92 protein-coding genes, 6 tRNA genes, 2 pseudogenes and 1 riboswitch (1 of these 101 running past the window's edge) are annotated in these 115,343 nt (G+C 72.7%); of the genes and pseudogenes, 8 read left to right on the plus strand and 92 right to left on the minus strand.

Translation table 11 applies throughout. The features are described from left to right. From QN157_00005 to QN157_00015, 3 genes are all read right to left on the minus strand, one after another. The coding region (locus QN157_00005; GenBank protein MDR7553972.1) for a GTP-binding protein at positions 1-441 on the minus strand (441 nt) is incomplete at its 3' end. Positions 442-508: 67 nt separating this feature from the next. Beyond that, positions 509-584, minus strand: a tRNA-Thr gene (locus tag QN157_00010). A 169-nt stretch (positions 585-753) separates the two neighbouring features. Beyond that, complete coding sequence (locus QN157_00015; protein MDR7553973.1) at positions 754-3,090, minus strand: PAS domain-containing sensor histidine kinase; 2,337 nt, start codon at positions 3,088-3,090, stop codon at positions 754-756. Between the two features lie 407 nt (positions 3,091-3,497). Here QN157_00015 and QN157_00020 point away from each other — a divergent pair, with 407 nt between their 5' ends. Both QN157_00020 and QN157_00025 read left to right on the plus strand, forming a co-directional pair. Continuing rightward, positions 3,498-4,517: a diguanylate cyclase gene (locus tag QN157_00020; protein MDR7553974.1), complete on the plus strand. Its 1,020-nt coding sequence runs from the start codon at positions 3,498-3,500 to the stop codon at positions 4,515-4,517. An 85-nt stretch (positions 4,518-4,602) separates the two neighbouring features. Next, positions 4,603-4,690: transfer RNA gene (locus QN157_00025), tRNA-Leu, on the plus strand. A 159-nt stretch (positions 4,691-4,849) separates the two neighbouring features. Here QN157_00025 and QN157_00030 read toward each other — a convergent pair. The 37 genes and pseudogenes from QN157_00030 to QN157_00210 all read right to left on the minus strand — a co-directional run bounded on the left by QN157_00030 (position 4,850) and on the right by QN157_00210 (position 54,101). Beyond that, a tRNA-Cys gene (locus QN157_00030) sits at positions 4,850-4,924 on the minus strand. 10 nt (positions 4,925-4,934) lie between these two features. Continuing rightward, a tRNA-Gly gene (locus tag QN157_00035) sits at positions 4,935-5,009 on the minus strand. Positions 5,010-5,232: 223 nt separating this feature from the next. Next, complete coding sequence (locus QN157_00040) at positions 5,233-6,054, minus strand: ABC transporter ATP-binding protein (protein MDR7553975.1); 822 nt, start codon at positions 6,052-6,054, stop codon at positions 5,233-5,235. Continuing rightward, positions 6,051-8,057, minus strand: coding sequence for an excinuclease ABC subunit UvrC (uvrC, locus tag QN157_00045; protein MDR7553976.1), 2,007 nt, complete (start codon positions 8,055-8,057; stop codon positions 6,051-6,053). Before uvrC ends, QN157_00040 begins: the two co-directional genes overlap by 4 nt. Before the next feature lie 12 nt (positions 8,058-8,069). After that, positions 8,070-11,000, minus strand: a complete 2,931-nt coding sequence (uvrA, locus tag QN157_00050) for an excinuclease ABC subunit UvrA (GenBank protein ID MDR7553977.1) — start codon at positions 10,998-11,000, stop codon at positions 8,070-8,072. An 11-nt stretch (positions 11,001-11,011) separates the two neighbouring features. Next, the gene (gene uvrB, locus QN157_00055; protein MDR7553978.1) at positions 11,012-13,141 is read right to left on the minus strand and encodes an excinuclease ABC subunit UvrB; all 2,130 of its coding nucleotides are present in this window, start codon (positions 13,139-13,141) and stop codon (positions 11,012-11,014) included. A 12-nt stretch (positions 13,142-13,153) separates the two neighbouring features. After that, positions 13,154-13,807 carry a dephospho-CoA kinase gene (coaE, locus tag QN157_00060; protein ID MDR7553979.1) on the minus strand — a complete coding sequence of 218 codons (654 nt, stop codon included), beginning with the start codon at positions 13,805-13,807 and terminating at the stop codon, positions 13,154-13,156. 46 nt (positions 13,808-13,853) lie between these two features. After that, entirely contained in the window at positions 13,854-16,472 is a 2,619-nt protein-coding gene (gene polA / locus QN157_00065) for a DNA polymerase I (protein ID MDR7553980.1), read from the minus strand. A gap of 74 nt (positions 16,473-16,546) precedes the next feature. After that, positions 16,547-16,635, minus strand: a tRNA-Leu gene (locus tag QN157_00070). 111 nt (positions 16,636-16,746) lie between these two features. Continuing rightward, positions 16,747-17,706, minus strand: coding sequence for a hypothetical protein (locus QN157_00075; GenBank protein ID MDR7553981.1), 960 nt, complete (start codon positions 17,704-17,706; stop codon positions 16,747-16,749). Between the two features lie 293 nt (positions 17,707-17,999). After that, entirely contained in the window at positions 18,000-18,725 is a 726-nt protein-coding gene (locus QN157_00080) for a DUF881 domain-containing protein (protein MDR7553982.1), read from the minus strand. Further along, a complete protein-coding gene (locus QN157_00085; protein ID MDR7553983.1) occupies positions 18,722-19,339 on the minus strand; it encodes a TlpA disulfide reductase family protein in 618 nt (205 codons plus the stop codon). The genes QN157_00080 and QN157_00085 overlap by 4 nt, the downstream gene beginning before the upstream one ends. Positions 19,340-19,397: 58 nt before the next feature. Continuing rightward, positions 19,398-22,844 (minus strand): DNA polymerase III subunit alpha, encoded by a 3,447-nt coding sequence (locus QN157_00090; GenBank protein ID MDR7553984.1) that lies wholly within the window; start codon positions 22,842-22,844, stop codon positions 19,398-19,400. A gap of 33 nt (positions 22,845-22,877) precedes the next feature. Then, positions 22,878-24,260, minus strand: coding sequence for a 23S rRNA (uracil(1939)-C(5))-methyltransferase RlmD (gene rlmD, locus QN157_00095; GenBank protein MDR7553985.1), 1,383 nt, complete (start codon positions 24,258-24,260; stop codon positions 22,878-22,880). Between the two features lie 128 nt (positions 24,261-24,388). Next, entirely contained in the window at positions 24,389-25,852 is a 1,464-nt protein-coding gene (gatB, locus tag QN157_00100; protein MDR7553986.1) for an Asp-tRNA(Asn)/Glu-tRNA(Gln) amidotransferase subunit GatB, read from the minus strand. Positions 25,853-25,860: 8 nt separating this feature from the next. After that, a complete protein-coding gene (gatA, locus tag QN157_00105) occupies positions 25,861-27,324 on the minus strand; it encodes an Asp-tRNA(Asn)/Glu-tRNA(Gln) amidotransferase subunit GatA (protein MDR7553987.1) in 1,464 nt (487 codons plus the stop codon). Next, positions 27,317-27,619: an Asp-tRNA(Asn)/Glu-tRNA(Gln) amidotransferase subunit GatC gene (gene gatC / locus QN157_00110; protein ID MDR7553988.1), complete on the minus strand. Its 303-nt coding sequence runs from the start codon at positions 27,617-27,619 to the stop codon at positions 27,317-27,319. Before gatC ends, gatA begins: the two co-directional genes overlap by 8 nt. Positions 27,620-27,720: 101 nt before the next feature. After that, positions 27,721-28,749 carry a dipeptide ABC transporter ATP-binding protein gene (locus QN157_00115; GenBank protein ID MDR7553989.1) on the minus strand — a complete coding sequence of 343 codons (1,029 nt, stop codon included), beginning with the start codon at positions 28,747-28,749 and terminating at the stop codon, positions 27,721-27,723. Between the two features lie 11 nt (positions 28,750-28,760). Beyond that, on the minus strand, positions 28,761-29,798 hold the full coding sequence (locus QN157_00120; protein MDR7553990.1) for an ABC transporter ATP-binding protein: 1,038 nt from the start codon (positions 29,796-29,798) through the stop codon (positions 28,761-28,763). A 311-nt stretch (positions 29,799-30,109) separates the two neighbouring features. Further along, positions 30,110-31,786, minus strand: coding sequence for a peptide ABC transporter substrate-binding protein (locus QN157_00125; protein ID MDR7553991.1), 1,677 nt, complete (start codon positions 31,784-31,786; stop codon positions 30,110-30,112). 166 nt (positions 31,787-31,952) lie between these two features. After that, positions 31,953-32,876 carry an ABC transporter permease gene (locus QN157_00130; GenBank protein MDR7553992.1) on the minus strand — a complete coding sequence of 308 codons (924 nt, stop codon included), beginning with the start codon at positions 32,874-32,876 and terminating at the stop codon, positions 31,953-31,955. 19 nt (positions 32,877-32,895) lie between these two features. Beyond that, positions 32,896-33,861 carry an ABC transporter permease gene (locus QN157_00135; protein MDR7553993.1) on the minus strand — a complete coding sequence of 322 codons (966 nt, stop codon included), beginning with the start codon at positions 33,859-33,861 and terminating at the stop codon, positions 32,896-32,898. A gap of 48 nt (positions 33,862-33,909) precedes the next feature. Further along, positions 33,910-35,574: a peptide ABC transporter substrate-binding protein gene (locus QN157_00140; GenBank protein MDR7553994.1), complete on the minus strand. Its 1,665-nt coding sequence runs from the start codon at positions 35,572-35,574 to the stop codon at positions 33,910-33,912. A 96-nt stretch (positions 35,575-35,670) separates the two neighbouring features. After that, positions 35,671-36,024, minus strand: a complete 354-nt coding sequence (locus QN157_00145) for a helix-turn-helix domain-containing protein (GenBank protein MDR7553995.1) — start codon at positions 36,022-36,024, stop codon at positions 35,671-35,673. Between the two features lie 394 nt (positions 36,025-36,418). Then, positions 36,419-37,873, minus strand: a complete 1,455-nt coding sequence (locus QN157_00150; GenBank protein ID MDR7553996.1) for a glycosyltransferase family 39 protein — start codon at positions 37,871-37,873, stop codon at positions 36,419-36,421. Positions 37,874-37,875: 2 nt separating this feature from the next. Beyond that, entirely contained in the window at positions 37,876-39,003 is a 1,128-nt protein-coding gene (locus tag QN157_00155; GenBank protein ID MDR7553997.1) for an ABC transporter permease, read from the minus strand. Between the two features lie 17 nt (positions 39,004-39,020). Next, positions 39,021-39,986: an ABC transporter permease gene (locus QN157_00160; GenBank protein MDR7553998.1), complete on the minus strand. Its 966-nt coding sequence runs from the start codon at positions 39,984-39,986 to the stop codon at positions 39,021-39,023. Between the two features lie 66 nt (positions 39,987-40,052). Then, a complete protein-coding gene (locus QN157_00165; protein ID MDR7553999.1) occupies positions 40,053-41,786 on the minus strand; it encodes an ABC transporter substrate-binding protein in 1,734 nt (577 codons plus the stop codon). Positions 41,787-42,139: 353 nt separating this feature from the next. Beyond that, the gene (locus QN157_00170) at positions 42,140-45,406 is read right to left on the minus strand and encodes a UvrD-helicase domain-containing protein (GenBank protein MDR7554000.1); all 3,267 of its coding nucleotides are present in this window, start codon (positions 45,404-45,406) and stop codon (positions 42,140-42,142) included. Positions 45,407-45,500: 94 nt separating this feature from the next. Then, on the minus strand, positions 45,501-47,048 hold the full coding sequence (gene guaA / locus QN157_00175) for a glutamine-hydrolyzing GMP synthase (GenBank protein MDR7554001.1): 1,548 nt from the start codon (positions 47,046-47,048) through the stop codon (positions 45,501-45,503). A gap of 29 nt (positions 47,049-47,077) precedes the next feature. Then, positions 47,078-48,295 carry a GuaB3 family IMP dehydrogenase-related protein gene (locus QN157_00180; protein ID MDR7554002.1) on the minus strand — a complete coding sequence of 406 codons (1,218 nt, stop codon included), beginning with the start codon at positions 48,293-48,295 and terminating at the stop codon, positions 47,078-47,080. Positions 48,296-48,305: 10 nt separating this feature from the next. Continuing rightward, entirely contained in the window at positions 48,306-48,854 is a 549-nt protein-coding gene (gene hpt / locus QN157_00185) for a hypoxanthine phosphoribosyltransferase (protein MDR7554003.1), read from the minus strand. 180 nt (positions 48,855-49,034) lie between these two features. Next, positions 49,035-49,673, minus strand: a complete 639-nt coding sequence (pyrE, locus tag QN157_00190; protein MDR7554004.1) for an orotate phosphoribosyltransferase — start codon at positions 49,671-49,673, stop codon at positions 49,035-49,037. 34 nt (positions 49,674-49,707) lie between these two features. Continuing rightward, a complete protein-coding gene (pyrF, locus tag QN157_00195; protein ID MDR7554005.1) occupies positions 49,708-50,484 on the minus strand; it encodes an orotidine-5'-phosphate decarboxylase in 777 nt (258 codons plus the stop codon). Between the two features lie 173 nt (positions 50,485-50,657). After that, a pseudogene (locus QN157_00200) lies at positions 50,658-51,596 on the minus strand (dihydroorotate dehydrogenase). A 226-nt stretch (positions 51,597-51,822) separates the two neighbouring features. Then, the gene (locus QN157_00205) at positions 51,823-52,107 is read right to left on the minus strand and encodes a hypothetical protein (GenBank protein ID MDR7554006.1); all 285 of its coding nucleotides are present in this window, start codon (positions 52,105-52,107) and stop codon (positions 51,823-51,825) included. A gap of 257 nt (positions 52,108-52,364) precedes the next feature. Next, on the minus strand, positions 52,365-54,101 hold the full coding sequence (locus tag QN157_00210) for an S-layer homology domain-containing protein (protein MDR7554007.1): 1,737 nt from the start codon (positions 54,099-54,101) through the stop codon (positions 52,365-52,367). A 723-nt stretch (positions 54,102-54,824) separates the two neighbouring features. On the opposite strand from QN157_00210, the gene QN157_00215 reads away from it, so the two are divergent. Further along, a complete protein-coding gene (locus QN157_00215; GenBank protein MDR7554008.1) occupies positions 54,825-55,502 on the plus strand; it encodes an isoprenylcysteine carboxylmethyltransferase family protein in 678 nt (225 codons plus the stop codon). Between the two features lie 154 nt (positions 55,503-55,656). Here the strand turns inward: QN157_00215 and QN157_00220 are convergent, their stop codons facing one another. The 36 genes from QN157_00220 to QN157_00395 form a co-directional block, all read right to left on the minus strand. Then, positions 55,657-56,208, minus strand: a complete 552-nt coding sequence (locus QN157_00220; GenBank protein ID MDR7554009.1) for a Uma2 family endonuclease — start codon at positions 56,206-56,208, stop codon at positions 55,657-55,659. A 178-nt stretch (positions 56,209-56,386) separates the two neighbouring features. Then, the gene (locus QN157_00225) at positions 56,387-57,724 is read right to left on the minus strand and encodes a PQQ-binding-like beta-propeller repeat protein (GenBank protein MDR7554010.1); all 1,338 of its coding nucleotides are present in this window, start codon (positions 57,722-57,724) and stop codon (positions 56,387-56,389) included. Positions 57,725-57,884: 160 nt separating this feature from the next. Next, on the minus strand, positions 57,885-58,322 hold the full coding sequence (locus QN157_00230; GenBank protein MDR7554011.1) for a hypothetical protein: 438 nt from the start codon (positions 58,320-58,322) through the stop codon (positions 57,885-57,887). 150 nt (positions 58,323-58,472) lie between these two features. Continuing rightward, on the minus strand, positions 58,473-58,769 hold the full coding sequence (locus QN157_00235) for a TonB family protein (GenBank protein ID MDR7554012.1): 297 nt from the start codon (positions 58,767-58,769) through the stop codon (positions 58,473-58,475). A gap of 890 nt (positions 58,770-59,659) precedes the next feature. Further along, complete coding sequence (locus QN157_00240) at positions 59,660-60,286, minus strand: DUF6580 family putative transport protein (protein ID MDR7554013.1); 627 nt, start codon at positions 60,284-60,286, stop codon at positions 59,660-59,662. Beyond that, the gene (locus tag QN157_00245) at positions 60,286-62,124 is read right to left on the minus strand and encodes a TonB-dependent receptor (GenBank protein MDR7554014.1); all 1,839 of its coding nucleotides are present in this window, start codon (positions 62,122-62,124) and stop codon (positions 60,286-60,288) included. The genes QN157_00240 and QN157_00245 overlap by 1 nt, the downstream gene beginning before the upstream one ends. Positions 62,125-62,151: 27 nt before the next feature. Then, positions 62,152-62,371: riboswitch (cobalamin riboswitch) on the minus strand. A 136-nt stretch (positions 62,372-62,507) separates the two neighbouring features. Then, positions 62,508-63,416: a DUF3084 domain-containing protein gene (locus QN157_00250; GenBank protein ID MDR7554015.1), complete on the minus strand. Its 909-nt coding sequence runs from the start codon at positions 63,414-63,416 to the stop codon at positions 62,508-62,510. Between the two features lie 46 nt (positions 63,417-63,462). Continuing rightward, the gene (locus tag QN157_00255) at positions 63,463-65,061 is read right to left on the minus strand and encodes a glycosyltransferase family 39 protein (protein ID MDR7554016.1); all 1,599 of its coding nucleotides are present in this window, start codon (positions 65,059-65,061) and stop codon (positions 63,463-63,465) included. A gap of 89 nt (positions 65,062-65,150) precedes the next feature. Beyond that, positions 65,151-66,224 carry an LptF/LptG family permease gene (locus tag QN157_00260; GenBank protein ID MDR7554017.1) on the minus strand — a complete coding sequence of 358 codons (1,074 nt, stop codon included), beginning with the start codon at positions 66,222-66,224 and terminating at the stop codon, positions 65,151-65,153. Between the two features lie 58 nt (positions 66,225-66,282). Then, on the minus strand, positions 66,283-66,999 hold the full coding sequence (lptB, locus tag QN157_00265; GenBank protein ID MDR7554018.1) for an LPS export ABC transporter ATP-binding protein: 717 nt from the start codon (positions 66,997-66,999) through the stop codon (positions 66,283-66,285). Positions 67,000-67,076: 77 nt separating this feature from the next. Next, the gene (locus QN157_00270) at positions 67,077-67,925 is read right to left on the minus strand and encodes an LptA/OstA family protein (GenBank protein MDR7554019.1); all 849 of its coding nucleotides are present in this window, start codon (positions 67,923-67,925) and stop codon (positions 67,077-67,079) included. Next, positions 67,922-68,515 carry an LPS export ABC transporter periplasmic protein LptC gene (gene lptC / locus QN157_00275; protein ID MDR7554020.1) on the minus strand — a complete coding sequence of 198 codons (594 nt, stop codon included), beginning with the start codon at positions 68,513-68,515 and terminating at the stop codon, positions 67,922-67,924. The genes QN157_00270 and lptC overlap by 4 nt, the downstream gene beginning before the upstream one ends. A gap of 57 nt (positions 68,516-68,572) precedes the next feature. Then, the gene (gene lpxB / locus QN157_00280; GenBank protein ID MDR7554021.1) at positions 68,573-69,697 is read right to left on the minus strand and encodes a lipid-A-disaccharide synthase; all 1,125 of its coding nucleotides are present in this window, start codon (positions 69,695-69,697) and stop codon (positions 68,573-68,575) included. A 91-nt stretch (positions 69,698-69,788) separates the two neighbouring features. After that, positions 69,789-70,607: a UDP-2,3-diacylglucosamine diphosphatase LpxI gene (gene lpxI, locus QN157_00285; protein MDR7554022.1), complete on the minus strand. Its 819-nt coding sequence runs from the start codon at positions 70,605-70,607 to the stop codon at positions 69,789-69,791. Beyond that, positions 70,601-71,434, minus strand: a complete 834-nt coding sequence (gene lpxA / locus QN157_00290; GenBank protein MDR7554023.1) for an acyl-ACP--UDP-N-acetylglucosamine O-acyltransferase — start codon at positions 71,432-71,434, stop codon at positions 70,601-70,603. The genes lpxI and lpxA overlap by 7 nt, the downstream gene beginning before the upstream one ends. Before the next feature lies 1 nt (position 71,435). Then, positions 71,436-72,293, minus strand: coding sequence for a UDP-3-O-acyl-N-acetylglucosamine deacetylase (lpxC, locus tag QN157_00295; protein MDR7554024.1), 858 nt, complete (start codon positions 72,291-72,293; stop codon positions 71,436-71,438). After that, positions 72,290-74,086 carry a hypothetical protein gene (locus QN157_00300; protein MDR7554025.1) on the minus strand — a complete coding sequence of 599 codons (1,797 nt, stop codon included), beginning with the start codon at positions 74,084-74,086 and terminating at the stop codon, positions 72,290-72,292. Before QN157_00300 ends, lpxC begins: the two co-directional genes overlap by 4 nt. Then, a complete protein-coding gene (lpxD, locus tag QN157_00305) occupies positions 74,083-75,120 on the minus strand; it encodes a UDP-3-O-(3-hydroxymyristoyl)glucosamine N-acyltransferase (GenBank protein MDR7554026.1) in 1,038 nt (345 codons plus the stop codon). Before lpxD ends, QN157_00300 begins: the two co-directional genes overlap by 4 nt. A 12-nt stretch (positions 75,121-75,132) precedes the next feature. Next, positions 75,133-75,591, minus strand: a complete 459-nt coding sequence (locus QN157_00310; GenBank protein MDR7554027.1) for an OmpH family outer membrane protein — start codon at positions 75,589-75,591, stop codon at positions 75,133-75,135. Beyond that, complete coding sequence (locus tag QN157_00315) at positions 75,588-76,721, minus strand: hypothetical protein (protein ID MDR7554028.1); 1,134 nt, start codon at positions 76,719-76,721, stop codon at positions 75,588-75,590. The genes QN157_00310 and QN157_00315 overlap by 4 nt, the downstream gene beginning before the upstream one ends. Further along, positions 76,721-77,170, minus strand: coding sequence for an OmpH family outer membrane protein (locus QN157_00320; protein ID MDR7554029.1), 450 nt, complete (start codon positions 77,168-77,170; stop codon positions 76,721-76,723). The genes QN157_00315 and QN157_00320 overlap by 1 nt, the downstream gene beginning before the upstream one ends. Positions 77,171-77,264: 94 nt before the next feature. Then, a complete protein-coding gene (locus QN157_00325) occupies positions 77,265-78,518 on the minus strand; it encodes a hypothetical protein (GenBank protein ID MDR7554030.1) in 1,254 nt (417 codons plus the stop codon). A gap of 29 nt (positions 78,519-78,547) precedes the next feature. Further along, positions 78,548-80,197: a BamA/TamA family outer membrane protein gene (locus QN157_00330; GenBank protein MDR7554031.1), complete on the minus strand. Its 1,650-nt coding sequence runs from the start codon at positions 80,195-80,197 to the stop codon at positions 78,548-78,550. A 489-nt stretch (positions 80,198-80,686) separates the two neighbouring features. Further along, positions 80,687-81,409, minus strand: coding sequence for a hypothetical protein (locus tag QN157_00335; protein ID MDR7554032.1), 723 nt, complete (start codon positions 81,407-81,409; stop codon positions 80,687-80,689). 34 nt (positions 81,410-81,443) lie between these two features. Continuing rightward, a complete protein-coding gene (locus QN157_00340; protein ID MDR7554033.1) occupies positions 81,444-82,088 on the minus strand; it encodes a sigma-70 family RNA polymerase sigma factor in 645 nt (214 codons plus the stop codon). 72 nt (positions 82,089-82,160) lie between these two features. Continuing rightward, positions 82,161-86,555 carry a translocation/assembly module TamB domain-containing protein gene (locus QN157_00345; GenBank protein MDR7554034.1) on the minus strand — a complete coding sequence of 1,465 codons (4,395 nt, stop codon included), beginning with the start codon at positions 86,553-86,555 and terminating at the stop codon, positions 82,161-82,163. A 110-nt stretch (positions 86,556-86,665) separates the two neighbouring features. After that, positions 86,666-88,438, minus strand: coding sequence for a SpoIVB peptidase S55 domain-containing protein (locus tag QN157_00350; protein ID MDR7554035.1), 1,773 nt, complete (start codon positions 88,436-88,438; stop codon positions 86,666-86,668). A 105-nt stretch (positions 88,439-88,543) separates the two neighbouring features. Then, entirely contained in the window at positions 88,544-90,331 is a 1,788-nt protein-coding gene (locus tag QN157_00355) for a SpoIVB peptidase S55 domain-containing protein (GenBank protein MDR7554036.1), read from the minus strand. A 107-nt stretch (positions 90,332-90,438) separates the two neighbouring features. Beyond that, on the minus strand, positions 90,439-90,765 hold the full coding sequence (locus QN157_00360) for a DUF2118 domain-containing protein (GenBank protein MDR7554037.1): 327 nt from the start codon (positions 90,763-90,765) through the stop codon (positions 90,439-90,441). 93 nt (positions 90,766-90,858) lie between these two features. Then, on the minus strand, positions 90,859-92,007 hold the full coding sequence (wecB, locus tag QN157_00365) for a UDP-N-acetylglucosamine 2-epimerase (non-hydrolyzing) (protein ID MDR7554038.1): 1,149 nt from the start codon (positions 92,005-92,007) through the stop codon (positions 90,859-90,861). Beyond that, positions 92,007-93,086, minus strand: coding sequence for an MraY family glycosyltransferase (locus QN157_00370; GenBank protein ID MDR7554039.1), 1,080 nt, complete (start codon positions 93,084-93,086; stop codon positions 92,007-92,009). The genes wecB and QN157_00370 overlap by 1 nt, the downstream gene beginning before the upstream one ends. Beyond that, entirely contained in the window at positions 93,086-94,072 is a 987-nt protein-coding gene (locus QN157_00375) for a ribose-phosphate pyrophosphokinase (GenBank protein MDR7554040.1), read from the minus strand. Before QN157_00375 ends, QN157_00370 begins: the two co-directional genes overlap by 1 nt. Further along, entirely contained in the window at positions 94,069-95,484 is a 1,416-nt protein-coding gene (gene glmU, locus QN157_00380; protein ID MDR7554041.1) for a bifunctional UDP-N-acetylglucosamine diphosphorylase/glucosamine-1-phosphate N-acetyltransferase GlmU, read from the minus strand. Before glmU ends, QN157_00375 begins: the two co-directional genes overlap by 4 nt. Before the next feature lie 276 nt (positions 95,485-95,760). Beyond that, positions 95,761-96,180: a nuclear transport factor 2 family protein gene (locus tag QN157_00385; protein MDR7554042.1), complete on the minus strand. Its 420-nt coding sequence runs from the start codon at positions 96,178-96,180 to the stop codon at positions 95,761-95,763. A gap of 171 nt (positions 96,181-96,351) precedes the next feature. Continuing rightward, positions 96,352-96,427, minus strand: a tRNA-Gln gene (locus QN157_00390). Then, positions 96,413-97,102, minus strand: coding sequence for a hypothetical protein (locus tag QN157_00395; protein ID MDR7554043.1), 690 nt, complete (start codon positions 97,100-97,102; stop codon positions 96,413-96,415). The genes QN157_00390 and QN157_00395 overlap by 15 nt, the downstream gene beginning before the upstream one ends. A 153-nt stretch (positions 97,103-97,255) precedes the next feature. Between QN157_00395 and QN157_00400 the strand changes: the two genes are divergently transcribed. Next, on the plus strand, positions 97,256-98,236 hold the full coding sequence (locus tag QN157_00400; GenBank protein MDR7554044.1) for an ornithine cyclodeaminase family protein: 981 nt from the start codon (positions 97,256-97,258) through the stop codon (positions 98,234-98,236). A gap of 176 nt (positions 98,237-98,412) precedes the next feature. On the opposite strand, the gene QN157_00405 is transcribed toward QN157_00400, so the two are convergent. The 13 genes and pseudogenes from QN157_00405 to QN157_00465 form a co-directional block, all read right to left on the minus strand. Continuing rightward, complete coding sequence (locus QN157_00405) at positions 98,413-100,278, minus strand: DUF2207 domain-containing protein (GenBank protein MDR7554045.1); 1,866 nt, start codon at positions 100,276-100,278, stop codon at positions 98,413-98,415. A gap of 358 nt (positions 100,279-100,636) precedes the next feature. Next, positions 100,637-101,020, minus strand: a complete 384-nt coding sequence (locus QN157_00410; GenBank protein MDR7554046.1) for a RidA family protein — start codon at positions 101,018-101,020, stop codon at positions 100,637-100,639. A 201-nt stretch (positions 101,021-101,221) separates the two neighbouring features. Further along, complete coding sequence (rsrA, locus tag QN157_00415; GenBank protein ID MDR7554047.1) at positions 101,222-101,467, minus strand: mycothiol system anti-sigma-R factor; 246 nt, start codon at positions 101,465-101,467, stop codon at positions 101,222-101,224. Continuing rightward, positions 101,464-102,150, minus strand: a complete 687-nt coding sequence (locus QN157_00420) for a sigma-70 family RNA polymerase sigma factor (GenBank protein ID MDR7554048.1) — start codon at positions 102,148-102,150, stop codon at positions 101,464-101,466. The genes rsrA and QN157_00420 overlap by 4 nt, the downstream gene beginning before the upstream one ends. 126 nt (positions 102,151-102,276) lie before the next feature. Next, the gene (locus tag QN157_00425; GenBank protein ID MDR7554049.1) at positions 102,277-102,759 is read right to left on the minus strand and encodes an Rrf2 family transcriptional regulator; all 483 of its coding nucleotides are present in this window, start codon (positions 102,757-102,759) and stop codon (positions 102,277-102,279) included. Then, entirely contained in the window at positions 102,756-103,163 is a 408-nt protein-coding gene (locus tag QN157_00430; GenBank protein MDR7554050.1) for a M67 family metallopeptidase, read from the minus strand. The genes QN157_00425 and QN157_00430 overlap by 4 nt, the downstream gene beginning before the upstream one ends. A 14-nt stretch (positions 103,164-103,177) precedes the next feature. Continuing rightward, positions 103,178-104,182, minus strand: a complete 1,005-nt coding sequence (gene cysM / locus QN157_00435; protein MDR7554051.1) for a cysteine synthase B — start codon at positions 104,180-104,182, stop codon at positions 103,178-103,180. Continuing rightward, complete coding sequence (locus QN157_00440) at positions 104,182-105,033, minus strand: hypothetical protein (protein MDR7554052.1); 852 nt, start codon at positions 105,031-105,033, stop codon at positions 104,182-104,184. Before QN157_00440 ends, cysM begins: the two co-directional genes overlap by 1 nt. After that, on the minus strand, positions 105,030-105,305 hold the full coding sequence (locus QN157_00445; GenBank protein MDR7554053.1) for a ubiquitin-like small modifier protein 1: 276 nt from the start codon (positions 105,303-105,305) through the stop codon (positions 105,030-105,032). The genes QN157_00440 and QN157_00445 overlap by 4 nt, the downstream gene beginning before the upstream one ends. 158 nt (positions 105,306-105,463) lie before the next feature. Then, positions 105,464-106,099 (minus strand): annotated as a pseudogene (gene lipB / locus QN157_00450) (lipoyl(octanoyl) transferase LipB). Between the two features lie 3 nt (positions 106,100-106,102). Beyond that, positions 106,103-107,203 carry an ABC transporter ATP-binding protein gene (locus tag QN157_00455; protein ID MDR7554054.1) on the minus strand — a complete coding sequence of 367 codons (1,101 nt, stop codon included), beginning with the start codon at positions 107,201-107,203 and terminating at the stop codon, positions 106,103-106,105. A gap of 116 nt (positions 107,204-107,319) precedes the next feature. Further along, complete coding sequence (locus tag QN157_00460) at positions 107,320-108,987, minus strand: iron ABC transporter permease (protein ID MDR7554055.1); 1,668 nt, start codon at positions 108,985-108,987, stop codon at positions 107,320-107,322. A gap of 67 nt (positions 108,988-109,054) precedes the next feature. Then, on the minus strand, positions 109,055-110,104 hold the full coding sequence (locus QN157_00465) for an extracellular solute-binding protein (protein ID MDR7554056.1): 1,050 nt from the start codon (positions 110,102-110,104) through the stop codon (positions 109,055-109,057). 254 nt (positions 110,105-110,358) lie between these two features. On the opposite strand from QN157_00465, the gene QN157_00470 reads away from it, so the two are divergent. The 4 genes from QN157_00470 to QN157_00485 all read left to right on the plus strand — a co-directional run bounded on the left by QN157_00470 (position 110,359) and on the right by QN157_00485 (position 113,164). Then, positions 110,359-110,790, plus strand: a complete 432-nt coding sequence (locus tag QN157_00470; GenBank protein ID MDR7554057.1) for a transcriptional repressor — start codon at positions 110,359-110,361, stop codon at positions 110,788-110,790. Beyond that, positions 110,787-111,521: a metal-dependent transcriptional regulator gene (locus QN157_00475; GenBank protein ID MDR7554058.1), complete on the plus strand. Its 735-nt coding sequence runs from the start codon at positions 110,787-110,789 to the stop codon at positions 111,519-111,521. The genes QN157_00470 and QN157_00475 overlap by 4 nt, the downstream gene beginning before the upstream one ends. A 358-nt stretch (positions 111,522-111,879) precedes the next feature. After that, the gene (locus tag QN157_00480) at positions 111,880-112,428 is read left to right on the plus strand and encodes a hypothetical protein (GenBank protein MDR7554059.1); all 549 of its coding nucleotides are present in this window, start codon (positions 111,880-111,882) and stop codon (positions 112,426-112,428) included. Between the two features lie 154 nt (positions 112,429-112,582). After that, complete coding sequence (locus QN157_00485) at positions 112,583-113,164, plus strand: hypothetical protein (GenBank protein ID MDR7554060.1); 582 nt, start codon at positions 112,583-112,585, stop codon at positions 113,162-113,164. Positions 113,165-113,493: 329 nt separating this feature from the next. On the opposite strand, the gene QN157_00490 is transcribed toward QN157_00485, so the two are convergent. The 3 genes in view from QN157_00490 to QN157_00500 are tightly spaced (at most 38 nt apart) and all read right to left on the minus strand, a layout consistent with a single transcriptional unit that may run on beyond the window. Then, complete coding sequence (locus QN157_00490) at positions 113,494-114,423, minus strand: exodeoxyribonuclease VII large subunit (protein ID MDR7554061.1); 930 nt, start codon at positions 114,421-114,423, stop codon at positions 113,494-113,496. Between the two features lie 38 nt (positions 114,424-114,461). Continuing rightward, positions 114,462-114,953: a phospholipase D family protein gene (locus tag QN157_00495; protein MDR7554062.1), complete on the minus strand. Its 492-nt coding sequence runs from the start codon at positions 114,951-114,953 to the stop codon at positions 114,462-114,464. Then, positions 114,950-115,343, minus strand: partial view of a DUF1998 domain-containing protein gene (locus QN157_00500; protein ID MDR7554063.1) — the final stretch only. Its footprint extends 1,355 nt past the window's final position; 394 of the gene's 1,749 nt are visible here — the last part of the coding sequence; its start codon lies off the right edge, out of view; the stop codon is at positions 114,950-114,952. The genes QN157_00495 and QN157_00500 overlap by 4 nt, the downstream gene beginning before the upstream one ends.

The raw sequence follows: 115,343 nt of genomic DNA on the forward strand, positions 1-115,343 counted from the left end.
CAGCAGCTCCGGATCCTCCACCATGTCCACCTTGTTCAAAAACACCACGATCGCCGGGACGTTCACCTGCCGCGCCAGCAGAATGTGCTCCCGCGTCTGCGGCATCGGCCCGTCCGCCGCACTCACCACCAGGATGGCGCCATCCATCTGCGCCGCCCCCGTGATCATGTTCTTGATGTAGTCCGCATGCCCCGGACAGTCTACGTGCGCATAGTGCCGCGCCGGCGTCTCGTACTCCACATGGCTGATGTTGATCGTCAGCCCCCGCTGCCGCTCCTCCGGCGCATTGTCGATGTCGTAGTACCCCTTCGCCTGCGCCAGCCCCGCCGCCGCCATCGCATGCGTGATCGCCGCCGTCAGCGTCGTCTTCCCATGATCCACGTGCCCAATCGTCCCAATGTTCACGTGCGGCTTCGTCCGCTCAAACTTCGGCTTCGCCATCGCGTCCGGCTCCTCTCGCGGTGTCTCCTTTCCAAGGACAAGAGCCGCCTGCGGCGGCCCTGCTTCCTGGAGCCCACGACCGGACTCGAACCGGTGACCTTGTCCTTACCAAGGACACGCTCTGCCGCCTGAGCTACGTGGGCTCAACTCCCCGGAGCATTATAGCAGAGGGGGGGTGACCGTCAACGCGCGCAGGACGGCCGCGCACGCCGTCGAATTCGGCGAGCATGGACGTCATCTTCTGGCTGCTGTTCGGGCTGATCGTCTACTTCCTGTTCGTGCGCCCGCCCGGCTGAGCGGCGCCCCGCGCGGTCAGCGGCTGCCGGCGGGCACGGCCGCCGCGGGGAGGCGCAGCACGAAGGTGCTGCCCTGCCCCGGGGTGCTCTCCGCCAGCACGACCGTGCCCCCCATCTGCTCGGCCAGCTTCCGCGAGATGTACAGGCCGAGCCCGCTCCCGCCGGGCGCGCGCGTCAGTCCCCGCTCGAGCTGGCCAAAGCGCGTGAACAGACGGTCGCGGTGCTCGGGGGCGATCCCCACGCCGGTGTCGCGCACGGCGGTGACCACGGTGTCCTCCTCCACCGCGTGGGTGATCTCGATACCCCCCCGCACGGTGTGGCGGATTGCGTTGCCGACCAGGTTCACCAGGATCTGCAGGGCACGCTCGGGGTCCATCCGGACCGGCGGCAGGTCTGCGGGCGGCACGTAGGTCAGCGCCAGCCCCTTGCGCTCGGCGTCGGCGCGCAGCATGTCGACGGCCTGCTGCACCACGAGCCGCAGGTCGCCCGGCTCGACCCGCAGCGTCATCGCCCCCTGGTCCAGGCGCGCGGCGTCCAGGAACTCGTTGACCATGCGGATCAGGCGGACCGTAGACGCCAGGGCATCCTCCAGCGGCGCACGCACCGCCTCGGGCGGGTCGGCCTCCAGGGCCACCTCCAGATTCCCTTTCATTACCGTCAGCGGCGTGCGCAGCTCGTGCGAGGCGATGTGGAGGAAGTCTTCGCGGGCGCGCTCCATCTCCAGCTCGTGACGGATATCCCGTAGCAGCACCACGGCGCCCTGCACCCGCCCGTCGTCGCGCAGCGGCGTCGCCGTGACGGCCACGGGCAGGGGCGGCGAGGTTGCCAGCTGCAGGCGGACGCTCTGCGCCGGCTGGCCGCCCAACGCCCGGCGCACGGGGTGCGCCGCCGGAGCCAGCGGGGCCCCGTCGAGCTGCCGCAGGGGGAGCGCGTCCAGGATGGGGGCGCCGCGCAGCGCCTCGCGCGTGCGGCCGCTCAGGGCGGCCGCGGCGGGATTGCACAACTGGATGCGCCCGGCCGCGTCGGTGCACACCAGACCCTCAGCCATGTGGGCGAGCACGGTCTCCAGCTGCCGGGCCGCCTCTTCCACCTTGCCGCGCCCGCGGAGGTTGCGCGTGGCCAGGAAGTACGCCAGGCCGGCCATTAGCACCAGCCCCACCAGGCTCGGAACGCCGGCCATGGCCGCCTGCCCCATGGCGGGGAGACCGTCGCGGGCGGCCAGGAGCACCTCGGCCACCACGGCGACCACCGGCGGGCCGACCGGCACGATGATCGCGCGCGGCAGGTGCGTCCAGGCCAGCGCGAGGATGGGCAGGAACACGAGGAAGAAGTAGGGGCTGCGGGCGCCGCCCGTCAGCCAGGCGAACGCGGTGGTCAACACGCTGTAGATTGTCGTGGCAAAGACCGTGCGCCCGATGCCGCCTGCGGCCGGCACGACGTGGAACCACGCGGCCGTGAACAGGCTGCTGGCCACCATCACGGCACTCAGCCAGACGCGACGCGCGGGCTCGTCGGCCAGCAGGGCGAGGAGCCCGACCAGCAGGGTGAACGCCCACGCGACGCCCTCGGTCGCAAACTCGAACGCCGTGACGCTGGAACTCTGGCCGCGGCGCTGCCAGATGCGCTCCCGTTGCAGGTCCACGAGCCACGGCTCCGTGGCCAGGCCAAGGCCGAGCATGCCGTAGGTCACCACGCCGACCCAGCGGCCGATCGTCCCTGACCCTGCGGCCAGCGCGAGGACAGGCAGGGCGGCCGCCACCTGCGCGCCCGGGCGCAGGCGGGGCGCCCAGGCCGCCACGACGATGAGCACGGCCGCCAGGCCCATGGCGACGGCCAGGTGCGGCAGCAGGCCGGTCACCCAGGCGCCCCGCGGCCAGCCGAGCACCCCGGACGCGGCCAGCCCCAACGCGGCAAATGTCAGGGCGGTGACCAGCCCCACGCCCTGCAGCGCGGAGACCGGCCCGACCCGTGGCTGGCCGTGCCACCGGCGCGCCGCGTCCACGACCACGCCGACCGCGAACGCCGCGGACAGCGCGGCTCCCATCCAGACACGCGTCTGGGCCGCGCGCGCGGCGCCGGCCACGAACGGCAGCGCGCTGATGGCCGCCAGCGCCACCGCCAGGGGATGGTCGCGCCGCGCCTTCACCGCGTAGGCCACGAGCCCGCAGACGCCCGAGGCCAGGAAGAGTACCGTGAGGCGCGACAGCTCCAGCTTGAGCTGTCGGAGCCCCTCGGGCACGGGCGGGCCAGCGAACACGTGCGGGTAGGCGAGCGAGAGACACCCCACGACCAGCGACAGGGCGTTGGCCACGAGCAACAGGACCGACGGCTGCGGCGATGGGCGGTGCTGCACGATCGTCGGGCCTCCGCGGGCGAAATGTTCGGCGAAGCTCCCGGCACCTTACATACCCACTTCCGGCGAGCAGAAGACGTCCGGCGCCGCGCAGCCGATCGGCACCGCAGCCGACGCGGTGGCGCGCGGTGGCACCGCCCCATGCCGGGCCATGGGGTTCGTCCGCTGCACCAGCACTATCTCGCGCTCTGCCCGTCGCCCTGTGGCGCGCGGGCGCACCGGGCCACGGCACCCACGGCTCCCTGGGCCGGAGGGAAGCGTGTCGACGGCCACGTCGCGCCACGCGTGGTGCGATACGGCTCCCGGGTCGGAGGAGAGCGTTTCACGGCCGGCGAAAGCCGCGGCAGAGGTAGCCCATCGGGTGGCGTATCCCACCCTGCGGGCGAGGCCAACGAGGTGAGGGCCGCGTGGCCGCAACGGGCGGGAGCAAGCTGGACATGGGCGGCCGGCCCCCCCGGATCCTGATCGTCGACGACGAGCCAGGAATCCTGGAGCTGCTGCGCCGGCGGTTGGAAGCGCTGGGGTGCCAGGTTGCCGTCCTCCCGGGCGGGAGCCAGGTGGTGGCCTACGCCCGCGAGCACGCGCCCGATCTCGTCCTCCTGGACGTGATGATGCCCGACCTCGACGGGTTCGCGGTGTGCCAACAGCTGAAGGCCGACCCCAAGACCCGCGACATCCCGGTGGTGCTCATGACCGCGCGCACCGAGACCGATAGCCGGGTGCGCGGTCTCGAGCTCGGCGCGCACGACTACGTCGGAAAACCCTTCGAGACGGCGGAGCTGATCGCCCGGGTGCGCGCAGCGCTGCGGGTGAAGCGGCTTCAGGACGAGCTGAAGGAGGCCAACGCGCGGCTGGCACGCCTGGCCACCAGCGACCCGCTCACGGACCTGCCGAACCGGCGCACGTTCGACGAGCAGATCTTCGCGGAGATGGAACGGGCCCGCCGCTCGGGACAGACCGTCTCGGTGATCATGCTGGACCTGGATCGGTTCAAGCAGATCAACGACGTCTACGGCCACCAGGTCGGGGACGACGTCCTGCGCCACGTGGCGCGGGTGCTGGCCCAGCGTCGGCGCATCTCAGACCTCGTGGCCCGCTACGGCGGCGAGGAGTTCGTGTGGGTGCTCCCCGGCGCCAGAGACAGGGACGCAGTGGAGCTCGCCGAGTGGGTCAGGCGCGCGGTCGCCGACCTCGGGGTCGAGACGCCCCAGGGTCCACTGCAGGTGACGATCAGCGCAGGGGTGACCACGTACGACCCGGCCGAGCACGGGCCGCTTGGGGCGACCACCGTGCTGGAGGCCGCCGATGCGGCGCTGCGGGAGGCCAAGGCCAGCGGGCGCAACCGGGTGATCTTCCGGGCCATCGGGCCGGACGCAGAAGACGCCGGGATGATGCACGACACCGTCGCCCAGGAGCGGCCGTGGTGAGCGGCGGGGTAACGGTGCGACCTACCGTGGAGTGCGCTGCGGCTGCAACGTGCGCCCGCCCGCACGCATAAGGTAGAATACGGTCGGGCAGGTGGCGAAACCGGCAACCGCGGGGGCCTTAAAAGCCTCTGCCCGCCATGGGCTTGTGGGTTCGAATCCCACCCTGCCCACCACCTCGCTGGTGTGTACCCGGACAAGCCTGACGTGTCGGTGGAGGCGGCGGCCTCGTCAACGACTTGTCGATGACCTCGTAGCCAACCCTACGTGTGGGCGAACCGGCGCTGGCCTGCTCGTTGAGCAACGCGCTGGAAAAACAGGTCCTACGTGTAGTGTGGAGGCGGCGGCCGGATTCGAACCGGCGTATGGGGGTTTTGCAGACCCCTGCCTTGCCTCTTGGCTACGCCGCCTCGACATCGCTGGAGCGGGAGATGGGACTTGAACCCACGGCCTTCTCCTTGGCAAGGAGACGCTCTACCTCTGAGCTACTCCCGCCCGCGCCAGGCTACGTTCGATTATAGTCGGGACGCCCCGGCAAGTCCAGAATCACGGCCTGCCTCGCCTGCCCCGCACACGCGCGCAGCGAGGCCCACGCTCTTCCCACGCTGCGCGTTCATGCACTGTCGCCGAGCCAGCACCGGAACCTGCACCAATGACCTGACCGCGCCCGCGCTCCCCTCCGGCCGCGCGTCCGTGCACTGTGCCCGTCTGCCAGAGGTCACCCGCCCGTACGGGCGAGCAGGTCGAGCACCGCCTCCTCCAGCGAGGCCGGCGCGCCCCTGCGCGCGGCATACCCGGCCACCAGCGCAGCGGGCGGGGCACAGGCCAGCACGCGCCCACGGTCCAGCACGGCGACGACGTCACACAGGCGGCCGGCGTCCTCGACGTGGTGCGTGGCCACGATCACCGTGCGACCTCGCGCGGCCCGCAGGCCGGCCAGCAGGCGACGGAGGTCGGTGGCGGCCTGGAGGTCGAGACCGGCCGTGGGCTCGTCCAGCAGCAGGAGCGCCGGATCGTGGATGAGCGCGCGGGCAATGGCCAGACGCTGCCGCATGCCGGTGCTGTACGACCCCACGAGATCGTCGGCGCGGGCCGTCAGCCCCACCAGGGCCAGCAGGGCGTCCGCGCGCTCGCGGGCCTCCTGCGGGGGGAGGTCGTGCAGCGCCGCCGCGTACAGGAGGTTCTCGCGGCCGGTCAGACGCCAGTAGACGCTGCGCTCGCCGCCCAGAACGACCCCCAGCTGGCCGCGCACCGCGTCGGGACGACGCACGGCGTCGATCCCCAGCACACAGACCTCCCCGGCCGTGGGCACCAGCAGCGTGCCCACGATGCGCAGCAACGTGGTCTTGCCCGCGCCGTTGGGCCCCAGCACGCCCAGGACCATCCCAGGGGGCACGTCCAGCGTCACCTGATCGAGGGCCACCACCGCAGCGGCGCCGCGACGGGGTGCGCGAAACCGATGGGTCACCTCGCGCAGGCGCACCGCGGGCGCCGGCGGTGCGGGCGGCGACACCGCCGGGGCGGTGGCGGTCTCGCTCACCGGCGATCCGGCGCGGACGTGGCCGGCGGCGGGGACGCGGGCGCCGCATGCCCGACGGGATCCGCGCCGGCAGCGGGCACGGCGCGGGGATCGGGGTGCTGGGCCAGATAGGCTGCCACGCGCGCGGCGAGTCGCGGCCCCAGGACCTCGGCCAGCGCCTCGGGGGAGGCCGCGCGCACGCCCCGCACGGAGCCAAAGCGCCGGATCAGCTCGCGCTTGCGCCGCTCGCCGATCCCCGGGATGTCGTCGAGCACCGAGAAGACGATGCGCCGCTCGCGCAACCGGCGGCCCGCGGTGTTGGCGAACCGGTGGGCCTCGTCGCGCACCCGCTGGACGAGCTGCAACGCCGCCGCCTCCCGCGGCAGCCGCAGCGGCTCGGCGCGATCGGCCAGGTAGAGGAGTTCCTCCTCCTTGGCGAGCCCCACCGCGGGCGCGGCCACGTTGTACTCGAAGAGCACCTCGCGGGCCGCCGCCAGCTGGCCCCGGCCGCCGTCCACGAGGATCAGGTCGGGCAGCACCGACCACCGCGCCCTCACCGGCTCGCCACGGTCCAGCGCCTCCTGCTCCTGGCGGGCGCGCGCGAAGCGGCGGCGCAACATCTCCTGCAGCATGGCGTGGTCGTCGTGGGTCTGCGGCCCCCGCATGCGGAAGAGCCGGTAGTCGGCCTTGCGCGGCCGGCCGCCCTCGAAGACCACCAGCGAGCCCACCGCTTCGCCGGCCTGGAAGTGGCTGACGTCGTAGGCCTCGATGCGAAACGGCGGGGCCTCCAGGCCCAGGGCCTCCTGCAGCTCCACCACGCCTACGCCCGCCGGCCCGACCTCGCGGGCCCGGGCCTGGGCCAGGTAGAGGGCGGCGTTCTCGCGGGCCAGGTCCACCAGGCGGCGCTTCTCGCCGCGCTGGGGCACGGCGACCTCGACCGGGCCGCCCCGCCGTTGCGCCAGCCACGCGGCCAGCACCCCTGCGTCGGGCAGCGGCACGTCCACCAGGAGCTCGCGCGGCGTATCGGGGAGGTCCGCATAGTGCCGGGCCAGCACCTGGGAGAGCACCTCGCCGGCCGCGAGCCCGCGGGTGCCGGTGAGCATCAGGTGGTGCTCGTCGCGGATACGCCCGGCGCGGATCGTGAAGATCACCACGCAGGCCACGTCGCCCGACTGCGCCACGGCGGCGACATCACGGTCCTCCAGCGCAGCGCTGGCCATCCGCTGGCGCTCGGCGATGGCCTCCAGCGCCTGCAGCTGGTCGCGCAACTGCGCCGCGCGCTCGAACTCCAGCGCCTCGGCCGCTGCCTGCATCTCCGCCCGGAGGGCGTCCACCAGGGCGGCCTGGCGCCCTTCCAGGAAGGCGACGGCCTGACGGACCTGCTCCTGGTAGGCCGCCGCCGTGGCTCCCCAGGCCACACATGGCGCCGAGCACAGGCCCATGTCGTAGTCCAGGCACGGCCGCGGCAGGTCACCGGTGATCTCCAGCGCGCAGGTGCGCAGCTTGAAGAGCTTGCGGATGGTGCGAATCGTGCGGCCGACGAGCTTCGGCTCGTGGTACGGGTAGGGGCCGAAGTACCGGGCCCCGTCGCGCACGACCTTGCGGGTCATGACGATGCGGGGATAGGGCTCGTGGGTGATCTTCACGTACGGGTAGGCCTTGTCGTCGGCCATGCGGACGTTGAACGGCGGCTGGTGCTGCTTGATGAGGTTGGTCTCGAGGATCAGCGCCTCCACCTCGTTGGCCGTCACGATGGTGTCGACGCGGGCGATGCGCGGGACCAGCAGCCGCAGGCGGGGGTTGGACTGGGCCGCCGGCGCCTGGAAGTACTGGCGGACGCGGGCGCGCAGCGAGGCGGCCTTGCCGACGTACAGCACCCGGCCGGCGCCGTCCTTGAAGAGGTAGACCCCGGGGCGTGCGGGGAGCAGGCGCAGGGTGGCGCGCAGGTCGTCTCCCGCCCGCTCTGTCGCCTGCGGACCGCTGGCGTCACCGGCGCGCGCGCCTGGAAGCGTGGCCCGCCCCACGACCGCGCGCTCCTAGCGGCGGCGGGCCGCGCCGCCCGCCGCCGCTGGCGCACCCGGCGCCACCGCGGCGGCGTCGAGCACCCGGCGGAGGAACTGCCCGGTGTACGAGCCCGGCACCTGGGCCACCGCTTCCGGCGTGCCCTCCGCGATCACCTCGCCGCCGTAGTCCCCGCCTTCGGGCCCCAGGTCGATGACCCAGTCTGCGGTCTTGATCACGTCCAGGTTGTGCTCGATGACGACCACCGTGTTGCCGGCGTCGACCAGGCGGTGCAGCACGCCCAGCAGGCGCTCGACGTCGGCGAAGTGCAGCCCCACCGTAGGCTCGTCGAGGATGTACACGGTCCGGCCGGTGTCCCGGCGCGACAGCTCCGCGGCGAGCTTCACCCGCTGGGCCTCGCCGCCCGACAGCGTCGTCGCCGGCTGGCCGAGCTTGATGTACCCCAGCCCCACGTCGTCCAGGGTCTGGAGCTTGCGACGGAGGCGCGGGATCGCCTCGAAGAACGTCAGCGCCTCCGCCACGGTCATCTCCAGCACGTCGCTGATGGTCTTCCCCCGGTAGGTGACCTCCAGGGTCTCGCGGTTGTACCGCGTGCCCTTGCAGACCTCGCAGGGCACATAGACGTCGGGCAGGAAGTGCATCTCGATGCGCACGATGCCGTCGCCCTCGCAGGCCTCGCACCGGCCGCCCCGCACGTTGAACGAGAACCGCCCGGGGCCGTAGCCGCGCATCCGGGCCTCGGCGGTCTGGGCGAACAGCTCGCGGATCAGGTCGAAGGTCTTGGTGTACGTGGCCGGGTTGCTGCGGGGGGTGCGCCCGATCGGCGACTGGTCGATCTCGATGACCTTGTCCACGTGCTCGACGCCCTCGAGGCGATCGTGGGCGCCGGGCCGCTGCCGTGTGCCGTAGAGGCGCTGCCGCAGCCCGCGGTAGAGGATCTCGTCCACCAGCGTGGACTTGCCCGAGCCCGAAACACCGGTGACGGCCACGAACATCCCCAGCGGGATGCGCACGTCGATGTTCTTGAGGTTGTGCTCCCGGGCCCCCCGGATCACCAGCGCGTGCCCGGTCCCGGGCCGGCGGCGGGCGGGCACGGCGATCCGGCGCCGGCCCGAGAGGTACTGGCCGGTGAGGGACGCCGGGTGGCGCGCCACGTCCTCGGGGGTGCCGGCGACGACGACGCGCCCGCCATCGGCACCCGCCCCCGGGCCGATGTCGATGACCCAGTCCGCGGCGCGGATCGTCTCCTCGTCGTGCTCCACCACGAGGATCGTGTTTCCCAGGTCCCGCAGCCCGCACAGCGTGTCGATCAGCCGCCGGTTGTCGCGCTGGTGCAGGCCGATGCTGGGCTCGTCGAGCACGTAGAGCACGCCCACCAGGCCGCTGCCGATCTGGGTGGCCAGCCGGATGCGCTGGGCCTCGCCGCCCGACAGGGTCGTCGCCGTCCGGTCCAGGGTCAGGTAGTCGAGCCCCACGTTGACCAGGAAACCCAGGCGCGCCCGGATCTCCTTGAGGACCTGGGCCGCGATCAACTGCTCGCGGGGCGACAGGCGCAGGCCCTCGAAGAACTCCAGCGCGCCGCGCACCGTGCGGGCGGTGAGCTCCGCGATGTTCAGCCCGCCCACCTTGACGCTCAGGGACTCCCGCTTCAGACGCGTGCCCCGGCAGTCGGGGCACGGTGCCGTGGTCATGTACTGCTCGAGCTCTTCCCGCACGTAGTCCGAGTCGGTCTCCCGGTAGCGGCGCTCGAGCTGGGGGAGCACGCCCTCGAACGGCGCCTCGTAGCTGCGCAGGGCACCCCACTTGGTGTGGTAGCGGATCCGGATCGGCTCGCTGCTCCCGTGGAGCAGGACGTCCACGAACGCCCGTGGCAGCCTGCGCACCGGCGTCTTCATGTCGACGCGGTAGTGGGCCGCCAGCGACTGCAGCAGCTCCTGGTAGTACTCGCTGGTGGACGCGGCCCAGGGGACCACGGCCCCGTCCAGGAGGCTCTTGTCGCGGTCCAGGACCAGGTCCGGGTCGAACTCCTGCTTGAACCCCAGGCCGGTGCACGTCGGGCACGCCCCGTAGGGGCTGTTGAACGAGAAGATGCGCGGCTCGATCTCGGGCAGCACCGTGCCGTGGTCCGGGCAGGCGAACTGCTGGCTGAAGACCAGCACGCCGTCGTCGGGCGTCGGCCCCCGGCGGGCCCGCGGCACGGATGCGGCAGGCGCGCCCTCGCCGTCGCCCACCACGTCGACGAAGACCAGCCCCTGGCCCAGCTTTAGCGCCGTCTCCACCGCGTCGGCCAGGCGCGCGCGGACGTCGGGCCGCACCACCAGCCGGTCCACCACCACCTCGATGGTGTGCTTGCGGTGCTTGTCCAGCGGAATCTCCTCGGACAGGTCGTAGACCAGGCCGTCCACCCGCACTCGGGCGAAGCCCTGCCGGCGCAGGTCGTCGAAGAGCTGGCGGTACTCGCCCTTGCGGCCGCGCACGATGGGCCCCAGCACCTGCACCCGGGTCCCCTCGCCCAGCGCCAGCACCTGGTCCACGATCTGCTCCCGGCTCTGCCGGGCGATGGGCCGGTCGCACCGGGGGCAGTGCGGCGTCCCGACGCGGGCGTAGAGCAACCGCAGGTAGTCGTAGATCTCGGTGACGGTCCCCACGGTCGAGCGCGGGTTGCGGGGCGCGCCCTTCTGGTCGATGGAGACCGCCGGCGACAGCCCGTCGATGCTGTCGACGTCGGGTTTCTCCATCAACCCGAGGAACTGCCGGGCGTAAGCGGACAGGGACTCCACGTACTTGCGCTGTCCTTCGGCGTAGATGGTGTCGAAGGCCAGCGAGGACTTGCCCGACCCCGAGATCCCGGTGAGGACCACGAACCGGTCCCGCGGGATCTCCACGGTGATGTTCTTCAAATTGTGCTCGCGTGCGCCGCGGACGACGATCCGGTCGCGTGGCATGGCGTCCCCGTCTACCCCCGCCGCCGGCCCCGCCCGGGACCGCGTCCCCGCCCACGCGCCCCGGCCCGCCCGCCCGCGCCGGCGAAGAACGGCTCGCCCAGGCCCTTGCGCAGCTCGGTGATCTGGTCGCGCAACACGGCGGCCTTCTCGAACTGCAGCTCGGCGGCGGCCTGGCGCATGGCCCGCTCCAGGGCCGCGATCGTCTGCTCGAGTTCGGCCGGCGACAGCATCAGCAGCCGCGCCACCTCCCACGGCACCTTGGCCCGCTGGGTCTCGGCCAGGCGGATCAGCTCTTCGGCGGTCAGGAGCTCCGCCGACGGCTGGTAGGTGGCCAGGTCCTCGGCCACCTGCTCGACGTCGATCATGTCGCGGATGGGCTTGACGACCGTCGCCGGCGTGATGCCGTGCTCGGCGTTGTAGCGCAGCTGGATCTCCCGGCGGCGGTTGGTCTCGGCGATGGCGCGGCGCATCGAGTCGGTGACCTCGTCAGCGTAGAGGATGACCCGGCCGGCGACGTTGCGGGCGGCGCGTCCCATGGTCTGGATCAGCGCGGTCTCCGAGCGCAGGTACCCCTCGCGGTCCGCGTCCAGGATCGCCACCAGCGACACCTCGGGCAGGTCCAGCCCCTCCCGCAGCAGGTTGATGCCGACGATGACGTCGTAGGTGCCCAGCCGCAGGTCCTTGAGGATCTGCACCCGCTGGAGGGTGTCGATCTCGGCGTGCAGGTAGTGGACCTTGACGCCCAGTTCCTGCAGGTAGGCCGTGAGGTCTTCGGCCATGCGCTTGGTGAGGGTCGTCACCAGGGTGCGCTCGCCCCGCGCCACCTGGGCCTTGATCTCCGCCAGCAGGTCGTCCACCTGGCCACGGGCCGGACGGACCTCTACGTACGGGTCGACGAGCCCGGTGGGCCGCACGATCTGCTCGACCACCCGGGCGCTCACCTCGAGCTCGAACGGCCCGGGGGTCGCCGAGACGAAGATCGCCTGGGGGATCAGCCGCTCGAACTCGTCCCACGACAGCGGCCGGTTGTCGTAGGCCGACGGCAGCCGGAACCCGAACTCCACCAGGTTGCGCTTGCGCGAGCGATCGCCCTCCAGCATCCCCTTGACCTGGGGGATCGTCACGTGGCTCTCGTCGACCACGAGCAGGAAGTCCCGCGGGAAGTAGTCGAGCAGGCAGCCCGGGCGCTCGCCCGGTGCCCGCCCGTCCAGGTGCCGGGAGTAGTTCTCGATGCCCGGACACGTCCCGGTCTCGCGCAAAAGCTCCATGTCGTAGCGCGTGCGGAACTCCAGGCGCTGCGCCTCCAGCAGCCGGCCCTGGCTGCGGAACCACGCGAGGCGCTCCTGCAGTTCCGCCTCGATGGAGGCCAGGGCCCGCGCCAGCCGCTCCTCCGTCGTCACCCAGTGCCGGGCCGGCCAGATCGCCACGGCCTCCTTGCTCTCGAGCACCTCGCCGGTGAGCGGGTCGAGTTCGAGGATCCGCTCCACCTCGTCCCCGAACAGATCGATGCGAACGGCGCGTTCCTCGTAGGCGGGGAAGACCTCGATGACATCGCCCCGCACCCGGAACCGGCCGCGGGCGAAGTCGATGTCGTTGCGCTCGTACTGGATGTCCACCAGCCGCCGCAGGAGCTCCTCGCGGGTGCGGCGCTCGCCGCGGCGCACCAGCAGCATGACTTCCTTGTAGTCCTCCGGGCGGCCCAGGCCGTAGATGCACGACACCGAGGCTACCACGATCACGTCCCGCCGCTCCATCAGCGCCTTGGTGGCGGCGTGCCGCAGGCGGTCGATCTCGTCGTTGATCGACGCGTCCTTGGCGATGTAGAGGTCGGTCTGGGGCACGTAGGCCTCGGGCTGGTAGTAGTCGTAGTACGACACGAAGTACCGCACCGCGTTGTGGGGGAAGAACTGGCGGAACTCGCTGTAGAGCTGCGCGGCCAGGGTCTTGTTGTGGGCCAGGACCAGGGTGGGGCGCTGGAGCTGCTCGATCACCCGGGCCACGGTGTAGGTCTTGCCGCTGCCCGTGACCCCCAGCAGCGTCGTGTAGCGGTGGCCGGCCCGGACGCTCTCCACCAGCTCGGCGATCGCCCGCGGCTGGTCACCGCGCGGGGGCAGATCGGTCTCCATCGTGAAGGCGGACATACTTTCAGTATATCAGGGGGCGGGCGGGTTCCCCCGGGCATCGCGGCGGCCTTGCTGCCCCGCCTCACCCTGCCAGCGGCGCCAGAGCGCCTCCACCTGCCGACGGGTCTCCTCCGGCGTCCCGCTGTTGTCGATGACCCAGGTGGCCTCCGCCAGCTTCTCTCGCAGCGGTCGCTGGGCGGCGATCCGCGCCCTGGCCTCCTCCCGGGTGAGCCCGTCCCGCGCCATCAGGCGCGCCTCCTGCGCGGCCTCGTCCAGCCAGACGACCACGATCCCGTCGAACGGATACAGGTCGGCGGGGGCGGTGTCGAGCAGCAGCGGGATCACCAGGACGATGACGCCGTCTGGGTGGGCCGCCGCCGCGGCGGCCAGCGCCTCGGCCATGCGCTGGCGCACGTGGGGGTGGACGATCCGGTTCAGCGTCGCGCGGGCCTGGGGGTCGCCGAAGACCCTGGCCGCCAGCGCCGCCCGGTCCAGGGTGCCGTCGGGACGGACCACTGCGGGCCCGAACGCCGCGACCACCTCGCGGTAGGCCGGGGCGCCGGGCGCGACCACCTCCCGGGCCAGCGCGTCCGCGTCGATGACGTGCGCGCCCAGGTCCCGCAGCATGCGGGCCACGAGGGTCTTGCCGCTGGCGATGCCCCCCGTCAGGCCGATCACCTTCACGCGTCGACTCCGGTCGCGTCGGCTCGCCCGCCGTCCTCGCGCCCCGTTACGGCACGGGCCGCATCTCGGCCCAGTTGGGTCCGACCTTCGCCTCGGCCACCAGCGGCACCCGGAGCGGGTACGCACGCTCCATGCGCGCCACCACCTCGCGCGCCACGCGCGCTTCGGCGCCCTGGGGCACCTCGAAGAGCAGCTCGTCGTGGATCTGGAGCGTCATCCGCACCCCGGGGTGCGCCGGCAGCACCTCGCGGGCGATGGCCAGCATGGCGAGCTTGATGATGTCGGCGCTGGAGCCCTGGATCGGCGTGTTGATGGCGGTGCGCTCCGCCGCCTCGCGCACCTGGCGGTTCCGGCTCAGGAGGTCGGGCAGGTAGCGCCGCCGGTTGAGCACGGTGGTTACGAAGCCGTCGCGCCGGGCCTGCTCGACGACCTCCTGCATGTACCGGCGGACGCCGGGGAACCGGGCGTAGTACCGCTCGATGACGGCACGCGCCTGCGCGCGGTCGATCCCCAGCTGTGGGGCCAGGCCGTGCTCGCTCATGCCGTAGGCGACGCCGAAGACGATGGTCTTGGCCCGGCGGCGCAGCTCGGGGGTGACGGCCGCGCGCGCCACCCCGAACACCTCGGCGGCGACGACCGCATGCACGTCGTCGCCCCGGGCGAACGCGTCGACGAGCCCGGGGTCGCCGGTGATGTGGGCCAGCACGCGCAGATCGATCTGGGAGTAGTCGACGCTGAGCAGCACCATCCCCGGGGGCGCCACGATCGCCCGCCGGATCTTCCGGCCCTCCTCGGTGCGGATGGGCAGGTTCTGGAGGTTGGGCGACTCGGTGATGACCCGCCCGGTCGCGGCCAGGGTCTGGTTGAACGTGGTGTGCACGCGCCCGGTGCGCGGATCGGCCAGACGTGGCAGCACGTCCACGTAGGTGGACTTGAGCTTGGCCAGCTCGCGGTGCTCCAGGATCTTCGCCACCACCTCGTGCCGGGATGCCAGCGCCTCCAGCACCTCGGCGTCGGTGGAGTAGCCGGTCTTGGTGCGCTTGAGCGGGGGCAGCTGCAGCTTCTCGAACAGCACGAAGGCGAGCTGGCGGGGGGAGCCGAGGTTGAACTCGGTGCCCACCAGGTGGTAGATCTCCTGTTCCAGCGCCTGCAGGCGGCCGGCGAGCTCGTCGCCAAGCGCCGCCAGGTAGGGCAGGTCCACGGCGACGCCGTGGCGTTCCATCTCGGCCAGCACCGCCGCCAGCGGGAGCTCGACGTCCGCGAACAGCCGGTCCACCTCCCGCTCGCGCAGGCGCGGTTCGAGGATCTCGCGCAACCGCAGGAGGGCCGCCGCGGCGAGACCGGCCCAGGCGCCGTCGGGGGCATGGCGCGACGCCGGTCGGTCCTCGTCCAGGTCCAGGCCCAGGAAGTCCCGGGCCGCGGTCGCCAGGGTGTGCGTCCGTTTGTTGGGGTTCAGCAGATACGACGCGATGCTGACGTCGAAGTCGAACCCCCCGGGACGCACGCCGCGGGCGGTGAGGGTGAGCAGGTCGCTCTTCAGATCGGCGCTCACCTTGCGGATCGCCGGATCCTCCAGGACCGCGGCGATCGCGGGCGGTAGGCGGTCGTCGTGCACCGGCGCCCAGGCTGCGCCGGCCGCCGAGGCCAGGCCGACCGCGCGCAACGGGGCCACGAGGGGATGGCCGTCGCCGCGAGCGAAGGCGACGCCGATGCACGCCGCGCCCCGGGCCAGGCGCGCGAGATCGTCGCCGCCGACCGCCGGCGCGACGGTGGGAGCAGCCGACGGGCGGGCAGCGGGGTCGGGCTGCGCGCGCATGCGCTCCAGGAACACCCGGAACTCCAGCTCCGTGAACAGGGCCTCCACGGCGTCACGATCGGGGGGGCGGGTGCGCAACGCCTCCCAGTCGACGGTGAGCGGCACGTCGGTGCGAAGCGTCGCCAGCGCTTTGCTCTGCCTGATCTGGTCGGCCGCCTGGGCGAGGGCCGCGCGCAGCCTGGGCGGGACCTCCTCCAGGCGGGCGAGGAGTTGCTCTACGGTGCCAAACTGCGCCACGAGGGACGCTGCGGTCTTCTCGCCGACCCCGGGGACGCCAGGGATGTTGTCGCTGGGATCGCCGCGCAGGCTCTTGTAGTCTGGCAGCAACGCGGGGGCGAACCCGAAGCGCGCGCGCACCCGGGCCTCGTCGTACACGACGGTCTCGGTGACCCCCCGGCTGGTCACCATCACGCGGATCCGGGGACCGACCACCTGGAGCGTGTCCAGGTCGCCGCTCACGATCAGGACCTCGAGGCCATCGGCGGCCGCGCGGCGCGCCAGCGTCGCGATGACGTCGTCGGCCTCGTACCCCGGGACCTCCACGATGGGAATCCGCAGCGCCTCCAGCACCCGCTTGGCCAGGGCCACCTGCGGCCGCAGGTCGTCGGGCATCGCCTCGCGGTGGGCCTTGTAGGCCTCGTACTGCGCGTGCCGGAACGTCGGCTCCGGCCGGTCGAAGGCCGCGGCGATGAAGTCGGGACGCTCTTCCTCCAGCACCTTCAACACCATGGCCGTCAGGCCGTAGACCGCGTTGGTGGGCCGCCCCGACGAGGTCGTCAGGTAGGGCAGCGCGTAGAACGCCCGGTAGATCAAGCCGTTGGTGTCGAGGAGGACCAGCGTTCCGCTCACGGGCGCCACCCGCGGCAGGCATCGTCGGACCGCACGTCAGGTTGCGGAGGCTTAGGCCGCAGGTCCACGACAGGTGGTGCCGGGGGCGGGATTCGAACCCGCAAGGGGCCTATGCCCCACTTGATTTTGAGTCAAGCGCGTCAGCCAGTTCCGCCACCCCGGCCAGGCCCATGGTAGCATTCGGCGTTGGGACGGTTCAACCGGCCAGGGCAGGCGGCGAACCCGGGCCACCATGCGTCGGCGCTTCGAACCCCGCGCGGTCATGGGCGCGCGGCTACTGAGCGCGCAACCAGTCCGGGGCACCGTGCGTCGGCGCTCTGGACCCCGCGGGCTGTGCCCCGTCGAGGATCCCCAGGTAGTGCCCGAAGAACCACCGCCGTACCCTGGGCCGCGCCAGCCACCGGACCGCCGGCCCAAGCGCCCGCCGGGGCAGCGCGAGCAGCAGGAGGTTGCCGAGCAGCAGGACCCGGTAGCGCCATCGTGCGGTGGCAAGGAACGCCCGGTAGGCGTCCTGGGCTCGGGCTTCGGTGAGCCGGCCATCGAGCACCTCGCGGAGCAGCGTGCCGCACCGCAGGCCGGCCAGCACCGCCGTGCGGATCCCTTCGCCCGACAGCGGCAGGCAGTGGCCCGCCGCATCGCCCACCACGAACACGTCCGCGGCGACGCCCGCGGTCCATCCCGTGGCGAGGTAGCCGCCGTGCAGGTCGCCGGGCGTCACCCCGAACCGGCCCATGAACCGCCGGAGGACGGGGAGCAGCTTCGTGCGGCCACGGTAGGAGAGGACGCCAAAGCGTGTCCGGTCCCCCGCCGGGAATGCCCACGCGTAGCCGTCGGGGAGGTCCGGGAGGAAGTGGAAGTGCAATCCGGCGTCCACCGGCCGGGGGACCTCCGACTCGATCCCGAAAGCCACGTAGCGCGGCCGGCTGGGGCCTGCCAGGGCCGCGCGGGGGCCGGTCGCGTCCACCAGGAACCGGGCCTCGACCACGCCGTCTGATGTCAGTACCCGCCGGCCGTCGCGTCCGCGCACCCTGGCCAGGCGAAACGCCGCCCCACACCCCGCAGCCGCCTGGTGGCAAAAACGGCGATAGTCGAAGGTGCAGAAGGGTTCGGGTAGCGGCCAGCGGGCGTCACCGTCGGGGGTGTGCAGCACGAGCGCATCGTGCACCTGCGCGATGGCTGCCTCGGCGCCCATCAGGCGCACGACGCGCACGGGCGCGGCGCACGCCGAGGTCACGCCCTCCCCGATCCGCTGCGGGTCCAGCAGCAGGATCCTGTGGGCAGGTCGCGTGCGGTCGGACCTTCCTGCGGCTGCAGACGGCCCAGCCGACGTCGATCGCGTAGTTCCGCTGCGAGAGCCGGGCCTCCCTGCGTCCGCGGACGGCCCTCCGGGCGGGCGCACCCCCAGGTCGGCTGGAGGGCCGCCAGCCGGCGCTCCGGCCAGCGCGCGGGCCACCGCCAGCCCGGCGAACGACGCGCCCGCGATGACGACGTCCCAAACGCCGCCGGTGGACCCGTCGTCCATCACTATCACTCGACCGGCCGCGCGTGCTCGAACTTCACGCCGCCCCGATGGGCGGGGACGGTCAGGGTCCCGTGGCGCGTGATGCTGATCGACAGTCCCAGGGCCCGCAGGCCCTCCACCACGCCGCCCCGGATCGTAAGCGCACCGTCCAGCGTGGCCGGATCCCCCAGCGCCACGATGGTGAACGGTGCGACCAGCCGCTGGAGATCGACCACGATCGTGCCCCCCACCTGGCCGAACCCGGTGGTCGCCACCACGCGCTGGCCGTTCACCGCCACCGCCTCTGCCCCGGCGGCCCACAACTCGTTGACGATGGCCACCAGGTCGTGGTAGGTGACCACCACGGGCGCCCCGGCGGTCTTCTGTGGGGCGTCCTGGACCACGACCACCACACCGGGCCCCTGCATCGCGCGCAGCCCGGCCTGCACCCGCAGGTGCTCCAGCTCTTTGCTCATGGCCGCGGCCAGCGTCTTCCCCTCGGCCGCGGTGCGCTCGTACTGGGCCAGCTGCTGCGCGAGTTCCGCGACCCGGCGCTCGAGCGCCGCGCGGGCGGCGCGCTCCTGCTGGAGCAGCGTCGCCATAGCGTAGATGTTGCGCGTGGGCACCTCCGGCTGGGCGCTGAGCAGGCGCCCGGCCCGAAACTGCACGACGAAGAGGAAGCCCAGCCCCAGCAGCACGACAGCGGCCACCAGCTGGAGGCCCGCGACCCTGGCCCGGGCGCGGCCTCTCACGGCGCGCTCCGGCGGGCCGCCTCGATGCGGGCCTGCAGGCGGGCCCGGCCTTCTGCCCCCACGAAGACGCCCACGTGGCGGCCAGCCAGCCGGCCCCACGGGTCGACGAAGACCGTCGTGGGGATCCCGGTGACGCGGTAGGCGTCCGCCACGCGGTTGTCGCGATCGATCGCCGCAGGGTAGGTCAGCCCGTGCCTGCGGAGGAACTGTCGCGCGTCCTCGTCGCGGTCCTGGATGGCGATCCCCAGCAGCACGACGCCCCGGCCCTCCATCGCCTCCCAGGTCCGCTGCAGGTCGGCGGCCTCCAGCTCGCACGGCTTGCACCACGAGGCGAAGAAGTTGAGCACCACCACCTGGCCGCGGAACTCCTGCAGGGCGATCGTCCCGGGGTCTCGCAGCGACGGGAGCACGAACGCCGGCGCGGGGGCGCGCATCGCGGCCGTCTCCTGGGGGAACGTGGGCGGCACCGGGACGCTGCGGGTGCCGGCGAGATACGCACCACCCGCAGCGATCCCCACCAGCAGCGCGGCCAGGCGCCAGGGAAACGTCGCCGTCCGTCCGGACAGCCGCGTGCCTGCCGGCTGCGCGTCCGTCCCAGCGTGCGCGGCGATCACCTCCGGGGGCGCAGGGGCCGCCCCGTGATCCCCGGACGCACCGAGGGCGGCGGGCGGGTCAGCCATGGTCGGCTGGCAGCCAGCGGGCCGTCTGGGGGCCCAGCAACGCCTCGACGGCCTCGATCACCCGCGTCCCGGGCGCCACGCCCAGTGCGCCCGCCTGCATGCGCACCTCGCGGCCCGCGGCGCGCACGGTGAGCAGGACGCGCCGGTCGCCGGCGTGCCGCTGGAGCACCGCCCGCAGCCGGTGCAGGCCGGCCTCGCCATGACGATCCGCGTCCACGACGACGTGCAGCACCTCGGCCCCGCCGTTGGCCGCTCCGGCCCCGGGCGCGTCGTCCAGGGGCAGCACGGCCTCGGCCAGCACCTTCACCTGCTGCTCGGCCACGTCCACCCGGCCGCGCACGATCACGACGGCGTCGCGCTTGAGCACGAGGTGCGCCGCCTCGTAGGTCTTGGGGAAGACGATGACCTCCACGCTGCCCGTGAGGTCTTCCAGCGTCAGAAACGCCATGGCGGCACCTGCCCGGGTGGTGGTCCGCTTCAGCGCGGTGATCAGGCCGCCTATGACCACCTCGCTGCGGTCGCGCAGCTCTGCCAGCTGGTCGATCGTCGCCGTGATCCGCGCGGCCAGGCGCTCGCGGACCGCCGCCAGCGGGTGGCCGGAGACGTAGAGGCCGAGCATGTCCTTCTCCATGGCCAGCAGCTCGGCACGCGAGAACTCCTCCACTGCCGCCGGCGGGGCCTCGGCGTCGTCCGACCCGCCGGCGTCGCCGAACAGCCCGGTCTGGGCCGCCGCGCGCGCCCGGGCCAGGCGCTGGCCGGCGCTGAGGACGCCGTCCAGATCCTGCAACAGCGCCGCCCGGGGTCGGCCCAGGGAGTCGAAGGCGCCGGCCTTGATCAGGCTCTCGAGCACGCGCTTGTTCACCACCCGGGTGTCGACCCGCGCGACCAGGTCCGCCAGCGACCGGAACGGCCCGCCGGCTGCCCGTGCCCGCAGGATCTCCTCCACCGCACCCTGGCCGACGTGCTTCACGGCCGCGAGCCCGAACCGGATGGTCTCGCCTACCACGGTGAACGTGTCCGCCGACGCGTTGACGTCGGGCGGCAGCACCGGGATCCCCATGCGCTGGCACTCCGCCACCGCGCCGGCCACCTTCGCCATCCAGTCCTGCCCCTGCGCCTCAACGCTGAGGACCGCCGCCATGTACTCGGCGGGGTAGTGCGCCTTCAGGTAGGCGGTCTGGTAGGCGATCAGGCCGTAGCAGGCCGCGTGGGCGCGGTTGAACCCGTAGCGGGCGAAGGGTTCGAACTGCTCCCAGATCTGCTCGGCCACCTTGCGGGGTACCCCCTGCTGGCGGCAGCCGGCCAGGAACTTCTCGCGCTGCGCCTCCAGCCGGTCCTTGATCTTCTTGCGGATGGCGTAACAGAGGACGTCGGCCTCGGCCAGCGTGAAGCCGGCCACGGCCTGGCAGACGGCCATGACGTCCTCCTGGTAGACCATCACCCCGTAGGTGTCTGCCAGCACGGGCTCCAGGAGCGGGTGCAGGTACGTGATGGGCTCGGCCCCGTGCTTGCGGCGGATGTAGGCCGGGATGTTGGCCATGGGGCCCGGCCGGAACAGCGCCACCATGGCGAAGATGTCCTCGATGCGGGTCGGCTTGAGCTCCTTCAGGTAGCGCGTCATGCCGGCGCCCTCCAGCTGGAAGATGCCGACCGTGTCGCCCCGGGACAGGAGCTCGAACGTCGCGCGGTCGTCCAGCGGGATGCGCTTGAGGTCGATGGCGACCCCGCGGGTCTGCCGGATGATCTCCAGGGCGCGGTGCAGGATCGTCAGGTACGACAGGCCCAGGAAGTCCATCTTCAGCAGCCCGATCTTCTCCACGGCGTCCATGTCGTACTGGGTCATCACCAGGTCGCCGCGGGTAGCGCGCTGCAGCGGGACCAGCTCGATGAGGGGGTCGCGGGAGATGATGACGCCGGCGGCGTGGGTGCTGGCGTGCCGGGCGACACCCTCCAGCCGGCGCGCGAGCTCCAGCAGCCGCCGGACCTGGGGGGACTCGTCGGCGGCACGGCGCAGCTCGGGGTCCGCCCGCTCGGCCTCGTCGATGGTGGCGTTGAACGGGATGAGCTTGGCGATCCGGTCCACGTCGCCGTAGGGCAGCCCCAGCACCCGCCCGACGTCGCGCACGGCCTGGCGCGCGCCCATGGTGCCGAAGGTGATGATCTGGGCCACGTGATCGGCACCGTACTTGTCGATCACGTAGCGAATCACCTCGTCGCGCCGGCTGTCCATGAAGTCGACGTCGATGTCGGGCATCGTGTAGCGCTCCAGGTTCAGGAAGCGCTCGAAGGGCAGCCGGTAGGCCAGCGGATCCACGTCGGTGACGCCCAGGGTGTAGAGGACCAGACTGCCGGCCGCCGAGCCCCGGACGGTGGTGAGGATGCCGCGGCGCCGTGCGAACGTCACGAAGTCCCACACGATGAGGAAGTAGGGCGCGTACCCCATCTGGGCGATGACGCGGAGCTCCTCGTCCAGGCGTGCCTGGACCTGCGGCTGCGGCCGCCCGTAGAGCCGCCGCAGCCCCTCCTCGCACAGCCGGCGCAGGTACGAATCGGGCGTCTCACCCGCGGGCACGGGGAAGTGGGGGAGCTTGGGCCGGCCCAGCTCCAGCTCCAGGTGCACCCGCTCGGCGATCTCCACCGTCGTCCGCAGCGCGTCGGGCAGCTCGGCGAACCGGTGGGCCATCTCCGCCGGGCTCTTGAGGTAGAACTCCGGCACCGCCCCCATGCGCGGCTTGTCGGTCGCCTCCAGGGTCACGTTCATCTGGATGCACATCAGGGCGTCCTGAGCGTCGGCCTCGTCGCGCCGCACGTAGTGCACGTCGTTGGTCGCCACCAGGCGCAGCCCCAGCTCGGCGGCCAGCCGCCGCATCCCCTGGATGTTCACCCGCTGCTCGGGGAGCCCGTGGTCCTGCACTTCCAGGAAGAAGCGGTCGGGGCCGAAGATGTCGCGGTAGGTCGCGGCGATCTCGCGGGCCGCGCGGTAGTCGTCGCGCACCAGCGCCCGGGTCACCTCGCCCTGCAGACACCCCGACAGGGCCACCAGCCCCTGGTGGTGGCGGGCCAGCAACTCGCGATCGATCCGGGGCTTGTAGTAGAACCCGTCGAGGTGCGCGTGGGTCGTCAACCGCAGCAGGTTCCGGTAGCCCTGCAGGTCCGTGGCCAGCAGCACCAGGTGCGAGGGCGTGGCGTCGAGCTTGGGGTCGCGGTCGGTGTGCCGGCGCGGCGCGACGTAGGCCTCGACGCCGATGATGGGCTTCAGCCCGTGCTGGCGCGCCTGCAGGTAGAACTCGACGACCCCGTACATCGCGCCGTGATCGGTGATGGCCACGGCGGGCATGCCCATCGCGGCCGCCGCCTTGACCAGCGGCTCGATCCGCGCAGCACCGTCGAGCAGGGAGTACTCGGTGTGGAGGTGGCAGTGCACGAAGACGTCGGCCATGGGCTCACCGGGCATTGTAGCACAGGCGCGGGCTCACCCGCCGTCCGCACGGCGCAGCCCGACCACCACGTGCACGTGGCTGGTGTGCGGCAACAGATCGACCGGGCAGACGCGCTCCACCCGGTACCCGGCGCGCTGCCAGGCGTGCAGGTCGCGGGCGCAGGCTGCCAGCGACCGCGCCACGCTCACCACGCGCGGGATCCCGCAGCCGGCCACGGCTTCCACCACCGCGGGCTCCAGCCCCTGCCCCCGGCTCTCCACCAGCGCGACCTGCGGCCGCCGCCTGCGGGCGGCGCGCGCCAGGTACGCGCGCGGCGTGCGCGGCACGAAGACGGCGTTGGGCACACCGTTGGCTGCGGCCGCCGCACGGTGGTCGTCCAGCAGCCGCCGGCGCGCCACCAGCCCGGTGGCCACCTGCGCGCGCCCCGCCAGGGCCAGCACCGCGAGCGGCGTGGTCGCGTGCAGGTCGACGACGGCGTCGTGCGCGTCGGGGGCGGCCAGGCGCAGGATCGCCTCGAGCAGCAGCGGCAGGGCGCTCGGGTTGGGCGGCAGGTCGCTGTCGGGCCGCAGGCGGATCCGGTAGCCGGCGATCTCGTCCTCGACGTAGGCGCGCCCCCACAGCAACCGCACACGCGGGCCGAGCAGCTCCAGCGTCGGCGCCGGCTGGACCGTGTGCAGGATGCCGACGAGGCCTGGCACGCGGTCGATGAGCGCGTGCACCAGCGCCGTGGGATCGGGCAGGGCGCGGGCGGTGGAGAGCACCAGCAGGGCCTCGCCCGTGGCGTGCGCCGCCAGTCCCACCACTCCGCGCACGAGCCCGTGCCCCGTGCTGCGGTCGTAGGGCGGCCAGCCCAGGGCCCGCACGGCGCGCCGCACGGCATGGAGGATCGCTTCGTTGGCGGGGTGCTGCACCGGGCAGGCGGCGACGTCCACGACGCGGGCGCCCCCGGTGACGTAGAACCCGACGACGGCGCGGCCCTCGCGGGCGCCGACGGTGGCGCGCAGCACGTTGCGATAGGCCCAGACCTCGCCTCCGACGGTCTCGGCCACCAGGTCGCGCCGTACGCCGACGTGCTCCTTCAGGAAGTCACGCACCAGCCGGGTCTTGAGGCGGCGCTGCGCGTCGGGCACCAGGTGCTGCCACTGACAGCCCCCGCACCGCCCGAAGTGCGGGCAACGCGCCGGGGTGACGTCGGCCGACTTGCGCACCAGCGCGACCAGGCGGCCCTCTGCCCGGCGGCCGCCCCGGGTGACCTCGACGACCGCGTCCTCGCCGGGGATGCCGAAGGGCACGGACAGCGTGGCCAGGCCGACGCGGGCGAGCGCGGCGCCGTCGGTGGCCAGGCCCGTGAACCGCACCGTGAGGCGCTCGCCGGTCCGCGGTACCACGGGCTGCCGCGACGGTCGGGGACGCACCGCGCCTCCGATAGGTCCGACAGGCGGCCGCGCCCGCGGCCCGGCACCCGGCGCGGGCACAGCGTCCCGCCGTTGCCGGCCGGACGGCCCGCCCGACGCACCTGCAGGGGGAAGCGCGCCGCGCGTCCTCACGCCCGTCCTAACCGCTCGCGGAGCAGCCGGTGGACGACCTCGGGATTGGCCCGCCCCTGCGTGGCGCGCATCACCTGCCCGATCAGGAACGTCAGCGCCTTGTCCTTCCCCGCGCGGACGTCGGCCACCGGCCCGGGATGCTCAGCCAGCACGCGGTCGATCACCGCGCGCAGGGTGGCGTCGTCGCTGATCTGGCGCAGCCCCCTGGCCTCCACGATCGCGACCGGATCGCGGTCGTGCGCCAGCATCTCCACCAGCACCTCTTTGGCCATCCGGCCGCTGAGGTGTCCCTGCTCGATGAGGCGCAGCAACGCAGCCAGCCGCTCGGCGGACAGCGGCACCTGCTCGAGCTCCAGGCCGTGCTCGTTCAGGTAGCCGGCCACCTCGCCCAGCAGCCAGTTGGCCACGGTCTTGGGCGCGGGGTAGCGGGCCACGGTCTGCTCGAACAGGTCGGCGGTGGCCGGCGTCGCGGTGAGCAGGTCAGCGTCGTACGGCGAGAGCCCGTAGGCGGCCACGAAGCGCGCACGCCGGGCGGCGGGCAGTTCCGGGAGCGAGGCGCGGATCGCCGCCAGCCAGGCCTCGTCCACGACGATGGGAACCAGGTCGGGCTCTGGGAAGTACCGGTAGTCCTGCGCTTCCTCCTTGGTGCGGGATGCGAAGGTGACCTCGCGCCGCTCGTCCCAGTGGCGTGTCTCCTGCACCACCTCGCCGCCCTGCTCCAGCACGGCCCGCTGGCGCGCCACCTCGAACGCCAGGGCGCGCTCAACCGCCCGCAGCGAGTTCATGTTCTTGACCTCGGTGCGGGTGCCCCACGCGCTGCCCGGGCGCCGCAGCGAGACGTTGGCATCGCAGCGCAGGGTGCCCTCCTCCATGCGCCCCGTGCTGATGCGGGCGAACTGCAGCAGCCGCCGCAGGGCCACGAGGAAGTCGCGCGCCTCGGCGGGCGAGCGCAGGTCGGGTTCGGTCACGATCTCCATCAGCGGCACACCCGAGCGGTTGTAGTCGATCAGACTGCCCCGGGCAGGATCGTCGGGGTGCACCAGGCGCCCGGTGTCCTCCTCCAGGTGCACCCGCCGGATGCGCACGGTACGCACGCCGCCCTCGGTCTGGAGCTCCAGGTGCCCGTCGGTGGCCAGCGGCGGATGGTCGGCGTACTGGTACTGGGAGATCTGGTAGTTCTTCGGGAGGTCGGGGTAGAAGTAGTTCTTCCGGTGGAACCGGCTGTGGGGGCTGATCCGGCAGCCCAGGGCCAGCGCGGTCCGCAGGCCCAGCTCGACAGCGGCCCGGTTGACGACAGGCAACGCGCCCGGCAGGCCCAGGCACACGGGACACGTCAGCGTGTTGGGCGGCGCCCCGAAGCTGACGGCGCACCCGCAGAACATCTTGGATGCTGTCAGCAGCTGGACGTGGATCTCCAGCCCGATCACGGTCTCGTAGGCGACGGCGACGTCGCGGGCCACGGACGCCCTCACCCCACCGGCGGCCGGCGCCGGGCCCAGCCGGCGGCCTGCTCGTAGGCGTACCCTGCCCGCAGCAGCGTCACCTCGTCGAAGGCCCGGCCGACGAGCTGCAGCCCGATCGGCAGGCCATCGGCCATGCCGCAGGGGAGCGCCAGGCCCGGCAGCCCCGCCAGGTTCACCGAGATCGTGAAGATGTCCGAGAGGTACATCTGCAGCGGGTCGTCGGCCTTTTCGCCCAGGCGGAACGCCGGCGTGGGCGCCACCGGCAGCACCACCAGGTCCACGCGCTCGAACGCCCGGGCGAAGTCGCGGGCCACCAGCGTGCGCGCCCGTTGCGCCTTCAGGTAGAACGCCTCGTAGTAGCCCGCCGAGAGCGCGTAGGTGCCGAGCATGATCCGGCGTTGCACCTCGGCCCCGAACCCCTGCCGCCGGGTCTGGGCCACCATGGCGGCCAGGTCCTCGCCCGGCACGCGCAGCCCGTACCGCACGCCGTCGTAGCGGGCCAGGTTCGACGACGCCTCGGCCGGCGCCAGGATGTAGTAGGCGGGGAGCGCCGCATCGATGGTGGGCAGGCTGATCTCCGCGACGTCGCACCCCAGGTTCGCAAACACACGCAGGGCTTCGCGCAGCGCGTCAGCCACGGCGGGGGCCACGCCCTCGCCGAAGGCCTCCCGGGGTACGCCCAGGCGCAGCCCCGCCGCGTCCTCACCCAGCGCGGCCAGGTAGTCCGGTGTCGGCACGTCCGCGGACGTCGCGTCGGCGGGGTCATGGCCGGCCAGCACCCCCAGCAGCAGCGCGCAGTCGGCCACGTCGCGCGCGATCGGGCCGATCTGGTCGAGCGACGAGGCGAAGGCCACCAGGCCGTAGCGCGACACGCGCCCGTAGGTCGGCTTGAGGCCCACCACGCCGCAGAAGCCGGCCGGCAACCGGACCGATCCGCCCGTGTCGGACCCCAGGGCCAGCGGGACCATCCCCGCCGCCACGGCCGCCGCCGAGCCTCCGGAGGATCCGCCCGGCACGCGGGTGGGATCCCAGGGGTTGCGGGTCGGGCCGAACGCCGAGTGCTCCGTCGACGAGCCCATGGCGAACTCGTCCAGGTTGGTCTTGCCCAGCACGATGGCGCCGGCGTCCCGCAGGCGCGCCACCACCGTGGCGTCGTACGGCGGGACCCACCCTTCCAGGATGCGCGACGCGCACGTGGTGGGTATCCCGCGCGTGCAGATGTTGTCCTTGATGGCGACCGGGACGCCGGCGAGCGGCGGCAGGGCGTCGGCGCCGTCCGCGATGCGCGCGTCCCAGGCCGCCGCTGCGCGGCGGGCCCCGTCGGCGTCCACGGTGAGGAAGGCGTGGAGGAGCGGATCTAACCGCGCGATCCGGTCCAGGGCGACCTCCACGACCTGCGAGGGCCGCACCGTCCCGGCCCGGTAGGCCGCCACCAGGTCCCGGGCGCTGGCGAAGGCCAGATCATCCATCGTCCGCCGCTGCCTCCAGGACCCGCGGCACGACGAAGAACCCGTCGGCGTGCGCCGGCGCCGCGGCCAGCACCTCCTCGCGCGCCAGCGACGGCCGCACCACGTCGGCCCGGAAGACGTTGACCATCGGCACCACGTGCGTCGTGGGCGGTACGTCGGTCAGGTCCAGGGCGTTGAGGCGCGCGATGTACTCCAGGATGCGGCCCAGCTGCTCGACGAACCGCTGGCGCTCCTCCTCCGTCAGGGCCAGCCGGGCCAGGTGGGCCACGTGGGCGACCGTCTCACGATCGATCATGGGACCTCGGGGCGCCGCGCATCGCCCTCATGGTAGCACGACGAACGCACGGGTGCCGGGGCCGTCGCGGCCCCGGCACCCGAGACGCGGCGCGGCACCGGCTACGCCGTCGGCGCCTTGACGACGGCCGCCTTGCTGCGCTGGTGGCGGAACGGCAGCACCTCGCACGCCACGTAGTGGCCGCCACCGACGTCCACCAGCTCCTGCTCGTTGACCTTGCACGACTCCCGGGCGTACAGGCACCGGGTGTGGAACCGGCAGCCCCGCGGCGGGTTGACGGGGCTGGGCACGTCGCCGGGCAGGATGATCCGCTCGCGCCGGATCGTCGGATCCGGGATCGGCACGGCCGACAGCAGCGCCTCGGTGTAGGGGTGCTGGGGGTTGGCGAACAGCTCGTCGGCGTCGGCGATCTCGACGATCTTGCCCAGGTACATCACCGCGATGCGGTCGCTGATGTGCTTGACCACCGAGAGGTCGTGGGCGATGAACAGGTAGGTGAGGCCGAACTCCTTCTGCAGTTCCTGCAGCAGGTTGAGGACCTGGGCCTGGATGGAGACGTCCAGCGCCGAGACGGGCTCGTCGCAGATGATGAGCTTGGGGTTCACGGCCAGGGCCCGGGCGATGCCGATGCGCTGCCGCTGTCCGCCTGAGAACTCGTGCGGGTAGCGGTTGGCGTGGTAGGGCGAGAGCCCCACCACCTCCAGCAGCTCCTGCACGCGCCGCACCTTCTCCTTGCCCCGGGCCAGGTTGTGGATCTCCAGGGGCTCGCCGATGATGTCGCCCACCGTCATGCGGGGATTCAGCGACGAGTACGGGTCCTGGAAGATGATCTGCATGTTGCGCCGCATCCGCCGCAGCTCTTCCTTGTTCAGGGCCAGGACGTTCTGGCCCTCGAAGCGCACCTCGCCGGATGTGGGCTCCATCAGGCGCAGGATCACCCGGCCGGTGGTGGTCTTACCGCACCCCGACTCGCCCACCAGCCCCAGGGTCTCGCCGCGTCGGATCGAGAACGAGACGCCGTCCACGGCCTTGACGGCGCCCACCTGCCGCTGGAAGATGAACCCCTTGGTGATGGGGAAGTGCTTGACGAGGTTCTTGACCTCGAGGATGACGTCGCCGTTGGTCGCCACGACCGGTCCTCCTACACGCCGCGGGTCGAGACCGCCAGCCCGGCCTGGGCCGCCGCGCGCTTGTCTTCCTCGCTGGCGTGCTCCGAGTAGAGGTAGCACTTGGCGGTGTGGTCCGGGCCGACGGGGTAGTCGGGGGGGTTCTCCTGCACGCAGATCTCCATGGCGAAGGGACAGCGCGGGGCGAACGCGCAGCCCGGCGGCAGGTCGATGAGCGACGGCGGCTGCCCTTCGATGGGGATCAGGCGCTCACGCCGCTCGTAGAGCTTGGGCACCGAGTGCAGCAGGCCCCACGTGTAGGGGTGCTTGGGGTCCCGGAAGATCCGCCGCACGTCGGCGTGCTCCACCGGCTTGCCGGCGTACATCACCACCACGTCGTCGCACATCTCGGCCACGACACCCAGGTTGTGGGTGATCATGATGACCGCCATGTGGAACTCCTGCTGGAGTTCCCGGATCAGGTCGAGGATCTGCGCCTGGATCGTCACGTCCAGGGCGGTGGTGGGCTCGTCGGCGATCAGGATCGACGGGTTGCACGACAGCGCCATGGCGATCATCACCCGCTGGCGCATGCCGCCCGAGAACTGGTGCGGGTAGTCCTTGACGCGCTCCCGGGCCAGGGGGATCTTCACCCGCTCCAGCATCTCGATGGCCCGCTCCCAGGCCGCGCGCCGGTCGAGCTTCTGGTGCAGCATGACCGCCTCGGCGATCTGCTCGCCGATGGTCAGCACCGGGTTGAGCGAGGTCATCGGCTCCTGGAAGATCATGGCGATGCGGTTGCCCCGGATGCGGCGCATCTCCTCGTCGGTGAGCTTGAGGAGGTCGCGCCCCTCGAACCAGATCTCGCCCTCCACGATCTTCCCGGGCGGCGTGGGGATGAGCCGCATGATGGACAGCGCGTGGACGCTCTTGCCGCACCCGGACTCGCCCACGATGCCCAGCGTCTCGCCCTTGTGGAGGTCGTAGGAGAGACCGTCCACCGCCCGCACCACGCCCTCGTCGGTGTAGAAGTACGTCTTCAGATTGCGCACCGACAGCAACGGCTCTGCCACGCGCCTCACCTCGTCGCGGTCGTCACTGGACGACACGATTCTCCGCGCCGCGGGGGAATCCTCCGGGCGCCCGACCCCCACTGCCCGCGGTCCCAGGGCCCCGGGCGGCACGACGCCCGCACCGGCCCGCCGCCGACCCGGCGGCGCACCAGTCTGCCCGCGGGCTCACCGGCCCACCCGCAAGCTCGCGGCCCGCAGGTGTCGCCAGCCCCGTCGTCAGCCTGCCGGGACCGCGTCGCGCCCCGCGGCGGCACCGGGAGGGACGGCGCCACGGGGCGAGGCGGCGGGCGGCCGCCCCGCCCGGGCCACCATCAGTAGTTCCACTCGTGCGCATTCCAGTTGATGTAGAAACCGCCCAGCCCCACCGGCTTGACGTTCTTGAGGGCCTTGATGGCCGTGGTGAGCTGCAGCCGGAAGTAGAACGGCAGCGACGGGAGCTCCTCGGCGTAGATCTCCTGCTGGCGCCGCAGCAGCTCGTTGCGCTTGGCCTCGTCCAGCTCCTGGTTGATCTGCTCGCAGAGCCGGTCCACCTCGGGATGCCGGAACCCGGCGCGGTTGAACCCCTCCCAGTTGTTGGCCGGGCTGGGGATCATGCTGCTGTGGAAGTAGGCGAAGCACAGCGTCTCGGGCGTGAACAGGGTGGCCCACTCGGCCAGGTGGGGCCACTGCCGCCGGACCACGACGCGGCCGAAGAAGACCGACGCCGGGACGTTGTCGATGCGGATCTCGATGCCCCCCTGCTTGAGCTGCTCCTTGATGATCTGCTGCCCCTGCTCGCGGGGCGCGTTCCCGGCCGTGGTCATGAAGGTCATCTCGAACCGCCGGCCCGCCCGGTCGCGCAGGATCCCGTCCGGCCCCATGGTGAACCCGGCCTCGGTGAGCAGCGCGCGGGCCCGCGCCGGGTCGTAGGCGTACTTCTTGATAGAAGGGTGGGCGCCCGGGTGGCGCGGCGGCAGCCAGCTGTGGGCCACGGGCTGGCGGCCGTGGAACAGTGCCCGCACGATCGCCTCCCGGTCGATGGCGTGGGCGATGGCCTGCCGCACCCGCTTGTCCTTCAGCCACTCGTTGTCCAGGTTGAACTCGATCCGCTCCCACACCAGCGCTTCGGTGTAGTGGGTGGCGACGTTGGGGTTGCGCCGCTCGATGTCCACCATCTGCTCGATGCCGAAGTTGTTGATCTCGGTGGCATCCACCGTCCCCGCGATCTGGTTCGCGGTGAGCACCACGGAGTCCAGGATGAACCGGAAGGTCAGGGTCTTGATCTTCGGCCGCTCCCCTGCCCATCCGTCGTAGGCCTCCAGGGTGATGTGGCTACCCGCCACCCACTCCTTCAACCTGTAGGGCCCGTTGCCCACGGGGGCCCGGAAGAACGGATCGGCCTTGAGCCTGGAGGGGTCGCGCAGGTAGGGGCCCTCCAGCCGGTGGCGGGGCAGCATGTACTCCTCCCCGTAGGGCGTGCCGTTGGCGAAGGGCCACAGCTCGTTCCACTGGACCACCAGCGTGTACGGGTTGTTGGGATCGGGTACCAGGATGTTGTCGATCTTCCGCAAGATATCCCGCCGCAGGGTCGGCGTCTGCGGGTTCCGGAGCATGCCGTAGCTGAAACGGGCATCCAGCGCCGTCACCGGCTTGCCGTCGTGCCAGGTGAACCCCTTGCGGAGCTTCCAGGTCACCCGCATCTTCTTGTTGGGCAGCAGCACCCAGTCGCCGTCCTTGAGGGTGGGCAGTTTCTCCACCAGGACCGGGACCCGCACCCACTTCTCGTTGAACGGCGCGAAGTACGCGAAGAGCGAGTTGTGGATCACCCCCGCCGCGGCCATGGTCGAAAAGGGCCCCAGGAGGTCGGGCTCCTGGGCCATGCCGATCACCACGGTGTCGCGGCGCCCCTGGGCTGCGCCGACTCCCGGCCACAGCCCCAGCGCCAGCGCCACGACCACCAGGACCAGCACGCCGCCTCGTACCGTCGCGCGCATCGGTGTCCGTCCCATGCTCGGTCTCCCTCCCACGCAGGGTATCGTCTGTCCTTCGTATCGTCTGTCACCATATCGTTGTCCGCCGTATTGTCTGTCCGCCGTCACGTCTGCCCGTCGTGGCCCCCGCCACCACCGGCCGCCGGGGGCCGCGGCGCTCCCGGCGATCGCCCAGGTCGGCCGTTCACGTCCTGAGGCGCGGGTCGAGCGCGTCGCGCAGCCCGTCACCCAGGAAGTTGAACGAGAGCACGGTGATGAAGATGAACACGCCCGGGAAGACCGCCAGCCACGAGGCCTTCAGCAAGTACTCCTGGGACCGCTGGAGCATGTTCCCCCACGAGGGGGTGGGCGGCTGGATCCCCAGCCCCAGGTACGACAGCCCCGACTCGGCGAGGATGGCGTTCCCCACAGTGAGGGTGGCCGCGACGATGACCGGCGCCAGGGCGTTGGGGATCAGGTGCCGGAGGATGATGCGCGCCTCCGAGGCGCCCATGGCCCGCCCGGCCTCGACGAAGTCCTGCCCCTTGAGGGACAGGATCTGGCCCCGCACCAGCCGCGCCACGGTGGTCCACCCGAAGGCCGTGAAGATCAACACGATGCGGCCCACGCCCCCGCCGGGCAGCAGCGCGGCCAGGATCAGGTAGAGCGGCAGCAGCGGCACCGCGATGAGGACGTCGACCAGCCGCATCAGCACACTGTCGAGCCAGCCGCCGTAGAACCCGGCCAGCGCGCCCACCACGGCCCCCACGACCGAGATGGCCACCGCCGTCACGTAGCCCACCACCAGCGAGACGCGCCCGGCGAACATGATGCGCGTGAGCACGTCGCGGCCGAGCTCGTCGGTGCCGAACGGGTTGCCCAGACGCGGCGGCATCCAGCGCTCGGAGAGGTTGATGCGGTCGAAGGGATGCGGCGCGAGCCAGGGGGCCAGGAGGGCCATGAGCGTCAGGGCCAGGGCCACGGTGCCGCCGATCAACGCCAGCCGGTGGCGCAGGAACCGTCGCCAGACGACCTGCCAGTAGGACTGGCCCACCGCTACGCCGGCGGCCTCCCGGCGCCGGCGCTCGAGCTCGAGGGCGAGTTCCTGCGGGGTCCCCGTCCGGGCCATCGCACGCCTCCTGGGCCGCTCAGTCGTAGCGGATCCGGGGGTCCGCCATCGCGTACGCCACGTCGGCCAGCAGGTTGAACACCACCGTCATCAGCGCCGCGAACAGCAGCACGGCCATCGCCACGTTGTAGTCGTGTCCCAGCACGGCCTGGAACAGCAGCAGGCCCATGCCTGGCCACGAGAAGACGGTCTCGGTCAGCACGGCGCCGTTGAGGGTGCCGGGGATCGAGAGCGCCACCAGGGTGATGATGGGGATCAGGGCGTTGCGCAGGGCGTGGCGCCGGATGACGAGCCGCTCGGGGCTGCCCTTGGCGCGGGCCGTGCGGATGTAGTCCTGCCGCACCACCTCGAGCATGCTGCTGCGCATGTACCGGGCCCAGACGGCCGTGTTGAACGTGGCCAGCACCACCACCGGCAGGACCAGGTGCCACAGCCGGTCGACGAACGCCGGCCAGCCCGGGGGCACGCCCGGGGTGAGCATGCCCCCGGCCGGCAGGATCGGCCACCAGACCGCGAAGATCAGGATGAAGACGATCCCCTGCCAGAAGACCGGCACGGAGTGACCGGCGAAGGCCAGGACGGTCACCACGTAGTCGGCCACCGAGTACTGGTGGAGCGCCGAGTAGATGCCGGCCAGGATCCCGACGACGAAGGCCACCACCAGCGCCGCGCCCACCAGCCAGAGCGTGTTGCGCAGGCGCTCGCCCAGGATCGCGACCACCGGCGTCCCGTAGGTACGCGAGTAGCCCAGGTCGCCCCGCAGGGTCGAGCGCAGCCACTTGACGTAGCGGACGTAGACCGGGTCGTCGAGCCCGTAGTACTGGCGCAGGGCCTTGACGTCCTCCGGGCGGATCTCGGGGTTGCTGGCGGCGATCAGCTCCACCGGGTCGCCCGGCGTGGCCACCAGCAGGGTGAACACGAGGATCGACAGCCCGACCAGGATGATCAGGCCGTGCACCAGGCGGCGGAGCAGGAAGCGCTGCATGGGGCGATCGCCTGGGGCGGGGCGGGGGCGCCCGCCCCGCCCCCTAGGCTACTGCGACCACACCCAGTCCTTCGAGTTCCAGTTGATGTACGTCCCCGACAGCCCCGTCGGCTTGATCGGCGACAACCGTGCGTGGGCGGTGTTCAGTGCCAGGCGGAAGTACAGCGGAATCGACGGCAGTTCGTCGACCCAGATCTCCTGCTGGCGCTTCAGCAGCTGCACCCGCTTGGCCGCGTCGATCTCGGTGTTGATCTGCTCCAGTAACCGGTCGTTCTCGGCGTTGCGCCACCCCGGGTAGTTCTGCCCCTCCCAGTTGTTCTGGGCGCTGGGGATCTGGCTGGAGTGCCAGAGGGTGTAGCCAGTGGTGATGGGCTGCTGGAGCCAGGCGTACATCACCATGTGCGGGAACTGCCGGCGCGCCGTCACCTGGCCGAACAGCACGCTGGCCGGACGGTTGTCGATGCGCAGGTCGATGCCCACCGCCCGGAGCTGCTCCTTGAGGATCTGCTGGATCTGCTCCCGCACGGCGTTGCCAGCGGTGGTCATGATGCTCATCTCGACGCGCTGCCCGCGGCTGTCGCGGAGGATCCCGTCGGGCCCCGGCGTGAAGCCCGCCTCGGCCAGCAGCTGGCGCGCCCGGGCGGGGTCATAGGCGTACTTCCTGACGGCGGCGTTGTAGCCCTCGTGCCGTTCGGGCAGCCACGTGTGGGCCACCGGCTGCTTGCCGTAGAAGAGCTTCTGGCTCAGCTCCTCCCGGTTGATGGCGTGGGCCAGGGCCTGCCGCACACGCTTGTCCTTCAGCCACTCGTTGTCGAGGTTGAGGTCGATGTGCTCCCAGATGAGGGCCGGCGTGTAGTAGGTCTTCTGCTGGGGGTTGCGCCGTTCGATCTCCAGCATCTGCTCCAGGGAGAAGTTGTTGGTCTCGGTGACATCCACCTGGTTGGCAATGACGTTGGCCTGGAGCACGGTGGAGTCGAGGATGAACCGCCAGACCTGGCGCCGGATCTTGGGCGGGCCCTCCGGGTACTTGTCGTAGGCCTCGAGGGTGATGTGGCTGCCCGGCACCCATTCGACGAACTTGTACGGCCCGTTGCCGATGGGCGCCCGGGCCATCCGGTTGTTCCGCAGGCTGGCGGGGTCGCGCAGGTAATCCCGTTCCATCACGTGCCGCGGGTAGATCAGGCTGGCGCCGATGGGGTTGACGTTGGCGAACGGGTAGCGCTCGTTCCACTGCACCACCACGGTGTACGGGTCGGGGGCCAGCACGTTGTCGATCTTGCGCAGCACGAACCGGGACACCGTGGGCGTCCGCGGGTTGCGCAGCATCAGGTAGGTCCACGAGACGTCCAGGGCGGTGTAGGGCCTGCCGTCGTGCCAGGTGAAGCCCCGCTTGAGCTTGAACGTCACCTTCATCTTGTTCCCGGGCAGCAGCTGCCAGTCGCCGTCCTTGAGGGTGGGGATCTTCTGGACGGTGCCCGGGATCAGCTCCCACTTGTCGTTGTACCCCACCATGTCGGTGAACACCGAGTTGGTCACGGCCCGACCTGCGGCCATGGACCAGAAGTCCATGATGAGCCCGTCGGGTTCCTGGGCCATGCCGATCACGACGGTATCACGTCGTGGCTGCGCGCCCGCGCCAGGCACGCCCAGCCCGAGCGCCAGGGCCACCACGGCCACCAGCGCCAGGGCACGGGGCAGTCGACTTCTCGTCATTGTCCCTCTCCTCCTCGTGAGTACCGCGGCGAGTACCGCGGTGTGCGTTGGGGATCCCACTCGCTTCGTCGCGATGCCGGGCTCACGCCCCTCGTGTTAGTGCAAGCCGCGCAACAGCACCTCGAGCGGATCGTCGTCCAGCAGCCGGCCCTCCCGCCCGGCGGGCCGCTCGACCCGCGGCGGGCCCACGGCGATCTCCTCGTCCGCCACCGAAACACGGCGCACCGCCACAGGTGCACGGCCCCCAGCTCGTGGCGCCTCGGCCGCGCCGGCGGACGGGCCAGGGGCCTGACCCACCTTGCGCGCCTCCAGGAACCGCTCGACGTCGTCGAGCCTGATGCGGTAGACTTTCCCGATTCGTGATGCCGGCAGCATTCCCGTGCGGATGTACCGGTAGACTGTCAGCCGGTTGAGCTGCAGGTACCTGGCGACTTCCTCGACCGTCAGCATGCGGTCCCCGGCGAGATGCCCGGACGCCCTCGCGGCCGGGCGTCCGCGTGTGCCTTTGGTGGTTCCTGCCATGGCCTCTCGCCTCTGTATAGCAAGGCATACTATTGCATACTCAACACCACACGACAATCCCCTCTCCGAGGGCGTCGCCGGCCCACCCGGCGGTGCTTCGGAGGTGATCACGGATGCCGCACCCCCATGGTGGTGGCGCCGCAACCCTCACGAAAGGCACCTCAGCCGCCAGCGAGGTACAAGCTCCTGTGGCCCTCCAGCTCGGGCGCGCGCACCGCCTGCATTGCAGGCATGGTCAACCACGAGGGGCACCGTCTGGTCCCGGGTACGCACAACGAGTTGACGAAAGTTGATTGCGTGCGGGGACCTCGCCGGACGGGGACTATCGACACGCCCGCAAACGGCGGAACGTGAAGACGCGGAACTCCTGCACACGATGGCCCTTCAGCGTTACCACCACCGGGGACGTCTCCGTGATCCCGTCGAGACACCGCTCCAGGCTGAACCGATCCGGGGCGTAGGTGACGACCACCCCTGGGCGCCCCACATAGGCATCCACCGGGGGCCAGATCGAGCCGGGGATCGCATCCGGCAGCAAGAGGGCTGGGAACCTCTCACGGGTGTGGTACGCCAGCTGGGCGGCGACCTGGTAGCGGTCGGCCACCACGACCGCGCGTTCGCCCAGCGTGGCAGCCTCAGCCGCAACCCGCTTCCCGACCTCCTTCCAGCCGTAGAACTCCCGCGCGCCGGGCACCGGAGGGCCCCACGGCAGCAGCACCACCGCGGCGAACGCTGCCAGCATTGTCGCGTTCGCCAGGACCAGGCCCGTCACCCAGGGGCGCCAGAGTGCCGCCAGGGCCACCGCGAGCCCGAGGTATGCCGGGCCCATCCAGTGGCCGCGCGCTGCGCCAAACGGCGCCACGAGCAGCGGGGCGACCGCCGCCGGGAGCGCCGTCCAGAACAGGAACGCCCACCGCCGATCGGCCCGTCTGGCCCAGGCGGCCCACAAGGCCCACGCGAAGGCTGGCAGCATGAACAGCACCAGGGGCAGGTGCTGGGTCAGCAGGCGCCAGTAGGCGCCCGTACCGGGTGGTGCCCCGATCTCCCTTCGGTAGTGGACGAGGAAACGCACCGCCGCCCAGTCGTGGGCGATGTTCCAGGCGACCACGGGACTCAGCGCCAGCGCGGCCACGGCGGCCGCGAGGTACGGTCCGCGGCGGCGCAACCAGGCGCGGTCGGCGGCGAGCAGGTAGGCCAGCACCCCGGCGCCCAGCGTCACGGCATAGAGCTTGCTGAGCATCGCCACGCCCATCGCCACGCCGGCCCCACCCCACCATCGGCGGCGGCCCGCCAGCGCCCCCCACACCAGCCGCAGGGCGACGGTCCACGCCAGGTACATGGGCGCGTCGGGGGTCATCATCAGACCGGCCGCGCCCAGCACGGGCGCCACCTGGAACAGGACCACCGCCCGCAGGCCGGCGCGCGCGCCGAACAGGTCGCGGGCCAACAGGTACAGCGCCCCGGTGGTCGCCAGGCCCAGTGCCAGGGCGGGCAGCCGGAGCCACACCTCCGCGTCCCCCAGCGGCCGGACTATGGCCAGCAGCCACGCCACGAGCGGCGGGTGGTCCACGTAGCTCCAAGCGAGCCGTCTGGCCCACAGCCAGTAGTACGCCTCGTCGTGGAGCAGCGGCAGGCGAGCCGCGAGCACCGCCCGCAAGGCCGTCATGCCCACCACGAGCGCCACCACCCCGGCCATCGTCCCGGCGGGGAGGGGCCCCTGCGCCGGGGCGCGCCCGGGCTGGAGCCTCTGGGCCACGGCGCGGGCCGTTCCCGGCACCGCTAGCCCGTCCGCATGCGCGGGTCCAGGGCGTCGCGCAACCCGTCGCCGAACAGGTTGAACGCCACCACGGCGGCGATGATGAACACCCCAGGGAAGAGCAACCAGGGGGACAGCATCAACGTGGGCAGGTTCGACGCGGCCGTGAGCAGGTTCCCCCACGACGCGCACGGCTCGCGCACGCCGAACCCGAAGAACGACAGGGCCGACTCGCCGAGGATCGCCCCGGGGATGCCCAGCGTGGCCACCACGATGACCAGGGACGCGGTGTTGGGCAGGATGTGGCGGACGATGATGGGCAGGTCGTTCATGCCCGCGGCCTTGGCGGCCAGGACGTACTCCTGGGCCTTGAGCGCCAGCACCATGCCCCGAATCAGGCGCGAGAAGCCGGCCCAGCCCAGGAACGCCAGAATGACCGTGATGAGGTAGAACCGGGTAGTGCACCCCACGTGGGTGGGCAGCACCGCCGAGAGGGCCAGCAGCAGGTAGAAGCCCGGAAAGGCCATGATGATCTCGGCGGCCCGCATCATGAGGTTGTCGACCCGCCCGCCGTAGTAGCCGGCGATGCCGCCGTAGAGCATGCCGATGGGAATGGTGATGGCGGCGGCCAGCACGCCGATGGACATGGAGATGCGCGACCCGTACATGATCCGGCTGAACTGGTCGCGGCCCGACTGGTCGGTGCCCATGAGGAAGATCCGCGCCGGCGGATCCACCCCGAACAGGTGCCACGACGACGGGATGAGGCCGAACAGCCGGTAGGGCTCGCCCCGGACCAGGAACCGCACGTAGTACCGGCGGCTGGGGTCGGCCACGTACGTCCGCAGCCCGGGATCCTGCAGGGTGGTCAGGTGCACGAAGGGCCGCAGGCTCCACCCCCGGGCGTCCCGGAACGCGGGCACCGTCGGCGGGTGGAAGAAGCGTTCCCGATCGCTGAAGTCCAGACCGTACGGCGCGATGAACTCGGCCAGCAGCACGATGGTGTAGAGGACCGCCAGCACCGCGCCCCCGACCAGCGCCATGCGGTGCCGGCGCAGCTGCCGCCATGCCAGCTGCGCCGGCGTGCGCACCACCGCCGGGGGGGCCGCCGCCCGCGGCCGCCGCGCCGGTCGTCCCAGGTCGTGCGCCATCGTCGTCCTCGCGCGCCTCATTCGTATCTGATGCGCGGGTCGCTGTAGGCCAGCAGGACGTCGGCGATCAGGTTGCCGACGACCAGCATCACCGACCCGATGACCAGCGACGCCATGACCACGTACAGGTCCTTCTGGAGCACCGCCTCGACGATCAGCTTGCCCAGGCCGGGCCAGCCGATGACGTTCTCCAGGATCGCCGAGCCGCCCAGCAGGCCGCCCAGCTCGAAACCGAAGATCGTGATGAGGGGGTTGATGGCGTTGCGCACCGCGTGCTTGCTGAGCACGACGGGCTCGGGCAGGCCCTTGGCGCGGGCCGTGCGCACGTAGTCCTGGCGCAGCACCTCCAGCAGGTTGGCGCGCATCTGCCGCATGAGGCCCGCCACCGAGAACACTCCCAGCACCAGCACCGGCACCACCATGTGGTGGGCGACGTCCAGCACCTTCTGCCACCACGCCAGCTCGTCGAAGGCGATGCTGGTCATCCCGCCGATGGGGAGCCACCCGGTCCTGAACGCCCAGTAGAGCAGGAACAGCCCCGAGAAGAACGTGGGCGTGGAGATGCCCACGTACGCGGCGAACGACAGGGCGTTGTCCGACCAGCTGTACTGCCGCCGCGCCGCGTGGATCCCCAGCGGAATGGCGATCGCCCAGGCCACGGCCAGGGCCACGACGTTGAGCAGCAGGGTGTTGAACAGCCGCGAGCCGATCAGCCACATCACGGGCACGTGGTAGGCGAACGAGTAGCCGAAGTCCAGGCGCACCGCGTTCCACAGCCACTTGAGGTACTGCACGTGCAGGGGCTGGTCGAGGCCGAAGTTGCGGCGCATCTGCTCCACGGTCTGGGGGCTCACGATGGGGTTCAGGCGCATCTCGGCCAGGAAGTCGCCCGGGGAGAGCTGGATGATGACGAACGACACCAGCGTGATCCCCAGCAGCATGGGGATCATCTGGAGGAGGCGTCGGAGGATGTGCCGGAGCATCCCGTCCAGGCGCTGGCCTACGCCGGCTGCCGCCGGAGCCCGGGACCGCGCGAGCGGCGCCCGCGCCTAGCGGTACGGGGTCCGGTAGTAGATCGTCTCGATGTCATAGAACGCCAGCGGGCCGGGGCTGAAGTTGCCCAGGGTGTTGCGGAACGCCGGCTGGGTGAGCGGGGCGGCGGTGTAGATCACCGGCACGTACTCCGCCACGATCTCCTGCCAGCGGAAGTAGAGCTGCCGGCGCTTCTGCTGGTCGACGGTGGTGGCCGCCTGGTCGAAGAGGCGGTCGATCTCGGCCTCCCAGTCGGTGGCCGGCCGTTCCTGCTTGGGCCACCACATGTGCAGCGAGCCGCTGGACTTCCAGACGTTCTGCCCGTTGTGGGGGTCGAGGGTGCCGGTCAACCCCAGGATCATCGCCTCCCAGGCGAACGTGCCCGTGAGCTTGCCCACCAGGGTGTTGAACGCCTCGGGGGCGAAGACGACGCGCATGCCCAGCTTGGCCAGGTCCTGCCGGATGAGGTTGCCAATCGCCTCGCGGTCGGCGTTGCCAGCGTTGGTGGCGATGGTGAACTCGACGACGTTCCCCTGACTGTCGCGCAGCAGGCCGTCAGGCCCCCGGGCGAACCCGGCCTCGCGCAGGAGCGCCTCGGCCCGGGCCAGATCGTACGGGTACTTGCGCACGTTGGGGTTGAAGAAGAACGTGTTGGCGGGGCTCACCGGCCCGAACTGCGGCGTGGCCCGGCCCGCGTAGACCTGCCGCACGATCGCGTCCCGGTCGATGGCGTGGCTGACCGCCTGGCGGAACCGGACGTTCTGGAACCAGGCCAGCTTGGGCGGCCGTACCCCGGCGGGGTTCTGGTTGAACATCAGGAACTCGGTGCCAAACGCCGGGGGCCCGTCGAAGATGGTGAAGTTGTGCTGCTGCTGCATCGCCCGGAACTCGGCGTACTCCCGGGGCCGGGCGCCGTAGACGTCGGTCTCACGGGCCAGGAACTTCAGCCGGGCGGCATCCACGTTGGGCACGATCTCGATCACGAGCCGCGCCAGGTAGGGCAGGCGCTGCCCGCGCTTGTCCACCTTCCAGTACTTGTCGTTGCGCAGGTAGACGATGCGCTGCCCGGGCGTGTAGCTCTGCATCACGAAGGGCCCGTTGCCGATCAGCTCGCGCGGCGGCGTGTTGATGCCCCAGGCCCGGTTGAACTCCGCGGCGCCAGCCCGCAGCACGCCTTCCAGCCGGTGCTTGGGGAGCGGCGCGATGCCGCCCACCGTGCGCAGGAACGGCCCGAAGGGCTGGTGGGTGCGGAACTCCACAGTGTAGTCGTCGACCTTCCGGTACTGGATCCGCCTGCCGGCGATGGTGAGCACGTCAAGGTAGCTGGACTGTACCCCCGGGGTGAAGATCGCATCCAGCGTGAAGATCACGTCGTCGGCCGTCACGGGCCGTCCGTCGAACCACTGCACCCCCCGGCGGAGCCTGAACGTCCACGTGCGGCCGTCGGGGCTCGTGGTCCACGACTCGGCCAGATTGGGCTCGACCTCGGTGGTGATCCGGTTCGTCTCGGTCAGGCTCTCGAACAGGTAGCCCAGCGGCACGGTGGACGAGGTCTCCTGGGCGACGACGAGGTTGAACGTCCGGGGGTCGGAGATCGACGTGACCACGAACGTCCCCCCGGCCCGGCCGATGTCGGGCGCCTCCACCACCTTGGGTGCGGTGAGCCCGGGCGCAGCACCGCTCCGGGCCGCAGCGGGCGTCAGGACCACGGTGGCTGCGACCAGCATCACGAGGAACCGTCTGGATGCCATGAGACGCACGCTCCCTCCCTTTCGTCGGCGGCACCGCGCGGATACCGGCGCGGGCCACCCGACGACGCGCGCTCCCGGCCCCGCCCGGCGGATCCGCAGCCTCCGGCCGCCGAGGCGCGGGCATCGGTACGGTGATCGCACCCCCAGCATACCAGGATCGGCTCCCGGCGGTGCCAGCAACGCGGTTCCGCCCGTCAGGAGTTGGCCATCTCCTGTCGTGCTTCCACGCTCGTTTCCCGACGCCCCCAGGACGCCCTGCGGCACGCCTCGTTCGGTCGGCGGGCTCGAGCGGCCCTCGCCCGTGCCGAGGCACGACGTCCACAAGAGACTGCAGGCGCAGCTGCACGCCTGGTTCAGTCGACGGGCTCGAGCGGCGCGTAGGCCAGGGCCAGCCGCTTCACGGCGCCGGCGAAGCGGACGGTGACGATCGCGCCCGCGCCCTCGCCTTCCACCTCGAGCACCTGCCCCTCGCCGAACTTCGCGTGCCGCACACGCGCGCCGACCGCAGGGATGGCCGTCGCGGCGCGGGGCCCTGCCGCCGGCACGGCCGCGGGCTCCCCGGGCCCTCCACCCCACCGCTCCCGGGGAGGCGCCGCCACCACCAGCGCCGCGGGAACCTCGTCGAGGAAGCGCGACGGGATGGCCAGGTGCGTGGCGCCGAAGACCGTGCGGGTGCGGGCGTGGGTGAGGACGAGCCGACGCTTGGCCCGCGTGAACCCCACGTAGCACAGGCGCCGTTCTTCGTCCAGGCCCCCCTCCTCCTCCATCGCCCGGGCGTGCGGACAGAGGCCTTCCTCCAGGCCGGCGATGAAGACCACGGGGAACTCCAAGCCCTTGGCGCTGTGCAGGGTCATCAGCGTCAGCCGGTCGAGGTCGTCGCGGTAGGTGTCCACGTCGGCCACCAACGCCAGGTGCTGGAGGAACGCGGCCAGGTCGATCTCGCCCGTGGCCTGCTCCACCTCCTGCGCCACGGTGACCAGCTCGCGCAGGTTCTCCAGCCGTGAGAACGCCTCGTCGGTGCCTTCGGCTTCCAGCATCGCCTGATAGCCGGTGAGCGCGATCGCCCGGGCGATCACCTGGCTGGCCGGCAGCCGGGCCGCCAGGTCACGGAGCTCGGCGATCAGCCGGGCGAAGGCCTCCAGCGCCCGGGCGGCTGGCCGGGGGACCTCCGCCAGCGCCTCGGGCCGCTCCGCCGCTTCCAGCACCGTGCACCCGGCGGCCTGCGCGTAGGCGACGAAACGCTGCAGCGACGTCTCCCCGACCCCGCGCCTGGGCGTGGCCAGGGCCCGCCGCAGGCTCGACAGGTCGTTGGGGTTGACGACCAGGCGCAGGTACGCCAGCAGGTCCTTGACCTCCCGGCGCTCGTAGAACCGCACGCCGCCCACGACCTGGTAGGGGAGGCCAGCCCGCAGGCACGCCTCCTCCAGCAGCCGCGACTGGGCGTTGGTGCGGTAGAGCACCGCCACGTCGCGCAGCCGGCCCCCGGCCGCGAGGTGCGCCCGGACCTCGTCGACGATGAACTGCGCCTCGTCGGCCCCGTCGGCGGCCTCGTAGACCGTCACCGGCACGCCGTCCTCGTTGGCGGTCCAGAGGTCCTTGGGGTGGCGGTGCGGGTTGTGCTGGATCACGCCGTGGGCGGCGGCCAGGATCGTCTTGGTGGAGCGGTAGTTCTGGGTGAGGGTGACCACGGTGGCGTCGGGGTAGTCGTGCTCGAACTCCAGGATGTTGCGCACGTCGGCGCCGCGCCACCGGTAAATCGAGTTGTGGACCAGGACGCCGCCGGCGACGTAGCTGCGCAGGTCCGGGACCTCCAGGTCGAACACCAGACCCGTGTAGTGCGCGATGCCGCGCTCGACCACCTCGTCTTCGACCACCCGTCCGTCGCGCACCACGCACAGCCGCATGCCAGGATGCACGTGCCCCAGCGGCATGACCAGATGCACCGGCGACGTCGACCGGGCTGTGGCATCCTGACGCACCGCGGCCACGCGGGCGCGCACCACAGGCTCCCCCTCCACCAGCGCGGCCAGACGGCGCGCCATCTGCCAGCCGGCATCGTAGTCGCGGCGCGCCGTTTCTACGCGCCAGACCGCGGCGCGGCTCTCCCGCGTCGGGTAGGCGCGGGCCACCCGAGCGCGCAGCGCCTCGCCGCTCGTGACCAGCTGAATCCGGTGATCGGACCACGCCCGATGACGGTAGCGACGGCCATCGCCGAACATGGTGAAGTAGACCAGCCGGCGGGCTGTCTGCCCGCGGACCACCGCGCCGGCGCGCAGGTGCGGATACTCGGGGCACATGGCCAGGTCGGCCAGCAGCCGATGCGCACGCGCTTCGGTCGCGATCTCGCGGAAGATCCGGTCCACGTGCGCCTGCTGGAGACGCATGCGCCGCCCACGGACGTGGAACACCGTGGTCGGGATCCCGTAGGTGAACGCGTACAGTTGCTCCAGACAGGCAGCCTCGGCGTCGTCGCGCGCGGTGGCCAGAATCCACAGCCGGTCGGCCACCATGCCGTTCAGCCGCAGGCCTGGCCCGTTGCCCACCACCCCGGCCGACCGGCTGCGCACACCCCTGCTGCGCCCGACCCGGAATCCCACGCCCCGTCGGTGCATCAGGTAGACATAGTGCATGTCGGGTTGTGGCACGACACGCGCGAAGACCAGGTGGTTCGGGGTCGCGGTGAGGCTGTGGCCGCCACGGGTCCGCACCGTGACGACCGGGCCGGTGTAGGGCTGCCGGCGTACCGCTGCCACGGCCTGCGCCGCCAGCCGACCGCTGCCGCACGCCGCCCATACGGGCGTCCCCGGCGTGAGCGTCTCGATGGCCTGCGGTCCATTGGGGCCGTCGATCAGCGTCCCGAGTGGCAGACACTGGTCGTCATCGCCCACCACCGTGACGTTGCGCCAGCGGCCGGCCAGCGCGCGCACCAGCAGGTACTGAGCGTGGTTGGTGTCCTGGTACTCGTCGACCAGCACGTGGAGGAAGCGCTCCTGGTAGCGGGCCAGGACGTCGGGGTGCGTCTCGAACAGCCGCAGGACCTCGCACAGCAGGTCGTCGAAGTCCAGGGCCCCCTCCTCGCGCAGCCGCGCTTCGTACGCCCGCCAGGCCCGCGCGGCCGCCTCCTCCAGGTAGGTCCGCGCGCGGGCGGCGAAGCGGTCGGGGTCCAGCGCGTCGTCCTTGGCCCGGCCGATGATGGCGTGGAGCACCTGCGGCGGGTAGCGGCGCTCGTCCAGTCCGAGCGCCTCCATGGCCTGCCGCAGCACCCGGCGCTGCTCCTCCTCGTCGTAGATCGTAAACGTCGGGGGAATGCCGATCGCCGCGCCGTCCTGGCGCAGGATGCGGCTGCAGATGGCGTGGAAGGTGCCGATCCACATCGGCCGCGCGACCGCGCCGCCCAGCAGCAGCTCCAGGCGCTGGCGCATCTCGGCCGCCGCCTTGTTGGTGAAGGTGACGGCCAGGATTCGCGCCGGTGGCACGTCCCGGGCGCGGATCAGGTACGCGATGCGGTAGGTCAGCACGCGGGTCTTCCCCGACCCGGCACCGGCGAGCACGAGCAGCGGCCCCCCGGGGTGGGTAACCGCCCGCCGTTGTTCGGGGTTCAGGTCGGCCAGCAGGTCCATGGTCCGCCGTTCACTATATCGGTCGGCGGGCCGACGTGCCAGGGACGCCCGGGCCTGCAGGCGGTGGGGCGCGGGGAGACCGCCGCCCGCCGGCTCACTCCCACTCGATCGTCGCCGGCGGCTTGCTGGTGAGGTCGTAGACGACCCGGGTGATGCCCGGCACCTCGCGGGTGATGCGGCTGGCGATGGCCTCCAGGACCTCGTCGGGTAATCGCGCCCAGTCGGCGGTCATGCCGTCCTCGCTGGTGACCGCGCGCACCACCACCACCTGCCCGTAGGTGCGCGCGTCGCCCATCACGCCGACCGTGTGCACCGGCAGCAGCACGCCGAAGGCCTGCCACAGCTGTCCGGTCAGGCCGGCCTCGCGCAGCTCGTCGAGGATGATGGCGTCGGCCTCGCGCACCAGCGCCAGCTTCTCGGCCGTCACCTCGCCCAGGACGCGGATGGCGAGCCCGGGGCCGGGGAAGGGATGCCGCATGACCATCCGGTCGGGCAGCCCCAGCTGCCGGGCCACCTCGCGCACCTCGTCCTTGAAGAGGTCGCGGAACGGCTCCACGAGCCGGAAGGCCATGCGCTCGGGCAACCCGCCCACGTTGTGGTGGGTCTTGATGCGCGCTGCGGTGCGCGTGCCGCTCTCGATCACGTCGGGGTAGAGCGTGCCCTGCACGAGGAAGTCGATCCGTCCCAGGCGTGCGGCCTGCTCCTCGAACACCCGCACGAACTCTTCCCCGATGATGCGGCGCTTCTCCTCGGGGTCCACCACGCCCCGCAGGCGTGTCAGGAACCGGTCGCGGGCGTCCACGTGGACCAGCGGGATCTGGAAGGTGTCGCGGAACGTGGCCAGGACCTGCTCGGCCTCGCCCTTGCGCAGCAGGCCGTGGTCCACGAAGACGCAGGTGAGCTGGTCCCCGATGGCGCGATGCACCAGCGCTGCAGCGGTCGCCGAGTCCACGCCGCCCGACAGGGCGCACAGCGCGCGACCGTCGCCCACCTGCGCGCGGACGGCGCTCACCGCCCGCTCCACGAACGACGCCATGGTCCAGGTGGGCTCGCACCGGCAGACCCCGTAGAGGAAGTTGCGCAGCACCTCGACGCCCCAGGGCGTGTGGGACACCTCAGGGTGGAACTGCAGGCCGTAGAGGCGCCGGGCGCGATCCGCCATGGCCGCGATGGGGCTGCGGTCGGTGTGGGCCAGCACCACGAACCCCGGCGGCAGGGCCACGACCGAGTCGCCATGGCTCATCCAGCAGATCAGACGCGGTTCCAGTCCCACGAAGAGATCGGTCCCGTCGTCCACGAACAGGCGCGTCCGGCCGTACTCGCGCTGGTCGGCCGCCGCGGTGCGCCCCCCGAGCAGGTGAGCCATCAGCTGCATGCCGTAGCAGATGCCCAGGATCGGGATGCCGGCGCCGAAGAGCGCCGGGTCCACCCGCGGCGCGCCGGGCGCGTAGACGCTGGCCGGCCCGCCGGAGAGCACGATGCCCTGCGGCCGGTAGGCCAGCAGCTGGGCGATCGGCGTGTCGTAGGGCAGGATCAGGCTGTAGACGCGGGCTTCGCGGATGCGGCGCGCGATGAGCTGCGCGTACTGCGCGCCGAAGTCCAGGACGATGACCGGCCGCTCCTGGGCCGCCGACGCCGGCAACGGCTGGGCCTGCGCGGCGGCCTGGACCGTCACCGCGCGCGTCCCTGCCCGACCTGCTGGTTGAACTGCGCCGCCTTGCCCTCGACCCCCAGCTGCGGCGCCAGCACCAGCTCCACGCGGTGCATCTCGCGGATCGTGGCCGCCCCACACATGCCCATGGCGGTCCGCAGGGCCTCGGCCAGGTTGTGCGACCCGTCGTCGGTGGCCGCCGGGCCCAGCAGGATCTGCCGCAGGGTCCCCGTGGTGCCTACCCGGATGCGCGTGCCGCGCGGCAGCGCTGCGTGCGGGGTCGCCATGCCCCAGTGGAAGCCGCGGCCGGGCGCCTCCGCGGCGCGCGCCAGCGCCGAGCCCAGCATGACCGCGTCGGCGCCGCAGGCGATGGCCTTGACCACGTCGCCCCCGGTGGCGATGCCGCCGTCGGCCACCACGGGCACGTAGCGGCCGGTCCTGGCCAGGTAGGCGTCGCGCGCCGCGGCGACGTCGCAGATCGCCGTGGCCTGCGGCACCCCGATGCCGAGCACGCGCCGGCTGGTGCAGGCCGCGCCCGGCCCGACGCCCACGAAGACGGCCGCCGCGCCCGCTTCCATGAGGCCCAGGGCCGCCTCGTACGACACGCAGTTGCCCGCCAGCACCGGCACGCCGAGCGCGTCAGCCAGCCGGCGCAGCGAGAGCGCCCGTCCCCGCGTGGACCGGTGGGCCTCGGTGATCACGGTGGACTGGACCAGGACGAGGTCGGCCCCCGCCTGCTGCGCGATCGGCGCGAGGCGCGCGGCCGCCGCGGGCGTCACGGACACCGCGCAGACCGCGCCGGTCGCCTTGATGGCGCGCACGCGCGCAACCACCAGCTCGTCGCGGATCGGTGCCTGGTACAGGCGCTGCAGCAGCGCGACGACCTCGTCCGACGCTGCCGCGGCCACGGCAGCCAGCGGCTCGGCGGGATCCGCATAGCGGGTCTGCAGCCCTTCCAGGTTCAGCACCGCGAGACCGCCCAGCCGCCACATCGCCTCGGCCATCCCGACGTCGACCACGCTGTCCATCGCCGCGGCGAGGAACGGCAGGCGGAAGACATGCGGTCCGAGCTGCCAGGAGGTGTCGACATCCTCGGGGTCGAGGGTCGACGCCGCGGGGACCAGCGCCACGTCCTCCAGGCTGTAGGTCCGCCGGACCATGCGGCCCCGGCCCAGCCACTCGCCCCCGCCGGCGGGATCCGCCACGCTCGCTGCCGGTGCGTCGATGCGCGTCGCCATCTCCTTCACCTCACGCGGTGGGACTCCCGTACAGTTCGGGCTTGAGCACGCCGATGTAGCGCAGGTTGCGGTAGCGGCCGGCGAAGTCCAGGCCGTAGCCCACGACGAACCGGTCGGGGATCACGAAGCCGGCAAAGTCGATGGGCACCTCACGCCGCCGGCGCGGCTTCTTGTCCAGCAGCGCGCAGACCCGCAGCGACGCGGGGTAGCGCGCCTTGAGGGTCTCCAGGAGGTAGTCCATGGTGAGCCCGGTGTCGATGATGTCGTCGACGATGAGCACGTGCCGGCCCTCGATGGACTGGTCGAGGTCTTTGAGGATGCGCACGATCCCGCTCGATTCGGTGCCGGCGCCGTAGGAGGCCGTCGCCATGAAGTCGACCTGGCAGGGGATGGTGATCGCACGCAGGAGATCCGCCAGGAACACGAAGGCCCCCGTCAGGATGCCGACCAACAGGGGCTCTTTGGTGTCGTACTCGGCCGAGATCTGCCGCCCGAGCTCCCGGATTCGGTCCAGGAGGACCTCCTCCGGGATCAGCACTTCTTCCACGTCGTCTGCCAGGCCCACCAGGTCGGGCTCCTCGAGAGGGGATTGGCGCCATTATAGACGTCGGACCTCGCCGACGTCAAACGTCCTGCGTACCAGATCTGGTGGCAACTAGGGCCCGCATGTCTAGATATGGCCACATGTCCAGATACGGGCACGATATGACCAGCCCGCCATGGCCGCAGCCACCCGCCGTCATCCCGAGATACCCGCCCGCGCCCCGGGCGCTTGCCCGTCGGGCACGGCCTCGGATACCACCCGGCTTCCGGGTTTGTCCAGTGGCACCCCTTGCTGGCACAGCGGACACCGGTCGGGCGGGAAGATGGGCAGGTCGAGGGTCACCAGGGCGACGAGGGGCACATCCAGCGCCACGGCGCCGCGGCTGCGGTCCACGATGGCCACCGCACCCACCACGTGACCGCCGCCGTTGCGGACCAGCGCAGCGACCTCTGCCAGCGACCCCCCGGTGGTCACCACGTCTTCCACCAGGAGCACACGCTCGCCGGGCCGCAGGGCGAAGCCCCGGCGCAGGCGCATGCGGCCGTCCACGCGCTCGGTGAAAAGGCCGCGGACACCCAGGGCGCGCGCCACCTCGTGCACGACGATGACCGCCCCCAGCGCAGGGCCGACCGCGACCTCCGGCGCGAGATGGCGCACCCGCGCCGCCAGCGCGCGGCCGATCGCCGCAGCCTCTGTGGGATGCTGGAGGATCAGGGCGTTCTGGACGTAGACGGGGCTGTGGTTCCCCGACGTCAGGAGGAAGTGTCCCTCGCGGACGGCCCCGTGCCGCCGCAGGCGCCCAAGCCATCGGGCGGTCGCGCTGCTCGTGGTCATCGCGCTTCCAGCCACCACGCGTGCCTCGCAGCCATCATCCGGAAGACGCACCCTCGATCCCAGCGGCGACATAGGACGGTGGCGCCCCGTCCTCGCGCGTCGCGCCGTCGACGCCGGTGCGGCGCGCGCGCCGTTCCCATGCCGCAGTGATCTCGTGCTGGATCGCGCGCGCGGCGGCCAGAGGGTCGCTCGCAGCCGCGATCGGCCGCCCCACCACCAGGAAGTCGCTGCCGGCGCGCACGGCGGCCTGCGGCGTGGCCACGCGCACCTGGTCGCCGGCGTCGACGCCGGCTGGCCGGATGCCCGGTGTGAGTACCAGGAACTGCGCGCCGCACGCGCGCTTGACCGCGCGGACCTCACCGGCGGCCGCGGTGACGCCGTGCAGGCCCGCGGCCAGCGCGGTGCGCGCCGCGCGCACCACTCCCCCGCGGCCCGGCGCGCTCGTCAGCCGGGTCACGCCCAGCACCCGCAGGCGGGCGCTGCGCCGCGCGGCCCTGGCGGCCGCTTCCAGGGCGCGCGGTCCGGCCGCACAGTGCACGGTGAGCAGCGCCACGCCCAGGTCCGCAGCCGCTGCGACGGCGCCTTCCATGGTCTGCGGGATGTCGTGAAACTTGAGGTCCAGGAAGACCACCCCGCCCGCCGCATGCACCATGCGCACCGCCTCGGGCCCGGCGGCCGTGAACAGGACCGCGCCGACCTTGAACCACTGCACCGCCGGCCGCAGGCGGTCGAGCAGCCGGGCCGCCCCGTCCAGCGAGGGCACGTCGAGCGCGACGACCAGCGGGGGCGGTGTGGCCATGATCCCCGTCATCGGGCCCACGTCCCGGGCGACGCGTCGACCGCGACGCCCGACAACCCTGCCGGCGGCGTCGATAAGGCCGCACGAACCGCGGACCTGCCAGCGGCGACCGTGTCCTGGTTGCTCCGATCGTGGCGGTCCGCGTCGGACACGGTGAGCGGGGCAGCAGGGCTGGCGTCCGGGAACTCCAGTTGGCCCACCAGGTCGCTCACGCGTCCAACACCCTGCTCGACCAGGAACTGTGCGAGGCCCAGGGTGATCGTCTCCGCCGCGCGGGGATGCGCGAAGAGCCCGGAGGCCACGGCCACGGCGTGCGCGCCGCACAGCAGGAACTCGACCGCGTCCTCGGCGGTCTGGATTCCGCCCATGCCGATGATGGGCACCCGCACGCGCCGCGCGACGTCCCACACCATGCGCAGGGCCACGGGCTTGATCGCCGGGCCCGACAGCCCGCCCAGACCCGCGGCCAGGCGCGGGCGTCGGGTGCGCGCGTCGACCGCCAGGCCCTGGAGCGTGTTGATCAGCGACAGCGCATCAGCGCCCGCGTCGACCGCCGCCCGGGCGATGGCGACGATGTCGGTGACGTTGGGGCTGAGTTTCACGAAGAGCGGCCGCCGGGTGGCGCGGCGCACCGCGGCCACCAGCGCATACGTACGCTGCGGATCGGTGCCAAACCACAGCCCGTCGACCACGTTGGGACACGAGACGTTGACCTCGACGGCGGCGACGCCCTCTTCGGCGTCGAGTGTGGCCGCCGCCTCGGCAAACTCTTCAACGGCATGCCCGACGATGCTGACGATGATCGGGCGGCCGAGCGCGCGCAGGAACGGCAGGTCGCGGGCGATGAAGGCCGCCAGGCCGGGGTTCTTCAGGCCGACGGCGTTCAGCCAGCCGGCGGCGGTCTCGACGACCGTGGGTTCCGGATACCCCGGCCGGGGCTCGAGGCTCACCGACTTGGTGATGATGCCGCCGAACGCCCGCAGATCGTAGACGGCCTGCACCTGCCGGCCGAACTCCAGGGGCCCTGGGGCGGCCAGGACCGGGGTGGGGAAGGTGATCCCGGCGAGCGTGACCTGCAGGGCCGGGGTCGCACGCCCCTCTCGACACGCAACGGCCGTCGCCAGAGTCCCTGCTCCGGCGGCGGCCGCCACATCGCGCTCCATGTGCCCTCCTTTCCGGCCTCACCGGACCGGACTTAAAGGTGGCTTCAGCTTATTGTAGGGCGTCGCGGCGGGTCTCGCAAGCGGTCGAACATGTCCGAAACAGCCCAACCAGTCCGCGGCGATCGTTGGAGACCGGGCCCCGCCCCAGCCCGGTTGGGGCCTGAGTCGCGCACTTCCTCATGGCCCGTCAGCGCCGGCCCCGGCGCACGATGCTCCACGTCCCGTTCTGGTACTTCACCAGGTCGCCGACGTTCACGGTCACCCAGAACTCGTAGGGCACGCCGTACTCCACCTGGTTGATCACGATGAGGTAGGGCGAGGTCTCGGTGAGGCGCGTCATCTTCTCGTCGACCCAACCGATCACCTGCGGTTGCTGGGCCGTGCCCTGGTCGTCCGATCCGGTGCGGTCGCCACAACTGGGCAGGATCTGCGCGACAGCCATCAGCGTCACGATGGCCAGGACCTTGTGCATGAACCGTCATCACCGCCTTCCACGCGATACCAACACGCTCCATTGTACACGGTCTCGAACCGTCGGGCGATGCGCGTCCCAGCCGACCCCGGCCGGTCGGCGAACGCGGACTCAGCGGGTTCACGGGCTTGCTCGCGACGCGCGCACGACGGCGTGGCGGGGCGGTTGTGCCGGCGTCTGCACAGGACGCCCAACAGATGAACCCCCGGAGGCGTCCGCCTCCGGGGGTTCGGTCGTGTGGAGCTGCCGGTCTGGGACTACCAGGAGTACAGCAGCTCGGCCCGGTAGAAGTTGAGGTAGTCGCCGTTCGGCGTATTCGCGAGGGCTGCCGGCGACACATTGGCCCGGTAGTAGTTCAGCGTCAGCGTCGTGTTGGGCGACATCGTGTGCTCGAGCCGCAGCCACCACTCGTAGTAGTTGCCGGTGGTAGTGCAGGCGGGGTCGGCGCACAACACCGTACCGCCCTCGTAGAGGACCCGGGCCACCGTGCGCGGCGTGATGGTCAGGTTCAGGCGGGCGAGCCAGCCCCGCATGTTCCAGGCGAACGCCTGCCCGACGATGGTCGTCGCGTAGGTGTGGGACGGGAAGCAGCCGCCGCCAGCCGCGTAGCTGCCACCCGGTGCAATCAGAGCTGCAGCACACGCATCCGGAAGGGGGCCGTACTGGTGATACTGGAAGTCCAGCGTTGGGCTCCAGGTGGCGATCCCCGCAATCTGCGCCAGGTTCAAGTTGCCACCCACGCGCCAGGCGCTTGCCGACCCCCAGTCGGGGCCGCCAGCGTTTGGCCGGCCGTTCCACGAGGCGTAGTTGCCGTAGACCGACAGGCCAGGGAACAGCGTGCCGCTGGCCATGAACTCCCAGCCCCGGCCGCCGAAGTTCCCAGGGTTGACGGGGTTGATGGCCTGGTTGTAGTAGCTCCCCGCGAGTGTCCAACCAGGGAGCAGCTGGCTGCTGGAGACGGTCAGGATCTGGTTGTCGCGCACAGTCGCGGAGTTGGCCCCGCCTGCGACTGGCGTCGCGATGGGCGCCTTCTCGACGAAGAGGGCAGCGGTCACGTTCAGGGGACCCAGCGCCCAATCCGAACGCAGGCCATCGCTGGTGCCAGGAATGCCCGCATTGGCGCCAGGGAGGCTGTAGGGCACGTCAGGCCCGAGAGCCCCGGTCTGGTGACGAGCCTGGAACCCCGCGAAGCCCACGGCGTTCTGCGGGTCGTAGAGCAGGCCGGTCCCGTACGGGCCAAGACCGTTCAGGGTATAGTGCTGCCGGCCAGCCCGCCACAGGGTAGCGCCCCAAGTGTTGCGGATGTCGATGTAGGCGCGGTCGAACGACACGTTGCCGAAGAAGGTGTGCAGGCCGAACCGCGTGTCGTAGGACCCACCCACGCCGGCGTTGTTCGCCGTCCACAGCCGGACCACGGCCTCGGTGTTCGGGCCGCCGCGTCCGCTGAACTGAATACGGAAGCGCAGCCGGCCGTCGGACGTCGCGGACTCGGACACGTTATACCGGAACCGCATGTCACCGGAGATCCGGGTGTTGTCGAGCCGCGCCCGCAGGGCTGCCAGCTCTTCCTCGACCGCGGTCACCCGCACGCCCAAGGCCGCCAGTTCCGCCCGGAACTCAGCCACCAGGCGCTGGACCGTGGCGAGCTTTGCGGTCAGCCGCTTGTCGAGCGCGGTAAGCGCTGCCGACTGCGCAGCCTGGGCCTTGGCGAGATCGCCCTGGCGCACCAGGTCGGGCGGCAGCGGCGGGATCTTGATGGCCTCGATGCGCGCCAGCAGGCGCGCCACGACCATGGCCATCTCGTAACGGGTCATGGCCCGGTCGCCCCGGAACGCCCCATCGGGATAGCCCTCGATAAGGCCCTTCGCCGCCAGTTCCGCGATCGCGTCGTACGCCCAGTGATCGGTGGGCACGTCCGCGAACGGCTGCGCGAAGGCGGGTGCGACCAGCGTGAGCGTCAGTGTCGCTGCGAGTGCCACAGCTAACTGCTTCATCGTTGGTCCGTTCCCCCTTTGCGGGTGGTGTGGGCGTCGCGGGATGCCGGCGCAGGGGAACGAGTGTGCGTGTTTCCTCTTCCTCCGCGGCCTAGCCCGCTTCGCCCGTGTCCCGCCACCGGCGCGCCCTCCCTGACCGTCACACCCCTCCTTTCCGGGCGGGCGCCGCACGGCCTCTGCGGCCGCGGCGGCGGTGACAGCGCGATGAATCCTCAGTGCTCGTTACGACTGGCCGCCCCGGGTGCGGGAGTCTGCCCGGGGAGAACGTACGGCGTCACGACACTCGACGCCATACGTACGATAGCATCCCGCCCCCTCATGCACAAGGCTCCGGCATCGGGCGGCCTGGACGTTCCCAATCGGGTACTTCCCTTCGACGGGGACGGCCAGACTCCTCTTCGGACAGCCCGGGCGGGCTGCCCAGGCGGGCTCCCCGGGCGGGCTGCCTGTCCAGGGCAGGCTACCTGTTCCAGACCGATCGGACCAGCGCCGGGACGTGGGCCGTCCCATGCGCTCCCTCAGCCATCCCCGGCGACGCCCCACGGAGTCGAGGGAAGAGTGCCGGCGGCCGTACCGAGTTCCCTTATAGTGGCGCTGCCTGAAGCCGGCGGTGCCTCACGGAACCCAGGGAGGAACGCCTGGACTGTCCCCGAATACGTCCTCCCCGTGGCGCGGCGTTCTCCACATTCGTATCCAGGGTAACGTACCTAGGGTGACCGTGCGATGACGATCCGCAAGATCTGGCGCGCCGTGGTGCAGGCGGTCCCGGTCGTGCTCGCTTCTCCGGCGCTAGTACTCACGATCCAGGGCTACATGTTCCTGCCGGTCGGCCTGTTCGTGGCCATCTACGCGCCGTGGACGCCGTTCGTGTGGTTTCCGCAGACCCGGTGGCTCGTCACCCACACGATCTGGATGCCCCGGGAGACGCGGGTGCTGCTCTTCTACGCGGGGCTGGCGCTGATCGCGGTGGGGCTCGTGGTCTTCCTGGGGTCGTACGCCTACTTCTACAGTGTCCGGGGGCGCATGGGGCTGGTGACGTCGGGACCGTACGCCGTGGTCCGCCACCCGCAGTACCTGGGCATCTTCCTGGGGCTGGCAGGTTTCTCGCTGGTGGGGGTGCGGCCGATCTCAGTCATCGCGTTCCTGACCGCCCTGTGCACCTACCTCGCGCTGATGATCCACGAGGAGAGCGAGAACGAGCGCCGCTTCGGCGCGGACTACCGGGCCTACAGGGAGCGCGTGCCGTTCCTGATTCCCTTGGTGCCCCGGGCGGTGACCAGACCGTTCACACCCCTGTTCGCGATGCCACGGCCGGCGCAGTATGCGGGCCTAGCGGTGCTCTACGTGGCGCTGGTCGCCGGCGCGGTGGCCTGGCTGCGCGACCGGGCGTTTCCAACATAGGAGCCATAGAAGCGCGGACGTGCGCCACATCGCGGCGGCGGACAGCGCGGGCGTCACCCACCGGCGGCAGCACCTCGCGCAGCACCGCCTCCAGGGTCCCCAGCTGGCAGAGGACAGCGCAAACGTCGCCCACTGGCACCGGCCAACCAGCCGGTCAGAGCACTGCCTCCACGGACACGACCAGGTCGGGCAGCGCCTCGGGAGCCAGCCGGTCGCCGGGGCGGTGGCGCGTCACCTCGCGGTAGCCGTCGGGAGCAGGTGCGCGGTACTGCTCGACCGCGTGCGCCTGGAGATCGACGATCCACACCTCGGGTACGCCCGCGCGAGCGTACAGCGGGAGCTTGACCCCACGGTCGTAGCGGCCGGTCGCGTCGGCCACTTCGATGAGCAGCAGGACGTCTGACGGCTCCGGGTGGCGGGCAGCGTAGGAGCCAGGGCGCAGCACGGTCAGGTCGGGCTGGGGCTCGGAGTACCGGTCCAGGCGCACCGGGTTCTGGACACTCACCAGCGCCCGATCCCCGACGGCTCTGGCGAGGAGCATGGTCAGCCGCGTGACGACGTCCGCATGCCGGCTGCCGATGGGCGTCATCTCGACGATCTCGCCCTCGATCAGCTCCACCCGATCGTCTTCCGAGAGGATGCCGGCCAGCGCCATGCGCTCGTACTCGTCGACCGTGAAGCGGCGCCTCTTCACCTGCACCGACATCTGGGCCTTCTCCCTTTCATCCATCGGCATGCGCGGTCACTTCGTGCAGATGGCGGCGCGCATGCTCTCCTCCGCCCGACCGTGACGCCCTGGCGTCCGGCACCGCGAGGTAGGTGCCGCCGTCGCCTGGCTGCTCGAACGGCGTGCCCGTGACCCCGCGACCCATGGACCCTCCGGCTCAGCGCGCGGGCGGTCGGCTGAAGGCGTAGAGGTGCTCGTCGTTGTTGATCAAGACCTCCACCAGCCCGTCGCCGTCGATGTCTTCGGCTGTGATCCCCATGTAGGCCATGCGGCCGCCGGGCTGCTGCTCCCACTTGGGCGCGCCGGTGCGGCCGGCGAGCAGGTAGACCGCCCCGCTGTGGCTGCCCGCGAAGACCTCGAGCTGACCATCGCGGTCGAAGTCGGCCACGATCACCGAGCCGCTGATGTGCCCCCGGCGCTGGAACTGCCAGACGACGCGCCCCGCGGGCGACAGCGCGATCACCCACCCGTTCTGGACGCCGAAGACGACCTCTTTGGTCCCGTCGCGATCGAGGTCGGCGACGGCCAGCCCGTTGTACGCGGTCACGGGCCCGGGCGTGCGGTACGTCCAGCGCAGCCGGCCCTGGGGCGTCAGCGAGTGCACCGCGCCGTTCCAGTCGGCGGCGTAGATCTCGACCTCGCCGTTGCCGTCGGCGTCGTCGACGGAGACGCCGTAGATCGAGCCGCCGGTGTTGTAGACCCACCGGAGGCGGCCTTCGCCGTCGAGGGCGGTGATCTGGCCGTTGCCGTGGTTGCCGAGGACGATCTCACGCTTGCCGTCGCGGTCGAGGTCGACCACCGCGGCGGCGTTCATGTCGGCGCTGCCGCCCATGGGGAAGGTCCAGCGCGGCCGGCCGGTGGCGGCGTCGAGCGCGTAGACCGTGCCCTGGGTGTCGGCGAAGATCACGCTGTATCTCCCTGTACCGTCGAGGTCGGCGACGGCCGGGCTGGCGTAACTCGTGTAGGCCCGCACCGGGAAGGTCCAGACGGCCTGCCCGCGGCTGTTGAGGCGGAAGAACGTCGAGTTGCCGCCCGCCTGGTAGGGTGCGAAGAAGACCTCGGGCCGGCGGTCGCCGTCGACGTCGAGCACCGCCGGCTGCATCAGGATGAGGCCGCGGATATCGTAGACGGAGAAGTCCCACCGGCGCCGCGGAAACGGCGGCTCCAGGGCGACGATGCGCACCCCCTCGCCGTAGACGAGCTCGACCCGGCCGTCGCCGTCGAGGTCGGCCGCCGCGGGCGGCGAGACCGATGCGGGCGAGGCCGTGGTCTCGAAGGGCAACCGCCACGCCACGTGGGGCGCGGTCAACCCGCCGGGCTTGGGTGTGAAGTTCAGCCGCTGGAGGTTCCCGCCGCCCAACCACCAGAGCGCCGCTGCGGGCGCCGGCGCCTGGGCCCCCACCTGCGCGGCGGCAAGGACACACCCCACGACGACGAGGAGCAACACCCCAAGGCGTCGCAGCGCGGGGTCGGCAACGCGTGCACGGTCGGTCATGCTGTCGCCTCTCCACGAGCCTGTCGGCCGGATCGCTGTCACACAGAGCCGCACCCAGTGTACCGCACCCGCGGCGGGTCTCCTACCCGCTCGCCGGCAGACGCAGACTGCCCGCACGGGCACGCGCCGGTGCCGCGCTGCGGGCCAACGCCATTACCCCCTACGCTCGTCCATCTCCGTGCCCGGCGCCCGGGACCTGCGCCAGTGCCGCTTCAGCCAGCAGGACGGCCACGTAGTCGTCGTAGGGCTCGGGTGGGGTCTGAAGGCTGCGAGGGAGCAGCCGGCGCCAGCCGCGCGGCGGATGCTCGTCGAAGTAGCGGGCGCGCGCACGCAGCGTCGTGCCCGCCTCGTCGACGAGGCGGTGGGGCACCCGGAGCACGCCCGCGAGGGCGCGCACCACGTCGGCCGCCCCGGTGCGGTCGCCGACGACCACCTCGGTGACAGCATGGCGGTCGATCCAGTCGCGCACGAGGGCGACCAGGTCGCCCGTGGCCACCACGGCCCTGGCCAGCACCCGGCCCGGGGCGCAGACGGCAACGCCGCACTTCTGGCGGCCAGGGTCGATGGCCAGCACCACGCGGGCGGCAGCCTCAGGCACCGCAGGCCGTCCGTCCACGGCGACAGCGGGCGCGCGGGGCAGGGCCCGCGACGGGCTGCTGGTGAACCTCGGTAGCCGGCCGCGTCCAGCCATGGTGACAGCAGGCGCGCGGAGCAGGCGGTCTGGGCGCGGGCAACGCGCCGCGGCGGCTCACGGGCCGACGAACAGCACCCAGAGCAGCACCACGCTGTCGATCGCCACGCCGTCGCGGCGCGCGGGCAGGAACCGCCAGGCGCGCGCCGCGTCGAGCGCGGCGGCGTCGAGGGCCGCGTGGCCCGACGACACGGCGACGGCCGCGGCGCCGACGGTGCCGTCGGCGCGCACGACGAGCCGCAGCCGCACGCGCGCGTCGGCGGCCAGAGCGCGCGCCGAAGCAACGACACCGGGGGGGTCGACGACGATGCGGTAGGGCCCGGGATGGCGCGGGGGCGTGAGGTCGACCGGCACGGGTGGCGTGACCACGGGCGTGCGCGGCACGCCTGCAGATGATGGCGATGCCGGGAGGGGCTCAGGCGAACGACCGGCCGCCTGCCCGTCCGATGGCGCTCGGTGGTCGGACGTCGGCGACGGGCTCGTTGCCGATGTAGCCGCGTCGCCCGCCGACGCAGACCCGGCGCCGGAAGCATCCCCCCCACCAGAGGCAGATCCCCCATCAGAGGCAGACCCTACACCCGACGGTGCTTCGCTGGGCCCCGTCGGCGCATCGGACGCCCGCCCCACGGGTGGGGCCGGTGCGCCTTGCGCCCCCGGCGGCGCCGCCTCGGCCCCGCCCAGCGGACGCGCAACGGCGGATGGTGCGGGGCCTTGCGTGACCAGGTTGCGGGCATCAGGCTCCGACGACCGCAGCGCAGCGGGCCGTTGCGGCGCAGGGCGGGCCGGCGGCCGTGCGCGGTGCGCGTCTGGAGCCACGGAGCCCGCGGCAGACTGTCGCCTGGTCAGCGGGTCCGGCTGGCGCGCGTGCGGTGCATCGGAACGGGGTAGGACCGAAGACCGGTACCGGACTGCTGCGGGACCAGGAAAGGGGATCGTGGCTGCGTCCACACCGCTGATGCCGGCTTCCTCGGCGTCCGTCGGACCAGCGCCAGGCACTGCGATGCCTCCCGGGGCGGGGCGGGCTGCGCTCGTCCCCGGCCCGGTGGTCGCGCGACCTGGCGCCGGCGGCACGCCCGGGCGCGCACCGACGACCGCAGCCGCCACGGCCCCCAGGGCCGCGACCAGCAGGAGCGCCAGCAGCTGCGGCCGCCGCAGCGTCATCGGGCGCAACAAGGATCCACGCACCGTAGCCGCACCTGCAGCCGCCTCGACGTCGCCCGCCTGCCGCGGCCGAGCCCGCGCACTCAGACCCGGCCGGGCTGCGTGCGGCCCTGGGCCGCCGCCAGCCCCCGCGCCAGCAGCGCGTAGCCGCCAAACAGCAGCAGCGCGTAGGCGGCGTCACCGAGCAGGGTGTTCCGGAAGAACGGGATCGCCGCCACGTACGCCGCCACGAGCCCGGCCGCCGTGCGCGGGTAGAGCCCGCCCAGCGCCCACACGCCGAAGTTGGTGACGACGAAGAACAGCAGCGACCCCGCCAACGTCGCGGCCGCCACGCGCATTGGCGTGATGCGCCCGGCCAGGCGCGTGCCGATCCACACGATCAGCGCGAACGCCCCGTAGACGACCGGCAGCAGGGCGTGGAGGCCCAGCACCAGGTCGCTCGCGAGCATGGCGGCCAGCGGCACGAGGAGCGCCAGCCGCCGGTCGGCCAGGTGCGCACCGCCGAAGAGCGCCATGGCGGCGATGGGCGTCACGTTGGGCGGGTGGGGCAGCAGCCGGGTCGCCGCCGCGGCCCCGATCAGCCCCGCGATCACGATCCACCGGGTCTGCATGCGTTTCCTCCTCCTCTCGGGGTCCTTTCGCAGTTCGACCAGCGCCAGGACCGAGTCCTTGCCGCCGCTCCAGGAGAGGACGACCAGCGTCCTGGCCATCAGAACCGCGTCCCGTACGAGACGAACACGGTGCGGCCGGGCGCCGGAAAGCCGTGCACCGGCTCGTAGGCCACGTCCAGCAGGTTGTCCACTCCCACCTGCCAGGTGCCGGCGGGCGTGGTGACGGTGTACCGCAGCCCGAGCACCGTGTAGGCCGGCAGCACGACAGGCGTTGCCGGGAACGTGGAGAAGTCGAGGTCGGCTCGCGCGTCTGCATAGACCGCCAGCAGGCTCAGCGTCGCGTCAGGCCGGACCGTCCAGTGCAGTGTGGCGGCGGCGCTCCAGGCCGGGACGCGGATCAGCGGCGCGCCGGTCGCGTCGCGGCCGTTGGTGGCGGTGACGTGGGCCCGCACCGCGAGCCCTGGCGCCAGCCGGCCCTCGAGCTCGGCGGAGGCGCCCGTGATCGACGCGCGGTCGACGTTGACGGGCGGGCAGCCAGACCGGATCAGATCGGTGGCCGCCGTGGCCCAGGCCACGACCCGCCCTACGAGCTGCGGCGCGAGCGTGCGCTCCACGCCGACGTCGGCCGCCCAGGCCCGCTCGGGGACCAGCGCCGGATTGCTGCACCCCGGGAAGAAGAGCAGCAGGAACGACGGCCCGCGAAACGTGCGGCCCACCGCGGCCCGCAGCGTGGTGCGGTCGTCCAGCTGCCGCACCAGCCCCAGGCGGGGGTTGAGCTGGCTGCCGTAGACGCTGTGGAGATCGAACCGGAGGCCGGTCGACAGCAGGGTCGCCGGGCCCAGGGCCCGGTCGCTTGCGACGTAGAGGGCACCCACCCAGGCGTCCTGCAGGAGCGTGCTGGAGCCAAACGGCGAGCTGGACCGCATGTCCACCGCATGGCGCTGGACTTCCCAGCCGGCGGTGAGCACGTGGGCGGGCGTGCGCGACCACACCGCCTGCCCCTCGAGGCCGAGGGCGGTCGCGCGCGTGCGCGTGGTCAGCGCGAAGGCCGCGTCGGTGAACGTGATGTCGTCGACCAGCCCCCACGCCCGCAGCGTGCGCGCGGCCGACCCGTCGAGGCGCCAGCGCGCATCGACCACGGTGCGGCCCGTCAGCTGCCGGGCCAGCGGCGAGGGGAACGCCGTGGACCCTGGGACGCCCTGGTCGGCCGCGAAGTGCGACAGGCCCAGCGAGAACGTGCGCCCCGCGTCGAGGTCGAAGGTGAGCCGCCCGGCCAGCGTCGAGCCGGCGTAGTCGCTGTTGGCCCGGAAGCCCTGGCTGCGGTCGTGCACCGCGTCCAGCCGCAGGCTGGCGCGCTCCCGCCGCCAGCCGACGGCGAGCGTCGCGTGCGCAGTGCCCTGGGTCCCGACGCCAGCGCGCGCCGCGGTGCCCGGGGCGCGCCGCGTGACGATGTTCACCACACCGCCGAGCGCGCCGCTCCCGTAGATGGCGGAGAACGGCCCGCGCAGCACCTCGATGCGCTCGACGAGGTCGATGGGGATCGTCTGGAGCTGGGCCAGACCCTGCGCGGGGCTGTTGAGGGGTACCCCGTCCAGCAGCACCAGGGTATGCGCGGACGCGGTGCCGCGGATACTGATCTCCTGCAGCGCCCCGGGGCCACCGAAGCCCCGCACGTAGACCTCGGGCAGGTAGGCCAGCGCCTCGCCCACGGTGCGCACCCCCAGGCGCGCCAGCTCGGCGGCGGTCACCACCGACACGCTCGCCGGGGTGGCGCTGCGGGGCTGCGGGCGCCGGCCGGGCACGACGACGTCGGGTAGCTCGAACACCGGGGGTTCCTGCGCGGCGCCCGTCGAGATGGCGAAGAGCGGGAGCGTCAAGACAGTCATCAAAACGAGCACGGCGGCCCCACGGGCCGCCACGCGACGAGCGAGGATCACGTCCTGCCCACCTCCTCTGCCTCGAAGGCGTGCGGCATCGGCGCAGGCAGGTCTTCTGGCTTCGGATCATCGCCCGCAGCCGGCCTTCCCGGGATGCCTCCCAGTGGCCAGCACACCGATGGCTGCCGGGCTCTCCGTCACAGCGGCGGGACCGCGCCGGACTCTCCCCAGCGGGGGATCACCGGACTTCCCTATTCTGACGGGGCCATCGTGCACGGCCCCGTCCACCTGCGCCGCCTCGTCTGGAGTTGTCGCCTGGCCTATTCGCGCCGCCCGTCCCGACTCCTGCTGCGCCCACGCTGGCGGCCAAGGCCCCAGCGCCACCTGGCGCGGCGGCACGCGTGCGACGGTGGCGCCCGTCGCCTGCACAGACGCGCCAGCGGTCAGGGCCGCAGCGCAAAGCCCACGACGAGCGGCATCTCGGTGGTCACGTCGCGCCGGACGACCACGTCGACCCGCACCTCGCCGCCGCGCCGCAGGATCTCGGTGACGGCCCGGCGGTGCTCGTCGACGTCCACCTGCGTCGGGGGCGGATCGGTGATGCGGGCAAACGGCGGCGACAGCAGCCGCGACGCGGCCCCCTCGGTCACCCGGTCCACCAGGGCGAGGAGTTCGAGCCCCACCCGCTCCCGTCCGAGTCGCGCGTCGATCACCCCGCTGCCCAGGCGGGTGCCGGCCCGGTAGGCCAGGACGCGATCGTGGCGCATGACGAAGACGCGCAGCGCCTCACCCCGCAGCGTGTTCTCGGCGGCGACGATGCGCACGATGGTCTCGCCGCGGCGGCTGGCCACCAGGCGGGCGATCGCCTCCCAGGTGACGTTGGGCGGGTCGAGGATCAGCACCGCGCCGCTCACCAGATCGGGCGCGATCCCCTTGGCCACCGCCAGGTCCACGGCGCGCAGGCGCATGGCGTCCAGCCGCGCCTGGATCTCTTCCAGGGGCCGCCGGCCGTCGATGACGTCCCGCAGCACCTCCTGGGCGCGCAGGTACGCGATGTCGCCCTGCTTGATCTGCTCGAGCCGGGCTTCGGCCTGCCGGATCTGCTCGCGCAGCTCGTTCAGGTGGAACAGGCCGGTGCGCGCGTCGCTGGACGCCAGCAGGATCGCCACGACGGTCACGACGGTGGTGAGCACGCCGGTCGCCACGGTGATGAGCTGGGCGGTGTGGCGGGGCCGCAGGCCGAACAGGCTGAGCCGGCGCCGGCCCGTGGCGCGGCCCACGGCGTTGCCGACGTAGGCGATGACGCCGCCGGCGACGATCAGGATGGGGAGCAGGATCAGCCCGAACTCCACAGGTCCTCCCCGTACTGTCGCCAGACGCCGTCGCGCACCCGCACGCTCACGGTCGCCGTGGGGCACCGGACGGTGCGCCGGCGCAGGGCGCCGGGCCGTCCTTCCGCAAGAGGAACAGCGTTCCCTCCCGGCCGACGGCCCGCACGCGCGGGGGCAGCCCGCTGGCGAACCACGCGCGATAGACGCCCTCGGGCACGACGAGGAACAGCCGGGGATGGCGGCACAGGGCCTGCGCCAGGTCGTGGCGCGTGGCCAGGAACTGCACGGGCCGGCCGGCATAGTAGACGAGCGAGGGCGCCGTGCGCATCTGGACGGCGGCGAGCCCGTCGCCCGGGTGCATCAGGACGCGCAGGCGCGCCGCCAGGCGAGGGATCGGGCGGTGCTGCTCGACCGCCGGCAGCGTGCCGTGCACGATGACGGGCACCGCCACCACCAGCGTGAGCAGCAGCGCGCCGAGCGCGGCCTGTCGGCGCCCCGCCGCGGCCAGGGCCGCCGCGCCGAGCGGGCCGGCCGCGAGCACCCCCAGGGCGGGCGTGAGTGCTGCGCGCAGGGCCGCGGTCTCGGTCGGGTACTGTCGGAGCCCGAAGACCAGCGCACCGGCGACCAGGAACGCGGCGGTGCCAACCAGCAGCGCGACAGAGATCCGAACGAGGCGCCCGCTCCCCGGCGCATTGTCGGCCGCATCGAGCCAGAAGCGGGCGATCCCCACCGCCAGCAGGGGATAGACGGGAAGGACGTAGTTGGGCAGCTTCGTGCCCGCGACCGAGTAAAAGAGCACCACCAGGCCCACCCACAGCAGGACCACGCGATCCGACGGCGCCCTGCGGCGCGCCAGGTGGACGAGCGCCGCGGGCACGAACGCCGTCCAGGGGAAGGCGCCAGCGGCCAGCACCGGCGCGTAGTACCACCACGGGCCCGGCTGCTCCTCGACCACGCCGACGAAGCGTGTGATCAGGTAGTAGCCCACCACCGGCCGCAGGAACGCCCAACCGTGCCGGACGGTCTCGACGAGGTACCAGGGCAGACCGATTGCGGCGTAGAGCAGCGGCCCCCCGACGAGCGACGCCCGCCAGCACCGCAGTCGACCGCTGCGCGCCCCCAGCACCACAAGGGCCACGGCGGGCAGCAGCAGGCCGACCGGTCCCTTGGCCGCGGTCGCAAGCCCGGCCCACGCCCACGCCCAGAGCTGGGCGCCGCGCCCGCCCGTGGCCTGGGCGACCAGGCCCATGTAGAAGGCAGCCAGCATGCCCAGCACCAGCGTTGGGTCGAAGACCGCCAGCCGCGCCTGCACGACCACCTGGAGCATGGTGGCCGTCACGCCTGCGGCCAGCCACCCCGTGCGCGCGTCGTAGAGCAGCCGACCCAGCAGGAAGGTCACGCTCACGACCCCGGCCTGGGAGACGGCCGACCACCAGCGCGCGGTCGCCTCGTGCCACCCCACCAGCCGTGCGGTGGCGGCCTGCAGCCACATGAACAACGGTGGGTGCACGAACCAGGGCTCGCCGTTCCACCGCAGGGTCCACCAATCGCCGGTGGCGAGGATCTCCACGGCGACCTGCGTGTACCTGGCCTCGTCCTGATCCCACAGGCTGCCCGTACCGAGCCCGTAGCTGAAGAGCGCAAGCGCCGCCAGGGTCACGGCCACCAGGCGCCAACGCTCGCTTGCGGCAAGCGGAGCACGCGCTGCGGTGCCCGGCCAGGCGGCCGTGCCGTCGGCGGTACCGGCCGGTGGCGTCAGCGCGCCCGCCACAGCAACAGCGCGCCGGCGGCGCCGGCGACCAGGTTGGGCGTCCACGCCGCCCAGAAGGCCCCGAGCCGCCCGCGCTCGCCGAGCGTGATCGTGAGGGACAGGCCGAAGTAGTACACCAGCAGGATGAGGACCGTCAGTCCCAGGCCCACCGAGCGGCCCGAGCGATGGGGCCGCAGCCCCAGGGGCACTGCCAGCAGGGCGAAGATCGCGGCCGACAGCGGCAGCGCCACCCGCGCATGCAGGTGCACGGCGTAGCGGGCCACGTTCTCGCCGGTCGTGCGCAGCCGTGCGAGTTGCTCCCGTAACTCGCGGATGGTCATCTCGGCGGGATCGCGGCGGACCGCCGCCAGCTGAGGCGGGGTGCGCGCAAGGCGCACCCGCAGGTCCTGGAAGCGCGTGGCGATGGCGCCGTCGGGGGTGAACAGGTGGAGCACGCCGCGGCGCAATGTCCAGCCCCGCTGCGGGTCGTAGCGGGCCTCCTCGGCCTCGATCACGCGCACCGGCCGCGCACCGGCCAGTTGCACGATCACGACCGCGCGCATCGTGCCCTCCACCGGGTCCAGCGCCCGGGCGTAGAACAGCGATTCCAGGCCGTCGACGGGCTCGCGGAAGACCACGTGCTCCTGCACCTGCCGGCGCGGGGCGCGGACGACCTCGGCCAGCAGCGCGCGGTAGCGGCTCTCGCTGGCGGGCACCACCCACTCGTTGGCGACCAGCGCCCCCCCGGCCACGACCACCGCGGCGGCCAGCACCGGCAGCGCCACGCGGCCGAGGCTCCAGCCACTCGTGCGCATGGCCGTGACCTCGTTCCGGTCGGACAGCCGGCCGACGGCGAGCAGGGTCGCGAGCAGCATGGCCATGGGCAGGCTGTAGGTCACGAAGTACGGCACCCGCAGGGCGAGCAGGGCGACCACGGCGCGCCACGAGGCGCCCACGTCGGCGGCCACCCGGGCCAGGAAGAACACGTGGTTGAGGGCGAGCAGCGCGGTGAACAGCCCGACGCCGAAGGCGAAGACGCCGCCCACCTCGCGGAGGATGTAGCGGTCCAGCCGCCGCACCGTCCCGCCCTCTACGCCGCCAGGACGCGCGCGGCCCGGCACGCGCAGGATCCCATCGCTACAGACGGAACCGCTCGCCCAGGTAGAAGCGACGGGCGGCCTCGCTGGCCATGATCTCCTCGGCGGTCCCCGCGAACAGGATGCGCCCCTCGTGCATGATCTCCGAGCGGTCGGTGATGGCTAAGGTGTCGCGCACGTTGTGGTCGGTGATGACGACCCCCAGGCCGCGCTCCCGGAGCCGGACCACGATCTCCTGGATCTCCGCCACCGACTTGGGATCCACACCTGTGAACGGCTCGTCCAGCAGGATGAACGAGGGGTGCATGGCCAGGACCCGGGCGATCTCCACCCGGCGTCGTTCGCCGCCCGACAGGGTGCCGCCCACCTGGTGGCGCAGGCGTACCAGGTCGAACTCGTCGAGTAATGCCTCCACGATCGCGTCGTGCTGGGCGCGCGCCACGCCGTTCATCTCGAGGACCACGCGGATGTTCTCTTCCACGGTGAGGCCGCGGAAGATCGACGGCTCCTGGCTCAGGTAGCCGATGCCCCGGCGCGCCCGCAGGTGGACCGGCCAGTGGGTGATGGCCACGTCGTCCAGCCACACCTCGCCCGCGTCGGGCCGGATGAGGCCGACCATCATGTAGAACGTGGTGGTCTTGCCGGCGCCGTTGGGCCCCAGCAGCCCCACGATCTCCCCGCGCTCGACGTGCAGGGTCACGCCGTCGACGACGGTACGCCGGCCAAACCGCTTGACCAGCCCGCGCGCGGCCAGCATCGCGCCTCCTTCTCGACGTTGACGCTCGAGCACGGTCCCGGACCCGTGACGGCGCCCCGCCTGGTCCGGTGGCCGGCTCACGGCGGCGTGATGGTAAGGCGCGGTGCGCCCCGGGCGACGACCGACGACCCGTCGAGCGCCACCACGAGCTCTGCGGCGGTGATGACGTCGGCGCCCCGCTGCGCCCGCGCGTTCCCCGCCAGCGTGGCCACCCCGTCCCGCAGCCGCAGGTCTGCCCGGGCTGCCGTGGCCACGAGGTCCCCGCGGCGGACCCGCACCCCGCCCTCGCCCGTGACACGGTCCTCGTCGACCAGGAGCACCAGCGTCTGGGCCGTCAGCAGCGCCTCGCGCACGCGCAGCGCGGGGTCCCCCGTCACCACGGCCCTGCGCGTGCCGTCGTCGTAGTCGACCCGGTGTCCCTGCAGCGTCGCCTCGCCGCGGACCACCGTCACCCCGCCCGTGGCCACGAACCGCCGGGTGCGCAGGGACCCTTCGACCTGCGGGGCCCGCATACGGACCGGCACCGCGCCCTGCGTCGCCGTCAGCCGCACGTCGCCGTCGGCCCGCAACCACTCGTCGTCCAGCCGCAGCGCGGCGCGCTCGGCGTGCGCCTCCACGCCCGGAGCCGCCGCGTCGACACCGCCCTCGGCGTCCACCACGCCGGCGCGGACGTCGTAGCGCAGCCGCGGCGCGCGCAGCCGCAACTGGCCCCGCACCAGCTCCACCGGCGCGCCCAAAACCGTCCAGAGCCCGCGGGCGTCGTCCACCTCGACGCGCGTGGCGCCCCGCAGCTCCAGCGGGCCGGGGGCTGCTGGAACCGCCGCACCTGCGGCCGCGGCGAGGGCCAGGACCAACGCACTCAACGCCACCGCGCGCACAGGTGCTCTGCGGGCCAACGGCCGCGGCTTCGTCGCCTCGGCCTTCATCGGGCCTCCTCCGTGACCGTGGCCCGGATGTTGCCGCGCAGGGTGGTCCGCTGCAACGTCACGTCGGCCCGCAGGTAGTCGGCCTGGATCCTCCACGTCCCCTGCTCCAGGACGACTCGCCCGATGGCCTCCAGCTCGTGGGTCCTGGGAAACCACCGCACCGTCTCGGCGAAGACGCGCCGCCCGGTGGTGGACTGCGCGCGCACGCCACCCGAGAGGACCACCTCGCGGGAGGCGAGGTCGAAGCGTCCCCGCGGGGCGGAGAACGAGATGGCGGGCTCGCCCGTCTTGTAGTAGGTGCCGCGCACTGCGGTCAGCACCGCCACCCCGGCCGCGTTGTCCACGACCACGGTCTGCGCCTGCAGCTCCCACTGGCGGCGGCCCTGGGCGTCGACCGAGGTGATGGCGGTCTGCCGCACCTCCAGCGGGGGAACGGCGTGCTGCGCCGGTCGGGCCCCAGGCGCGTCCTGCGCCGCGAACGCGCTGACCGGCGTGCGCGCAGGAACACCCGGTCCGTGGAGCAGTGCGGCTACGACTACCGCCACCGTCGCGGGCGCGACCAGCCGCCGCGCCGCCCTTCGCGTTCCCATGCGCGCTCCTTCGACGCCCGCCTCATGGTACTGGACGGACGAATCCCCCCGCAAGGTTCACCGCGCCGTCCCGCGGGCAGCGGCCAGGACCTCGTCTGCCGCCCGGCCCACTGCCCCCGGCGGCCCCAGCGTGCTGGCCAGGTCGAGCAACCGGCGCCGCATGCGCTCCCGCGCCGCCGTGTCGGCAAGCAGCGTGTGGGCGGCAGCGGCCAGACGCTGGGGCGTCACCGCGCGCTGCAGCAGTTCCGGCACCACTTCGGCTCCTGCCAGGATGTTGGGCATGGCCAGCCAGCGGACGTTCCAGACGAGGGGGGCGAGCCACCGGGTCGACCACGAGGCCCGGTACGCCACCACCATGGGCACGCCCCGCAGCATCGCCTCCACCGTGGCCGTGCCCGACGCGGTGAGCACCAGGCAGCTCGTGGCAAACACGTCCCCGGCGCCGTCGGTCACCACGGCCGGGAGTCCGGCCGCGCGCAGCGCAGCGTCGATCTCGCCCGAAAACAGCGGTGCGGCGCACGCCACCGCCACCGCCAGGTCGGGATGCCCGGTGCGCAGGCGGACCGCGGCCTCGACCATGGGGCGCAGCAGCCGGGCGAGTTCCTGCTGGCGACTCCCCGGCAACAGCCCCAGGACGGGCACCCCCGGCGGCAGACCCAGGCGGCGCCGCACGGCGCCGGCGGGCTCGTCGTCCTGCAGCTGATCGACCGCCGGATGACCGATGAAGGCGACGTCGGCGCCCGCGCGGCGGTAGGCCTCGGCCTCGAACGGGAACACGGCCAGCAGCCGTGCTCCCAGCCGCGCGACGCGCGCCGCGCGTCGGCCGCGGCGGATCGCCACCATGGGCGGGAGGTAGTAGACGACCGGGCACAGGCCGCGCACGCGGGCCAGCAACGCCAGGTTGAACCCGGGGAAGTCGATGGGGACGAGCACGTCGGGCGGCGCTGCGCGCAGCCACGCCGTCAGGTCACCCAGCCGACGCGCGAACGCCGGCAGGTCGCGGGCCACCTCCAGCCAGCCGATCCGTCCCCAGGCGCTGCTGTCGGCCACGAGGCGCACACCGGCGGCAGCCATACGGTGCCCGCCCACGCCCTCCAGCCGCACGGCCGGCTCGCGGGCGCGCAACGCCCGCGCCAGGGCCGCGCCCTGGACGTCGCCGGAGACCTCGCCGGCGACGAGCACGATCCGCGGGCCCCAGGCCTCCCCCTGCGCGCGCTGTCTCGACTGACCCGTTGGCGGTCCGGACGACGCGCCCGGACCCGCGCCGGATCGGCTACCCGTCATGCACCGGCGTGCCCAGCGGGGGCACGTCGGCGGCCACTACGGTGATGCCCGCGGCCTCCGCGTCCGCCAGCATGCGCTCCCGTTCCAGCAGGAGCGTGCGTCGCGCGTCGATGCCCAGCACCCGCGCGCCGACCTCACGCATGGCGGCGATGGTACCCGGCCCCACGGCCGGGATGTCGAAGCGGGGATCCTGGTGGTTGCGGCTCGCCTTCACCACCACGGCCTCACGGGCCATGGCGCCCCCGCGCCGCACCGTCGCGTCGGTGCCCTCGGCGGCTTCGACGGCGAGGATGACGCCGCGCCGCACCACCACCGTCTGCCCCACGTCGAGGTCGGCCAGGCGACGGGCCACCGCACGGCCAAAGGTCAGGTCGGCCAGCTCCTCGGGCGTCGGGGGGCGCGCCGTCAACAGCCCCGGCGGCGCCAGCAGGTCGCCGACGAAGCGCGTCTGCTCCACCAGCGCCATCCCCAGCTCCGCCAGCAGCGCGGCCAGCCGCTCGAGCATCGGGACGTCCCGGCGGTCGGCATGCCCGCGCATCACCGCGTCGTGCAGCTCGTCGCCCTGCACCAGCAGGTTGGCGCGCGCGAACCGCCCGGCCACCAGCACCTCGCGCACGTCGTGCGCCCGCAGCGTCTCCAGCACCTCGCGCAGCGCGCCGGGCGTGCACCGCCGGTAGTGGTCGGCCAGGGCGGGCAGCGTCGCCGACGGCTCGCCCACCTGCACGCAGACCAGCCGCAGCCCGCGCGCCTTCACCGCCGCCGCGATCACCTCGGGCAGCGCGCCCGCGCCGGCCAGCAGGCCTACCATGCCGTCTCGCCCGGGTGCCACCGCACGATCCCCCGCTTGCGCGCCCTGGCGGCGCGGATGAACTCCACGAAGTGCCGGACCGGCTGGCTCGCCGCGGCCTCAGACTCCAGGGCTGCCAGGGCGTCGTCCATCGACAGCCCCGACTGGAAGAAGACGCGAAACGCCCGCCGCAGCGCCATGCGGTCCGCGGGCGGGATGCCGTGGCGCTGGAGGCCCACCACGTTGAGGCCGACCGCTCGCGTGCGCAGCCCCGCCACCATGACGTAGGGGGGCACGTCCTGGCGTACGGCCGTCATCCCCGCCACCATCGCCAGCCGGCCCAGGTGCACGAACTGGTGCACGCCGGACATGCCGCCGATGTAGGCGTCGCGGTCGACGCACACCCACCCGCCCAGCTGCGTCCCGCTCACGATCACCACGCCGTCGCCGACCGCGCAGTTGTGGCTGATCTTCACGCCCGACATCACGTAGGTGCCGTTGCCGATCCGCGTCTCGTGGCCCTCGCCCGTGGCGCGGTCGACGCTGGCGAACTCACTGAAGACGTTGTCGTCGCCGATCACCACCCTGGTGCGCTCCCCGCGCCACGCGCGGTCCTGGGGCCGCCCCCCGATCACCACGTGCGCGGCGAAGACGTTGTTGCGGCCGATGGTCACGCCGTCGTGGATGACGACGTGGGGCCCGATCACGGTGCCCGCGCCCACCGTGACGTCGGCACCGATCACCGCATACGGCCCGACCTCGACGCCGTCGTCGAGCCGGGCGTGCGGGTGCACGACGGCCGTGGGATGAATCCGGGGGCCGCGGGCCGCGCGGTCGGGCTGCACCACGTCAGGCGCCGTCCCTGCCGTCGCCGGCCCCCAGCTGGTGCGCGATGGCCCGCGCCAGGGCGATGTGCAGGCTGTGCCCGGCACGCACCGCCAGGATCTGCGCCCGCAGCGGCCGCCCCAGCAGCGAGAGATCGCCCAGCGCGTCGAGGATCTTGTGGCGGGCCATCTCGTTGGGGAACCGCGGCTCGTTGATGAACCCCTCGACCCCGATCACCAGCGCCGTGGCCAGCGAGGCGCCCCGCGCCAGCCCCCGGGCGCGGAGCTGCTCGGCCTCGGCCAGCAGGCCCCAGGTGCGTGCCGGCGCGATGGTGGTCGCGTAGTCGTCGCGGTCGGCGTCGAACTCCGCCATCTGCGGTGCCAGCGCGACCCCGTTGGCGGTCGCCACGTAGGTGACCTGCAGCCGCGGCGCCGGCAGCGCGACGATGACGCTCGGCCCGCCACCGACCCAGACCGGCGCGGTGAGCTCGATGGGCGCCCGCCCGGCGGCCTGCTCGACGGCCCCGGCGCGCGCCAGGGCCTCCACGAAGATCTGCGCGCTGCCATCGCCGCAGGGCAGTTCCTCGCCTTCCACTTCCACCGCCAGGTTGTCGATGCCAAGCCCACACGCGGCCGAGAGCAGATGCTCGACCGTGGCCACCGGCGTCTGGCGACCCAGCACGACGCCGCGATCGGTGGCCACGACCTCGCCCAGGCGCGCGGGGATCACCGGCGCGCCGGGCACGTCGGCTCTCCGGAAGGTCACCCCGTGGTTGGCGGGCGCGGGCAGCAGGCGGGCGGTGACGGACGCCCCGGTGTGCAGCCCGGTGCCCGCCACCGTCACGGGCCGCGCGATGGTCCGTTGCACACCCGCGCCGATCATCGGGGCCGCACCGACAGCCGCACCGGGTAGAACGATCCCGCCACCGGCATGGTCACCACGGTCAGGTCGCGCGTCTCACCCGCGGGCACGACGAACGTCGCCACCGCGCGGTCGACGCCGGGCGCGAGCAGACCGGCGTCGGTCATGGTCCCGTCGATCACGAACAGCCCCCGCGCCGGGCCTCCCGCGGCATTCGCCACGAGGGCCACGGGCACCTCGGCCGCGGTGGGGTTGTGGAGGCGCAGCCGGATGCGGTAGAGGACGCCGTAGTCGCCGACCAGCGCCTCGCCCGTGCGCACGTCCTTGAGGTCGGCCATGATCCCCAGCTCGGCGACGTCGGCCGGGCGGTCGGCGCGTACCTCCCGTGCGACGTCGACCACGGTGCCAGGAAACGTGCCGCGTGGATGCGGGAACGCATACGGCCCCAGGTCGGTGGTGACCGTGCGGTCCAACAGCCAGGGGAGCCGCACCGCCACCCGCAGGCCCACCGGTCCACCGTCGACCACCTGGAACTGCATGATGCCCGACACCAGGGCCCGCGGCGGCAGCGTGTAGGCGGTGAAGGTGGTGGCCTGCTGCGCCGGCACCTCGACCAGGTACCCCTGCCCGCTGCCCAGCGCGGTCAGGAACCGGCCGGTAGCCATCGCCCCGACCTGCAGGGGGTCGGGTGCCGGACCGGCGTGCCCGCTGAGGTAGTGGACGCGGGCCCATCCCGGGCCGGCGTTGCTCAGGGTGATGCTGAGGATGCGGGCGCGCTCCGTCCCGTTCATGTGGTGGTAGAGCAGGCGCGCGCCCCGGCGGGGCTGCAGCGTCTCCTCGAAGAGCAGGCCGTTGCCGTCGATCGTCTCGGGGCGGTTGCTGACCAACAGGACGTCGGGGTCGCGCAGCGGCAGGGGCGCGTTGCGCACGGTGATGGCCACGCGCCGATCCACCGGGCCCGCATAGGGGCTGCGCACGCTGACCGGCACGTGCACCGTGACGGCGGCGCCGACCTCCAGCGGCGTGTCCACCGGAATCGTGGACCAGCGCACCACGGCACCGGCGGTACGCACCACCGCGGCCTCCAGCCAGCGCCGCACGGCCTCATGGACGATCGCCGCGGGGGCGGGTGTTCCGGTCACGACCACCTCGGCCTCGGGCGGAATGCGGCCGGCCGGCGGCCGCACCGAGACCGGCACGCTGGTCTGGTAGGGCCCCAGCCGCACCCGCACCGTGGTGGCGCCCAGGGCGTGGCCGCGCAGCGTGACGGCCTCGCGTGTCGCCTCGACGCTGACGACACGCCGGTTCGCCGGCGTCGCCGAGAGCGGGCCGGGGACGACGGTCTGGACACGGAGGGTGGCCGTACCGTCCGGCGAGAGCACGACGCTCGTGGGGGTCACCGTCAGCGGGGGAATCGCCAGGGCCTCCCGCAGCCGCGCCGCCCACAGCGCAGCCAGCGTCGCCGGGTCGGTCCCGGCCCGCTGCGCGTCGCGCGCGCTGGCGATCAGCACGACCTGGCCATCGACGAGGAGCGCCGCCGACCCGCGACGCGCCCGCACCCTCACGGCCGCGGGCGGTGGTAGCGGTCGGCGCAGAGTCCGCACCGCCGCGCTGACGCGCGCCCATGCCCCTGGCCCGTCCAGACGCGCCACGGCGAGCTCCCGCACGCGCAGCTCGGCCGCCCGCCCGTCCGTCGAGGCACGCCAGGCGACGACCTCGCCCGGCAACCACGACGTGTGATCGACGGCCTGCGCGGGACAACCCGTGGCGAGCACCAGCGCACCGGCTACCATCCACGGGTGCCACCGCCTCATGGCGCCTGCGGCCCGCGGCCGGCGGCGTCCGCTGCCGCCAGTTTGGCTTCCAAGGCCGCCACCCGCTCCAGCAGCTCGGGCAGGCGGCGCAGCGCAGCCTGCAGGCGCAGCTCCTCGCGGTGGTCGCGGGCCGGATACCCGGACACCGTGGCACCCGACGGCACGTCCCGCGTCACGCCCGCCTTCCCCCCAACGCGGGCGGCAGCACCGATCGTGACGTGGTCGCTGACGCCGACCTGCCCGGCCAGCACCGCACCGGCACCGATGGTGACGCTGCCCGAGATCCCGACCTGCGCCACGATGAGGCACCCCGGGCCGATGGTGACGTTGTGCCCGATCTGCACGAGGTTGTCGATCTTGGTGCCGCGGCCGATCCGGGTCTCGCCGAGCGTGGCGCGGTCGACGCAGGTGTTCGCGCCGATCTCCACGTCGTCTTCGACGACCACGCGCCCGAGGTGGGGGATCTTGAGGGCCCCCTCCTCGGCGGCGGCGTACCCGAAGCCGTCGGCCCCCAGCACGGCACCCGCGTGCACGACCACCCGGTCGCCCAGCACAGCACGCGGGTAGAGCACCACGCCGGGGTAGAGCACGCAGTCGGCGCCGATCTCCGCCTGCGCCCCCACCACCACTCCTGCATGCAGCACCGTGCGCGGACCGATCCGGACGCCCGGCTCGATGGCCACGAAGGGACCCACCGTGACATCCGCGCCCAGGCGGACGTCGGGGGCGATCACCGCGGTGGGGTGCACGCCCCGACCCACCGCCGGTACCGGCGCGAACGCCGCCAGCACCCGGGCGAACGCCGCGCGGATGTTGGCGGCGCGCAGGGCCGGCTTGCGCACCGGCGGCGCGTCGGCGGCGACGAGCAGCGCGCCCGCCGCCGACGCCTCGGCGTCGGGCAGCCGGCGGAGGTCGGCAACGTACACCAGCGCCGCGGGATGCGCGTGGGCCAGCTCGGTGACGGCGTCGATCTCGACGTCGCCCGGGCCGGACAGCTCCGCGCGCGCCAGGCGGGCGAGGTCAGCGAGCTTCATGGACGGCCCCGGCTACTTGAGCCGGTCGATGACCTCCTGGGTGATGTCGACCGTGGCCCCGGGCTGGCTGTAGATGACCGGGCCTTTCACGATCACCCCGCGCAGCCGCTTCTCGCGGACGATCTGCTGGATGACGTCGCGGATCGCCCGGTTGAGGTCCTCCTCGAGTTGGGCCCGCAACGCCTGCAGCTCCCTGATGTACTGCGCCCGCCGGGCCTCGAGGTCCTCCCGCGGCAGCTGCCGCGCCAGCAGCTGCAGGTCGGTGGTCATGGCGCGCTCCCGCTCGTCCAGTTCCCGCTGGTAGCGCAGCGCGAGCGCGCTCTCCGCCAGCAGCCGCCGGGTCTCCACGAGGCCCACGCGGCCGGCCGTGCACCCCGCGACCAGCACCGCCACCACCAGGCCTGCGGCCAGCACCCCGCCGCGCGCCAGCACGCCCCGGGCCCGCATGCGGTCACGCCCCCTGCCGCTCATGGGCGGCGCAGCCGGGCGACCACCGCCTGGGTGAGGTCGACCGCACGCACGTTGGCTACCGCGCGCGTGAGCACCACGTCGACCTTCTGCTCCTGCGCCACGGTGGCCACTTCGATCTGGATCTCGGCCAGCATGGTGCCTTCCAGGCGGAGCCGCTCCTGGTGCACGGCCTCGAGCTCCGCCTGCAGCCGCGCGCCCTCGGCACGCAGCTGCTTTGCGTACTGCTCCTGGGCTGCCCGGAGCTGAGCCTCGTTGCCGCCGACCAGCAGGCGGCGTCGCTCTTCCACCGCCTGCCGGAGCAGCCGGTCGCGCTCCCTGACCGCCTCCTCCAGCGCGGCCCGCAGTTCGGCCTGCCGCGCCTCGATCTGCCGACGGCCCTCCTCCTCCGCTGCGGCCACCAGCGCTTGAAACCGCGCCTCGGCTTCGGCGGTCTTGGCCTTCTGGAACTCCTCCAGCTGCTGCTCCAGAGCCCGGGCGCGGGCGCGGATCTTCTCGTCCCGCTCCTTGGTCAGGCGATCGGCCTCGGCGGCGATCCGCTTGGCCTCTTCCTCGTTGGTGAGGCCCACCACGTCCGCCTTGAGCCGCAGGTTGAGCAGGGGGATGCGGTACTCGGCCATGGTCTGGACCTCGAACCGCTCGAGCTCCCGCTGCATCTCGTCGCGTTTGGCCTCCACCGCCTTCCGCAGCTCGTCGTTGATGCGCCGGTGCTGCTCCGCCAGCTTCGCTTCCTGCGCGGCCTTCACCTCGGCCGCGAACGCCTCGAGGCGCTGGCGGGCCTGCTCTTCCATGGCCTGCAACTCCGCACGGTAGCCGGCGGCCAGGCGGTCCGCCTCGGCCTGCAGCTCGGGGCGCACGTCGCGCAACGGCACCGGGGGCGGTGGCGGCGGCGTGGCCAGACGGATCTGGAGGGCCTCGATCTTCTTCACCAGGGCCTCCAGCTGCGGCCAGCGGCGGTGCGCACGCAGCGCGGCGTGGAGGTCGACGACCCCGACCACCGGCGCCGCCGGCACGGGCCGCTCGACCACGGGCGACGGCGGCTGGGGGACCGGTGCACGTGCGCCGGGACGCTGGCAGCCAGCAACCGCCAGCGCCGCGAGCCCGGCCGCGACGAGCACCGCGCGGCGCGCCATTACCTCCCCCTGATCTGTTTGATGACCGCGTCGGTGAGGTCGGTGCCGCCGTAGAGCACGACCGAGCGGTCCAGCACGACGGTCACCCCGGCCTGCTTGGCGACGACCTCCACCGCGGCCCGCAGCTCACGGTCCAACCCCCCCAGCAGCTCGTTCCGCTTCTCGAGGATCTGCTGCTGCAGCTGGCGGTCGAGCTCCTGGCGCTGGAACGCCGTCATGCCCTTGCTGCGCTCCTGAAACTCCCGTTGCTTCGCCGCGAAGAACTCCTGCAGCGCACGCTCGGAGCTGGCCTTGCGCGGATGGTTGTCCAGCGCCCGCTGCATGTCGACGTACCCGACGGTGAACGCCTGGCCCAGCGCGGGCGTGCGCTGGAGCACCAGGCCCACGGCGACGATGGCGATGACCGCCACGCCGGCCGCCACCGCCACCTTCCGCGCGTCGATTCGCATGACTCGCCCTCCTTCCGCCGGTGCGGTCGCACCGCACGCTCATTGTACCGTACCCGGGATCGCCCTCGGGCGCCATGCGACCCGATCTCCCGGGCTACAGGTTCGTGACCAGTCGCACCCATACGTCGCCCCGGGAGGTGGCGACGGCTTCCCACGAGACGAACTCGGTGAGCCGGTAGGACAGCGTCGTCTCCACCAGGCTCGCGCGCGCGAAGTGCCCTGCCCGGACCTCGAGATCCGGCGAGAACCGGTACTGCAGGAACGTCTCGGTGTCCTCGCCGTCCAGCCGCGTGCGCACGCCGACGGTGACGCTGCTGCCCAGGGCAAGGCGCACGCCCACGGCCCAGCGCCACGCCAGGTTGGAGGGGATCAGCGTCAGGTCGACGAACGGCTCCAGACCGCCGAACGCCCGTCCCAGCTGGGCGCGCACGTCGGGCACCGGCGCGTGCGTGCCCAGGTTGAGCCTGGCCTCCAGTCGCCCGCGGTACAGCGTCGAGTCGGCGATCACGGTGATGCGCGTCACGTCTCCGACCTGCACCTGCGGCCGCGCCACGATGCCGTAGTCCGTCGCCGGCCGGTAGGCGGCGAGACGGGCCGCCAGCAGGCGCTCCAGGTCGCTCCGATGGGTGCTGGCGAACGCCACGGGCAGGCCGCGCAACGGCTCGGCCATCGAGATCACCTGCGGCGTGTGCTGGTGCAACAGCCAGTAGGGGATCGAGGACGACCGGAAGCGCACCCCGATGTCGCGCACGACGCGCGCATCGCGCACGGTCACGGTGAGCACCAGCCGGGGCGGGGCGCCCTCGACGCGGCCGGCCGCGGTGAACCCCGGGAGGGTGCGCTCGACGACGGCCGCGACCTCCTGCGCGACCAGCGGCGCCGCCCACTCCAGGGCCGCCTGGGGCAGGCGCGCGGTGACCGCGGCCGCCTCCGGCAGCGCCGGGGCCAGCGCACGGTCCACCAGCGGCTGCACCTCGGCGTGGACGCCCGCGTACATCACCTGCACCGGCAGGGCGCCGAGCAGCGGCGCCTGGGGCTCGAGGCCCACGAGCACCGCCGTGGTGCCACCGGGCTGCAGGCTCACCGCGCGGACCCGGTACCCGGTGACGACCCGGTCGATGACCTCGCGCAACACGCCTGCGAAGGTCTCCTGCTGCGCCGCCACCAGGGCACTGTCACGGCCAAGCAGCAGCCGCTCGGCCGCGGTGCGCGCCACCTCGTGGAGGCGGCGGCCGACCATAGGCGCGGGATCGCCCCCGGCCACCACCACGCGCACCTCGACCTGCTGGACAGGCTGGGCCCACGCCGCCGGGGCAGCGAGGCCAAGGGTCGCGGCGGTCAGCAGCACCGCACCCGCGCGGCGCAGGCGCGCGCGTCTCAGAATGGCGCCCCGATCGTCAGCCAGGTCTGCCGCCCTCCCTGCGTATTCACCGCGTAGTCGATGCGGATCGGTCCGACCGCCGTGTTGACCATCACGGCCGCACCGTAGCCCACGCCGCCCGCGCCCGCCGCCGCCGGCGCGGCGCCGGCGTCGACGTAGAGCGCGCCGGTGAACTCCCGCAGTTGCCGCAGGAAGGTGCCCAGGGGCAGACGGTACTCGAGGTTCACCAGCGCCTGGCTATCGCCCCGGAACTGCCCGTAGCCGAACGCGCGCAACGTCGACGGCCCTCCCAGCAGGAACTGCTCCTGGAGGGGCAGCGTCCCGTGGCTCCACCCGCCCAGCGCGCGGCCCACCAGCACGCCGGGCCCCAGGCGGAAGTACCGCGTGTACTCGGCGGTGTACTTGCCGAACCCGAAGTCGCCGCCCAGCGCGGGAATCCCCAGCTCCAGCGTCAACGCCAGGCGATCGCCCCGCGTGGGATTCAACCGGTTGTCACGGCGGTCGCGCGCACCCGACAGCGCCAGCGCGATCGTCCGGCCCGGCGTCAGCAGCGAGGGCGGCGTGCACGGATCGGGCGGACAGGTGTCAGTGGCCTGCTTGGGCAGGGGGGTGATGTCCACCTTCTCCGACCGCAGCCGCAGCGTCAGCAGCGTCTGCGGGTCCACGGGGCGGGTGAAGGTGAGGCTGCTGCCCAGGCGATCCAGCTGGAAGCGCGAGAAGATGCTCGTGCCGCTGTACTCGAGCTCGATGGTCGATGCCTGGTAGAGGGCGACTTCCATGGAGGTGGGCCGGGCGTCCAGGTGCGGTTCGCGGAAGATCAGGGCGAAGTTGGTGCCGGCGGGACTGGTCAACGGGACGTTCCGCTCGCCCAGCCCGCGCTCCAGGCGCAGCGTCACCGACTGGTTGCGCCCTTTCCAGTTCTTCTCGGAGTACTCCACGAGCCCCACGATGCCCGTGCGGTCGCTGTAGCCGACGCCGAACCGGGCCTGCTGCGTGCGCTGCTCCTTGACCTCGATCTCGACGACCACCGCGTCAGGCGTGCTGCCCGGCCGCGGCCGCGCCTGCACGCTCTCGAACAGCTCGAGGTTGAACAGCCGCTGCAGGTCCTTGTTCAGGTCGTTGACGTTGAACACCACGCCGGGCCGGACCAGCGCCCCGCGCTCGACGACGAAGCGCTGCGTCTTGACCAGCCCCTTGTACTCGATCGCCTCGACCTTGCCTTCGGCGATGCGCAGGCGCAGCCGCCCTGCCCCGTTGCCCGCCACGTCGATGTCGGCCACGCGGGCCAGGACGTATCCCCGTTCCTCGTAGAGCCGCTCGATGCGGCGCGCGCCGTCGCGCAGCCGGACGATGTTCAGGACCTGGCCGGTGGGCACGTCGAGCGCCCGGAGCAGCTCGGGCGTGGGCACCACGGTGTGGCCCTCGATGGTGACGCTCTCGACGACCGGGTTCTCCACCACCAGGAACGCCACGCGCACGCCGTCTGCCGCGGGCTCCACCCGCACGTTGGCGTCCGCAAACCACCCCGTGGCGACCAGCGCCGCCACGTCGGCGCGCAGGCGCTCGTCGGAGAGCAGCTCGCCCACGCGGACGCCGATCGAGTCCATCACCACGGACAGGGGCACGTGCTCCAGCCCCCGCACCACCACCTCGACGATGCGTGGCTGCGGCGTCGGACTCGGCACTGGCGTGGGGCTGGGTGCCGGTGCAGGACCCGGTGCGGGCGTGACGCCGGGTGCCGGTGTGGTGCCCGGTGTCGGGGTGGGACGCGGCGCCGGAGACGGCGTCGGCACGGCCGGGGGCGATGGCGCAGGCGCAGGGCTCGGCCCGGGCGTCGGTGTCGAGCCCGGCGAGGGCACCGGGCCTGGCGCGGGCGGCTGTTGCGCGGCGAGTGGACCCGAGAGCGCCACGAGCGCCAGACAGCCCAGGATCAGTCCAGTGGTCTGCAGAACGGCGATGCGACGTGGACGGCGGCTGGGCAATCCAAACCTCCTCGACGACGGAGCGCGTGTGCACCCGCCCGCATGTCCCGGGGATTCACCGCGTCACGCTGCGCGCGTGGCGCCGCGGCGGGCGCGCACCGGCCCAGCGTACCACCCTCGACTCACCGCCCGCAAGCGGATCTGGAGCGTGGGTTACTGATCGACCGTCCGGCGCAGCGACCGCTCTGCCGCCAGCACCAGGTCGATCAAGTCGGCCTGGCTCAGCATCGGCGGAGGCGCCGCAGGGGCCGTCGGGGCCGATGCCGACGTCGCCGCAGGAGCTGCTGCCGGGACGAGCGCCGAAGGTCCTGCCGGTGCCGCCGGCGCCACCGGCGCTGCGGACGCCGGCAGTGGCGTGCGCTGAGCGTGGTGTTCCTCGCGCGCGGCCGCCAGGCCCGGCGCTGCGGCGGTCGTAACTTCCCGCCGTGCGGGCGTGGCCTCCTGCAGCGCCGGCGCAGCCGGCGCGGGCACGCGGACGACCCGCACCACGGTACGCTCGACCACCCGATCGGCCGGCTGCACAACGTCCACGAGGTGCAGCGTCGTCTGCGCCGGCCGCGGCAGCCTGAGCGCCGGGAGCGGCACCTCGGCACGCGGGCGGGCCGTCGCGGCCAGCCCACCCAGCAGCACCGCGGCTCCCGCAGCCAGCACCGCGCCCACGCTCGCCGCCAGCAGCAGCCCGCCGTCTCCCGCCTGCCGGCGCGGCAGCACCTCGGCGAGCCCCACCTCGGTGGCGCGGCGGACCTCCGCTTCCGCGAGCAGCAGCGCCAGCAGCCCTCGTCGCGGATCGCCCTGCTCCACCCCCTGGCGCGCGCGCGCCAGCCAGTCGGCGGCGGACGCGATGCGCACGGCCTGTGCGGCGCGTCGATCGTCCATGCCCATCCCCCCGGGACGCACCCGTCTTCCCTTTCTAGTATCCGGGGACGCGCTGCTGCCGGTGCACGCCGTGCAGGCCCAGCAGGGCGCGCAGCCGCCCGACCGCCTGCTTCTGCAACCGGTAGAAGTGCGACAGGCTGATGTCCAGGTCGCGGGCGAGCTGCCGCGGTTCCCCAGCACCGACCACGGCGGCCAGCACGAGCCGCTCACGCGGTGGCAACTGGGCCAGCACCCGCGCCGCCGCCTGCGCCAGCGCGCGATCCTCGACGTCCTCCAGCGCCGACGTGGCGGCCGGATCGACCAGGCGCCACAGCGCTGCCACGTCCTCCCCTGCGAGCTGGTCGAGGGAGAGGACCGGCCGCGCGCGGTCCAGCGCGTTCAACGCGCGTCCCCGGATCCGGTACGCGGCGAACGTGGGGAACCGCACGCCCCGCTCCGGGTCGAAGCGCTCCACCGCCTCGATCAGTCCCACCAGCCCTTCCTGGATCAGGTCCATCACCAGGGGCTCGGGCGGCCGCAGGCGCATGACGATCTTGAAGACCAGGGGTTGGTAGGCCTCGATGAGGCGCTGGCGCGCGGCGCGCTCGCCCCGGCGACGATAGGCATGCCATAGGGCGGCCTCCTCGGCCGGCGCCAGCAACGCCACGTGTTGCAGCTCGTGCAGGTAGTCGGCCAGCATGCGTGCACCGTCCGGCCATCCTGCCGGTCGGAAGAGGTTTCGGTCCGCTGCTGCGAACTCCTGGTCGGACCGTCAGAACCGCACAGTGTACCACAGCAGCGCTTCGCGGCTCCCGTCGGAGCCGAGCCGCGTGGTCACCCGCCATCCGGGCGCGAACCGGTACTCCAGCCCCCAGAGGTAGCGCGTCTGCTCCGCAAACGTCGCTTCCAGGGTCACGTACCATCGGCCCGCCAGCAGCTTGCCGGCCCGCAGGGCCAGCGGGCCCTGGAAGTCGTACTCCAGCGACAGCTCGCTCAAGCCCAGCGCGCGGCCCACCGGGCCGGTGGCACCGCCGAACAGACGGCGGCTGATGGCCGCCCGCAGCGCGCCCTCCAGATCGCCTTCCAGCAGGCGCGCCATGCCGGCCTGGCGTCCCAGCAGGGCCACGATCTCCTGCCGGGACATCTCCGGATCGGAGCGCAGATCCAGCGTCAGCCCCTCTGGCGGCACACCGCGCACCGCCAGCGTCACGTGGGTCGCGCCGATCTGCGTCTCGGCCGTGGCCGTCACGTGCGGCAGAAGGCCCAGGTGCGGCTGGAACACCGCCGTGGCCTCGATCAGGTCGAACGTCGTGCCCAGGGCGACCAGCTTGCCCTCCCGGGCGCCGATCGTGCCGTCGAGGGTAGGAGCGCGCAGGGTGCCGCCAAGCAGCACGGCACCACCGGGCTGCAGATCGAACCGCAACCCCCCGGCCTGTACGGCCAGGTCGCGGCCGACCTCGAGCCGCACCGCCCGAAACACCAGGGGCGCGGCCGCCGGCGCGCCGGGCGGTCCTGCCGCCACCGCCACCGTGCCGCTGGCGAGCGTGACCTGCCCGCTCGCGGTCGGCGGGCGGCGCGGATCGCCAAGTGTGCCCCACAGACGCAGCTGGCCCGTGGCCAGCGCGTCGACGACCGGAGGGACGGCGAGCCGCAGGTCGCGGCCCTGCACGACCAGCGGCGCGTCCTCGCCGACCGCCAGGATCAGGCCTCCGCCTGCAGACGGTACCAGACGCAGCGCGCCCCGCACCTCCGCGGTACCGCTGCCCAGGCGCGCCGATGCCTCGGCCAGCTGGATCGTGGTGCCGTCGAACCGCGCATCGAGGCGGATCGCCTCGATCGGCGTGCGCAGGCCGCTCACCCGTACCCGGCCGTCACGCACGCGCAGCCCTCCGGTGACCTCCGGCGCAGCCACGGTCCCACCGACCCGCACCTCGCCCTCGACCGCTCCGGTGGCTTCCTCCACGCGGTCGGTGAGCAGCCGCAGCAGGCCCATGTTGGCGTCTGCCAGCCAGAACCGAAACTCCATGGGCCGCTGTGCGTCGAACCGCAGCAGTGCGGGGTTGAACGGGATCGCGCCCGCAGCCCGCAGCCGGTGGCCGTCCTGCACGAGGAACGCCTGCGGGACCTGGAGCAGTCCGTCCCGGTAGTAGGCGTTGGCGACCAGCCGGTCGAAGGTCGCACCCTCGACGCCTCCGCCGGTGATCTCCTGGGAGAACCCGATCTCGGGTGCCGCCAGCGGCCCGTCGAGCTGCACCGTGAAGTCCCACCGACCCCGCAGCGGGCGGCGCAACCCGAGCAGGGGGCGCAGCAGGTCGAGCGACAGCCCGGCGCCGGTCACCTCCAGGGCGCTGGCGCCGCGCAGGTGCAACCGTCCCTGCATTGCCACGGTCCCCTGGGCCGGCCGCAGCAGAAAGCGGTCGATCGTCACCACGCCGTCGCGCAGCGTCAGGTCCACCGAGCCGTCAGTGAGCCGGTGGTCCCCGATGTGGCCCCCATCGATCGTGACGTTGAACCGCGCGTCGGGGTTCCCCAGCGCGCCCTGCACCGCGGCCGTTCCGGTGATCGTCGCATCGACCGGCACGCCGAACCGCACGTTGCCCAGTCCGAGCAACGTCGAGAGCCGGCCGTGCGCCACGTCCGCCGTCAACCCGATCGTGGGCGCCGGCCCGAACGCGATCGCGCCGTCCAGGCGGTAGGTCTCGGCAGCGCGGCGCAGGCGCAGGGGCGCCAGGCGCAGGGCGCGCCCGGTCCAGCCTACCTCGCCCTCCGCATCGTCGAAGCGGATGCCGTTGATCGACAGATCGCCGGACCGCACTGCAACGGTCATCTCCGGGGCATCGGGACGCCCGCGCAGGGTGCCGGTCAGGCTCACGTGGCCGTCCACCCAACTGCCCGGCAGGCGCGGGAGGGCCAGGTCGCGCAGTGCGAGGTCTCGTGCCGACAGGGTCAGGTCGAACCCGGTGCGCCGATCGACGGTCCCTGCGACTTCCAGGCGAGAGGAGCGCCGGCTCAGCCATGCGTGATCCAGCACGAGGCGCGTGCCGTCCCAGCGGAATGTGCCTTCCGCGCGGTCCACCGCCTGCCCGTGCACGACGGCGTCGCGCAGGACGAGGCGGCCGACTGCTGCAGGACGCTCGGCAACACCGGTAAGGCGCACCCGACCGTCGACGCTGCCACGCACCTCCACCGGTGCCCCCCACAGCCGCGCGAGCACGTCGGCCGGCGCCCGCTCGGCCCCGATGGTGAGGTCGAGGCGCGCAGGAGACGCCCAGGTGACGGTGCCGTCGATCTGGTACCGTGCCCGGCCGGCGCGGGCGCCCACCTGCTCCAGCCTGATCTGGCCGGGGCGCACGTGTACGCGCCCGCTGGCGTCGTCCACCTCGAGCCCCAGCACCCGCCCCCGGCGCACCAGCGCGTCGCCGGCGATCTCCCAGGCCGCCAGCGTCCCGTCCACCCGGCCGGTGAACGCCGCGGTGCCGGCGATGGCCGCGGGCAGGCGCAGACCAGGCAGCGACGCGAGCTCGAGCCCGTCGGCCACCGCCCGCAGCGCCAGCCTGCCGTCGGGGCCCAGCAGGCCATGCCCGAGCGCCCACGCGGGCCCGGTGCGCGCGGCCGCATGCTCGATGTACAGGGTGCCGCCCTGGTAGCGGACGACGCCGCGCAGCGCGTCGATCTCGGCGTCGATCCCGCTGCCCTGCAGGCGCGCCGCGTCCACTCGCGCCCTCGCCGCCGCGTCCAGCCCTCCAGGACGTCCCAGCGCGATGACGTACCCGCTGACGCGCCCGCGCGTCACCGGCACAGGTCGGGACACCCAGCGGCCCAGCGCGCCCGCATCGGCGTCGTCGACGCGCGCCGCCACCTGGAACTGCGGGGCGTCCAGCCGCCACCATGCCTCGCCCCGCACGGCGCCGCCGGCGACGGCGGCTGTCGCCTCGCGCACCGTCACCAGGGATCCGTAGGTCTCGAACGTTCCCGAGGCCCGGGCGAACGCCCGCTTGGCCACCACGCCTGTCGCCGCGTCGACCCGACCGGCCAGGCGCAAAGCGCTGGCCGGCCCCACGATGCGGACGCTGCCAGCCGCCACCCCCCGCACCTGCACCCCGGCGCCCGCGAAGACCACCCGCCGCACCGTCTCGAGGTCGGCACGCGGGGAGCGCACGGCCAGGTCGAGGTACGGCTCGCCGGTGAAGCTCACCTCGCCACGCGCCGACAGCGGCGTGCCGTTCAGCGTGCCCCGCAGGTCGTCGAACGCCACGCGCCGGTTCTGCACCGCGAGCACGCCGGCGACGCCGTGCACCACCGCACCCCTCGCGGGGATGCGGGCTGCGCCGTCGCGCACCGTGACGCGACCCCACACGTCCGTCGCGTGTCCGCGGCCGGCCGGCGACCGCACGATCTGGAGGGCCGCGTCGAACGTCCCGCCGGTGATGCGGAGCGCGCGCGTGCCGAGCACGTAGCCGCCCCAGGCCGCCAGGTCGCCGCCGTGCACGTCGAGGGCGAGGTCCAGATGCCCGCTCGCGGGCAGGTGGACGCCCGTCAGCCGCGCGGCCGTCCGGCGCCCGTCGCGCACCTCGACGAACGAGACGCGCAGACGCACCCGGGATCCCGCGGAGACGTCGACCGTGCCGTTGACGTCCTCGAAGCGCGCCCCAAAGGCGTGCGGCCGCAGCGGGTACCGGTCGGTGAGACGCACGGTCCCGTGCAGCACGATGAGCCGCCCGCGAAACGCCGGCCCGTCACCGGGCCGCCCGGCCAGCTGCCCCAGGCCGTCCAGGTTCCAGCGCCCGGTAGCGTCGCGCGCGAGCGCGAGGACCGGTTCCTCGACCAGGAGCTCCACGATGCCAGACGCGGGGCTGCGGCGGTGCCAGAGGGCGCGGAGCAGGACGCCGACGTCGAGTCGCACCGTCACGCGCCGTGCGACGAGCAGCGGCGCGTCGCCGGCAGGAGCCCCTCCTGCCAGCGTCACGTCCTCCAGCACGATGCCGCGCCAGGGATCGCCCCCGATCCGCCCGATGCGCACCGGCTGGCCGATCAGCGTCGACGCGGCCACGACGGCCGCCTCGCGGGCGCGCTGCGGCAGCGCTGCCGCGGTCCACGCGAGCATGCCGGCCCCGCTCAGGAGCACGACGAGCGCTGCGGCGATGAAGGGCGAGGATGGCCGTCGCATGCTGGACCGCGTTGCTCCTGTCAGCCCTCCCGGGTCTGGGGTGCTCCGTACCCTTGCCAGATCCCGCCCGCGACCGTCGTGCTGGGGCGCGCCACGGGCGCAGACGCCCGCTACGGGCCGTCCACGGCGGTCGCCAGCTGCACGCGGCCGCGCACGACCCAGGGCGTCGGCACGCGCACTTTCGCCGTGCGCGACGCCACCCCGCCCGTGCCGTCGGGGAACCGCGCCGGCCCGGGCACCAGCTCCACCACGACGTCGGTGTTGCGGTCGCGATCGGCGAACGCGGCCAGCTGCTCTGCCGCCGACGTCCCCGCGATCTCGACCGGCTCGCTCAAGAGCGCTGCGGGCAGCCCACCCTCGGGGACCGGACGTCCCCCGGCGCGGACCAGCACCGTGGCCGGCCCGGTTGGGAACTGCTCGGGCACCGCCAGGTCCACCTCGCGCACCACCGGCTCACCCTGGAACGGTCGAAGCGTGATGCGCACGGTGGCGGCGCCACCGCGCCGCAGCCGCGGCCGGCTGAGGTCGGCCTCGACGACGGCCGCGGTCTGCCTGGCCTTCGTGACCTCGGCCTCCACGGTCACGTCCACGGGGGCGGTGCGCACGAACTCGTTGGCGAACAACAGCCGCAGCGCCTCGGGCAACTCCAGCATGGCGGCCGACCCGATGTCCCGCGGGTGGTAGAAGACGTTCTCCCGGACGATAGGGGCCTCCAGCCCGCGGCCACGCAGGGTCAGCCGCACGCGCGCCGTCCCCTCTCCGACGCGGTCGAGCGCCCGGTCGACGACGTCGAGCGCCGAGACCAGCACGAGCACCGGCCCCAGCTGCGGATCCGCCACTACCTGGGTCCCCAGCGTCGCCCGGTGCCCGCGGTCGCCGTCTCGCACCGACACCCGCACGCCGACCACCGGCGGCAGCCGGCCGATGATGCCCCCGACGCCGGCCCGCCGGTCCTGCGTGACGACGCCCACCGGCGCGCCCGCCGAGCCGATCTTGAAGGGGAACGACGCGCTCTGCACCACGCCGTGGATCACGGCCGACGTCAGCAGGTAGGCGCTCTCGCCGCGGTTGAGGACCGGGTGTCCGAACGCCAGGATCCGGTCGTCGTCGCGGTAGGTCAGGGTGCCGATGGCGACCACGTTGAGGTCGCCGCGGATCAACTGCACGCCGACCGCGCTGCCCGGCTCGAGCACCGGTCTGACGTCGGTCGATCCGCCGGCAGCGCCCTGCACCGGCTGGACCCCTGCAGGCCCCAGGGCTTCCTCCAGCAGGGCTGCGGCGCGCGTGCTCATGCCCGAGACCAGCAGCGGCCGCGCGAGCGGTACCATCACCGCCAGGTCGCTCCCCGCAGGTTCCCGGCGGACTACAGCGGACGAAGCCACCGCCACCCGCGCGATGCGCCGGCCGCCGAGGTACACCGGCACCGGGAGCGTCCACGGGCCGGACGACGCCGCAGCGGAGGTCCGCCGATCGCGCGACGATGCGGGCAGCGCGCCCCGCATGGCCTCGATGGGCGTGACCAGGCCCAGCGTGTGGTCGGCGAACGTCCACCCGAAGCCGACCGCGCCCGCCAGCCTGCCGCCGAAGTACACCGGGCTGCCGCTCATGCCGGCGGCGATTCCGCCGGTCCGTGCGATCAGCGGTCCAAAGGCCCGGACCAGGATCAGGTCACCCGCGGGTCCCGCACCCGGCACCACCGCCAGCGCCTCCACGTCGAAGGTCTCCACCGTGACCCCGCGGACGACGGTGCGCGCCACACCCCGCATGCCCGGCCGGATGGCCGCGAGCGGCAGCCAGCCGTCGGGGGCCGGCGCCGGGGCGGCCGGCGCGGTCAGCGCGGTGCTCAACAGCGCGGCCAGCGCGAGCATCGTCCACCGCCTCATGGTCCTCTCTCCCCGCTCGTGCCGCGGTCCCCCACGTCTCGCTACGCCCCTTATCCTTTTGTGCCCCGCGTTGTACCCTGCGCCATGGCTGGGGCGCAGCCAGCCCTACCGCACAAGGATCGGAATCGACTCCGACCCCTGGATGACCCACTCCGTCCGATCGAAGCGGGCCGCCGGGACGTCGAACTTGGTGAACTCCAGCTGCGTGGCAGGCAGCCCGAACGGCAGGATCCGCACCAGGATGTCGGTGTTGCGGCCGAACTCCGCGAACAGCCGCAGCGCCTCGTCCAGGGAGCTCACGCCCCAGGGGACCGGCTCGGCCTGCAACGCGCCCGACAGCCGGGCCTCCACCGGCACCCCTGGCTCGTCCACGCCCGCGGACCGCACGACGACCACTGCGGGGCCCCGGGGGAAGTCGTTGGGGACGGGCACCTCGATCACGCGCGTGACCGGCCGCTCGGCCAGGTAGGGTTGCAGGCGCACGCGCACGCGCAGCGTCCCCCCCGGGCTCACCTCGCGCGAGGCGGCTGCGACGTCCACGATCGAGGCGGACTGCCGCCGCCGGGTCAGCGAGATCTCGACGGTCAGGTCGTAGGGTTCGAGCCGGCGCAGGTCGTTGTAGAAGGCGAGCTCCATGGCATCCAGCACGTCGAGCACCGACGCCGTGGCGATGTCCCGCGTGCTGTAGAACATGTTCTCGCGGACGATGGGCCGGTCCAGGCCCCGCGCGCGCAGGGTCAGCCGGACCGTGGCGGTCCCCTCACCGGCCGCCTGGTTGCGGGCCCGCTCCACCGCCGACAGCGCCACCAGGGGCGCCAGCGCCCGCGCCATGTCGCGCCGGCGCACCATCTGCGCGCCAAGCTGCACACGGGCCCCGCTGTCGACGTCGGTCACCACCACCCGCAGGTTGAACAGGCGCGGCAACACGCCCAGGGTGGCGGCGATGCCGGTGCCGCGGTCCTGCTCGACGACGCCGATCACCTCGCCCAGGTTGCCCACCTTGAACGGCCGCTCCAGCGTGTTGACCACGGCGATGACCTCGGCGGCCGTCAGGACGTACTCGACGTCGCCCTGGTTCGCCCAGGGGTGGCCGCAGGCGACGATGCGGTCGCCCACCCGCACGGTGACCGTGCAGATCCCCCCGAACTCGACGTCGCCCCGCACTTCCTCCACGCCGACGGTGCTGCCCGCCACCACGGGCTGCGCGGCGAACGTCCCCTTGCCCGCGTAGCCCTGGAGGATCTCCAGTCCCTGGGGCCGGACGACGTCCGCCAGCAACCGGGCAGCGCGGGGGCTCAGGCCCAGCGCGTAGGCGGCCACTGCCGGCGCGGCCACGGCCAGGCCGGGCTGCCGGCCCACCAGCCGCACGGCTTCCCTCGCCGGCGCCACGAGCACGCGGTCGTAGCGCCGGCCGTCGACCGTAAACGGCCGCGAGGCGCGGTACAGCGCGGCGCCGCGGGGACGCCGGGCCGGGCGCTCGAGGAGCGCCAGCATGTCGGCGATGGGCGTGGCCAGCGCAATGTCGCGGCGCGGGGTCTGCCAGATGAACGAGGCGGACAGCGCACCGACCAGCCGGCCGTTGATGTACAGGGGACTGCCGCTCATGCCCGCCGCGCTCCCGCCCGTGCGCTGGACCAGCGGGCCGCTCATGCGAAAGAGGATCATGCGGTCGGACGTGATGGGCCCGCCAGCGCCCCGGAGGATGTCGAGGACCTCGAACTGGAACTCGTCGATGCGCTGGCCGGCGATGACGGTCTTGCCCACCCCGCGCATGCCGGGCCGCACCTGCTCGATGGGCAGGATAGGCGGCAGCGTCGGGGCGGCGTGTGCCACCGGCGCGCCGGGAAGCGTCAGCAGCACGACCAGCACCACGATGCCGGGACGCACGTTCACACCTCGCCCCCTCTCACCCACGGAGCCCGATGCTGCCCTGCAGATCCTTGCAACGGAACAAACGGCCGGCCGACCACCGGTGGGATGCGCGGCCGACGGGGCACTGCCTACCGGGGCTCCAGCCGCGCGACGACGGCGCCGAGTTCCCGGATCTCCATCCCAGGGCGGACCAGCACTTCCACCACCCGGCCGTCCACGGGCGCGCGGGCCGCCACCGCCCGGCCGATCTGCGTGCGCACGTATACCAGAGGATCGCCCTCGCTCACCTGGTCGCCGACCTGGGCCAGCCCCTCGGCGAGCACCTCACCGCGCAGCGTCGCCCGGACGTCCACCAGCCGGGGGGCAGCACCGACCGCGGTGCCCGGCACGACCAGGGTGCCGAGCACGACCACGATGATCGCGAGCGCGAGCCACGACCTCGGCGACGTCGTCATGCGCCTCCTGTGCGCGGCGGCCCACGTCACGCGGGCCGCCGCAGCGCGCAACGCGTGTTCGATTATAGCATACGGGGGTGCGGGCTTCGTGGTTCACGGGACGAACTCGTCCGGCCGCGCCGGTGCCCGTCCGAACCAGAAGCGCAGGGCGTCGACGATGCGGCGGGCGGCCTGCCCGTCGCCGTAGGGGTTGCGCGCCCGGGCCATCGCGGCGTGCGCCGCCGGGTCGGCCAGCAGCCGGCTGGCGCGCTCCACGATCCGCGCCCGCGCGGTGCCCACGAGCTCCACGGTCCCGGCGGCGATGCCCTCGGGGCGCTCGGTGACCTCGCGCAGCACCAACACCGGCGTGCCGAGCGCCGGCGCCTCCTCCTGCACGCCACCGGAGTCCGTGAGGATCAGGTACGCGTCCGCCATGAGCCGGACGAACGGGGCGTAGTCGGGCGGCTCGATGAGGTGCGCGCGGGGATGCCCGGCCAGGACCTCCGCAACGACGCGGCGGACCGCGGGGTTGCGGTGCACCGAGAAGACCACCGCGACGTCGGGGAAGCGTTCCAGCAGGTCGAGCAGGGCCAGGTAGATCTGCCGGAGCGGCTCCCCCCAGTTCTCCCGCCGGTGCGTCGTGACCAGCAGCATCCGGTACCCGTCCAGCGCCGGCAGCCCGGGCGGCCACGGCAGGTCGGGGCGGCCGCGCACCTCCAGCAGCGCGTCGATCACCGTGTTCCCGGTGACCACGATCCGGTCGGGCGGGACGCCTTCACGCAGCAGGTTCTCCCGGGCCTGCGGGGTCGGCGCAAAGTGCAGGTCCGCCAGCACCGTCGTCAGCCGGCGATTCATCTCCTCGGGGAAGGGCTGGTACTTGTCGTGGGTGCGCAGGCCGGCCTCCACGTGGCCGATGGGCACGCGGTGGTAGAACGCGGCCAGCGCCCCCAGGAACGTCGAGGACGCGTCGCCCTGCACCAGCACCATGGCCGGGCGCAGCTCGCGGAGCACGGGATCCAGCCCGGCGACGGCCCGGGCGGTGATGTCGAACAGCGACTGCTCCGGCCGCATGATGTCCAGGTCCCGGTCGGGGACGATGCCAAAGAGGCGGAGCACCTGGTCGAGCATCTCGCGGTGCTGGGCGGTGACGACCACCTGGGGGACGAAGTCGTCGCTGGCGCGCAGCCGCGCGATGACGGGCGCGAGCTTCACCGCCTCGGGGCGGGTGCCGAAGATGGTCATGATGGGCAGGCGTGCGCCCATCACCGCGCCAGCAGCCGCATCTGCCGGATGCCGACGACGAGGACGACGGTGATGACGCCCAGGGTGACTATCGCGGTGGTGCGGTTGATGTCGGCCAGCGCCAGCGCGCCGAGGCCCAGCGCCGCGCTGACCAGGTAGAGGAGCACCACGGTCTGCCGCTGCGTCAGGCCGCGGTCGAGCAGCCGATGGTGCAGGTGGCCGCGGTCCGGCAGGTAGATCGGCCGCCCGCTGCGGGCACGCCGCACGATGGCGAACGCCGCGTCGGCGATGGGCACGCCCAGGGCCAGGATCGGGACCAGCAGCGAGATGGCCGTGTACGACTTGTACAGGCCCATCACCGCCAGGCTCCCCAGCACGTAGCCCAGGAACATCGAGCCCGAGTCGCCCATGAAGATCCGGGCCGGGTTGAAGTTGTGGCGCAGGAACCCCAGGGCCGCGCCCACCAGCCCGGCGGCCAGCGACGTGGCCACAACGTCCCGCTTGTGGGCCGCCACCAGCAACAGCGTCGTGCCGGCGATGGCCACGATGCCGGCGGCGAGCCCGTCGACGCCGTCGATGAAGTTGATCACGTTCACCACGGCCACGACCCACACCACGGTGAACACCGCGCCCCAGGCCCCGATCGCCACGGTCCGGCCGGTCAGCGGGTGCGTCACGAACTGCGTGGCGAGCCCAAAGGGGATCAGCACCGCGGCGGCCGCGACCATGGCCGCGAACTTCAGGGCCGGGTGCAGACCCCGCAGGTCGTCGTAGATGCCGACGGCCAGCAGGAACGTGCCTCCCAGCATGATGCCCAGCAGGGCCCGATCGGTGCGCAGGACGATGGGAATCCGCAGGAACATGCCCCCCTCGCCCTGGACCAGCTCGATCGGCCGCGTCAGCACCATGGCCAGCAGCGCGGCGGCCACGAAGCCCAGGTAGATCGCCACCCCGCCCAGCCGCGGTGTGGGCCGGACGTTGATGCGGCGGCCCCCAGGGTAGTCGATGGCGCCCACCCGCCGCGCCAGGCGGCGGACCCCGGGCGTCAGGGCGTTGGTGACCGTCAGGGCCACCAGGGCCAGGAGGAGGGGGACGGCCATCAGACCATGCGCAGGGGGACGGGCTGCGCGGGCGCGGCGAAGGGACTGAACAGCTCGCTGACCGAGCGGTCCTCGTGGATCCGGCGGATCGCCTCGGCCAGGATCGGGGCGATGGAGACGACACGGATGCGGTCCAGCCGTTTGGTCGCCGAGACCGGCACCGTGTTGGTCACCACCAGCTCCTGGATCGGGCTCTGGGCGATGCGCTGCGCCGCCGGTCCCGACAGGAGCGCGTGGGCGCAGCACGCGTAGACGCTCTCCACGCCCCGCGCCACCAGCGCCTGGGCCGCCATGGTCAGCGTCCCCGCGGTGTCCACGATGTCATCGACCAGGATCGCCGTGCGCCGGTAGACCTTGCCGATGACGTGGGTCACCTCCTTGACCTGGTTGGGGCGGTCCCGCCGCTTGTCGATGATGGCGATCGGGGCCCCCAGCTCCGCGGCGAACTCGCGCGCCCGGGCCACCCCGCCGATGTCGGGCGAGACCACCACCACGTTGCGCAGCCCCTTGGCGCGGACGTACTGGGCCAGCAGCAGGCGCGAGGGCAGGTGGTCCAGGGGAATGTCGAAGAAGCCCCACAGCTGGCCGGCGTGGAGGTCCACGGCCAGGATGCGCTGGGCGCCGGCCGCCACCAGCAGGTTCGCCACCAGCTTGGCCGTGATGGGCTCCCGGGGCTTCGTCTTGCGATCCTGGCGCGCGTAGCCGAAGTAGGGGATCACCGCGGTCACGCGGGCGGCCGATGCCCGGCGCAGCGCGTCCAGGATCACCAGCAACTCCAGCAGGTGCTCGTTGACCGGCGGCGACGTGGGCTGGATCACGAACACGTCCTCGCCGCGCACGCTCTCGCCGATGCGCACGCTCACCTCGCCGTCGGCGAAGCGGAATACCTCCATCTCGCCCAGCGGGAGGTCCAACAGCTCGGCGACTTCCTCGGCCAGCGCCGGGTTCGCCGACCCGCTGAAGACCTTGAGCCGCACGTCCCTCACCGGGGCTCCACCGACGCCGCATCAGCATCGGCGGGCTCAGGGCGGGCCGCCGCCACGTCGGCGTCGGACCGGCGGCGGATCACGCGGGCCGGGACCCCCACGGCAACGCCCCGGGGCGGCACGTCCCGCCGCACCACCGCGCCGGCCCCGGTGACCGCCTCACGCCCGATCCGCACCGGCGCTACCAGCATCGTGTCGCTGCCGATGAACGCGCCGTCCTCGATGACCGTCACGTGCTTGGCGCGGCCGTCGAAGTTGCAGGTGATGGTGCCGGCGCCGATGTTGACCCGCGCCCCGACAAGCGCGTCGCCCAGGTAGCTCATGTGGTGGACCTTGGTGCCGTCGCCCACGGTGCTGTTCTTCATCTCGGCGAAGTTGCCTACCTCGACGCCGCGTCCCAGGCGCACCCCCGGCCGCAGGTGGCTGTAGGGCCCCACGCGGCTGTCGTCGCCCACGTGGCTCTGCACGATGGTCGAGGCCACGACCGTGACCCGGTCGCCGAGCTCCGCGTCCACCAGCCGGGCGTAGGGCCCGATGTGGCAGCCCTCGCCCACCACCGTAGCCCCTTCCAGGCTCGAGCCCGGGTAGATGACGGTGTCGCGTCCCACCCGCACGCCGGCGTGCACGTAGGTCGTCGCCGGGTCGATCACCGTGACGCCCGCCTCCATGAGCCCCTCGAGCAGCTGCGCGCGCAGCGCAGCTTCGGCCTCGGCCAGGTCCCGCCGGCTGTTGATGCCCAGCGTCTCGCGGCTGGAGGCCGCCACCACCGCAGCCACCGTCCGGCCGACGCGCAGTAGCAGGTCCACGGCGTCGGTGAGGTAGTACTCGCCCTGGGCGTTGGCCGGCTGCAGGGCCCGCAGCGCCTCACGCAGCGCCGCCGCCTCGAAGGCGTAGGTGCCGGCGTTGACCTCGCGGACCTCGCGCTCGTGGGGCGCGGCGTCGGTCTCCTCGACGATGCGCAGCACGTTGCCGCGCGCGTCGCGGAGCACCCGGCCGTACCCCGTGGGGTCGTCACGGACGTCGGTCAGGATCGTGACCGCCGCGCCCTGCTGGCGGTGGTGGGCGAGCAGCGTTTCCAGCGTCTCGGGCCGCAGCAGCGGCACGTCGCCGTAGAGCACCAGCACGGTGCCGGCAAACCCTTCGAGCAAGGGCAGCGCGCGCTGGACGGCATGCCCGGTGCCCAGCGGCTCCTCCTGATGCACGTAGCGCACGCCGTCGCCCAGCGCTGCCCGCACCTGGTCGGCGCCGTGGCCGACCACCACGATGGGCGACGGCACGCCGACCTGCGCCAGCGTCTCGAGCACGTAGGCGATCATGGGACGCCCGCACAGCCGGTGCAACACCTTGGGCAGGGCCGAGCGCATCCGCTTGCCCTTGCCCGCAGCGAGCACGATGGCTTCGACCTGTGACATCGACGGCCCCGACGCTGCGTGCATCTCGACCCGACAGTTCCCCTTGGGGATTCTTGGCGACACGGGGGATTCCTCCGGTTGCGGCGCCGGGCACCGGCACCCGCGCCCGCCGTCGAGGCGCCGACACCCTGCGCGGCTCACCGCGGCACGGGCAGCGCGCGACTCGGCCTGGCGCGCCCCCAGCCCCGCCCCTCAGCAGCGGCGCGGGTGGACCGGCGAGCGCGGGCTAACAGGCGCGGCGCGCCCTCCAGCCCCGCCCGTCAGCTGGGGCTCAGGTCACCGCGGCCCCAGCAGCTGCTTGACCAGCTCGCGGGCGTCGTAGTAGACGCGGTGGCGCACCACCAGCCCGTCCTGGATCTCCCAGAAGGCAGCGAAGCCGTGCCGGTAGGTGCGGGGCGGGGTCACCGGGACGCGACCCGGGATCTTCAGGTGGATCGTCCGGTGGCGCCCGGCCACCACGCCCTCTGCGGCGACCACGGCCCCTGCGGCCACCACGTGGCCGAGGGTGACCGTCTCGTCCCAGTCGGCGAAGAACTGCTCGTAGGCCCGGCGGATGGCGGCCTTCCCGTGGACCGGCGGGCTGGCCGGGTACTCGAGCACTGCCGCCTCGGCATACGTCGCCATCAGGGCGTCGAGATCGTGGCGGTTGAGGGCGTCGACCTGACGGCGGATCAACGCGTCGCCGGCAGACGCCACGGGGGTGGCTGCCGGCGACGTCGGCGCCGCGGGCCCGCCCGGGGGCGTGCCGGCGCCGGTGGGACGGGAGGTAGAGCGCGGGGGGCGGGAGGGCTCAGAGGTCATCGGACTTCCGGCTGCACCGGCTCATACGACTGCGCGTGGAACATGCCGGTGTACGGCCACGCACGCTGGCTGCGGGGCCAGGACTCGAACCTGGAATCTCCTGGTCCAAAGCCAGGCGTCTTTCCACTTAGACGACCCCGCAGCACCTCACGAGCCCGCGCGTCCACCCGGCGATGCGGTGGTTCAGGGCGGTGCTCCGCCGTACTCGCATCTGCATAGTACCATAGTAGCCCGTGCCCGTGTTCCTCCGGCGGGGCGATGGGTTGGGCCGCTTCAACGACACGCGGATTTGGCCTTGCGGCACGCCCAACTGGGCGGCCCAGAACGCCAGGGCCCTGGGGAGATCGGCCGTCGGGTGGATCTGCAGGAGGTAGACCAGATCGTCCTCTTGCACCCCGCAGTACCGCTGCAGCCACGCGCGTACGATCCGGATCATGTCCGGATCCATGTTGCTGAAGCCCACCTTCCGTCCCGGGCGCCAGGGCTTGGGCTTGAACCCCTCCGCCCAGTAGAGGGCGGTCCCCAGGACCCAGAACCATTCGCCGGCCGTGAGCATGCAGCAGGCTTCGGCCTCGGCGTCGCGCAGCATGGTGGCGACACGCGCCACGCGCGCCTGCCGCAGTTTTTCGGCTCCGCGCCGACCCGCGGCCAGCCTCTTCGCCGTCAGCCGCTGCGCCTGCGTCCGGCTCAGCCCCACCGATCGCAACCACGCCGACAGTGTGGCCTTGGCCACGGGAACCTGTTGCAGGATCTCGCGGTAGGAGCATCCTGCCCTGCGCAGGTCGATCGCTTTCTGCTTCTCCACGGGCTTGCTCATCGACGTCCGTCGGGATCCTCCGCCGTCACCCGGAACATCGGCCTGCTGCTCCCGCGTGTGCACGGTGCGCGCCTGGCGTCGTCTGCATGCGACCGCCTTGCCACGCCTCCGGGCGTGCTACACTACATGCAATCCACACTTAGGAGCGCCACCATGCCCCTGATCCTCTCCGCCGCCCAGGTCCGTGACCTGCTGGACATGCGCGAGGCCATCGACGCCTGCGCCCAGGCGCTGGCCGAGCTCTCCGCCGGCCAGGCTGTGATGCCCGTGCGCACCACCACCGCCGTGCCCCCCCACGCCGGCGCGATGCTCTCCATGCCGGCCTACCTCGGCCGGGCCGATGCGCTGGGCAGCAAGATCGTCACCGTCTATGCCCGCAACCCGGAGCGCGGCCTGCCCACCATCCTCGCCGTGGTGCTCGTCCACGATCCCGCCACGGGCGCGGTGCTGGCGATCATGGACGGTGCCACCCTCACCGCCGTGCGCACGGCGGCCGCGTCGGGGGCCGCCACGCGCCACCTGGCTACGCCCGGGCCCAAGGTCCTGGCCGTGCTGGGCGCTGGCGTGCAGGGGCGAAGCCACCTGTGGGCGATGCGCGAGGTGGCGCAGGTGACCCGCTGTCGGATCTACTCGCGGACCCGGGCGAAGGCCGAGGCGTTCCAGCGCGACCTCGAACCGCGCTTCGGCGTGCCCATCGACGTGGTCGACTCCGCGGAAGCGGCCGTGCGGGATGCCGATCTGGTCGTGCTGGCCACGACCGCCGTGCAGCCCATCGTGCGCTGGGAGTGGTTCCGCCCGGGCTGCCACATCAACGCCGTAGGCTCCCACGCCCCCACCGCGCGCGAACTCGACAGCGAGACCGTGGCGCGGGCGCGGGTCGTGGTGGACTCGCGCGAGGCCATCTTCACCGAGTGCGGCGACGTCCTGATCCCGCTGCAGGAAGGCCGCATCACCCGCGACCACGTCGCGGACGAGCTCGGCGAGGTGATCGAGGGGACGAAGCCGGGGCGCACGCACCCCGACCAGGTCACGCTCTTCAAGTCGGTGGGCGTGGCGGTCGAAGACGTGGCCACCGCCGCGCTGGTCTACCGGAAGGCCCTGGCCCGTGGCGTCGGCACCATGGTGGACCTGTAGCCGAGCAGAAGACTGACTGTCGCAAACGGCACGACGGCTGCTGGTCGTGCCTGGCCGGTCGCCACGGCCACGCTGCTGCTGTGGTGGAGTCGCAAATGGCACGACGGCGTGCTGGTCGTGCCTGGAGTGCGCTGGACTCGTGCGATGGACGCGTGCGATGCAGGCGGGGCGCTGCCCTACCCCGCCCGGCTGCGCCCCCCGCCCCCTCCGCCTCCCCCGCCCCTGCCGAACCCGCCACCCGTGCGCGACGCCGTGGTCAGGGCCCTGGACAGGTTCTGGAAGTTCCGGAACGACCGCACCATGGCGTCGAGCGATCCGACCCCAGCGGCCTGCGGCCCATCGGCTGCCGAGCCCGAGCGGAACCACCGCGCCCGCGGCGGAGGGTGGCCCAGGTCGACGGCGACCCGCTTGAGGTTCTCCAGCAGTCTTTCGGCCACCCCCAGGGCTGTAGCGTACACCAGGTACGTGTCCCAGAGCGGCAGCAGCGCGGGACCCGCGTCCTTCATCGCGGAGAAGTCGGCCATGAAGCGGCGGAAGGCGTCCCAGCGTTTGACCTCGAGGGCGGCGTCGGCGGTCCGGCGCGACAGGCTCTTCGCCGCCAGCCCCAGGAGCGGGAACCCCACCGGGAGCACGACAGCCAGGCTCCCCGGCGCTACCCAGAACGCGCCGACCATGAGGCCGAAGAGCCCCAGCATGAACACGTTCCGCGCCGTCTCGCTCCGCCGGTCGTCCAGGGGGAAGTGGCGCTCCTCGAACCACCGCCGCAGGGTGGCTCCCCACGCCTCCACGAAACGCAGGAACGTGCTCTTCCGGCCCTCCATCCGCCTGCCCCAGGCCTCGATCTGGTCGCTGGTAACCTCGTCCTCGGCCCCGGCCCGCCGGAACACCACCTGCAGGATCTCCACCTCGAAGGGCTCCAGGGCTCGCTCGTCCCGCGCACGGTCCACCGCACGGGCCGCAAGCAGCGCCCGTCCTTTGTCCGTGAGCCGGTACACCAGGTCCGTGTCGCGAAACAGCCCCGTGCCCAGGAGCCCCGCGCTCTCGCGTTCCTCCACCTCCAGGTAGCCCAGACGCGCGGCCTCCAGCAACGTGGCGGCGAAGCCCCGCGCGAGGTCCTCGGGCCGGGCGCGAGACTGCGCCAGGATGGCCGACACCACCGCGGGCGGGATCGCTCTCGGCGGCTCGCGCTCGTAAATCCCCTCGTAGGAGATCGGCGGCTCGCGGCCATATCTCAGGTACGTCCACACGTAGGCCCCCACCAGGGCCAGCGCCACCAGGACGAGGTCGGCGGCCCTCCTCAAAGCTCCTGCCCCCTGGCGCAGTTCTCCCGCCACCTGGCGGCGCTCGTCTTCCAGCAGGCTCTCGTAGGTCTCGCTGCGCAGCAGGGGCGCTGCGGGGAACAGGGCCGGGTCCAGCAAGGCCCGCACTTCCACGAAGGAGTCCTGCGGCACCCGCCGCACCTGCACGCGCGCGCTGGCGAGGTCGGGGGCGATCTCCAGGTCCCCGGGCTCCGTACGGCTGTGGACGAACACCTTGAACAGGTTGGGGTTGGGCCGCGGCAGGGAGACGGTGACGCGGACCACCCCGATGGGCGCGTGGTCGCCTTCCACCGCCTGCCAGTAGAACTGCGCGACGTCCGCGTAGCGCTGCACCGCGTGCGTGATGCGGTAGCGGATCTGGAAGCGCTTCGTGGTATCCCGCGCGTGGTACGTCCACCGCAGGACCTCCTCGTCCCCCTCCCGCCGCTGGGTGAACGGCAGGGCGTCGCCGGTGTCGGCGTCCCAGACGCCCACGTAGCGGAGCCCGTAGGTGCCGTACCTGCCCCTCGTGGACCGCCGCACCTCCGCCCACGAGAACGTTCCCTCGAAGCGGAAGGCCCGGACTTCCTGGGCGTCGGCGGACCCGTCGGGCAGGAGGCGGAACGAGACGTCCACCGAGGGGTGGTCGTACGACGTGGCCCACGCGGCACCGGCCGCGAGTCCGCCCAGCACGGCGGCCAGCGCCGCCAGCGCAAGCGCGTCCCGCCTTCCCCCGCGTCTCATCGTGGCCCCCTCTCGCGCGTGGGCTGCCCGGATCCCTGTGGCACCTGCACTACTGCTCGATGGACTCCACAAGGATCCACGCCCCGTTGACGACCCGCGTGGGCTGCCCGGATCCCCGTGGCACCTGCACGGACGCCGTGAAGTTCGTCGCCGGGCCGCGACAGCGCGCGACACGCATCCCTCAGCGCATCACGGTCGTCAGGGACGGGACGTGTCCAGTGCGGCGGGCGCCGTGCCGGCCCGGGAACCACCCAGCGCCCCGCAACCGGCAGGAGCCCCCGGGAATGAGCAGTGCGTGTGGTGCGCCGTCGGAATACCCCGGCGTCCTGCGCCCGTACCGGGGCGCAGGGTCAGGCGCCTACCCGAGGGCGATGCACTCGATCATGACCAGCGCGTCGCGGGGCAGCCTGGCGACCTGCACCGTGGTGCGCGCTGGCGGCAGGTCGCGGAAGTACGCCGCGTACTCTTCGTTCATCGCGCCGAAGTCGGCCAGGTCCTTGAGGTAGACCGTCGTCTTGACGACGCGGTCCAGCGACGAGCCCGCCGCCTCCAGCACCGCCCGCAGGTTGTCCAGGACGCGCCGCGTCTGGGTCTTGATGTCGGTGCCGGCGAGTTGCCCAGTGGCCGGGTCGAGCGGGATCTGCCCCGAGAGGTAGAGGACGCCGCCTGCCCGGATCGCCTGCGAGTACGGGCCGATGGGCAGGGGCGCGCCGTCGCTGCGAATCACGTCCTTGGTCGGCATTTGGTCCTCCTGTGCGCGCACAACGCATGGCGCGGCGCTCGTGGCGGAGTTCGCGCGGCCCGGCGCGATTCCTCTTCACGGCGGACGACACGGTCAGCGCCACCGTGGCACCCCCTCGAGCGTGGCGGCCGCGTCCCGTGGTGGGGGCATGGCACCGCGAGCCCGCACCGTTGGGCGCGGACCACAGAGGTGCCCCGGCGGTTATCCGGTCTGGATCGTGATCCCCAGGAGGCGGGCGAGGTCCCGGCGCAGCGGTTCGGGTGCCCGCTCGCCGCGGCACTTGTACTGGATGATCTCGCGCAGGCGCCGCTCGAACTCGGCGTGTTGTCGGCAGGGCAGGCAGCGGGCGATGTGGCGCTGCAGGTCCTCGCACAGCGGCGCGTCGGCCTCGCCGTCGAGATATGTCCACAGCTGCCGGAGGAGCTCGTGACAGTCGATCTCGCTCATCGGTGGCCCTTGCTGCGGGGCGGCGGCCCCGATGGCCCGGTCTCCGGCGCCGTCCGCTCGGAGGCGGCGCGATCGCCGTTGACGTATCCGGCGCGCTTCGCGTAGTCCCACAGGAGCCGCTGCAGGTGGCGTCGGCCGCGGTAGAGGCGGGACATGACCGTCCCGATGGGAATGCCGAGGATCTCCGCGATCTCCCGGTACGAGAACTCCTCGAGGTCGGCCAGGATCACGGCCATGCGGAACGGCTCGGGCACCTGCTCCAGGGCCGCCTTCACGTCGGCGTCCATGATGCGGGCCAGCAGCGCCTCCTCGGGATCGCCGGCCCGTCGGTACTCCTCGCTCTCCTGCGCCTTGGCGTACAGGTAGAAGTCGCCCACGTCCTCCTGGTCGACCAGCTCCGGTTCCCGCGACGCCCGCCGGTAGCTGTCGATGTAGGCGTTCATGAGGATCTTGTACAGCCAGGCCCGCGCGTTGGTGCCCGGCTGGAACGTGTGGAACGACCGCCAGGCCTTGAGGAAGGTGTCCTGCACGAGGTCCTCGGCCGCGGTGCGGTTGCGGGTCAGGCGCAACGCAGTGCCGTAGAGGCTGTCGAGGTGCTCGTTGACCAGGGTCTCGAACCTGGCGCGGTCCTCCTGGGAGACCGTGGGAGACGGATGCCCCGAGGTCACGGTGCACAGCCCCATGGCTTCCCCTGCCCCAACGCCCGAGGGAGTCGGCGCATTCCCACCGCGGTGCCCCCGTGCATCGCTGCGCCCTGGGCGGTGCCCCTGGAGCCGCACCGGTCGCCGCAGCCAGCCGCCACCGCTGCCCTATCGCCTCCGGACGATGGGGCGGCGGGCGCGCACCGGGGCCCGCGCCGGCGCCGTCCCTGCCTGGGCCAGGGCGACGGGAGCAGGGCGGAGGTCGGCCAGCGTGAGCCGGTTGAGGACGCCGTCGGCCGCGGCCTGCACGGCCCGCCAGACGGGACGCAACCCGCAGCCGTCGACGAACGCGCAGTCGGGATCGTCCACCTCGACGCACCACCACGGCGCCGTGGTGCCTTCCAGCACCTCGAACGCCTCCCGCAGCGTGATGGCCGACGGTGGCCGCGACAGCACGTGCCCGCCGTGCGGCCCCCGCTTGCTTTCCACCAACCCGGCGCGCCGCAACGCCGCCATCAGCTGGTTGAGGTAGGGCTCCGGCAGCCCCTGGCGCTCGGCGATCTGCCGGCTGTGCACCGGCCCCTCGCCGTAGTGCGCCACCAGGTCCAGCAGGGCCCGCAACCCGTACTCGGCCCGCGTCGAGACCCTCATGCGATCACCAGCTCCTCCTCGGTGACCACGCCGTCGCGGATCCGAAAGGCCCGGACCTCGACGGCCTCGGCCGGCGCTGCGGGGTCGCGGAGCGAGACGATGACGTACGCTGCGTCGGGGTAGTACGCCTTGGCGATGTCGGTGCGCGACGGGTAGGCGGCCGACTGGGTGTGGGAGTGGTAGATCCCCAGCAGCTCCAGCCCCGCGTCGTCGATCTCGCGGAAGAGGCGCAGCTGCTCGTGGGGGTCCAGCCGGTACGTGTACGGACTCTGGTCGGCGTTGCGGCCCCGGTAGACGCGCACCACGCGGTCGCCGACACCTGCCAGGAGCCCGCAGCACTCGTTGGGGTGCTCGGCGCGCGCGTGCTCGATCATGGCGTCCACCTGCGCCCGCTCCAGGATCAGGCCCATCCCGTTCATTATATACCGGACGTCCTGGCGCCGGCCCCACCAGCAGGCCCCCGCGGCCCCGGCGGAGGAGCCAGGCGCGCGGCGCGCCAGACGGCCGTGGAGAGGTACCGGTCGCCCGCGTCCGGGAAGACCACGACGACGACGCCCTCGCGCAGGTCCCGGGCGACCGCCAGCGCCGCCGCCAGCGCGGCGCCCGACGAGGGCCCCACGAACAGCCCCTCCGTGGCCGCCAGGCGCCGGGTGAGCGCGTAGGCGTCGTCGGTGCCCACGCGCAGGGTCCGGTGCGGCACCGACGGATCGTAGATGGCGGGGACGAGGGCAGACGGCAGGTGCTTCAGGCCCTCGATGCCGTGGAAGGCGTCGTCGGGCTCGACCGCCACGATCTCGACCGCAGGGTTCGTCTCGCGCAGGCGCCGGCCGACGCCGACGACCGTGCCGCTGGTGCCCACGCCGGCGACGAAGTGCGTGATGCGCCCGTGGGTCTGGCGGACGATCTCGGGACCGGTGGTGTCGTAGTGGGCCTGCCAGTTGCTGGGGTTGCTGTACTGGTCGAGGTAGACGTACCGGTCCGGCGCCTGAGTGGCCATCTGCCGGGCCACCAGGATGGCGCCGTCGGAGCCCTCCAGCGGGTCGGAGAGCACGAGCTCGGCGCCAAACGCCCGCAGGATCCCCTTGCGCTCCTCGCTGGCGTTCCCCGGCAGCACCAGCGTGACGCGGTAGCCCTTGGCGGCCCCGATCATGGCGTAGGCGATGCCGGCGTTGCCGCTGGTGGAGTCCAGGATGACCTGGCCGGGCCGCAACCGCCCCTGGCGCTCGGCGTCCTCCACGATGCGCAGGACGGGGCGGTCCTTGACCGAACCGCCGGGGTTCTGCGACTCGAGCTTGGCGTACAGCTCGACCCCTGCGGGCAGCGGTGCGATCCGCGCCAGGCGGACCAGCGGCGTGTTGCCGATCAGGTCCAGGATCCCGCCGGCGATCGGCGTCGGCGCGGAGGGCACGAACCGGTACGCCATCACTCGTCGTAGAGCACGGTGGGCTCGGGGTAGAGACGCACGCGGTGCTCCAGGAGGCGGGCGCGGATCGCCTCGTCGAGACGTGCCTGCTTGTCTGCGGTCCCCTCCGGCCCGCGCAGCAGCGCCAGGTCCACGTTCACCCGCAGCGCCCGCAGGGGAATCACGTGCCGGCTGATGCCCGTCGGGAGCTTCTCCGGCAGGTCCGCGATGGCGCGCACGTCGGCCTTCGACAGGCGCGGGAAGACCACGAGCGCATCGGCCCGGCCGTACTCGCGGGCCAGGGCCTCCAGCGCCGCCGGCTGGACCCGATAGATCGTCTGGCGTCCCTTGTATGTCGCCACGACCACATGCATGGCGCGGATACGTCCGGCGAGGTCCGGGCTCCCGGGCATGCCGAACACCCCGGCGCGGGTCACCAGCCCGCAGGCAAGACGCCCGCTTGCCAGTCCGGCCTGCAAATCGTCGGCGGACACGGGCTCCCACCGGCCGGCGGCGCGGACCGCGCCGGCGTCGTCGGGCAGCAGGTGGGCCCAGACGTCCAGCACCACCGCAGGATCGTCGTAGTCGACCACCTGCACCACCTGGTGGGGGGCGCCCACCTGCTGCAGCGCCGTAACGCGGTTCGCGCCGTCGAGGACGACGTAGGTCTCGCCGCCCAGGGGCGCCACCACCGGAGGATTGCGCAGCACCCCGTCGGCCGCCAGACGCCGCGCCAGGCGCGCGACCCGCTCGGGGTCGCACTCCTCGTGCAGGCGCAGCGCTGCCGAGGGGACGACGCGGAGGTCGGGCAGCCGTGTGCGGGCCGCCGCGACCGGCCCGGAGGCCCGCGGGACGCCGGTGCGCTCGCTCACACGCCGCCGGCCATGGCGGGCAGGATCGCCACCTCGTCGCCGTCGGTCAGCGGTGTCTGCAGCCCGGCCAGGCTGCGGATCTCGGTGGCGTTCACGAAGATGTTGACGTAGGCGCGCAGGGCGCCGTGCTCGTCCAGCACGTAGTTGCGCACGCCGGGGTGCTGGGCGTCGAGCCGGTCCAGCAGGTCCGCCACGGAGTCGGCGGCCACCACGATGCGCGTCTGTCCGCCGGTCAGGCGGCGCAGCGGCGCCGGGATGAGGACAGTCGCCATGGTCTCTGCCTCTACGCAGGTGCCGGCGTAGGGCCGGCAGGATATCCCGCGGCCACCGGGGCGACGGCCGCGAGGGCAATGCGCTCGGCTGCGGCGCGACGCTGCACGTCGTCTGGCAGCGTCTGCAGGGACGCCGCGCGCAGGGGAATCCCCATGACCTGCGCGAACGCCGCAGCGTAGGCCCGCCGCACATCGGCCAGCGCGACCGGCCGCCCCAGCACCGCCGCCATGGACGTGACGGGGCGGCCCAGCCCGCACGGGTTGATGGTGGCGAAGGCCTCCGGCGGCGTCGCCACGTTGAGGGCGAAGCCGTGCATCGTGACGGCCCGCTTCACCGCCACACCGATCGCGCAGATCTTCGCCCCATCGACCCACACGCCCGGAAAACCCCGCTCGCGCCCGGCGGCGATCCCGAACCGGGCCACCGTGACGATCACCGTCTCCTCCAGCAGGCGGACGTAGCGCACGACGTCCTCGCCCAGCGCCCGCAGGTGCACGATCGGGTACCCGACCAGCTGGCCCGGCCCGTGGTAGGTCACGTCGCCGCCGCGCTCCACCTCGTACACGGCGATGCCGCGCCGGCGCAGCTCGTCGGGGGGCAGCAGCACGTGCTCCCGTCGGCCCCGACGCCCGATGGTGATCACCGGCGCGTGCTCCAGCAACAGGAGCAGGTCCGGCACCCGCCCCTCCTGCCGCGCCGCGACCAGCGCGCGTTGGAGCGCCCAGGCCTCGGCGTAGTTCACAGGGCCTGCATCGAAGGTGAGCAGCCACCCTTCCGGCGCCCGCACGCCCACAGCTCAGCCTCCCGCCACCGCCCACGCGTCGGGTGCCGTTTCGCCGGACGCCACCACGGCCTGCCCGTCGCGGAAGCAGGTCAGCGTGTGTCCGGGCTCGAGGCGGACGTCCACGCGGGCCCCGGGCTCCAGCCGCACCGTGTGCGGCTGGAGGCTGTGCACGCGCCGCCCGGAGGGCAGCTCCACGCAGTACAGCACCGTGCCGCCCTGGAAGAGGCGCCGCACGACCACGCCGGCGCCGTCTGCGGCCGGGGCGATGGCCACGTCGTCGGGACGCACCAGCACCTCCACCGCGTCCCCATGGCCCAGCGGCGGCCGCTGGGGCAGGAGACCCACCTCGGTCTGCAGCCCCTGCGGCGTCACCCGCGCGGGCAGGAAGTCGGCGCGGCCGAAGAACCGGGCGACGAAGCGGTTGCGGGGCGCGTGGAAGATGCGCTCGGGGGTGTCGATCTGCTCCAGCCGTCCCTCGTGCAACACCCCGACGCGGTCGCCCAGCAGCAGGGCCTCGTGCTGGTCGTGGGTCACGAAGATGGCGCTGGTGCCCGTCTGCTTCAGGATGCCGCGCACCTCGTCGCGCAGCTGCGCCCGCAGGTCGGCGTCCAGGTTCGAGAACGGCTCGTCCAGCAGCACGGCGAACGGCTGGGGGGCCAGCGCGCGCGCCAGGGCCACGCGCTGCTGCTGCCCGCCGGACAGCTCGTGGGGGTAGCGCCCGGCGAACGCCGTCATCCCCACGAGCTCGAGCGCCTCGCGGGTCCGTCGGGGACGCTGGACCCGCTGGACGCAGTGCAGGCCGAACGCCACGTTCTCTTCCACGGTGAGGTGCGGGAACAGGGCGTAGTCCTGGAACACCATGCCCACGCCGCGCGCTTCCGGCGGCACCCACACGCCGTCGCCCGCCACCGGCCGGCCGGCGATCCACACCTCGCCCTCGTCCGGCCGCTCGAACCCGGCGACGAGCCGCAGCACCGTGGTCTTGCCGCTGCCCGAGGGTCCCAGCAGCGTGAGGATCTCGCCCTGCGCTACGACCAGGGAGAGCCGGTCGACCGCCGGCGGGCCCGCGGGATCGAACCGCCGGACGACGCCGCGCACGCTGATGACTGGCACGCCCCCCCGCTCGGTGCGCATCGACATCGCGATCGTCTGCGGGCCGCCGGGCGAACGGCCGGCGGCGAGCCGCATCGACAGCGTACCAGAGCCCCGGGCCCCCAACAAGGCAGCCCTCACCGGCCCGCGGCCGCTGACGGGCCGTCGCGCGGGCCGCGCGCGCGGGCGATGGTGCGGTCGAGGATCAGCACCGGCAGGATCCCGACCGCCACGATGGCGAGCGCCGCGGTGGACGCCTGCGCCAGCCGCTCGTCGCTGGCCAGCTGGTAGACGCGCACCGCCAGCGTGTCGAAGTTGAACGGGCGCAGGATCAACGTCGCGGGCAGTTCCTTCAGCAGGTCGACCACCACCAGGAGCGCGGCGGTGAACAGGCTGCCGCGCATGAGCGGCGCGTGGACGCGCAGCAGCGTGCTGCCGGGGCCGTGGCCGAGAGTGCGCGCGGCGTCGTCCATCGTGGGCCGGATCCGCGTCAGCCCGGCCTCCACCGTGCCCAGCGAGACCGCCAGGAACCGCACCAGGTACGCATACACCAGCGTGAAGACCGTGCCGCTCACGATCAGGCCCGGCGGACGGCCCGTCGCCGCGTGGAGCCAGGCGCCCAGGGCGCGGTCGACGTACCCGAACGGGATCATGACGCCGATGGCGATCACCGCCCCGGGCACGCTGTAGCCCAGGCCCACCACCCGCGCGGCCAGGCGCATGAGCGGGGACGGGGTCAGGCGCAAGCCGTAGGCGATCAGCGCGGCGATGGCCACGGCCAGGGCGCCGGCCAGCACGGCCAGCAGCAGCGTGTTGGCGGCCAGGCGCACGAACGCCGGCCCGAACAGCGGATCGCCAGCGGTCACGGCCATGACGAGCAGCGCGGCAGCTGGGAGCGCGAAGCCGCCCAGAGGGGGCACCACGCAGGCGGCGACCGCAGCGGCGGCCCGCCATCCGCGCAGCGGGAAGACGGCTGGCCGGCGGGGCGCGCTGCCCGTGGCGTGGAAGCGCCGGCTGCCCCGCGAGAGCCGCTCGAGGCTCATCATGGCCAGCACGAACACCATCAGACCGGCGGCTAGGCGCGCCGCGCCCACCGGGGACCCCAGGGTGAACCACGTGAGGTAGATGCCCGTCGCGAACGTGTCGAGCTCGAAGTGCTTGACCGTGCCGAAGTCCGCCAGCACCTCCATGCCGACCAGGGCGACGCCTGCGGCGATCCCCGGCCGCGCCAGGGGCAGCGCCACGCGCCAGAAGGTGCTCCACGGCGAGTGGCCAAGCGTGCGGCTGGCCTCGAGCGCCGCGCCGGACTGCTCGAGGAACGCCGCGCGGGCCAGCATGTACACGTACGGGTAGAAGGCCAGCGTCATGACGACGATCGCGCCGCCAAGCGAGCGGATCTGCGGGAACCAGTAGTCGCCCCGGCTCCAGCCGAACCACGCCCGCAGCGCGCTCTGCACCGGGCCCGCGTACTGCAGCAGGTCCGCGTAGGTGTACGCCAGCAGGTAGGCGGGCACCGCCATCGGCAGCAGCAGCGCCCACTGCCACAGGCGCTGCCCCGGCACCCGGCAGACCGTGACGAGCCAGGCCGTCCCCACGCCGATCACCAGCGCGCCGGCGCAGACCCCGAGCACCAGCCACACCGTGGTGACGACGTAGCGCGGGAGCACCAGGCGGACGAACTCGACCCATGGGCCCTCGGCGGGGACGAGCACGCTGGCAGCGACCACCAGGACCGGCAGGGAGAGCCCGCCGGCGACCGCCAGGCCCGCCGCGGGCAGCGCCCAGGACAGCGACCGCGCGGTCACGACCCTGGCACCCCGCGTTTCGCCGCCATGGCCACAGCGGTGGGCGCCTGGCCGCCTGCCGCCCGGGTCAGCGCCAGCCCGCGCCCACCATGAGCTGCAGCGCCCTGGCGCCGTTGGCAGCGTAGATACGGGCGTTCAGGGGGTCCTCCTTGAGGGACGCCGGCGCGATGGCCGCCATGGGATTGGTGATCCCTCGCACCGCCGGGAACTCGAAGTTCCCCCTGGCGAAGATCTCCTGCGCCCGGTCGGAGGCCAGGTACTCGAGGAAAGCCACGGCCGCCGCGCGGTGCGGCGCGGTGGCGACGACGCATGCGCCGCTCAGGTTGACGTGCACCCCGCGCTCCTCGGGGCCCTGGTTAGGGAAGAACAGCCCGACCTTGGCGGCCGCGGCGCGCTCGTGGGACCGGGCCGAGTTGAGGAGCCGGAGGTAGTAGTAGTGGTTGACGATGGCCACGTCCCCTTCCCCGGCGGCCAGCGCCAGGAGCTGGTCGGTGTCACCACCCTGCGGCGGACGCGCGAAGTTCGCGACGATGCCACGGGCCCACCGCGCGACGAACGGCGCGCCGTGCCATGCGAGCATGGCGCCGACCAGCGACTGGTTGTACACGTGGCTCGAGCTGCGCACCAGCACGCGGCCCCGCCAGCGCGGCTCGGCCAGGTCCTCGTAGGTCGACAGCTGGTCCCGCGACACCCGATCCCGCGCGTAGGCGACGACCCGCACCCGCTTGGTGAACCCGTACCAGAAGCCCTCAGGGTCGCGCAGGTTGGCGGGAATGCGCGCCGCCAGCACCGGCGAGGCCACGCGCTGACACAGGCCGGCCTGCTGCGCACGGTACAGCCGGCCCGCGTCCACGGTGATCAGCACGTCCGCGGGGCTGCCGGGGCCTTCCGCCTTGATGCGCTCGATGAGCTGGTCGGCGTCGCCCTGGATGAGGTTGACCCGCACCCCGGTCTGGCGCGCGAAGTCGTCGTAGAGCGCCTGGTCGGTGTCGTAGTGTCGCGCGTTGTAGAGATTGAGGACCGGCGTCTGCGCGTCGCCCTGGCCGCTCGCGGTCATTGCCACAACGACCACCGCCACGAGCACGCCTGCGACCTTCCACCGTCTGCCACCCGCCATCCTCATCCCACCTCCGGCCCCCCATTGCATCAGACCGGCGGTTAGGCTAGCCTTATTCTTGAGTTTCGTCAATCCATTTGTCGCCCGATCCTGCGTCGGGTGCGCGGAGGATGTACGCGGGATGCGCGCACTGTCTGCGCGGCGGGCCACGACAGCGCAAGACAACAACCGCTGTTAGGTACCAGATGGCGTACCGGCAGCCTGCTGAGGATGACGGCCCACCACACGGTCACCCCGATGGAGGAGCACCCGGCGTGGGAGGGAACCAGACCGAGCGCAGCAACGGCATGGAAGGCTACTTCCGCGCGCACCGCAGACGGCTGACCCCGCAGCGGGCCCTGATCTGCCGCCTGCTGGACGGGAACCGGGAGCACCCGACGGCCGAGGGGCTGTACCGGCGGGCCCGCCAGACGATGCCGACCCTGTCGCTGCGCACCGTGTACGCGGTGCTGCACGAGCTCGTGGCCATGGGCGCGATCCAGGCCCTGGACCTGGGCACGGGCAGCACGCGCTACGACCCCAACCCGCGCCCCCACCACCACCTCGTCTGTGTCCGGTGCGGGCGGGCCGCCGACGTCCACGTGCCGCTGGGCCCGGTCGACCTGCCGCCCGACCAGCGGCAGGGCTACTGGGTGACCGACTTCCAGGTCGTCTTCCGCGGTGTGTGCCGGGAGTGCCGCCGATGACCGTCCACGACATCGCCCGGACCGAACGCATCGAGATGTACCTGAAGGCGATCTACACCGTGGCGCACAACGCGCCGCCGGTCACGGTGTCGAAAGTCGCCGAGTACATGGGGGTCGCGCCGCCGTCGGCCTACGAGATGCTCAAGCGCCTCGAGGCCCAGGGCCTGGTCCAGGCCATGGCGGGCGCCGGCTACGGGCTCAGCGAGCGCGGGCTCGCCACGGCCCGCAAGGTCGTGCGGCGCCTGCGGCTCGCCGAACGCCTGCTCACCGACGTGCTGCGGGTGGACCTGCCCGACGTCTACGCCGAAGCGTGCAAGCTCGAGCACGTGATCAGCCCGGTGGTCGAGGCCCGCCTCGCAGAGGTGCTGGGGCATCCGGCCACCTGCCCCCATGGCCTGCCGATCCCGGGCGAGGCCGCCGAGGAGGACGGCGACCTCGTCACCCTGGACCAGATCCCGGTGTGGGGCCGGGCGATCGTGGCGAGCATTCCGGAGGAAGATCGCACGATCGTCGCCCACCTCGCCGCGCTCGGCGTCCTGCCCGGGGTGGTCGTGCAGGTGCGGGAGATCGGGTTGCTGGACGGCCCGATCACCGTGGAGGTGCGCCACCAGATTCGCGCCCTCGGGCGGGCGCTGGCGCAGCGCGTGCGGGTGCGCCCCGAGGTCGGCCATCAGCCACCGGCGGGGCCGCCACGCGGCCACGCGGACCCACGCAGCGCAAGCGGTACGTGAGCACCGCCGGGGGCCACCAGGGCTGCTCCGGCCATCAGGCCTCCCCGCCAGCGTGAGAGACACCTCAGAGCCCTGTGGCACCGGGGCCGACTGCGTGAGGGATCGAAAGGTGTGCGCCGCCGCCCGCGGCGTGAGACGCACGTGAGAGCCCTGTGGCACTTCCCGTGAATGCGGGACGGACGGGAGGGGACGGCTGGGCGCGGACCGCGGCGCCGGGCAGGACGCCGTCCCCTGGGGTCCCGGGCGCCCCGCTGCCGCCAGGACGTCCCGGGAAGGTCCGCCGCGTCCCTGCAGATGCTACCCCGGGCGCCCCCCGCTTGCGTGCCCACGTCGGAGGTTCATACCATAGGGGCAACGTATGGCACGGCCCGACGTCGTCACCCTCCTCGTTGCTGCGGTCGTCGTGGGGGACCTGGTGTTGCTGGCTCTGCTGCTCCGACACCTCCCCCGCGCCTCTGCCGCACGCCGCGCCCGCTACGACCAGTGGCGCCGACGCCTGGAATCTGACCCACGTCTGCGGAGGCTGTACGACGCCCACCGGCGAAACTGGTGGCGCGTGGGCATCGTCAACTTCGTGGACGTGGCGGTGAGTTTCGCGGCCTCCGGGATACTGTGGTGGCTCCTTGCAGGCGCCGGAGTCCTGCCGTCGGTCGACATCACGGACGGGGTCGCTGACTTCGAGGCTCTCGGGTTCCTCGCGCTGTGCCTGGGGGTATGGCTCGGGCTGTGGTACGTGGGCATCAAGAAGTTGGGTACCACTCCCGGCCTGCGCCTTGCCGGGCTCGTCGCGGTGTCCCCGGAGGACGGCCGGCCGGTGCCGCCGGACAAGCTGCGTCCGCCGTACAAAGGCGACTACCGACGGGACGACGCGCCGGGGTTGTTGTTCGTGCCCGCGCGTGACCTCTAGCACCCGGCGCCATTGCGCGCGGAGAAGCGCGCAGACAAGGGAGAAGACGATGAAGCCTGCAAGGAGGGCGGACCTCGCAGCTGCTCTCGCGACCGTCGCCGCTGTTGCACTGCTCCTTTCCACCGCGGGCGCCCCTGTGGGGGCGCAGGTCCGGGTGGAGGGGGACGCGCAGCTGTGGCAGGAGGTCCTTGAGGCCCTCAACCGCCTGTCCACGGCGCACACGTACCGGATGCGGACCGGCCCGGTGGTCGTGGAGGTCGACCAGCGCAGCTCACCCCCCTCGAGCCGCATGGTGGTGTCCTCAGGGGGCGTCCAGACCGAGATCGTGCAAGTCGGGGACCAGGCGTGGATGCTGACCGCCGGTATCTGCCGGCTGCTCCCCCGCCAGCAGTCCGCCGCGATGGCACCCACCCGCCCGCCTCGGCCGCAGGACATCACGGGCGTGGTCCGGATCCTCGGACGGACACCCGGCGCCCACACGACCCCACGGGGGGAGGTCCGTCCCGTCTACGTGTATGAGTACGAGTCCGATGTCGAGCAACCCGGCGCGGGTCGCGTGCGCGCGCGCACCCGGCTCTCGGTGGACCGCGAGACCACGCTGCCGCTTCGCATGGCCCTGGAGCCCCTGGGCGCCACCCCCGGATCTTCCACACGGCCCGGTACCTGGGAAGCGGACTTCTACGACTTCGGCGCGGACATTCGGATCACGGTTCCCCCGGAGTGCCCGCGCTCTTGAGAGCAGACGTCAGCACTAGGCCATTGCTTATCAACTGAGCAACGGAGCGCATGCGCGTTCCCGGGTACTGCTGGACTATCGCCTTGGCGTACAGCCATCTGCTGGAGGGTCCAAATCCGTTCTGAGTTTGTAGGATCATCACCGATCCCCGAATCACTTCACGCACGTTGACGACACCTCAAAGGTATTCGCCCTTTTTCCTACGTCTAGAGTAGGCGCAACGCTCTACTAGCGTCCCTGGGTCGTTAGAGGCTAGCTGTCCGAACGCACGCTACCTTACTCGTCGCAAAATCCCCTCATTTCGGGTCTCGATCTTTCGAGGTGATGTGTCATGGGCGCAATGTGTCGGCCTCCGCCAGGGCGGCGGCCACGCTGGCCACCGTCTTCGCAGACGTGCGCTCCCACACCTCCCGCAGGTGCTGGCCTAGCCGGGTCGGCGTCTCGAACTGCCGGTCGGCCACCATGTCCAGCAGGGTCACGTCGGGGGTGTGCCCGATGGCCGTCACCAGCACGCACGGCAGCTGCAGGGCCGCTCTGGCCACCGCGGGGTCCTCGAAGACCTCCAGGCCAGACCCGCCGCCCCGGACCACGGCCAGCACGGGAGGGGCGTCGTCGACGGCCCGGGCCAGGGCAGCGGCCACCTCCGCCGCCGAGCCCAGGCTGGCCCGCCGCCACTCCAGCCTGCAGGCCTCCGCGGCGGACCCCAGGGCAGCCAGGATGTCGCGGTCCACCACGCTCTCCAGGCCTGTGAGAAGCACGACGCGGGGCTTCTCACCCCGGTAGAAGGCGGAGGCCAGCAGACCATCGAGGTCCCGGCTTTCCCTCGCCGCCCGGGCTCGAAGGATCTCAGCCCGGGCGAGGTCCTGCTCGGAGAGCGCTGGTCTCTCCACGCCCATGAGCTCGGCCACGTGGAAGACCAGCCGCAGCCCCTCGCCGCTGTCCTGCGCCTGCACCCGCAGGACGCCTTTGAGCACCGCTGTCTGGCCCTCGCGGAGGGCGCCGCGCAGGGAGACCGGAATGCGGATCGAGATCTGCCTGCCCGGGACGTATTCGTCCTCCAGGCGGTCGTAGCAGAAGCCGTTGTACTCGCGACCGCTGCCGGGCCGCCAGACGCCCTTCAACAGGACCGGCGTGGCGTACCTGGAGATGCGCAGGCTGGCCTCCAGGGCGAGGAGGAGAGAGGAGGGGGTGTGGATTGAGCCCGCGCTCGATTCCCCCTGCACACTCTCGAATGTTCTTCCCTCCTGCCTTCCGTCCATGTCGCGTCGACCTGCGCCTCGTCAGCCACGTGCCTGCTTTACGGCGTTCTTCCCGTGGCCAGACGGTCGATGAGGGCGGCGATCTGCCATGCGGGGTCACCCTCCACGAGGAGCGCGATCTCGAGGTTGGCAACCAGGCCGCCCCAGGTGAGGTTGGCCGACCCGACGATGGCCCTCCGGCGGTCCGCCACGACCGCCTTCGCGTGGAGCAGGCCGGTGCCCCGCGCCGCAAGGTCGACCAGGGTCATATGCGGGTAGCTCCCCCGCAGACGGGCCAGCCTTGCGGCCGTCTCGGCGTCCACGCTGCTGGTCGACGAGACCACGCAGATGACCCGTACGCCAGCCGCCAGGGCGCGCTCCACGTGGTCCATCAGGATCCCGGAACCCGGGCCCACCCGGTAGGCCGCGATGTGGAGTTCCGATGCGGCCGACCGGATGAGCTCCACGAGAGCTGGCTCGATGCCCCGGATTGAGCCGCCCACCAGCTCCGGCCCGGTCGCCAGCACCGTGACCATGGCGGGGACGCTCATGCGTTCTCCAGCAGGATCTGCCTGTCCAGCCAGAGATTCCGGTGCTCGCAGGAGGTCTCCGGAAGAACCGTGCACGCGTAGCACGACGCCCCCGACGTCGACCCAGCAGAGAAGCGGCGCTCGTCGCACAGGCTTCCATTCGAGCAGTACAGCATGGCGTCCACAGCCAGATCCACAATCTCCTGGAACCGCGGCGCCAGGGCCACCAGTCCTCCCATGGACGCGTCCGTGCCGGGCTGGGCGGTGTACAGGACCAGGGCCCCGGTGGCACCTTCGGACTCCTCGCGCAGGTAGACGCGCTCGCGTATGGACGCGGCTCCGTAGCCGGAGTGGATCGCGATTGCGCGGATGAGTAGGTGCGAAAGGGTGTGCCACCAGACGAACACGGGG

The sequence above is a fragment of the Armatimonadota bacterium genome (assembly GCA_031459855.1).
Taxonomy (GTDB): Bacteria; Sysuimicrobiota; Sysuimicrobiia; order Sysuimicrobiales; family Humicultoraceae; genus Fervidifonticultor; species Fervidifonticultor primus.

Excerpts from the sequence above, each read along its gene's own strand:
- uvrA (MDR7553977.1), bottom strand. The coding sequence starts at position 11,000 with ATGCCACGCGACCGGATCGTCGTCCGCGGCGCACGCGAGCACAATTTG.
- uvrB (MDR7553978.1), bottom strand. The coding sequence starts at position 13,141 with ATGTCCGCCTTCACGATGGAGACCGATCTGCCCCCGCGCGGTGACCAG.
- QN157_00090 (MDR7553984.1), bottom strand. The coding sequence starts at position 22,844 with ATGGCCGACGTCTTCGTGCACTGCCACCTCCACACCGAGTACTCCCTG.
- gatA (MDR7553987.1), bottom strand. The coding sequence starts at position 27,324 with ATGGATGATCTGGCCTTCGCCAGCGCCCGGGACCTGGTGGCGGCCTAC.
- gatC (MDR7553988.1), bottom strand. The coding sequence starts at position 27,619 with ATGATCGATCGTGAGACGGTCGCCCACGTGGCCCACCTGGCCCGGCTG.
- QN157_00125 (MDR7553991.1), bottom strand. The coding sequence starts at position 31,786 with ATGGGACGGACACCGATGCGCGCGACGGTACGAGGCGGCGTGCTGGTC.
- QN157_00130 (MDR7553992.1), bottom strand. The coding sequence starts at position 32,876 with ATGGCCCGGACGGGGACCCCGCAGGAACTCGCCCTCGAGCTCGAGCGC.
- QN157_00135 (MDR7553993.1), bottom strand. The coding sequence starts at position 33,861 with ATGCAGCGCTTCCTGCTCCGCCGCCTGGTGCACGGCCTGATCATCCTG.
- QN157_00140 (MDR7553994.1), bottom strand. The coding sequence starts at position 35,574 with ATGACGAGAAGTCGACTGCCCCGTGCCCTGGCGCTGGTGGCCGTGGTG.
- QN157_00145 (MDR7553995.1), bottom strand. The coding sequence starts at position 36,024 with ATGCTGACGGTCGAGGAAGTCGCCAGGTACCTGCAGCTCAACCGGCTG.
- QN157_00155 (MDR7553997.1), bottom strand. The coding sequence starts at position 39,003 with ATGGCGCACGACCTGGGACGACCGGCGCGGCGGCCGCGGGCGGCGGCC.
- QN157_00160 (MDR7553998.1), bottom strand. The coding sequence starts at position 39,986 with ATGCTCCGGCACATCCTCCGACGCCTCCTCCAGATGATCCCCATGCTG.
- QN157_00165 (MDR7553999.1), bottom strand. The coding sequence starts at position 41,786 with ATGGCATCCAGACGGTTCCTCGTGATGCTGGTCGCAGCCACCGTGGTC.
- QN157_00170 (MDR7554000.1), bottom strand. The coding sequence starts at position 45,406 with ATGGACCTGCTGGCCGACCTGAACCCCGAACAACGGCGGGCGGTTACC.
- QN157_00180 (MDR7554002.1), bottom strand. The coding sequence starts at position 48,295 with ATGGCGACGCGCATCGACGCACCGGCAGCGAGCGTGGCGGATCCCGCC.
- pyrE (MDR7554004.1), bottom strand. The coding sequence starts at position 49,673 with ATGACCACGAGCAGCGCGACCGCCCGATGGCTTGGGCGCCTGCGGCGG.
- pyrF (MDR7554005.1), bottom strand. The coding sequence starts at position 50,484 with ATGACGGGGATCATGGCCACACCGCCCCCGCTGGTCGTCGCGCTCGAC.
- QN157_00205 (MDR7554006.1), bottom strand. The coding sequence starts at position 52,107 with ATGCACAAGGTCCTGGCCATCGTGACGCTGATGGCTGTCGCGCAGATC.
- QN157_00210 (MDR7554007.1), bottom strand. The coding sequence starts at position 54,101 with ATGAAGCAGTTAGCTGTGGCACTCGCAGCGACACTGACGCTCACGCTG.
- QN157_00215 (MDR7554008.1), top strand. The coding sequence starts at position 54,825 with ATGACGATCCGCAAGATCTGGCGCGCCGTGGTGCAGGCGGTCCCGGTC.
- QN157_00220 (MDR7554009.1), bottom strand. The coding sequence starts at position 56,208 with ATGTCGGTGCAGGTGAAGAGGCGCCGCTTCACGGTCGACGAGTACGAG.
- QN157_00225 (MDR7554010.1), bottom strand. The coding sequence starts at position 57,724 with ATGACCGACCGTGCACGCGTTGCCGACCCCGCGCTGCGACGCCTTGGG.
- QN157_00240 (MDR7554013.1), bottom strand. The coding sequence starts at position 60,286 with ATGGCCAGGACGCTGGTCGTCCTCTCCTGGAGCGGCGGCAAGGACTCG.
- lptB (MDR7554018.1), bottom strand. The coding sequence starts at position 66,999 with ATGCTGGCCGCGCGCGGGCTGGTCAAGCGGTTTGGCCGGCGTACCGTC.
- QN157_00270 (MDR7554019.1), bottom strand. The coding sequence starts at position 67,925 with ATGAAGGCCGAGGCGACGAAGCCGCGGCCGTTGGCCCGCAGAGCACCT.
- lptC (MDR7554020.1), bottom strand. The coding sequence starts at position 68,515 with ATGGGAACGCGAAGGGCGGCGCGGCGGCTGGTCGCGCCCGCGACGGTG.
- lpxI (MDR7554022.1), bottom strand. The coding sequence starts at position 70,607 with ATGGTAGGCCTGCTGGCCGGCGCGGGCGCGCTGCCCGAGGTGATCGCG.
- lpxC (MDR7554024.1), bottom strand. The coding sequence starts at position 72,293 with ATGATCGGCGCGGGTGTGCAACGGACCATCGCGCGGCCCGTGACGGTG.
- QN157_00300 (MDR7554025.1), bottom strand. The coding sequence starts at position 74,086 with ATGAGGCGGTGGCACCCGTGGATGGTAGCCGGTGCGCTGGTGCTCGCC.
- lpxD (MDR7554026.1), bottom strand. The coding sequence starts at position 75,120 with ATGAAGCTCGCTGACCTCGCCCGCCTGGCGCGCGCGGAGCTGTCCGGC.
- QN157_00310 (MDR7554027.1), bottom strand. The coding sequence starts at position 75,591 with ATGAGCGGCAGGGGGCGTGACCGCATGCGGGCCCGGGGCGTGCTGGCG.
- QN157_00315 (MDR7554028.1), bottom strand. The coding sequence starts at position 76,721 with ATGGCGCGCCGCGCGGTGCTCGTCGCGGCCGGGCTCGCGGCGCTGGCG.
- QN157_00320 (MDR7554029.1), bottom strand. The coding sequence starts at position 77,170 with ATGCGAATCGACGCGCGGAAGGTGGCGGTGGCGGCCGGCGTGGCGGTC.
- QN157_00335 (MDR7554032.1), bottom strand. The coding sequence starts at position 81,409 with ATGGACGATCGACGCGCCGCACAGGCCGTGCGCATCGCGTCCGCCGCC.
- QN157_00340 (MDR7554033.1), bottom strand. The coding sequence starts at position 82,088 with ATGCTGGCCGACTACCTGCACGAGCTGCAACACGTGGCGTTGCTGGCG.
- QN157_00345 (MDR7554034.1), bottom strand. The coding sequence starts at position 86,555 with ATGCGACGGCCATCCTCGCCCTTCATCGCCGCAGCGCTCGTCGTGCTC.
- QN157_00350 (MDR7554035.1), bottom strand. The coding sequence starts at position 88,438 with ATGAGGCGGTGGACGATGCTCGCGCTGGCCGCGCTGTTGAGCACCGCG.
- QN157_00360 (MDR7554037.1), bottom strand. The coding sequence starts at position 90,765 with ATGACGACGTCGCCGAGGTCGTGGCTCGCGCTCGCGATCATCGTGGTC.
- wecB (MDR7554038.1), bottom strand. The coding sequence starts at position 92,007 with ATGGGCGCACGCCTGCCCATCATGACCATCTTCGGCACCCGCCCCGAG.
- QN157_00370 (MDR7554039.1), bottom strand. The coding sequence starts at position 93,086 with ATGGCCGTCCCCCTCCTCCTGGCCCTGGTGGCCCTGACGGTCACCAAC.
- glmU (MDR7554041.1), bottom strand. The coding sequence starts at position 95,484 with ATGTCACAGGTCGAAGCCATCGTGCTCGCTGCGGGCAAGGGCAAGCGG.
- QN157_00395 (MDR7554043.1), bottom strand. The coding sequence starts at position 97,102 with ATGAGCAAGCCCGTGGAGAAGCAGAAAGCGATCGACCTGCGCAGGGCA.
- QN157_00400 (MDR7554044.1), top strand. The coding sequence starts at position 97,256 with ATGCCCCTGATCCTCTCCGCCGCCCAGGTCCGTGACCTGCTGGACATG.
- QN157_00405 (MDR7554045.1), bottom strand. The coding sequence starts at position 100,278 with ATGAGACGCGGGGGAAGGCGGGACGCGCTTGCGCTGGCGGCGCTGGCC.
- QN157_00410 (MDR7554046.1), bottom strand. The coding sequence starts at position 101,020 with ATGCCGACCAAGGACGTGATTCGCAGCGACGGCGCGCCCCTGCCCATC.
- rsrA (MDR7554047.1), bottom strand. The coding sequence starts at position 101,467 with ATGAGCGAGATCGACTGTCACGAGCTCCTCCGGCAGCTGTGGACATAT.
- QN157_00420 (MDR7554048.1), bottom strand. The coding sequence starts at position 102,150 with ATGGGGCTGTGCACCGTGACCTCGGGGCATCCGTCTCCCACGGTCTCC.
- QN157_00425 (MDR7554049.1), bottom strand. The coding sequence starts at position 102,759 with ATGAGGGTCTCGACGCGGGCCGAGTACGGGTTGCGGGCCCTGCTGGAC.
- cysM (MDR7554051.1), bottom strand. The coding sequence starts at position 104,182 with ATGGCGTACCGGTTCGTGCCCTCCGCGCCGACGCCGATCGCCGGCGGG.
- QN157_00445 (MDR7554053.1), bottom strand. The coding sequence starts at position 105,305 with ATGGCGACTGTCCTCATCCCGGCGCCGCTGCGCCGCCTGACCGGCGGA.
- QN157_00465 (MDR7554056.1), bottom strand. The coding sequence starts at position 110,104 with ATGGCGGGTGGCAGACGGTGGAAGGTCGCAGGCGTGCTCGTGGCGGTG.
- QN157_00475 (MDR7554058.1), top strand. The coding sequence starts at position 110,787 with ATGACCGTCCACGACATCGCCCGGACCGAACGCATCGAGATGTACCTG.
- QN157_00480 (MDR7554059.1), top strand. The coding sequence starts at position 111,880 with ATGGCACGGCCCGACGTCGTCACCCTCCTCGTTGCTGCGGTCGTCGTG.
- QN157_00490 (MDR7554061.1), bottom strand. The coding sequence starts at position 114,423 with ATGGACGGAAGGCAGGAGGGAAGAACATTCGAGAGTGTGCAGGGGGAA.
- QN157_00495 (MDR7554062.1), bottom strand. The coding sequence starts at position 114,953 with ATGAGCGTCCCCGCCATGGTCACGGTGCTGGCGACCGGGCCGGAGCTG.